The organism is Rhodoferax ferrireducens, from assembly GCF_031458075.1.
GTDB classification, from domain to species: Bacteria; Pseudomonadota; Gammaproteobacteria; order Burkholderiales; family Burkholderiaceae_C; genus Rhodoferax_B; species Rhodoferax_B ferrireducens_A.
In genome coordinates this window covers 401246-512403 of the sequence record NZ_JAVDXT010000002.1, presented here as the reverse complement: position 1 = coordinate 512403, position 111158 = coordinate 401246, and the positions used below count along the sequence as shown (strand labels likewise).

Annotated in this window: 103 protein-coding genes, 1 tRNA gene and 1 pseudogene (2 of these 105 running past the window's edge); 55 read left to right on the top strand and 50 right to left on the bottom strand. The window is 64.4% G+C overall.

The window, feature by feature from the left end; genetic code table 11:
* Both purM and J2X19_RS11380 read left to right on the top strand, forming a co-directional pair.
* On the top strand, positions 1–898 hold the 3' portion of the coding sequence (gene purM / locus J2X19_RS11385; protein WP_116603708.1) for a phosphoribosylformylglycinamidine cyclo-ligase. 143 nt of this gene lie to the left of the window's left edge; 898 of the gene's 1041 nt are visible here — the last part of the coding sequence; its start codon lies beyond the left edge, outside the window; its stop codon occupies positions 896–898.
* Positions 899–996: 98 nt separating this feature from the next.
* Positions 997–2112: pseudogene (locus J2X19_RS11380) on the top strand (PilT/PilU family type 4a pilus ATPase); the annotation flags it as partial.
* A gap of 137 nt (positions 2113–2249) precedes the next feature.
* Here the strand turns inward: J2X19_RS11380 and J2X19_RS11375 are convergent.
* Entirely contained in the window at positions 2250–3557 is a 1308-nt protein-coding gene (locus J2X19_RS11375) for a hemolysin family protein (RefSeq protein WP_310373230.1), read from the bottom strand.
* 23 nt (positions 3558–3580) lie between these two features.
* Between J2X19_RS11375 and J2X19_RS11370 the strand changes: the two genes are divergently transcribed.
* The gene (locus tag J2X19_RS11370; protein WP_310373229.1) at positions 3581–4426 is read left to right on the top strand and encodes a symmetrical bis(5'-nucleosyl)-tetraphosphatase; all 846 of its coding nucleotides are present in this window, start codon (positions 3581–3583) and stop codon (positions 4424–4426) included.
* On the opposite strand, the gene J2X19_RS11365 is transcribed toward J2X19_RS11370, so the two are convergent.
* The 8 genes from J2X19_RS11365 to J2X19_RS11330 form a co-directional block, all read right to left on the bottom strand.
* The gene (locus J2X19_RS11365) at positions 4423–5871 is read right to left on the bottom strand and encodes a DEAD/DEAH box helicase (protein WP_310373228.1); all 1449 of its coding nucleotides are present in this window, start codon (positions 5869–5871) and stop codon (positions 4423–4425) included. The two genes, J2X19_RS11370 and J2X19_RS11365, sit on opposite strands and share 4 nt — an antisense overlap.
* Positions 5872–6029: 158 nt before the next feature.
* A complete protein-coding gene (gene lon / locus J2X19_RS11360; protein ID WP_116603728.1) occupies positions 6030–8453 on the bottom strand; it encodes an endopeptidase La in 2424 nt (807 codons plus the stop codon).
* 97 nt (positions 8454–8550) lie between these two features.
* Positions 8551–9816, bottom strand: coding sequence for an ATP-dependent Clp protease ATP-binding subunit ClpX (clpX, locus tag J2X19_RS11355; protein WP_116603729.1), 1266 nt, complete (start codon positions 9814–9816; stop codon positions 8551–8553).
* Positions 9817–9921: 105 nt separating this feature from the next.
* Positions 9922–10542, bottom strand: coding sequence for an ATP-dependent Clp endopeptidase proteolytic subunit ClpP (gene clpP / locus J2X19_RS11350; RefSeq protein ID WP_092756201.1), 621 nt, complete (start codon positions 10540–10542; stop codon positions 9922–9924).
* A 91-nt stretch (positions 10543–10633) separates the two neighbouring features.
* Positions 10634–11944 (bottom strand): trigger factor, encoded by a 1311-nt coding sequence (gene tig / locus J2X19_RS11345; protein WP_116603730.1) that lies wholly within the window; start codon positions 11942–11944, stop codon positions 10634–10636.
* Positions 11945–11967: 23 nt separating this feature from the next.
* Positions 11968–12054 (bottom strand) — tRNA-Leu (locus tag J2X19_RS11340).
* A gap of 144 nt (positions 12055–12198) precedes the next feature.
* Positions 12199–15393, bottom strand: a complete 3195-nt coding sequence (locus tag J2X19_RS11335; RefSeq protein ID WP_310373227.1) for an efflux RND transporter permease subunit — start codon at positions 15391–15393, stop codon at positions 12199–12201.
* A gap of 7 nt (positions 15394–15400) precedes the next feature.
* Positions 15401–16609, bottom strand: a complete 1209-nt coding sequence (locus tag J2X19_RS11330) for an efflux RND transporter periplasmic adaptor subunit (RefSeq protein WP_310373226.1) — start codon at positions 16607–16609, stop codon at positions 15401–15403.
* 129 nt (positions 16610–16738) lie between these two features.
* Here J2X19_RS11330 and hpnC point away from each other — a divergent pair, with 129 nt between their 5' ends.
* The 3 genes from hpnC (at position 16739) to hpnE (ending at position 19867) form a co-directional block, all read left to right on the top strand.
* Complete coding sequence (gene hpnC / locus J2X19_RS11325; RefSeq protein ID WP_310373225.1) at positions 16739–17605, top strand: squalene synthase HpnC; 867 nt, start codon at positions 16739–16741, stop codon at positions 17603–17605.
* Between the two features lie 154 nt (positions 17606–17759).
* A complete protein-coding gene (gene hpnD, locus J2X19_RS11320) occupies positions 17760–18599 on the top strand; it encodes a presqualene diphosphate synthase HpnD (RefSeq protein ID WP_310373224.1) in 840 nt (279 codons plus the stop codon).
* Entirely contained in the window at positions 18596–19867 is a 1272-nt protein-coding gene (gene hpnE / locus J2X19_RS11315; protein WP_310373223.1) for a hydroxysqualene dehydroxylase HpnE, read from the top strand. Before hpnD ends, hpnE begins: the two co-directional genes overlap by 4 nt.
* 65 nt (positions 19868–19932) lie before the next feature.
* On the opposite strand, the gene J2X19_RS11310 is transcribed toward hpnE, so the two are convergent.
* The 3 genes from J2X19_RS11310 to J2X19_RS11300 form a co-directional block, all read right to left on the bottom strand.
* Positions 19933–20868: a ferritin-like domain-containing protein gene (locus J2X19_RS11310; protein WP_116603736.1), complete on the bottom strand. Its 936-nt coding sequence runs from the start codon at positions 20866–20868 to the stop codon at positions 19933–19935.
* A 308-nt stretch (positions 20869–21176) separates the two neighbouring features.
* The gene (locus J2X19_RS11305) at positions 21177–21977 is read right to left on the bottom strand and encodes a ferritin-like domain-containing protein (protein WP_310373222.1); all 801 of its coding nucleotides are present in this window, start codon (positions 21975–21977) and stop codon (positions 21177–21179) included.
* A gap of 161 nt (positions 21978–22138) precedes the next feature.
* Entirely contained in the window at positions 22139–22840 is a 702-nt protein-coding gene (locus J2X19_RS11300) for an HAD family hydrolase (RefSeq protein ID WP_310373221.1), read from the bottom strand.
* 20 nt (positions 22841–22860) lie between these two features.
* On the opposite strand from J2X19_RS11300, the gene hemH reads away from it, so the two are divergent.
* The 12 genes from hemH (at position 22861) to J2X19_RS11240 (ending at position 34750) form a co-directional block, all read left to right on the top strand.
* The gene (gene hemH, locus J2X19_RS11295; RefSeq protein ID WP_310373220.1) at positions 22861–23967 is read left to right on the top strand and encodes a ferrochelatase; all 1107 of its coding nucleotides are present in this window, start codon (positions 22861–22863) and stop codon (positions 23965–23967) included.
* A 48-nt stretch (positions 23968–24015) separates the two neighbouring features.
* The gene (locus J2X19_RS11290; RefSeq protein ID WP_310373219.1) at positions 24016–25236 is read left to right on the top strand and encodes a BaiN/RdsA family NAD(P)/FAD-dependent oxidoreductase; all 1221 of its coding nucleotides are present in this window, start codon (positions 24016–24018) and stop codon (positions 25234–25236) included.
* A 48-nt stretch (positions 25237–25284) separates the two neighbouring features.
* Entirely contained in the window at positions 25285–26085 is an 801-nt protein-coding gene (locus J2X19_RS11285; protein WP_310373218.1) for a phosphate/phosphite/phosphonate ABC transporter substrate-binding protein, read from the top strand.
* 220 nt (positions 26086–26305) lie between these two features.
* Positions 26306–27238, top strand: a complete 933-nt coding sequence (locus tag J2X19_RS11280; RefSeq protein ID WP_310373217.1) for a fatty acid desaturase — start codon at positions 26306–26308, stop codon at positions 27236–27238.
* A 32-nt stretch (positions 27239–27270) separates the two neighbouring features.
* Positions 27271–28203 carry a glycine betaine ABC transporter substrate-binding protein OsmF gene (osmF, locus tag J2X19_RS11275; RefSeq protein ID WP_310373216.1) on the top strand — a complete coding sequence of 311 codons (933 nt, stop codon included), beginning with the start codon at positions 27271–27273 and terminating at the stop codon, positions 28201–28203.
* A gap of 4 nt (positions 28204–28207) precedes the next feature.
* Positions 28208–29416 (top strand): ABC transporter permease, encoded by a 1209-nt coding sequence (locus tag J2X19_RS11270; RefSeq protein ID WP_310373215.1) that lies wholly within the window; start codon positions 28208–28210, stop codon positions 29414–29416.
* Entirely contained in the window at positions 29413–30345 is a 933-nt protein-coding gene (locus J2X19_RS11265; RefSeq protein WP_310373214.1) for an ABC transporter ATP-binding protein, read from the top strand. The genes J2X19_RS11270 and J2X19_RS11265 overlap by 4 nt, the downstream gene beginning before the upstream one ends.
* A 65-nt stretch (positions 30346–30410) precedes the next feature.
* A complete protein-coding gene (locus J2X19_RS11260; RefSeq protein WP_310373213.1) occupies positions 30411–31088 on the top strand; it encodes an ABC transporter permease in 678 nt (225 codons plus the stop codon).
* Between the two features lie 5 nt (positions 31089–31093).
* Positions 31094–31888 (top strand): phosphate/phosphite/phosphonate ABC transporter substrate-binding protein, encoded by a 795-nt coding sequence (locus J2X19_RS11255; RefSeq protein WP_310373212.1) that lies wholly within the window; start codon positions 31094–31096, stop codon positions 31886–31888.
* Positions 31889–32038: 150 nt separating this feature from the next.
* On the top strand, positions 32039–32251 hold the full coding sequence (gene rpsU, locus J2X19_RS11250; protein ID WP_092756237.1) for a 30S ribosomal protein S21: 213 nt from the start codon (positions 32039–32041) through the stop codon (positions 32249–32251).
* Between the two features lie 101 nt (positions 32252–32352).
* Positions 32353–32814 (top strand): GatB/YqeY domain-containing protein, encoded by a 462-nt coding sequence (locus J2X19_RS11245; protein WP_116603750.1) that lies wholly within the window; start codon positions 32353–32355, stop codon positions 32812–32814.
* 70 nt (positions 32815–32884) lie between these two features.
* Entirely contained in the window at positions 32885–34750 is a 1866-nt protein-coding gene (locus tag J2X19_RS11240; RefSeq protein WP_310373211.1) for a DUF6600 domain-containing protein, read from the top strand.
* 18 nt (positions 34751–34768) lie between these two features.
* Here the strand turns inward: J2X19_RS11240 and gntR are convergent, their stop codons facing one another.
* The gene (gntR, locus tag J2X19_RS11235; RefSeq protein ID WP_310373210.1) at positions 34769–35821 is read right to left on the bottom strand and encodes an HTH-type transcriptional regulator GntR; all 1053 of its coding nucleotides are present in this window, start codon (positions 35819–35821) and stop codon (positions 34769–34771) included.
* A 210-nt stretch (positions 35822–36031) separates the two neighbouring features.
* Here gntR and J2X19_RS11230 point away from each other — a divergent pair, with 210 nt between their 5' ends.
* Genes J2X19_RS11230 through J2X19_RS11215 form a run of 4 tightly spaced genes read left to right on the top strand, consistent with a single transcriptional unit; the run spans position 36032 to position 39387 of the window.
* A complete protein-coding gene (locus J2X19_RS11230; RefSeq protein WP_310373209.1) occupies positions 36032–36541 on the top strand; it encodes a gluconokinase in 510 nt (169 codons plus the stop codon).
* Positions 36528–37037 carry a TRAP transporter small permease gene (locus J2X19_RS11225; RefSeq protein WP_310373208.1) on the top strand — a complete coding sequence of 170 codons (510 nt, stop codon included), beginning with the start codon at positions 36528–36530 and terminating at the stop codon, positions 37035–37037. Before J2X19_RS11230 ends, J2X19_RS11225 begins: the two co-directional genes overlap by 14 nt.
* A gap of 3 nt (positions 37038–37040) precedes the next feature.
* The gene (locus tag J2X19_RS11220) at positions 37041–38333 is read left to right on the top strand and encodes a TRAP transporter large permease (RefSeq protein ID WP_116603755.1); all 1293 of its coding nucleotides are present in this window, start codon (positions 37041–37043) and stop codon (positions 38331–38333) included.
* A 34-nt stretch (positions 38334–38367) separates the two neighbouring features.
* Positions 38368–39387 carry a TRAP transporter substrate-binding protein gene (locus J2X19_RS11215; protein ID WP_310373207.1) on the top strand — a complete coding sequence of 340 codons (1020 nt, stop codon included), beginning with the start codon at positions 38368–38370 and terminating at the stop codon, positions 39385–39387.
* Positions 39388–39482: 95 nt separating this feature from the next.
* On the opposite strand, the gene pmbA is transcribed toward J2X19_RS11215, so the two are convergent.
* Positions 39483–40862: a metalloprotease PmbA gene (gene pmbA, locus J2X19_RS11210; protein ID WP_310373206.1), complete on the bottom strand. Its 1380-nt coding sequence runs from the start codon at positions 40860–40862 to the stop codon at positions 39483–39485.
* Between the two features lie 98 nt (positions 40863–40960).
* Between pmbA and yjgA the strand changes: the two genes are divergently transcribed.
* From yjgA to J2X19_RS11195, 3 genes are all read left to right on the top strand, one after another.
* Complete coding sequence (gene yjgA, locus J2X19_RS11205; protein WP_310373205.1) at positions 40961–41596, top strand: ribosome biogenesis factor YjgA; 636 nt, start codon at positions 40961–40963, stop codon at positions 41594–41596.
* Complete coding sequence (gene mog / locus J2X19_RS11200) at positions 41593–42180, top strand: molybdopterin adenylyltransferase (RefSeq protein ID WP_310373204.1); 588 nt, start codon at positions 41593–41595, stop codon at positions 42178–42180. The genes yjgA and mog overlap by 4 nt, the downstream gene beginning before the upstream one ends.
* Positions 42181–42254: 74 nt before the next feature.
* A complete protein-coding gene (locus J2X19_RS11195; protein ID WP_310373203.1) occupies positions 42255–43088 on the top strand; it encodes a PhzF family phenazine biosynthesis protein in 834 nt (277 codons plus the stop codon).
* A gap of 6 nt (positions 43089–43094) precedes the next feature.
* Here J2X19_RS11195 and J2X19_RS11190 read toward each other — a convergent pair whose 3' ends face one another.
* Entirely contained in the window at positions 43095–44015 is a 921-nt protein-coding gene (locus J2X19_RS11190; protein ID WP_310373202.1) for an amidohydrolase family protein, read from the bottom strand.
* A 92-nt stretch (positions 44016–44107) separates the two neighbouring features.
* Between J2X19_RS11190 and creB the strand changes: the two genes are divergently transcribed.
* The 4 genes from creB to J2X19_RS11170 all read left to right on the top strand — a co-directional run bounded on the left by creB (position 44108) and on the right by J2X19_RS11170 (position 48107).
* Positions 44108–44803, top strand: coding sequence for a two-component system response regulator CreB (creB, locus tag J2X19_RS11185; protein ID WP_310373201.1), 696 nt, complete (start codon positions 44108–44110; stop codon positions 44801–44803).
* Position 44804: 1 nt separating this feature from the next.
* Positions 44805–46208, top strand: a complete 1404-nt coding sequence (creC, locus tag J2X19_RS11180; RefSeq protein ID WP_310373200.1) for a two-component system sensor histidine kinase CreC — start codon at positions 44805–44807, stop codon at positions 46206–46208.
* Positions 46209–46296: 88 nt separating this feature from the next.
* Positions 46297–47709, top strand: coding sequence for a cell envelope integrity protein CreD (creD, locus tag J2X19_RS11175; RefSeq protein ID WP_310373199.1), 1413 nt, complete (start codon positions 46297–46299; stop codon positions 47707–47709).
* Positions 47706–48107 carry a ribosomal maturation YjgA family protein gene (locus tag J2X19_RS11170; protein ID WP_310373198.1) on the top strand — a complete coding sequence of 134 codons (402 nt, stop codon included), beginning with the start codon at positions 47706–47708 and terminating at the stop codon, positions 48105–48107. The genes creD and J2X19_RS11170 overlap by 4 nt, the downstream gene beginning before the upstream one ends.
* Here the strand turns inward: J2X19_RS11170 and cysE are convergent.
* Positions 48085–48858, bottom strand: a complete 774-nt coding sequence (gene cysE, locus J2X19_RS11165) for a serine O-acetyltransferase (protein WP_116603765.1) — start codon at positions 48856–48858, stop codon at positions 48085–48087. The genes J2X19_RS11170 and cysE overlap by 23 nt on opposite strands.
* Positions 48859–48867: 9 nt before the next feature.
* Positions 48868–49659, bottom strand: a complete 792-nt coding sequence (locus tag J2X19_RS11160; protein WP_310373197.1) for an RNA methyltransferase — start codon at positions 49657–49659, stop codon at positions 48868–48870.
* A gap of 96 nt (positions 49660–49755) precedes the next feature.
* On the opposite strand from J2X19_RS11160, the gene J2X19_RS11155 reads away from it, so the two are divergent.
* Positions 49756–50670, top strand: a complete 915-nt coding sequence (locus J2X19_RS11155; protein ID WP_116603767.1) for an inositol monophosphatase family protein — start codon at positions 49756–49758, stop codon at positions 50668–50670.
* 28 nt (positions 50671–50698) lie between these two features.
* Here J2X19_RS11155 and J2X19_RS11150 read toward each other — a convergent pair whose 3' ends face one another.
* The 3 genes from J2X19_RS11150 to iolG all read right to left on the bottom strand — a co-directional run bounded on the left by J2X19_RS11150 (position 50699) and on the right by iolG (position 54828).
* Entirely contained in the window at positions 50699–52651 is a 1953-nt protein-coding gene (locus J2X19_RS11150) for a methyl-accepting chemotaxis protein (RefSeq protein WP_310373196.1), read from the bottom strand.
* A 143-nt stretch (positions 52652–52794) separates the two neighbouring features.
* Positions 52795–53829, bottom strand: a complete 1035-nt coding sequence (locus J2X19_RS11145; protein ID WP_310373195.1) for a Gfo/Idh/MocA family oxidoreductase — start codon at positions 53827–53829, stop codon at positions 52795–52797.
* 3 nt (positions 53830–53832) lie between these two features.
* Positions 53833–54828 (bottom strand): inositol 2-dehydrogenase, encoded by a 996-nt coding sequence (gene iolG / locus J2X19_RS11140; protein WP_310373194.1) that lies wholly within the window; start codon positions 54826–54828, stop codon positions 53833–53835.
* A 266-nt stretch (positions 54829–55094) separates the two neighbouring features.
* Between iolG and J2X19_RS11135 the strand changes: the two genes are divergently transcribed.
* Both J2X19_RS11135 and J2X19_RS11130 read left to right on the top strand, forming a co-directional pair.
* Positions 55095–55946 carry a TIM barrel protein gene (locus J2X19_RS11135; protein ID WP_310373193.1) on the top strand — a complete coding sequence of 284 codons (852 nt, stop codon included), beginning with the start codon at positions 55095–55097 and terminating at the stop codon, positions 55944–55946.
* A gap of 171 nt (positions 55947–56117) precedes the next feature.
* Positions 56118–57185: a LacI family DNA-binding transcriptional regulator gene (locus J2X19_RS11130; RefSeq protein ID WP_310373192.1), complete on the top strand. Its 1068-nt coding sequence runs from the start codon at positions 56118–56120 to the stop codon at positions 57183–57185.
* 41 nt (positions 57186–57226) lie between these two features.
* Here J2X19_RS11130 and J2X19_RS11125 read toward each other — a convergent pair whose 3' ends face one another.
* On the bottom strand, positions 57227–58102 hold the full coding sequence (locus J2X19_RS11125; RefSeq protein ID WP_310373191.1) for a MurR/RpiR family transcriptional regulator: 876 nt from the start codon (positions 58100–58102) through the stop codon (positions 57227–57229).
* A gap of 141 nt (positions 58103–58243) precedes the next feature.
* On the opposite strand from J2X19_RS11125, the gene J2X19_RS11120 reads away from it, so the two are divergent.
* From J2X19_RS11120 to J2X19_RS11110, 3 genes are all read left to right on the top strand, one after another.
* Positions 58244–59509: an NAD(P)/FAD-dependent oxidoreductase gene (locus J2X19_RS11120; protein WP_310373190.1), complete on the top strand. Its 1266-nt coding sequence runs from the start codon at positions 58244–58246 to the stop codon at positions 59507–59509.
* Positions 59510–59618: 109 nt separating this feature from the next.
* Entirely contained in the window at positions 59619–60626 is a 1008-nt protein-coding gene (locus J2X19_RS11115) for a xylose isomerase (RefSeq protein WP_310373189.1), read from the top strand.
* 210 nt (positions 60627–60836) lie between these two features.
* Positions 60837–61772: a Bug family tripartite tricarboxylate transporter substrate binding protein gene (locus J2X19_RS11110; protein WP_310374521.1), complete on the top strand. Its 936-nt coding sequence runs from the start codon at positions 60837–60839 to the stop codon at positions 61770–61772.
* Positions 61773–61790: 18 nt separating this feature from the next.
* On the opposite strand, the gene J2X19_RS11105 is transcribed toward J2X19_RS11110, so the two are convergent.
* Together J2X19_RS11105 and J2X19_RS11100 are read right to left on the bottom strand one after the other, a co-directional pair.
* The gene (locus J2X19_RS11105; protein ID WP_310373188.1) at positions 61791–62102 is read right to left on the bottom strand and encodes a MocE family 2Fe-2S type ferredoxin; all 312 of its coding nucleotides are present in this window, start codon (positions 62100–62102) and stop codon (positions 61791–61793) included.
* Between the two features lie 21 nt (positions 62103–62123).
* A complete protein-coding gene (locus J2X19_RS11100; RefSeq protein ID WP_310373187.1) occupies positions 62124–63155 on the bottom strand; it encodes a fatty acid desaturase in 1032 nt (343 codons plus the stop codon).
* Between the two features lie 117 nt (positions 63156–63272).
* On the opposite strand from J2X19_RS11100, the gene J2X19_RS11095 reads away from it, so the two are divergent.
* Positions 63273–64325: a LacI family DNA-binding transcriptional regulator gene (locus J2X19_RS11095; protein ID WP_310373186.1), complete on the top strand. Its 1053-nt coding sequence runs from the start codon at positions 63273–63275 to the stop codon at positions 64323–64325.
* A 54-nt stretch (positions 64326–64379) separates the two neighbouring features.
* Here the strand turns inward: J2X19_RS11095 and J2X19_RS11090 are convergent, their stop codons facing one another.
* Complete coding sequence (locus tag J2X19_RS11090) at positions 64380–64691, bottom strand: MocE family 2Fe-2S type ferredoxin (protein ID WP_116603777.1); 312 nt, start codon at positions 64689–64691, stop codon at positions 64380–64382.
* 22 nt (positions 64692–64713) lie between these two features.
* Complete coding sequence (locus J2X19_RS11085) at positions 64714–65802, bottom strand: fatty acid desaturase family protein (RefSeq protein ID WP_310373185.1); 1089 nt, start codon at positions 65800–65802, stop codon at positions 64714–64716.
* A 161-nt stretch (positions 65803–65963) separates the two neighbouring features.
* On the opposite strand from J2X19_RS11085, the gene J2X19_RS11080 reads away from it, so the two are divergent.
* Positions 65964–67004 (top strand): LacI family DNA-binding transcriptional regulator, encoded by a 1041-nt coding sequence (locus J2X19_RS11080; RefSeq protein WP_116604256.1) that lies wholly within the window; start codon positions 65964–65966, stop codon positions 67002–67004.
* Between the two features lie 166 nt (positions 67005–67170).
* Here the strand turns inward: J2X19_RS11080 and J2X19_RS11075 are convergent, their stop codons facing one another.
* The 3 genes from J2X19_RS11075 to J2X19_RS11065 form a co-directional block, all read right to left on the bottom strand.
* Complete coding sequence (locus J2X19_RS11075) at positions 67171–67638, bottom strand: heme-degrading domain-containing protein (RefSeq protein ID WP_116604257.1); 468 nt, start codon at positions 67636–67638, stop codon at positions 67171–67173.
* Between the two features lie 186 nt (positions 67639–67824).
* Positions 67825–68955 carry an alpha/beta hydrolase gene (locus J2X19_RS11070; protein ID WP_310373184.1) on the bottom strand — a complete coding sequence of 377 codons (1131 nt, stop codon included), beginning with the start codon at positions 68953–68955 and terminating at the stop codon, positions 67825–67827.
* A gap of 54 nt (positions 68956–69009) precedes the next feature.
* A complete protein-coding gene (locus J2X19_RS11065) occupies positions 69010–69471 on the bottom strand; it encodes a cyclophilin-like fold protein (protein ID WP_310373183.1) in 462 nt (153 codons plus the stop codon).
* Positions 69472–69569: 98 nt separating this feature from the next.
* Here J2X19_RS11065 and J2X19_RS11060 point away from each other — a divergent pair, with 98 nt between their 5' ends.
* Positions 69570–70484, top strand: a complete 915-nt coding sequence (locus J2X19_RS11060; RefSeq protein ID WP_310373182.1) for a LysR family transcriptional regulator — start codon at positions 69570–69572, stop codon at positions 70482–70484.
* 23 nt (positions 70485–70507) lie between these two features.
* The gene (locus J2X19_RS11055; RefSeq protein WP_310373181.1) at positions 70508–71746 is read left to right on the top strand and encodes an MFS transporter; all 1239 of its coding nucleotides are present in this window, start codon (positions 70508–70510) and stop codon (positions 71744–71746) included.
* Between the two features lie 66 nt (positions 71747–71812).
* On the opposite strand, the gene J2X19_RS11050 is transcribed toward J2X19_RS11055, so the two are convergent.
* The 3 genes from J2X19_RS11050 to J2X19_RS11040 all read right to left on the bottom strand — a co-directional run bounded on the left by J2X19_RS11050 (position 71813) and on the right by J2X19_RS11040 (position 75397).
* Positions 71813–72832: an ABC transporter permease gene (locus tag J2X19_RS11050; RefSeq protein ID WP_092756321.1), complete on the bottom strand. Its 1020-nt coding sequence runs from the start codon at positions 72830–72832 to the stop codon at positions 71813–71815.
* Positions 72833–72850: 18 nt separating this feature from the next.
* A complete protein-coding gene (locus J2X19_RS11045; RefSeq protein WP_310373179.1) occupies positions 72851–74386 on the bottom strand; it encodes a sugar ABC transporter ATP-binding protein in 1536 nt (511 codons plus the stop codon).
* 81 nt (positions 74387–74467) lie between these two features.
* Positions 74468–75397, bottom strand: a complete 930-nt coding sequence (locus tag J2X19_RS11040) for a sugar ABC transporter substrate-binding protein (RefSeq protein ID WP_116603782.1) — start codon at positions 75395–75397, stop codon at positions 74468–74470.
* 260 nt (positions 75398–75657) lie between these two features.
* Between J2X19_RS11040 and J2X19_RS11035 the strand changes: the two genes are divergently transcribed.
* The 6 genes from J2X19_RS11035 (at position 75658) to J2X19_RS11010 (ending at position 83087) form a co-directional block, all read left to right on the top strand.
* The gene (locus J2X19_RS11035) at positions 75658–77598 is read left to right on the top strand and encodes a bifunctional 5-dehydro-2-deoxygluconokinase/5-dehydro-2-deoxyphosphogluconate aldolase (protein WP_310373178.1); all 1941 of its coding nucleotides are present in this window, start codon (positions 75658–75660) and stop codon (positions 77596–77598) included.
* An 8-nt stretch (positions 77599–77606) separates the two neighbouring features.
* Complete coding sequence (gene iolD, locus J2X19_RS11030; protein ID WP_310373177.1) at positions 77607–79463, top strand: 3D-(3,5/4)-trihydroxycyclohexane-1,2-dione acylhydrolase (decyclizing); 1857 nt, start codon at positions 77607–77609, stop codon at positions 79461–79463.
* A 22-nt stretch (positions 79464–79485) separates the two neighbouring features.
* On the top strand, positions 79486–80391 hold the full coding sequence (gene iolE / locus J2X19_RS11025; RefSeq protein WP_310373176.1) for a myo-inosose-2 dehydratase: 906 nt from the start codon (positions 79486–79488) through the stop codon (positions 80389–80391).
* A 1-nt stretch (position 80392) separates the two neighbouring features.
* Positions 80393–81202: a 5-deoxy-glucuronate isomerase gene (gene iolB / locus J2X19_RS11020; RefSeq protein ID WP_310373175.1), complete on the top strand. Its 810-nt coding sequence runs from the start codon at positions 80393–80395 to the stop codon at positions 81200–81202.
* A gap of 1014 nt (positions 81203–82216) precedes the next feature.
* The gene (locus J2X19_RS11015) at positions 82217–82636 is read left to right on the top strand and encodes a DUF6678 family protein (protein WP_310373174.1); all 420 of its coding nucleotides are present in this window, start codon (positions 82217–82219) and stop codon (positions 82634–82636) included.
* A gap of 184 nt (positions 82637–82820) precedes the next feature.
* The gene (locus J2X19_RS11010) at positions 82821–83087 is read left to right on the top strand and encodes a hypothetical protein (RefSeq protein ID WP_310373173.1); all 267 of its coding nucleotides are present in this window, start codon (positions 82821–82823) and stop codon (positions 83085–83087) included.
* Positions 83088–83169: 82 nt separating this feature from the next.
* On the opposite strand, the gene J2X19_RS11005 is transcribed toward J2X19_RS11010, so the two are convergent.
* The 11 genes from J2X19_RS11005 to J2X19_RS10955 all read right to left on the bottom strand — a co-directional run bounded on the left by J2X19_RS11005 (position 83170) and on the right by J2X19_RS10955 (position 93605).
* Complete coding sequence (locus J2X19_RS11005) at positions 83170–84264, bottom strand: branched-chain amino acid ABC transporter substrate-binding protein (protein ID WP_310373172.1); 1095 nt, start codon at positions 84262–84264, stop codon at positions 83170–83172.
* A 176-nt stretch (positions 84265–84440) separates the two neighbouring features.
* A complete protein-coding gene (locus J2X19_RS11000) occupies positions 84441–85736 on the bottom strand; it encodes an FAD-dependent oxidoreductase (RefSeq protein ID WP_310373171.1) in 1296 nt (431 codons plus the stop codon).
* Positions 85733–85972, bottom strand: coding sequence for a (2Fe-2S)-binding protein (locus J2X19_RS10995; protein WP_116603793.1), 240 nt, complete (start codon positions 85970–85972; stop codon positions 85733–85735). Before J2X19_RS10995 ends, J2X19_RS11000 begins: the two co-directional genes overlap by 4 nt.
* Positions 85957–87069: an NAD(P)/FAD-dependent oxidoreductase gene (locus tag J2X19_RS10990; protein WP_310373170.1), complete on the bottom strand. Its 1113-nt coding sequence runs from the start codon at positions 87067–87069 to the stop codon at positions 85957–85959. The genes J2X19_RS10995 and J2X19_RS10990 overlap by 16 nt, the downstream gene beginning before the upstream one ends.
* Complete coding sequence (locus J2X19_RS10985) at positions 87066–88004, bottom strand: 4-hydroxyproline epimerase (protein ID WP_310373169.1); 939 nt, start codon at positions 88002–88004, stop codon at positions 87066–87068. The genes J2X19_RS10990 and J2X19_RS10985 overlap by 4 nt, the downstream gene beginning before the upstream one ends.
* 23 nt (positions 88005–88027) lie before the next feature.
* The gene (locus J2X19_RS10980) at positions 88028–88993 is read right to left on the bottom strand and encodes a branched-chain amino acid ABC transporter permease (RefSeq protein WP_310373168.1); all 966 of its coding nucleotides are present in this window, start codon (positions 88991–88993) and stop codon (positions 88028–88030) included.
* Between the two features lie 3 nt (positions 88994–88996).
* Positions 88997–89899 (bottom strand): branched-chain amino acid ABC transporter permease, encoded by a 903-nt coding sequence (locus J2X19_RS10975; RefSeq protein ID WP_116603797.1) that lies wholly within the window; start codon positions 89897–89899, stop codon positions 88997–88999.
* Between the two features lie 66 nt (positions 89900–89965).
* The gene (locus J2X19_RS10970) at positions 89966–91159 is read right to left on the bottom strand and encodes an ABC transporter substrate-binding protein (protein ID WP_310373167.1); all 1194 of its coding nucleotides are present in this window, start codon (positions 91157–91159) and stop codon (positions 89966–89968) included.
* Positions 91160–91197: 38 nt separating this feature from the next.
* The gene (locus J2X19_RS10965; protein WP_310373166.1) at positions 91198–91905 is read right to left on the bottom strand and encodes an ABC transporter ATP-binding protein; all 708 of its coding nucleotides are present in this window, start codon (positions 91903–91905) and stop codon (positions 91198–91200) included.
* Positions 91898–92659 (bottom strand): ABC transporter ATP-binding protein, encoded by a 762-nt coding sequence (locus J2X19_RS10960; RefSeq protein WP_310373165.1) that lies wholly within the window; start codon positions 92657–92659, stop codon positions 91898–91900. The genes J2X19_RS10965 and J2X19_RS10960 overlap by 8 nt, the downstream gene beginning before the upstream one ends.
* A 31-nt stretch (positions 92660–92690) precedes the next feature.
* Positions 92691–93605, bottom strand: coding sequence for a dihydrodipicolinate synthase family protein (locus J2X19_RS10955; protein WP_310373164.1), 915 nt, complete (start codon positions 93603–93605; stop codon positions 92691–92693).
* A gap of 166 nt (positions 93606–93771) precedes the next feature.
* Here J2X19_RS10955 and J2X19_RS10950 point away from each other — a divergent pair, with 166 nt between their 5' ends.
* Positions 93772–94434 (top strand): GntR family transcriptional regulator, encoded by a 663-nt coding sequence (locus J2X19_RS10950; protein WP_116603802.1) that lies wholly within the window; start codon positions 93772–93774, stop codon positions 94432–94434.
* Positions 94435–94535: 101 nt separating this feature from the next.
* On the opposite strand, the gene J2X19_RS10945 is transcribed toward J2X19_RS10950, so the two are convergent.
* Positions 94536–95474, bottom strand: coding sequence for a LysR family transcriptional regulator (locus J2X19_RS10945; protein ID WP_310373163.1), 939 nt, complete (start codon positions 95472–95474; stop codon positions 94536–94538).
* Positions 95475–95581: 107 nt separating this feature from the next.
* Between J2X19_RS10945 and J2X19_RS10940 the strand changes: the two genes are divergently transcribed.
* Entirely contained in the window at positions 95582–97102 is a 1521-nt protein-coding gene (locus J2X19_RS10940; protein WP_116603804.1) for a CoA-acylating methylmalonate-semialdehyde dehydrogenase, read from the top strand.
* 51 nt (positions 97103–97153) lie between these two features.
* On the opposite strand, the gene J2X19_RS10935 is transcribed toward J2X19_RS10940, so the two are convergent.
* On the bottom strand, positions 97154–97840 hold the full coding sequence (locus J2X19_RS10935; protein ID WP_116603805.1) for a DUF3334 family protein: 687 nt from the start codon (positions 97838–97840) through the stop codon (positions 97154–97156).
* Positions 97841–98065: 225 nt separating this feature from the next.
* Between J2X19_RS10935 and J2X19_RS10930 the strand changes: the two genes are divergently transcribed.
* The 3 genes from J2X19_RS10930 to J2X19_RS10920 all read left to right on the top strand — a co-directional run bounded on the left by J2X19_RS10930 (position 98066) and on the right by J2X19_RS10920 (position 101048).
* Positions 98066–98365, top strand: a complete 300-nt coding sequence (locus J2X19_RS10930; protein ID WP_310373162.1) for a flagellar basal body protein — start codon at positions 98066–98068, stop codon at positions 98363–98365.
* Positions 98366–98488: 123 nt separating this feature from the next.
* Entirely contained in the window at positions 98489–100240 is a 1752-nt protein-coding gene (locus J2X19_RS10925; RefSeq protein ID WP_116603807.1) for a response regulator, read from the top strand.
* Complete coding sequence (locus J2X19_RS10920) at positions 100218–101048, top strand: urease accessory protein UreD (RefSeq protein WP_116603808.1); 831 nt, start codon at positions 100218–100220, stop codon at positions 101046–101048. Before J2X19_RS10925 ends, J2X19_RS10920 begins: the two co-directional genes overlap by 23 nt.
* A gap of 217 nt (positions 101049–101265) precedes the next feature.
* Here the strand turns inward: J2X19_RS10920 and J2X19_RS10915 are convergent, their stop codons facing one another.
* The 5 genes from J2X19_RS10915 to J2X19_RS10895 all read right to left on the bottom strand — a co-directional run bounded on the left by J2X19_RS10915 (position 101266) and on the right by J2X19_RS10895 (position 105203).
* Positions 101266–102348 carry an adenylate/guanylate cyclase domain-containing protein gene (locus J2X19_RS10915; protein ID WP_116603809.1) on the bottom strand — a complete coding sequence of 361 codons (1083 nt, stop codon included), beginning with the start codon at positions 102346–102348 and terminating at the stop codon, positions 101266–101268.
* Positions 102349–102424: 76 nt separating this feature from the next.
* Positions 102425–103663 carry an alanine transaminase gene (alaC, locus tag J2X19_RS10910; RefSeq protein WP_116603810.1) on the bottom strand — a complete coding sequence of 413 codons (1239 nt, stop codon included), beginning with the start codon at positions 103661–103663 and terminating at the stop codon, positions 102425–102427.
* Between the two features lie 103 nt (positions 103664–103766).
* On the bottom strand, positions 103767–104042 hold the full coding sequence (locus tag J2X19_RS10905) for a hypothetical protein (protein WP_310373161.1): 276 nt from the start codon (positions 104040–104042) through the stop codon (positions 103767–103769).
* A gap of 37 nt (positions 104043–104079) precedes the next feature.
* A complete protein-coding gene (locus tag J2X19_RS10900; RefSeq protein ID WP_310373160.1) occupies positions 104080–104280 on the bottom strand; it encodes a hypothetical protein in 201 nt (66 codons plus the stop codon).
* Between the two features lie 74 nt (positions 104281–104354).
* Positions 104355–105203 carry a helix-turn-helix domain-containing protein gene (locus tag J2X19_RS10895; protein ID WP_310373159.1) on the bottom strand — a complete coding sequence of 283 codons (849 nt, stop codon included), beginning with the start codon at positions 105201–105203 and terminating at the stop codon, positions 104355–104357.
* A 73-nt stretch (positions 105204–105276) separates the two neighbouring features.
* Here J2X19_RS10895 and J2X19_RS10890 point away from each other — a divergent pair, with 73 nt between their 5' ends.
* Together J2X19_RS10890 and J2X19_RS10885 are read left to right on the top strand one after the other, a co-directional pair.
* Positions 105277–106644 carry a cytochrome P450 gene (locus tag J2X19_RS10890; protein ID WP_310373158.1) on the top strand — a complete coding sequence of 456 codons (1368 nt, stop codon included), beginning with the start codon at positions 105277–105279 and terminating at the stop codon, positions 106642–106644.
* A gap of 122 nt (positions 106645–106766) precedes the next feature.
* The gene (locus J2X19_RS10885; RefSeq protein WP_116603815.1) at positions 106767–107678 is read left to right on the top strand and encodes an EamA family transporter; all 912 of its coding nucleotides are present in this window, start codon (positions 106767–106769) and stop codon (positions 107676–107678) included.
* On the opposite strand, the gene J2X19_RS10880 is transcribed toward J2X19_RS10885, so the two are convergent.
* Positions 107662–108654 carry a tripartite tricarboxylate transporter substrate-binding protein gene (locus J2X19_RS10880; RefSeq protein WP_310373157.1) on the bottom strand — a complete coding sequence of 331 codons (993 nt, stop codon included), beginning with the start codon at positions 108652–108654 and terminating at the stop codon, positions 107662–107664. The genes J2X19_RS10885 and J2X19_RS10880 overlap by 17 nt on opposite strands.
* 136 nt (positions 108655–108790) lie before the next feature.
* On the opposite strand from J2X19_RS10880, the gene J2X19_RS10875 reads away from it, so the two are divergent.
* The 3 genes from J2X19_RS10875 to J2X19_RS10865 form a co-directional block, all read left to right on the top strand.
* Positions 108791–109504 (top strand): TetR/AcrR family transcriptional regulator, encoded by a 714-nt coding sequence (locus J2X19_RS10875; protein ID WP_310373156.1) that lies wholly within the window; start codon positions 108791–108793, stop codon positions 109502–109504.
* A gap of 170 nt (positions 109505–109674) precedes the next feature.
* Positions 109675–110472, top strand: a complete 798-nt coding sequence (locus J2X19_RS10870; RefSeq protein ID WP_310373155.1) for a cyclase family protein — start codon at positions 109675–109677, stop codon at positions 110470–110472.
* Positions 110473–110596: 124 nt separating this feature from the next.
* Positions 110597–111158 carry the start of a porin gene (locus tag J2X19_RS10865; RefSeq protein WP_310373154.1) on the top strand. The gene runs 584 nt beyond the window's last position, so 562 of the gene's 1146 nt are visible here — the first part of the coding sequence; it begins with the start codon at positions 110597–110599; its stop codon lies beyond the right edge, outside the window.

The window sequence follows — 111158 nt, the reverse complement described above, 5'->3', positions numbered from 1 at the left end:
CGCGCTGTTTGAAGTACCCAAGCGCTACAAAGAGCCGGTGCTGGTCAGCGGCACCGACGGCGTGGGCACCAAGCTGCGCCTGGCGTTTGAGTGGAATATGCACGACACCGTGGGCATCGACCTGGTGGCCATGAGTGTCAACGACGTGCTGGTACAAGGCGCCGAGCCGCTGTTCTTCCTCGACTACTTTGCCTGCGGCAAGCTGGACGTGGACACCGCCGCGGCCGTGGTTGGCGGCATCGCCAAGGGCTGTGAACTGTCAGGCTGTGCGCTGATCGGCGGCGAAACCGCTGAAATGCCCGGCATGTACCCGGCGGGCGAATACGACCTGGCCGGCTTTGCCGTCGGCGCCGTTGAAAAATCCAAGATCCTGACCGGCAAGGAAGTAGCCGCCGGCGACGTGGTGCTGGGCCTGGCCAGCAGCGGCGTGCATTCCAACGGCTTCAGCCTGGTGCGCAAGTGCATCGAGCGCGCGGGCGACGCAACGCCGGCCACCCTGGACGGCAAGCCCTTCAAGCAAGCCCTGATGGAGCCGACCCGCTTATACGTGAAGAACGTGCTGGCCGCGCTGGCTGCGCACCCCATCAAGGCCCTGGCCCACATTACCGGCGGCGGCCTGCTGGAGAACATCCCCCGCGTGCTGCCCGAGGGCACGGCCGCCCACCTGAAGCAAGGCAGCTGGCCGCAGACCGAGCTGTTCGCCTGGCTGCAGAAGACGGCCGGCATCGACGACTTTGAAATGAACCGCACCTTCAACAACGGCATCGGCATGGTGGTGGTGGTGGACGCAGCCAACGCAGCCGCCACCGCACAAACGCTGCGCGCGCTGGGCGAGTCGGTGTATGAGATCGGCGTGATTGGTGCGCGTGGTGACGGTGCTGCCGTCGTCGTCGCCTAAATTTATAAAAAATAGGCCTCTGGCGCACTACCTACCTGCACGAGCAGCTATGTAAACAATAGCAAATCCATCCACCCACCAAGGCCGCCATGTCGACGTTGACCGAAGACCAAGCCCGCAGTTACATGCACAAGCTGCTGACGGCCATGCACCAGGCCGGTGGGTCGGACTTGTTCATCGCCGCCGACTTCGCGCCGAGCATGAAGTCCAACGGCCAGATGAAGGCCTTGTCGGCGCAGAAGCTGGCCAGCGACGTGACCCGCATGCTGGCCCAGTCGCTGATGAACGAGCGGCAGAACGCCGAGTTCGCCAAGGAGATGGAGTGCAACTTTGCGATGGCCCTGCCCGGCGTGGCGCGGTTCCGGGTGAATGTGTTCGTCCAGCAGCAAAGCGTCAGCATGGTGATACGCACCATCGCCGCCGAAACCCCCAGCTTTGCCACTCTGGCCCTGCCCGAGGTGCTGAAAGAAGTCATCATGCACAAGCGTGGCCTGGTACTGGTGGTGGGCGGCACCGGCTCGGGCAAATCGACCTCGCTGGCGGCCATGATCGACCACCGCAACAGCAGCTCGGGCGGCCACATCATCACCGTGGAAGACCCGGTGGAATATGTGCACACCTCCAAGATGTCGCTGGTCAGCCACCGCGAGGTGGGAGTGGACACGCATTCCTGGCACCACGCGCTGAAAAACACGCTGCGCCAGGCGCCCGACGTGATCCTGATCGGCGAAATCCGCGATCCGCAGACCATGGAGCACGCAATCGCGTTTGCCGAAACTGGCCACCTGTGCCTGGCCACGCTGCACGCCAACAGCGCCAACCAGGCGCTGGACCGTATCATCAACTTCTTCCCCGAAGAGCGGCGCAACCAGCTGCTGATGGACATGTCGGCCAATCTGCGCGCCATCGTTTCGCAGCGCCTGGTGCGCACCGAAGACGGTAAGGGCCGGCGCGCCGCAGTCGAGATTTTGCTGAACACCCCGCTGGTAGCCGACCGGATTTTCAAAGGCCAGTTCAACGACCTGAAGGCGCTGATGGACAAGTCGCGCGAACTGGGCATGCGCACCTTCGACTGGGCGCTGTTCGAGCTGTACAACGAAGGCCACATCTCCTACGAGGAAGCCCTGCGCAACGCCGATTCGGCCAACGAGCTGCGCCTCAATATGAAGCTGAAAAGCGCGCGTGGCGAGCCGGCCACCGCCGGCGGCATGGAACTGAGCTTTGACAAGCCCTTGACCGACGAAGAAGTCGAAGCCCTGCGCGCCGAAGAGCTGCTCAAGCAGCAGCAAAGGCGCCGCCAGCTGGAAGACGAACAGCTGGCCAAGCTGCGCCAGGCCAAGGGCTCGGCGGCTTAGTCGTCTACCGGGGCCGGCGCAGCGATGCTGGCCAGCACCTTGTCGATGCGCTTGCCGTCCAGGTCCACCACCTCGAACACCCAGCCCGCGCACTCTATGCTTTCGGCCGCGACCATCATGCGGCCGGAGACCGACATCAGCAAGCCCGCCACCGTGTTGTAGCGGCCGCGGTCTTCTTCCGGCAGTTCCTTGATGTCGAGACGGGATTTGAGCTCGCTGACCGGCATCAGGCCGTCCAGCAGCCAGGAGCCGTCTTCACGCTGGGTCGCCCAGGCATCGGCCTGGGCACCCGGCTGCAGCTCGCCGGTGATGGCTTCCAGCAGGTCGCGCGGCGTCATCAGGCCCTGCACCACGCCGTATTCGTCGACCACGAACACCATCCGGCCCGACTTGGCGCGAAACTGCTCGAGCAGCTCCATACCGCTCAGGGTTTCGGGCAGGAATGCGGCCGGCAGCACATGCGGCTCCACCGGTCCAGGCAGGTCAGCGCCCAGTTCCAGCAAGCGGCCTACGCTGATCACACCAACCACATCGTCCAGCGAGCCCCGGCACACCGGGTACCAGGAATGCGCCACCTTGTCGCCACCACTGCTGGCCATCTGCAGGCATTGCGCCACCGTGTGCGAGGCTTCCAGCCAGTTCACGTCGGTGCGCGGCACCATCAGGGAGGTGAGCGGCCGCTCGTCAAGCCGGAACACGTTCTGCACCATCTGGTGTTCGTGCTCCTCGATCACGCCGGCGTCCACACCCTCCTCCAGGCTGGCCACGATTTCTTCTTCCGTCACCGACCGGCCGGCGGCGTTGTCGATGCGCAGCAGCTTCAACACCGCATGGGTGCTGATGGACAGCAAACGCACAAAAGGCTTGGCCCCGGTCGCCACCCAGGTCATGGGCCGGGAAACGTAACGCGCCACCAGCTCGGGATACAACTGGCCAATGCGCTTGGGCACCAGCTCACCGAATACGATAGTGACAAAGGTGATCACCGTCACCACAATCACCGTGGCCGTGATGTCGGCAGCCCCCACGGCCACCCCAAATTGCTGCACCCAGGCAGATACACCATCACTGAACGCAGCTTCGCCCAGAATACCGTTCACCATGCCGATAGAAGTAATGCCGACCTGCACGGACGACAGGAACTGCGTGGGGTTCTCCAGCAGAGCCAGTGCCGCCAGAGCCCCCTTGTCGCCCGCCTCCGCCATCGCCGTCAGGCGCGCCTTGCGACTCGATGCCAAGGCCAGCTCCGACATAGAAAACACGCCATTGAGCAAAGTCAACAGCACAATCAGCAATAAATCCATGGATCATCTAAGAAAATAAACACATGGCACTTTACTTGATTGGCGACCTGCAGGGCTGCGACGGCGCACTGCAACGGCTTTTGGACAAGCTGGACTTCTCCCCCAGCCGCGACACCCTCTACCAGCTGGGTGACCTGGTGAACCGTGGCCCGGCTTCGGTCGAGGTACTGCGGCGGCTTATGGGCTACGGGGACGCCGCGCGCTGCCTGCTGGGCAACCACGATCTGCATTTGCTGGCCGCGGCCTATGGCATACGCCCTACGCACCGCCTGGACACGCTACAGGGCATCCTGCAGGCTCCCGACCGTGCGGCCTTGCTCGACTGGCTGCGCCACCAAAGCATGGCCATGCGCGAGACATTGGAGGGCCAGGACATTCTGATGGTGCATGCAGGTGTGTTGCCAAACTGGAACGCCGCGCAAACCATGGCGCTGGCCGCGGAAGTGGAAGCGGTGCTGCGCGGGCCCGATCTGGTCGAGTTTCTGGGTCAGATGTATGGCAACACCCCGACGCAGTGGGACAACGCCTTGCAAGGCATGGACAGACTGCGGGTGATCGTGAACGCACTCACGCGGCTACGCTTCTGCACCCAGGACGGCCACATGGAGTTTGATAGCAAGGAAGGTGCAGGCGCCAGACCCGCAGGCTATATGCCCTGGTTTGAGGTACCGGGCCGGCTGACCACAACAACCACGGTGGCCTTTGGCCACTGGTCCACGCTAGGTTGGCTAGGCCGCAGCGACTTGTTGTCGCTAGACACCGGCTGCGTCTGGGGCGGCTCGTTGAGCGCGCTGAAGATCCAAGCGGCTCCAGCGCACAACGAACTCATCCAGGTACGCTGCGAGCAAGCACAGCAACCGGGCAACTAAGCCGTTACGGCAGGCGCCACGGCCTTGAACAAGGCCGCCACTTTGCGCTTGGGCTTGATATTGGCCGAGATACCACGCACGGTCGCGTGCTTGGCCGAGGCTTCCCAGGTAGGCGCTTCGGTAGCAGCAGGCGCCTGGTAAGGCTGGTCGAAGAACGGATCGCGTGGAGCGCTGTGGCGCTGCGGGCGCGGCGCCGGACGTGGCGTATCCAGCACATCGCGCGGATCATCACCGCCCCAGGCCCGCCGCCCGTCGTTGATGCGACCCTGCTCACGGATCTTCGGAATATCTTCCTCGAACTCCATGGCTTCCAGCTCGATCTTGGTTTTGATCAGTTTTTCGATATCGGCGACCAAACGTGCATCACTGCCCGCCACAAAGCTGACCGCCAAGCCAGAAGCCCCGGCACGGCCGGTACGGCCAATGCGGTGCACATAGTCTTCGGCGTTAAAAGGCACGTCAAAGTTGAATACCGCGGGCACGTCCTTGATGTCCAAACCGCGGGCGGCCACATCGGTACATACCAGCAGATCGACTTCGCCCTTTTTGAACGACTCCAGCGCCTTCAAGCGTTCATCCTGGCTCTTGTCGCCATGCAGGGCCGTCGTCTTCAGGCCCTCCTTTTCCAGCGAACGGGCCAGGCGCGCGCAGCCCAGCTTGCTGTTGACGAACACAAAGGCTTGCTTCATGCCACGCGACTTGAGCACCTGGTGCAGTGCACGGCGCTTGTCATCGGCATTGACGCTGTAGAAGTGCTGCTCGACCGTCGACGCCGTGGCGTTGGAGCGGGCCACTTCAATGGTGACCGGGTCTTGCAGATAGCTACTGGCCAAGCGTTTGATTTCGGGCGAGAAGGTGGCCGAAAACAGCAAAGTGGTGCGCTGTTTGGGCAGATAGCTCAGGATGCGCTGCAGATCCGGCAGAAAGCCGATATCGAGCATGCGGTCGGCCTCGTCCAGCACCACGTATTCCACCTGGTTCAGTACTGCATTCTTGGCTTCGATATGGTCCAGCAAACGGCCGGGCGTGGCCACCAGGATTTCCACGCCTTTTTTCAGTTCCAAGGTCTGGGGCTTCATGTCCATGCCGCCGAACACCACTGCACTGCGCAAATTGGTATGTTTGGCATAGGACTTGACGGCCTGGGCCACCTGGTCGGCCAACTCGCGCGTAGGCAGCAGCACCAAGGCCCGCACCGGATGCCGGGCGGGTGAGGTGGAGGCGTTTTCGTGCTTGAGCATGCGCTGCAGCAAGGGCAGCGAGAAAGCGGCTGTTTTGCCTGTGCCGGTCTGGGCCGCGCCCATCACGTCACGGCCTTGCAGGACCACCGGAATGGCTTGCGCCTGGATCGGTGTCATGGCGGTGTAGCCCATGTCAGCCACAGCACGTGACAAGGGTTCTGCAAGCTGCAGTTGCGAGAAAGAATCCAGGGGGGTATCGCTCATCAAATCCAGAGGTTTGTAGCTATTCAAATAATAGCAAATTGCACCCACGCGTCGCGGGCAAACCCTGATTATCCCCGAATTTGCAAAATCACGACTACAAACGCCAAGGGCCGACGGGATTTGCATCCCATCGGCCCTTGGCTTGGCAGCACGTGCGGCTAGTGCTTGACTGGTACGACCGGGGTCGCTGCCGCGGTTTCCAATGCAGGAGCGACGACCACTGGCTCTTCATCGGGCAGTGGCTGAGGCATACGCTCCAACGCCACTTCAAGCACCTGGTCAATCCACTTCACAGGCACGATCTCCAGACCATTTTTGACATTTTCGGGAATGTCTTGCAGGTCCTTGGCGTTCTCCTCGGGGATCAGCACCGTCTTGATACCGCCGCGCAAAGCCGCCAGCAGCTTCTCTTTCAGGCCGCCGATGGCCGTGACTTCACCACGCAGGGTGATTTCGCCGGTCATGGCCACGTCACCCCGCACAGGAATGCCTGTGAGCGCAGACACAAAAGCGGTCGTCATGGCCGCGCCGGCGCTGGGACCATCCTTGGGGGTGGCACCATCGGGCACGTGAATGTGGATGTCCTTTTTCTCGAACACTTCGTCCTTGATACCCAGGCGCTTGGAACGGCTACGCACTACAGTGCGGGCCGCTTCCACCGACTCCTTCATCACGTCACCCAGCGAACCGGTGCGGGTGATCACGCCCTTGCCGGGCATGATCGCCGCTTCAATGGTCAGCAAATCGCCGCCGACTTCGGTCCACGCCAGGCCCACCACCTGACCCACCTGGTTTTGCTGCTCGGCACGACCGTAGGTGTACTTTTGCACGCCCAGGTAATCGTTGAGGTTGTCCGCAGTCACCTTGACCTGGGGCACCATTTCCTTGAGCAGCAGGCCCTTGACAACCTTGCGGCAGATCTTGGACAGTTCGCGCTCCAGCGAACGCACACCGGCTTCGCGGGTGTAATAGCGCACGATGTCGCGCACGGCGTCTGGCGTCAACAACAGCTCGGCTTCGCTCAGGCCGTTGTTCTTCAACTGCTTGGGCAGCAGGTAGCGAACCGCAATATTGGTCTTTTCGTCTTCCGTATAGCCCGACAAGCGGATCACTTCCATGCGGTCCAGCAGGGCCGAAGGAATATTCATGGAATTGGACGTCGCCACAAACATCACATCGCTCAGGTCGAAGTCCACTTCCACATAGTGGTCTCCGAACGTGTGGTTCTGCTCGGGGTCCAGCACCTCCAGCAAGGCGCTGGATGGGTCACCACGGAAGTCGGTGCCAAGTTTATCGATTTCATCCAGCAGGAACAGCGGATTGCGCGTGCCGATCTTGCTCAGGCTTTGCAGCACCTTACCGGGCAAAGCGCCAATATAGGTGCGGCGGTGCCCGCGAATTTCGGCCTCGTCGCGCATGCCGCCCAAGGCCATGCGCACGTATTTGCGCCCGGTGGCCTTGGCAATCGACTGACCCAGCGAGGTCTTGCCGACGCCAGGAGGCCCTACCAGACACAGAATCGGCGCCTTGACCTTGTCGACCCGTTGCTGGACCGCCAGATATTCCAGGATACGGTCCTTGACCTTGTCCAGTCCGAAGTGGTCTTCGTTGAGCACGCCTTCGGCATTGCGCAAATCGTGCTTGATCTTGGTCTTCTTGCTCCATGGCAAACCGGTCAGCACGTCGATATAGTTGCGCACCACCGTGGCTTCAGCCGACATGGGCGACATCAGCTTGAGCTTCTTCAGCTCGCTCTCGGCCTTCTTCAGCGCCTCTTTGGGCATTTTGGACAGCTTGATCTTTTTCTCGATCTCATCGATGTCCGCGCCCTCTTCGCCCTCGCCCAGTTCTTTCTGGATGGCCTTGACCTGCTCGTTCAGGTAGAAATCGCGCTGGTTCTTCTCCATTTGGCGCTTGACGCGGCCGCGGATCTTCTTGTCCACATTCAGAATGTCGACTTCGCGCTCCAGCTGGCCATAGAGGTTTTCCAGTCGTTCACGCACATCCGACAGATCCAGAACCACTTGTTTGCTATCCAATTTGAGTGGCAAATGGGCGGCAATGGTATCGGCCAAACGGCCTGGATCGTCGATGCTGGAAATCGATGTCAGGATCTCGGGCGGAATCTTCTTGTTCAGCTTGACGTACTGGTCAAACTGTTGCATCACGGCGCGGCGCAAGGCCTCGATTTCCGTGGTTTTTTGGGTCAAAGCCACAGTCACCACAGGCGTGACGTTGGCGGTGAAATGCGATTCGCCATCTTCAATGTGGTTGACGCGCGCCCGCTGCTGCCCTTCGACCAGCACTTTGACCGTGCCGTCCGGCAATTTCAGCATCTGCAAGATGGTGGAGACGCAGCCGACATCAAACATGTCGGATACCGAAGGCTCATCTTTGGCGGCCGCCTTTTGGGCTACCAACATGATGCGCCGGTCGGACTCCATCGCAGCCTCCAGGGCCTTGATGCTTTTCGGGCGCCCTACAAACAGCGGGATCACCATATGGGGGAACACCACCACGTCGCGCAGAGGCAACAACGGCAGGTCGAGGGGTTCGGCAGGGAGAGGAATGTGTCCGGACATGAGGATCCTTTGAGTAACCCGTTGAATATGGACTTCTAACGGTAATTTTCAACCCTCCCCAGCTGCCAAACCGGCAACATGGGATAGGGACGCCCGGTTAAGCCTTCTTCGCAGCTTCGCGGTACACCAACAAAGGAGGCTTATTCTCATCAATCGTAGATTCGTCCACCACCACTTTATCCACATTGTGGTTGGTAGGCAGATCAAACATGGTGTCAATCAGGGACAACTCCAAAATCGAGCGTAATCCCCGTGCACCGGTTTTGCGGGCCAATGCCTTTTTGGCAATCGCCTTCAGAGCCGACGGTCGGATTTCCAGATCCACGCCTTCCATGGACAGCAGCTTGCTGTACTGCTTGACCAGCGCATTCTTAGGCTCGGTCAGGATCTGCACCAGGGCATCTTCGCTGAGTTCGGCCAGCGTCGCCACCACAGGCATACGCCCCACCAGCTCGGGAATCAGGCCAAACTTGATCAAATCTTCAGGTTCTACGTCTCGGAACACCTCGGTCAGGCTGCGTTGCGCCTTGCTCTTGACGGAGGCGCCAAAGCCGATTCCAGAAGACTCGGTACGGTTGCCAATCACTTTTTCCAGCCCCGAGAACGCGCCGCCCAGAATGAACAGGATGTTGGTGGTATCGACCTGCAGGAAGTCCTGATTCGGGTGCTTGCGGCCACCTTGTGGCGGCACGCTGGCCATCGTACCTTCAATCAGTTTGAGCAAAGCCTGCTGCACACCCTCACCCGACACATCGCGGGTGATCGACGGGTTGTCTGACTTGCGCGAGATTTTGTCGATTTCGTCGATGTAAACAATGCCGCGCTGGGCCCGTTCGACTTCGTAGTTACAACTTTGCAGCAGCTTGGCGACGATGTTTTCCACGTCCTCGCCCACATAGCCGGCTTCGGTCAGGGTGGTGGCGTCGGCCATCACAAATGGCACATCCAGCATGCGGGCGAGGGTTTGCGCCAGCAGCGTCTTACCGGAACCCGTAGGGCCGATCAGCAAGATATTGCTCTTGGTCAGCTCTACTTCGTCCTTTTTAGCCGTTTCCTTGTGGCGCAGACGCTTGTAATGGTTGTACACCGCGACCGCCAAAGTGCGTTTCGCAACCTCTTGGCCAATCACGTAGTTGTCCAGATTGTTCTTGATTTCGACTGGCGTGGGCAGTGCAGCTCCGGCTTCACGGGCCTCGGTGCCAGCAGGCAGCTCGTCGCGGATGATGTCGTTGCACAGGTCTATGCATTCATCGCAAATGAACACCGACGGCCCTGCAATCAGCTTCTTCACTTCATGCTGGCTTTTGCCACAGAAGGAGCAGTACAGGGTTTTTTCGCTGGAGGAGCCTTTTTTCTCGGCCATGGGAGGAATGCCTTTTCAGTCGTTGCTGAATGATAACCAAATAAAAACGGCGCTTTCTAGTGCAGAAAACGCCGTTATGGGCTGCTTAGCCGCCTATCTCTAGGCTTAAGGGCGCTTGCTGATCACCTCGTCCACCAGGCCATAGGTCTTGGCTTCGTCGGCAAACATGAAGTAGTCGCGCTCGGTATCGCGTTCGATTTTTTCCATCGTCTGGCCGGTACGCTCGGCCAGGATACGGTTCAGCTGGTCGCGGGTCTTCAGGATGTCACGCGCGTGGATCTCGATATCGCTCGCCTGGCCTTGCGCACCGCCGGACGGTTGGTGGATCATGACACGCGAATTGGGCAGCGAAAAGCGCTTGCCCTTGGCGCCAGCCGCCAACAAGAAGGCACCCATGCTGGCAGCCATGCCCACGCACAGAGTCGACACATCGGGCTTGATGAACTGCATGGTGTCGTAAATCGCCATACCTGCGGTCACCGAACCACCGGGTGAGTTGATGTAGAAGGAAATGTCCTTGTCAGGATTTTCGCTTTCCAGGAACAGCAACTGTGCGACCACCAGATTGGCGGTCTGGTCATTGACCGGGCCCACCAAGAAAATCACGCGCTCCTTGAGCAAACGCGAATAGATATCGTACGAGCGCTCACCGCGGCCCGACTGCTCGATGACCATCGGCACCATGCCGAGACCCTGGATTTCCTGTGTGCTATTACGGATGAACATGGAGTTTCCTGCGTTGTTGAAGAGCTATTGAAAGCAAATAAGGGCTTGCGTAGAAAACACAAGCCCTTATATCGCGTATCCGGCAGTGGACTTAGTTCTGACCCATCAGCTCGTCAAACGCAACCGCCTTCTCAACCACTTTAGCCTTGCCCAACACGAAGTCGGTGACATTGCTTTCGATCACGATGGCTTCGACTTCTGCCAGACGCTGGTTGTCGCTGTAGTACCAACGGACCACATCAGCTGGCTTTTCGTAGCTGGCGGCCAGCTCTTCGATATGGGCCTTGATCTGCTCGGTCGTGGCTTGCAGCGCATTGCTACGCACCAGCTCGGCAACCACCAAGCCCAAGCGCACACGGCGCTCGGCCTGGGGACGGAAGATGTCATCCGGAATCGGTGCCTTGTCGGCGTCCTTGATGCCGCGCTGCTTCAGATCGGCGCGGGCCGACTCGACCATGCGGTTCAGTTCGGTCTGGACGCTGGAATTAGGCAGATCCAGCTCGGCCTTGGCGATCAAAGCATCCATCACGGCTTGCTTGTTGCGGGCCAAAACGCGGAACTTGACTTCGCGCTCCAGGTTCTTGCGGATGTCGGCGCGCAGGCCTTCGACCGTAGCGTCGGTGATACCCAGCGACTTGGCCAGGGCTTCGTTGACTTCAGGCAGGTGGGCGGCTTCGATCTTCTTCACGGTGACCATGAAGTCGGCTTGCTTGCCGGCCACGTCCTTGCCGTGGTAGTCAGCGGGGAAGGCCAGCGGGAAGGTGCGACTTTCGCCGGACTTCATGCCACGCACGGCGTCTTCAAATTCCTTCAGCATCTGGCCTTCGCCAACCAGGAACTGGAAGGCTTCGGCTTTGCCGCCTTCGAAGGTTTCGCCGTCGATCTTGCCTTCGAAGTCCACCGTCACGCGGTCGCCGTCTTCGGCTGGAGCTTCCAGCGCGCGCTGGGCGAAGGTGCGGCGTTGCTTGCGCAGGATTTCGACGGTCTTGTCGATTGCACCGTCGTCCACGGCGGTAGTGATTTTTTCGACTTCAGCAGTGCTCAGGTCGCCAATCTTGACGTCGGGGAACACTTCGAAGATCGCATCAAAAGCCATTTGGCCTTCGGGCGAGGTTTCGTTTTCGCTGATGCGGGGCTGGCCTGCGACACGCAGCTTGGCTTCGTTGGCGGCAACGGCGAAAGCCTCGCCCACCTTGTCGTTCATCACTTCGTAGTGAACCGAATAGCCATAGCGCTGTGCGACCACGTTCATCGGCACTTTGCCGGGACGGAAGCCGTCCATCTTGACGGTGCGGGCCATCTTCTTGAGACGGGTAGCCACTTCGTTCTGGATCACATCCACAGGCAGGGACAGCGTGATTTTGCGTTCCAGCTTTTCAAGGGTTTCAACAGTAACTGCCATCTGAGATCTCGTATAAAAAATTGTGGTGCGCGGGGGGGGACTCGAACCCCCACACCATTGCTGGCGTCAGGACCTAAACCTGGTGCGTCTACCAATTTCGCCACCCGCGCAAATACAGAACTGAACAGACGGCCCGTAAAGCTGCCACGGGGGCAAGCCATTTCAGACCGTCTGCGTGAAATCGGTAAGCCCGCTATTTTAGCGTGCTTGGCGACCGGTTTTACCCGGATGCGCTCCGGGTTCACCCTTGGCTGTCACTTGGGCTCGCGCTTGACCCGGAACCAGGCCGCGTACATGGCCGGCAAGGCCAGCAGGGTCAGCACGGTGGCCACCACCAGCCCGCCCATGATGGCAACCGCCATCGGCCCCCAGAACACCGAGCGCGACAAGGGGATCATCGCCAGCACGGCCGCCGCAGCGGTCAGGACGATGGGCCGTAGTCGCCCCACCGCCGACTCCACGATCGCATCCCAAGTGGCAACGCCGCGGGCCCGCTCCTGCTCGATCTGGTCGATCAGGATCACCGAATTGCGCTGGATCATGCCCATCAGCGCAATCACCCCGAGCAAGGCTACAAAGCCAAACGGCCGGCCCAGCAGAATCAGGGCGCCGGCCACCCCGGCAATCCCCAGGGGGCCGGTCAGGAACACCAGCATCGCCCGGCTGAAGCTGTGCAGCTGCAGCATCAACAAGGTAAAAGTCAGGAACAGCATGATGGGTACGCCGGCTGCGATCGAGGCCGAGCCCTTGCTGCTTTCCTCCACGGCACCGGCCACCTCGATGCGGTAGCCGCCCTGGCCCTGGGCCGCCCATTGCGCCTCCAGTGCCTTCAGCGCTGGCAGCAGTTCACTGGTCACCGTCGCACCCTGCAGGCCTTCGGTGATATCGCTCTGCACGGTGATCGCATAGTCGCGGTTCTCGCGCCACATCACGCCCGGCTCCCAGTCGAACACCGGCTTGGCGATCTGCGTCAGCGGAATCGAGCGGCCCGTCGAGGTAGGCAGGTACGCATTGGCGATGTCGGTGATCGCGCTGCGCTCGTCCAGCGGCTGGCGCAGCACGATGTCGATCAGCTTGTCGCCATCGCGGAACTGGCCGACAGTGGAGCCGGTCAGTATCACCCTGGCGGCCTGCGCAATCGACTGGCTGGTCACGCCCAGCGCGCGGGCCTTGGCCTGGTCGACCTCCAGCCGCATCACCTTGACCGATTCGTTCCAGTTGTCATTCACGCCGCGGGTGTTCGGGCTTTTGCGCATGGCGGCCTTGACCTCGTCGGCGCGCGTGCGCAGCACCAGCGGATCCCCCCCCACCACCCGGAACTGCACCGGATACGGCACCGGCGGCCCATTGGGCAGCAGCTTGATGCGTCCGCGCACCTCGGGGAACTCGGTTGCCAGCAGAGTCGGCAGCTTGACGCGCAGCAGCTCACGCTGCTTCAAGTCCTTGGCCACCACGATGAACTGCGACACATTGGTTTGCGGGAACACCTGGTCCAGCGGCAGATAGAAGCGCGGCACGCCCGAGCCGACCCAGGCGCTGACCGTGGCCACACCGCCCTCTTCCATCAAGCGCGCCTCGACCCGCTTGGCCGTGGCTTCATTGGCCACGAAGGACGTGCCTTCGGGGAACCAGATATCCACCATGATCTCCGGGCGACTCGAATCCGGGAAGAACTGCTGTTGCACCTTGCCCATGCCCACAATGCCCAGCGCAAACACCAGCAAGGTCAGGCCGATGGTGATCCAGCGGTGCAGCACGCACCAGCCCACCAATTGGCGGAAGCGGTTGTAAAACGGGGTGTTGAACGAGTCATGGCCGTGCTCGACATGTTCGACCACGCCGGCCCCGGGCAGCACCTTGGCATGCGGCGGCGCCTTGAGCAGCAGCACGCCCAGGTAAGGCACAAAGTACACCGACACCACCCAGCTCAGCAGCAAGGCCAGCACCGTGACGGCAAAAATAGCGAATGTGTACTCCCCGGTGACCGACCGGGCAATACCGATGGGCAAAAAGCCGGCGGCGGTGATCAAGGTGCCGGTCAGCATCGGCATGGCGGTGATTTCATAGGCAAAGGTGGCGGCCCGCACCTTGTCGTAGCCCTCCTCCATCTTGCGCACCATCATCTCCACTGCAATGATGGCGTCGTCCACCAGCAGGCCCAGCGCAATGATCAGCGAGCCCAGCGAAATCTTGTGCAAGCCTATGCCCCAGTACCACATGCCCAGAAACGTCAGGCCCAGCACCAGCGGAATGGTGATGCCCACCACCAAGCCGGGCCGCATGTCCAGCGTATAGCTGCGCCAGAACGGGTGTTTACCCGGCCGCTTGTGCAGCCCCAGGCTGATGAAGCTGACCACCAGCACGATCACCACCGCCTCGATCAGCACGTGCACGAACTCGTTCACCGAGGTGCTGACCGCCTTGGGCTGGTCCTGTATCTGCACCAGCTTCACGCCGGCGGGCAGGCTCTGGCTGATGCGGGCCGACAGCTGGTCCATGGCCTTGCCCAGGGCGATGATGTCGCCGCCCTTGGCCATGGAAACCCCCAGGGCAATCACTTCCTTGCCCTGGTGCCGCACCTTGACGCTGGGCGGGTCCACATAGCCGCGGCTGATGCTGGCGATATCGCCCAGGCGCAGCTGGCGGCCGCTGGCATCGCCGCCCGCGCCGCGGATCGGCATGGCGCGCAGCTGCTCCACCGCCTCGAACTGCCCGGCCACCCGCACCTGCACCACGTCCAGCGGCGTCTGCACCGTGCCCGCGCTCTCGATGGCGTTCTGCTGGCCCAGCTGCGCCACCACCTGGTTCATGTCCAGCCCCAGCTGGGCCAGGCGCTTTTGCGACAGCTCGATATAGACCTTCTCGTCCTGCACGCCAAACAGCTCGACCTTGGCCACATCGGGCACGCGCAGCAGCTGCTGGCGCACATCGTCGGCTACCGCCTTGGTTTCAGCGTTGCTGAAGCCGTCCGACTCCAGCGCGTAGATCACGCCATACACATCACCAAAATCGTCGTTGAAGAACGGCCCCTGTATGCCCGACGGCAGGGTGTAGCGCATATCGCCGATCTTCTTGCGCACCACGTACCAGACATTGGTGACATCGCCGCCTTTGATCGAGTCCTTGACCTGGAAGGTGATCTGCGACTCGCCTGGCTTGGAGTAGCTGCGGATCTTGTCGGCAAATGGCACCTCCTGCAGCGTGCGCTCCAGCTTGTCGGTCACCTGTTCGGCCACCTGCTGGGCGGTGGCGCCCGGCCAGTAGGTACGCACCACCATCACCCGGAAGGTGAACGGCGGGTCTTCGTCCTGGCCCAGCTGGAAGTAGGCGGCAAAGCCCAGCACCATCAGCACCACCAGCAGATAGCGGGTCAGCGCCCGATGCTCGAGCGCCCATTTGGAAAGATTGAAGCCCGGCTTGGGCTGGTCGGGGGTTTGGCTGGGCATCATGGCTGGCTCACTGGACCGCAGAGGCTGGGGCGGCAACCGGTTTTGCTACTGTATTCGTAGCTGCTTGCGCAGGTACAGACTGCGCTGGAGCCGTTTTTTGTTGATAAATAACCACCTTCTGGCCTGGCGCCAGCACATGCACACCCGCGGACACCACCTGCATGCCGGGCTGCAAGCCGCTGGCGATCACCGCCTCGTTGCCATCGGCCGTGGCCACCACCACCGTCTGCGCCTTTACCGTCATGCTGGCGGTGTCCAGCACCCAGACCGCCGTGCTGCCATTCGCCTCCTGGCGCAGCGCGCTGGTCGGCAGCTTGATCACCGGCTGGCCTGCATGGCCCAGCGACTGCGGCACCACATTCACCGTAGCCCCCAAGGCAGGCGCAGTGGCGGCGTCGATGCCCACCTTGACCTGGAAGGTCCGCGTCACCGGGTCGGCGCTGGCCGCCACTTCGCGCACCTTGCCCACCAGCTTGGTGTCGCTGGCCCAGACCCGCACCTCGACGGACGAGCCCAGCGCAACCCCGGCCACCCGGTCCTCGGGCACCACGAACACCACGTCGCGCGCGCCGTCCTGCGCCACCTTGACCACCGGCGTGCCGCCGCTGACCACCTGGCCAGGCTCGGCAGACACCGCCGTCACCACCCCCGCCACATCCGACACCAGCCGGGTATAGACCGCCTGGTTGCCGCTGGACGCCAGTTGGGCCTGGGCCTGTTGCACCTGGGCCTGGGCCGACTTGAGTGCGCTGTCGCGCCGCTCCAGCTCGGCGCCGCTGATGAAGTTCTGCTCTTTCAGCTCTTTGTAACGCTTGTAGTCGGCGCTGGCCAGGTCGCGGCTGGTGGTGGCCGCCGTCAGCTGGGCCTGGGCTGCATCGGCGGCCAGCTTGTAATCCTGCGGGTCCAGTTGGGCCAACACATCGCCCACCTTGACGCGCTGGCCCAGCTCGGCCTGGCGCCGGATGATCTTGCCGGCTACGCGAAAGCTCAGCGCCGACTCGGTCCGCGCCCGCACTTCCCCGGGGAATTCGAGACGGGCCTGCATATCGCTGGCCGCCACCGTCAGCACCTTGACGGCCCGCACTGGCTCGGGCGCGGCCTCGGGCTTGGAACAGCCGGCCAGCACGGCAGCCACCGCAACCCCGGCCAGGCCGAGACGAAAAACGGCGCGCGCAGCAGCCGACCAGGGGGACGAAACAAAAGAATGGTGTGACATAACAGGCCTAGTGGAAAACGGCGAAAGCCAGCCAAAAGGCCTGCACTGTGCGTAGGCCCGGTTTGTTACTGACTAACGGGTTAGTAATTTAGGGGAACGGGCATAAGGTGTCAAGCGACAATCCCTGCCGTGAATGCCCACCCCTCATCCCAAAATGCTACCCCACAAAGCGTGCGCCACTACGAGAACTTCCCGGTCGCGTCGATTCTGTGCCCGGCCGCTCTGCGCCCGCCCATTGCTGCCATCTACTGGTTTGCACGCACCGCCGATGACATCGCCGACGAAGGCACGGACCCGCCCGCCCAGCGGCTAGCCGACCTGGCCGCCTTCCGCGCCGACCTGGTCGCAACCGCCGCCGGCAAGCCCGCCTCGACGCGCTGGCCCAAGGTGTTTGGCCCCCTGCAGGTCGCCATCAAGCAATGGCGACTGCCGAAAGCGCTGCTGGACGACCTGCTGAGCGCCTTTACCCAGGACATCATCAAAACGAGGGATAAAGCTGGCTACGCTGACCGCGCCGACTTGCTGGCCTACTGCCAGCGCTCGGCTGCGCCGGTGGGTCGCCTGCTGCTGCATCTATATGGTGTGAAAGACGCCGCCTCGCTGCAGCGCAGCGACGCCATCTGCAATGCGCTGCAACTCATCAACTTCTGGCAGGACCTGAGCCTGGACTTGCCGCGTGGCCGCTTCTACCTGCCGCAAGACCGCAGCCAGCGCCACGGTGTGGACGAAGCTGCCTTGCACGCACAGCCGCAAAGCCCGGCGCTGACCCGGCTGATGGAAGAAAATGTGGCCTGGGCCCGCGACCTGATGCGCAGCGGCGCCCCGCTGGTACACCGCGTACCGGGCCGCGCCGGTTGGGAACTGCGCCTGGTGGTGCAAGGCGGCTTGCGTATCCTGGACAAAATCGAAGCCCTGGGTTGTGCCACCCGGCACCAGCGGCCCACCGTCAGCGCCCGGGACGTGCCGCTGATGCTGTGGCGCGCGCTTTGGATGTAACAATACAAACAACTACACACCCATCCCACGCTGCGCACGGCACGCCTGCTTCCAGAGATACCGCAGAACCGGCTTTGCCGGGCTGCCGGTATCGCCCCCTGCAAGGGGGTTGGCGAAGACACGAAGTGCGCAGCCTGGGGGTGAGCCACAATTTATGACCCCCGAGCAATACGTCCAAGAAAAAGCCGCCTCGTCCGGCAGCAGTTTTTATTACGCCTTCCTGTTTCTGCCCAAGCCCCGCCGGGCCGCCATCACCGCCTTCTATGCGTTTTGCCGCGAGGTCGACGACGTGGTGGACGAAACCCATGACGCCGGCGTCGCCCGCACCAAGCTCCACTGGTGGCAGGGCGAGGTGTCCAGCGCCTATGCGGGCAAGCCCACCCACCCGGTGATGCAGGCCCTGATGCCGCTGGCCGCCGACTACCAGATCGAAGAACGCCATCTGCACGCCATCATCGAAGGCTGCCAGATGGACCTGGAGCAGACCCGTTACCTCGACTTCCCCGGCCTGCAGCGCTACTGCCACCTGGTGGCCGGCGTGGTCGGCGAGGTGTCGGCGCAGATCTTCGGCCAGACCGACCCGGCCACCACCGAATACGCCCACACCCTGGGCCTGGCGTTCCAGCTGACCAACATCATCCGCGACGTCGGCGAAGACGCGCTGCTGGGCCGCATCTACCTGCCGGTCAACGAGCTGCAGCAGTTCGACGTGAAGGCGCACGAAATCCTCAAGCGCACCTACTCCGACCGCTTCACCGCGCTGATGCGCTTCCAGGCCCAGCGCGCCCACGGCCTGTACGACAAAGCCTTCGCCATGCTGCCCGCCGCCGACCGCCGCGCCCAGAAGCCCGGCCTGATGATGGCCAGCATCTACCGCACCCTGCTGCGCGAGATCGAGGCCGACAACTTCCAGGTGCTGCACCAGCGCGTCAGCCTGACCCCGCTGCGCAAGCTCTGGCTGGCCTGGAAGGTCCAGGCGCTCAACAAGCTATGAAAATTGCGGTGATCGGTGCCGGCTGGGCCGGCTTGGCCGCTGCCGTCACCGCCACGCAGGCCGGGCACCACGCTACAGTTTTTGAAGCATCCCGTGCAATCGGTGGGCGCGCCAGAGCTCTGTTTGACTCAAATGATGGCGCGCCGCTGGACAACGGCCAGCACATCATGATCGGCGCCTACGCCGAGACCCTGCGCCTGCTGCGTACGGTCGGCGTCGATCTGGACCAGACCCTGCAGCGCCTGCCGCTGAGCCTGCTGTTCCCCGACGGCCAGGGCTTGCAGCTGCCCAACCTGCGCGCGCCCTTCGACGCTCTGGTCGGCATACTGCGCGCCCGCGGCTGGGGCTGGGCCGACAAGGCCGCCCTGCTGCGCACCTCGGTAGGCTGGCAAATCGCCGGCTTCCAGTGCCGCCCAGAGCAGTCGGTGGCCGACCTGTGCCGGTCCCTTACCCATCGGGTCAAGCACGAACTGATAGAGCCGCTGTGCGTGGCCGCACTCAACACCCCGGCACATCGCTCCAGCGGCCAGGTGTTCCTGCGGGTGATCCAGGATTCGCTGTTCGGCGCGCCCGGCGGCTCCAACCTGCTGCTGCCGCGCGTCGACCTGGGCGCGCTATTCCCCCAGCCCGCCGTGCAGTGGCTGGAACAGCGCGGCGCCGCCGTGCTGATGGGCCACCGCGTCCAGTCCATCCACCCGCAGGCACTGCAATGGTGGGTCGACGGCCAGCTGTTCGACCAGGTGCTGTTGGCCTGCCCGTCCTGGGAGGCCGCGCGCCTGGTCGGCGCCAGCGGCGTACCCGCAGACGACTGGCTGGCGCTGGCCCAGGCGCTGCAGTTTGAAGCCATCACCACGGTCTACGCCCGCAGCACGGCCCCACAAGCCAATTGGGCCCAGCCCATGCTGGCGCTGCGCAGCGATGCCCTGAATCCCGCCCAGTTTGTGTTCGACCGCGGCCAGCTCGGTGGCCCGCAGGGCCTGCTGGCCTTTGTGGCCAGCGCCAGCCACGGCGACCGCCAGACGCTGGAACAGGCCGTCATTGCCCAGGGCCGGCAGCAGCTGGGCCTGGCCGATCTGCAGGTACTGCAAACCGTGGTCGAAAAGCGCGCCACCTTCGCCTGCACGCCCGGCCTGCAGCGCCCCGCGCAGCACATCGCTCCCGGACTGCAAGCCTGTGCCGACTATGTGGACGGCCCCTACCCGGCGACGCTGGAAGGCGCGGTGCGCAGCGGCCTGGCGGCCGTTTACGCACTTGTCCCTCAGACATAAAAAAGGGGGACCCAAAGGTCCCCCAAACTACCGCCTCGCATCTGCGGCCAGGCCGCATTCAGACCTTAGGACCGCAGCCGGTATTCGTCGCGCAGTGCCTTCACCAGGTCGTGGTTCTTTTGCACACCCTGCATCTGGCGTTCCACCAGGCTGCGGACGTCCGCCGGCAGGTCTTGTTTCAGCGCCTTGCGGTAACGGGCCAGGGCCGTGTCTTCACCACGCTCGCACTCTTCCAGCACGGCCAGGTCGCTGTCGCTGGTCAACATGCCTTTGACGGCCACCCAGCCGCGGTGCGCCGCACCGCTGACGGTGCCGCCGTCTTCTGGCACACCGCCCAGGCGCAGCACTTCAGACGCCAGCTCGGCGGCCGAACTGGCGCAGTCGCGCATGCGCTGCTCGAAGGTCGATTTCAGCTGGGCGGTCTCGGTGCGCTCCATGCAGGCCTTGAAGCCGTATTCGCCGTCGTGGCAGGTTTCCACCAGGTCGTTCAGTACATCGATCACGTCGTCGTTGTCCAGCGGCTCGGCGGTATCGGCCAACTGGCCTTCGTTGATGCGGTCCCAGGCGGCCCGGGTGGCGTAGCGCGCATCCGGCCATGCCAGGCTGGAACGGCCGCGCTGCTCTTCCCACCGGCGGGCCAGTTCGGGCTCGACGGCACTGAACTCGCTGCCGTACAAGTTGCCGCCGCTCCAGCCCAGCGCATAGGCGGGTCCGTAGTCGTCATAGGTACGGCCGGCTTCGTAATACGGTTCGTCCTGGTAGCGTTCGCGCCAGTAGGCTTCTTCGGCGGTCGGGTTCACCGCTTCGGCGCCGGCTTTGCCAGCCAGCCCGCCCGCGACCGCCCCCGCCACGCCGCCAATCGCCGCGCCGACCGGGCCGCCCATGGCGCCGAATGCAGCGCCGGCCACAGCCCCGCCGGTGGCGCCCAGGCCGGTGCCCACGGGGTGCGCACCGGGTTCACCCGAGATCGGGTCGAGGTTGGCATCTTTTTCGTTCAACATAGGATGGCTCCTTTAAATGGTGGAATGGATCCGGCCCGCCGTCCACGGCAAACCACTGGCATGCACCGGCGATATAGCGCCCTTCTCAGCGCATACAGGTCCGTGGTGGCTGGGCTGGTAACTTCATCTTGGTGGCTGCTGCGGATTTGGTACGTCGGCCAGACGGGCACGGCCATGTAGGAGAAAACGCCGAATCCCGGCACGGGTATTTTTCGTACACCGGCTGCCACAGCCGTTCGCCAATTGCCTTGTTCACGCCTGATCCCGCCGGGTGCTGCCCCGGCGCAGCGGCAGGGGCAGCACCCGGATCAGACGCGGAACAGTTTGTGGTCGTCGCGCAAGGCCTTGATGTAGCCATGGCTGCTTTGCACGCCCTGCATCTGGCGCTCCACCAGGGCCTTGATGTCGGCCGGCAATGCGTGCTGCAGTGCCTTGCCGTAGCGGGCCAGGGTGATGTCCTCGCCGCGCTCGCACTCGTCCAGGATCGCCTGGTCGCTGTCGCGGGTCAGCATGCTGCGCACCGCGACCCAGCCGCGGTGCGCAGCACCGCTGACCGTGCCTCCGTCCTCGGGCGTACCGCCCAGGCGCAGCACTTCGTCCGACAGGTCGGCCACTGCGATGGCGTAGTCGCGCATGCGCTGCTCGAACACCGCTTTCAGGTTCGGCGCATGGACGCGCTCTATGCAGACCTTGAAGCCGTATTCGCCGTCGTGGCAGGCCTCGACCAGGTCGTTCAGGATGTGCACCAGATCGCCGTGGTGCATGGGAGCCGCCGCATGGGCCACGCCCTGTTTGACCCGGTCCCAGGCGGCCCGGGTGGCCTCGCGCGCATGGGCCCAGGCCAGGCCCGAATTGCCACGCTGGCGCTCCCACTGCCGTTCCAGTTCGGGCTCCATCAGCTCGAATTCCGTGCCGTACAGGCCGACACTGCTCCAGCCCAGGGTGTAGGCCGGGCCATAGTCGCCATAGCCGTGGCCAGCCTGGTAGTAGGACTCGCGTTCAAAGCGTTCGCGCCAGTAGATCTCTTCGGTCTCCGGATTCACCGCCTCGGCACTGGATGCGCTGGCCGGGTCCATGTTTTCATTCTTTTTGTCCTTTGCGTGCAACATAGGAATGCTCCTTCAAACAATGGAATGGAAGCCAGCCCGCCGCGCACGGCAAAGCCGGCAGTTTTCATAATGGTTCGCCTGGCGGACATGTCAAATCCAGCCTGTAGGAGAAAACGCCGAATCCCGGCGGCGTGGCCGGGTGGCTGACGTCGCTGGTTGCGTTAACGCTGCTGGGCCAGCAGCGCGCACAGGGCGCCGAGCTCGGCCACGTGCAGGTGCGGCTGGACCGCGTGGCTCCAGGCATGCTGGCCGCGATTCACCCACACCGCCTGCATGCCGGCCTGGACGGCCGCCACCACGTCGAGCAGCGGGTCGTCGCCCACGTGCAGCACGGCGTCGGGGGCCACCCCGGCGGCAACGGCGGCGGCGTGAAAGATGCGCGGATCGGGCTTGGCCACGCCAAATTCCCGGGCGCTCAGGGCGGCTGTGAAATGCGTGCCAATGCCGACCCGGTGCACATCGGCATTGCCATTGCTCAGCGCCACCAAGGGGTAGCGCGCGGCCAACCATTCCAGCGCGGGCAAGGCATCGGCATACAAGTCCACCCTTTGCCGGGCCGCAAAAAACACATCGAAAGCCGGTTCGGCCAGGTCGGTGTCTTCGCCCGCCAGCTGCAGCGCCAGGCGGATGGATTCACGGCGCAGCGCGCTCAGGTCATGGCGCAGATCCGGCCGCTCGGCCTCCAGCTGCACGCGTACGCCGCGCAAGGCCTCGGTGCTGTTGTAGCGCGCCGCCGTGGCCGGGGCGTAGTCCACCAGCCACTGCAATAGCTCGGCTTCGGCCCGCTCGATGGCCGGCCACACCGGCCACAAGGTGTCGTCCAGGTCCAGGGATATTGCTTTGATTTTCGAGAGGTCCAACATAGGTACGGGAGAATACCGGAATGCCCCTCTTCGCCTCCCCCTTCAAGCCAGAACCCCCACACGTCCACGCCCAAGCCCCGCGCACCGGGGTTTTGTACTGCAACCTGGGCACGCCCGATGCCGCCACGCCGGCGGCAGTGCGCCGCTATCTGGCCCAGTTTCTCAGCGACCACCGGGTCATCGAGATCCCCAAAATCCTCTGGAATGTCATCCTGCACGGCATCATCCTGCGCACCCGGCCCAAGCAGTCGGCCGCCAAATACGCCAGCATCTGGACGCCGCAGGGCTCGCCCCTGCGCATAGGCACCGAGCAGCAGGCGGTGATGCTGCGCGGCTGGCTGGGCGAGCGCGGCCACCAGCTGCAGGTGGACTACGCGATGCGCTACGGCAGCCCGTCGATCGCCGAGCAGCTCGACAAATTCAAGGCCCAGGGCGTGACCCGGGTGCTGATCGTGCCGGCCTATCCGCAGTATTCGGCCACCAGCACCGCCAGCGTGTTCGACGCGGTGTATGACTGGGCGCGCCAGACCCGCAGCATCCCCGAGCTGCGCTTCATCAACCGCTACCACGACGACCCCGGCTACATCGCCGCCCTGGCGCGCCGGGTGCGCAGCCACTGGCAGCAACACGGCAAGCCCGACCAGTTGGTGATGAGCTTCCACGGCGTGCCCGAGCGCACGCTGCACCTGGGCGACCCCTACCACTGCGAATGCCACAAGACCGCGCGCCTGCTGGCCAGCGCGCTGGGCCTAGCCAAAGAAGAATACAAGGTGACTTTCCAGTCGCGCCTGGGCCGCGCCAAATGGCTGGAGCCCTACACCGAGCCCAGCCTGATCGCCATGGCCAAAGCCAAGGTCGCCCGCGTCGACGTGGTCTGCCCCGGCTTCACCAGCGACTGCCTGGAGACGCTGGAAGAAATCGCCATGGAAGGCAAGGCCGCGTTCCTGAACGCCGGCGGCAAGGAGTTCCACTACATCCCCTGCCTGAACAGCGAGCCCGACTGGATCACCGCGCTCAGCCACATCGTGCAAACCCATCTGCAAGGCTGGCCGACGCAGAACCCGGTGGATGCACAAAGCCTGACCGATACCGCAGCGCGCGCCAAGGCGCTAGGAGCAAAGCAATGATTTTTATAGCTGCTCCCGCAGGTACTACAAGCGCTAGAGGCCCATTTGATGCATAAGTTTGATGTCGTAGTGATCGGCGCCGGCGCGGCCGGCTTGTTTTGCGCCGGCGTGGCCGGGCAGCGCGGTTTGAAGGTGCTGGTCATCGACCACAGCGAGAAAGTGGCCGAGAAGATCCGCATCTCCGGCGGCGGCCGCGCCAACTTCACCAACAAGGACGTGACCCCGGCCAACTTCCTCAGCGAGAACCCGCACTTCTGCCGCAGCGCGCTCAGCCGCTACGCGCCCAAGGACTTCACCGAGCTGGTGACCCGCCACGGCATCAGCTTCCACGAGAAGCACAAAGGCCAGCTGTTCTGCGACCGATCCGCCGAAGACCTGGTCAACATGCTGCTGGCCGAATGCGCCGCCGGCAATGTCACGCGCTGGCAGCCCTGCAGCGTCAAAAACATACGCTATTCGGCTGCTGGCGCAGACAGCACTGGCGCAGGCAGCTATGAAATCGATAGTAGCGAAGGCACCCTACAGACACCGCAAATCGTGGTCGCCACCGGCGGCCTGTCCATCCCCAAGATCGGCGCCACCGACTTTGGCTACCGGCTCGCCCAGCAGTTCGGCCTGCGCATGGTCGCGCCGCGCCCGGCCCTGGTGCCGCTGACCTTCGACAGCGCAGCCTGGGCGCCGTATGCGCATTTGTCGGGCCTGGCGCTGCCGGTGCAGATCGAGGTTGGCGCCAAGAAGACCAAGACCAGCTTCCTGGAAGACCTGCTGTTCACTCACCGCGGCCTCAGCGGCCCGGCCGTGCTGCAAATCTCCAGCTACTGGCGCGAGGACACGCCGATCCGCCTGAACCTGGCGCCCGAAGTCGACCTGCCGCCCGCCCTGTCGCGCGCCAAAGCCACCTCCCGCAAGCTGATCGCCAACGAGCTGGCCCAGCTGGTCCCGTCCCGCCTGGCCGACGCCTGGGCGGGCCAGGACGCCGCCTGGCAAAAACCCATCTGCGACGCCACCGACAAAGCCCTGGCCCAGCTTGCCGAAAAACTGGCCCGCTGGGAGCTGACGCCGAACGGCTCCGAAGGCTACAAAAAAGCCGAGGTCACCGCGGGTGGTGTCGACACGCGCGACCTGTCGTCGCAGACCATGGAGTCCAAGCAGCCGGGGCTGTATTTCATCGGCGAGGTGGTCGATGTGACGGGGTGGTTGGGGGGGTACAACTTCCAGTGGGCCTGGGCGAGTGGGTTTGCTTGCGGGCAGGCGCTGCGGGCGGGCTGAATTTCCTCTGCAGCTGCGCCCCACTACACCTCCACACACGACTTTCCCATGATCGCCTCCCTCCCCATGTACGTGTCCCACCCAACCGGCAGCGCTGCGCTCTGGCAGTACCTGGCCGGTTACCTGCACCAGGCGGGTGTGCCGGAGGTACCCACGGAGCTGGACGTGCCGACCAACGACGGCCTCACCGGCCATTGGCTGCGGCCCGACCTGCTGTTCAGCCAGTGCTGCGGCTACCAGATGGTGGATGCGCTGGAGCACAAGGTGCAGCTGGTCGGCGCCTTCCATTACACGGTGCCGGGCTGCGAGGGCATCCACTACAGCAGCCACCTGGTCTGCAGAGAAGACGACGCCGGCCGCGCGCTGGCCGATTTCCGTGGCCGGGTGGTGGCCTACAACTCGGTCGATTCGCAGTCGGGCTACCACAGCCTGCGCAGCATGGCGGCGCCGCTGGCGGTGGACGGGCGCTTCTTTGCGCGGGCGATCGCCTCGGGCGCGCACATCGCTTCGCTGGCCCTGGTGCGCAGCGGCGCGGCCGATATCGCGGCCATCGACTGCATCAGCTACGCCCAGTTCCAGCGCTACCAGCCCGAGGTGCTGCAGGGCACGCGCATCGTCGGCCGCACCGCCAGCGTGCCGGGCACGGCACTGGTCACCGCCCTGGGCACGCCGCCCGCGCTGCTGGCTTTGTTGCGCCAAGGCCTGCGGCAGGCGATGGCCGACCCGGCGCTGGCCGGCACGCGTGCCGGGTTGCTGCTGGGCGGATTCGAGGCCGTGCCGACCGCAGCGTACCGGGTGCTGCAGCACCTGGATAGACAGGCCACGGCGCTAGGCCTGGCGCAGCTGTAGCCATATTTAGAAGAAATCGGCCTGCAGCGCATATTCCACCTGCGCCAGCAGCTATTTTTAATATAGCAATTGGCCGCTGAGCCATGGCTGGTACGGGCGCAACCACATGCTGCTATCCCGCTGGCACCGAATATGCTTAGGCGTATTTATTCTTTGCTTGTATATACCGGGTGAACGTAACATCCATAGCAGGCATTTTTCTGCTTGTTACATCCCCACCATGCACAGCCCCAGCACTCTTGCACGCAGCCGTCTTGAATGGCCAACCTGGCTTTTGACGGCCGGCATCTACCTGGCCTGGGCGGCGGTAGTGGTGTATTGGCGGCAGCTGGGCGATGTACTGGGCAGCGCGGCCTTGCTGCTAGTGGTCTGCTGGTACATGAGCCTGCAGCACGAGCTGGTGCACGGCCACCCCACGGCATCGCCACGCATCAACCGCCTGCTGGGCCTGGCGCCGCTGGCCGTCTGGTACCCGTTCGACATGTACCGCCACAGCCATCTGATCCACCACCAGGACGAACACCTGACCCGGCCCGGCATCGACCCCGAAAGCAACTACCTGACGGCCGCCCAGTATGCGGGCCTGCCCGCCTGGCAGCGCGTTTGCTGGCGCTGGCAGCGCACGGTGTTGGGGCGGCTGCTGGTCGGCCCGGCGCTGGCCATCGTGCCAACCTGGGCCGATATCCTGCGCCAGCCGCTGCGGGGCGACTGGTCGCACAGCCGCAGCTGGGCCGAGCACCTGGGCCTGCTGGCGCTGCTGCTGTGGGCGCTGCAGCACTATGCGGGCATCCACCCGCTGCACTATCTGCTGGTGTCCTACCCGGCGCTGGGCCTGGCCATGCTGCGATCCCTGTACGAGCACCGGCCGGCGCTGCGCCCCGCGCACCGCATCGCCATCAACGAGGCCAGCCCGTTCTGGCGCCTGCTGTACCTGAACAACAACTACCATGTGGTGCACCACGAAACCCCTTCCATGCCCTGGTACCGGCTGCGCGCCACCTACCTGGCCGACCGCAGCGGCTACCTGCAGCGCAACGGCGGCTTCCTGGTGCCGGGCTACGGCCATCTGTTGCGCCGGTTTGCGCTGACACCAATTGATTCACCTGTGTTACCAGAAGAACTGATTCCTGTGGCACGCTCTAGCCTGCACTGAAATCTTGTCCATCTCCGTTTAAAGGAACTCCCATGGCTTATTCGTTTTCTCGCCGCCTGCTGGTCACCGCTGTTGCCGCTGTCACCACAGTTGGCCTGACGGGCGCACTGCACGCCCAGACCGCCGTGCGCGTGGCCTCCAAGATCGACACCGAAGGCGCGTTGCTGGGCAATGTGGTGCTGCAGGTGCTGGAAGCCAATGGCATCAAGACCGAGAACAAGTTGCAGCTGGGCAACACCAAGATCGTGCGCGGCGCGCTGACGGCGGGCGAGATCGACATCTACCCCGAATACACCGGCAACGGCGCATTCTTCTTCTCCGACGAAAAGAACCCGGCCTGGAAAGACGCCAAGGCCGGCTATGAAAAGGTCAAGGCACTGGACGCCGAGAAGAACAAGCTGGTCTGGCTGGAGCCGGCCCCGGCCAACAACACCTGGGCCATCGCCATCCGCAAAGACGTGGCCAGCAAGAACAACCTAAAGTCGCTGGACGACCTGGGCAAATGGCTGGGCACGGGCGGCAAGTTCAAGCTGGCGGCATCGGCCGAGTTCATCGAGCGGCCCGACGCCCTGCCCGCCTTCCAGACCACCTACGGTTTCAAGCTGAACCAGGACCAACTGCTGACCCTGGCCGGCGGCGACACCACCGTCACCATCAAGGCCGCGGCCGAGCAGACATCTGGCGTGAACGCCGCCATGGCCTACGGTACCGACGGCCCGGTGTCCGCGCTGGGCCTGGTGATCCTGAACGACACCAAGGGCGCCCAGCCGATCTATGCCCCGGCCCCGGTAGTGCGCGCCGAGGTGCTGGCCAAGTACCCCAAGATCAAGGATGCGCTGGCACCGGTGTTCAAAAGCCTGGACGGCCCGACCCTGCAAAGCCTGAACGCCAAGATCGCCCTGGAAGGCCAGGACGCCAAGGCCGTGGCCGCTGCCTACCTGAAGTCCAAAGGCTTCGTCAAATAAACCGATGGCGCAGGCCTCGCCACCCCTGCTGGCTGTAGCCGAGGCCGCCAATAGCCCGGATCGCCCGGGCTGGGTGCGCAACCGGGTGCTGTTCAGCCTGGTGCTGCTCGGCCTGTTCGTGGCTTTCCGCCTGGCGTTTGTGACCGAGGCGCCCAACCGCCTGGTCTCGGGCGTGGGTATTCCATTGGCCGACATCCTGGCCGGCTGGCGCTGGCTGGTGCTGCTGCCCGCCGCGCTGCTGGCCAGTGCGGTGTTTCTGCCCCCACAGCGGCACGTCCATGGGCTGGTGCTGCTGGCGGCGGCGGCCAGCCTGTTCGGCTGGGTCTGGCTGGCGGGCGAGCAGGCGCGGCAGGCCGCGGCCACGGCCGAGTCACCGCTGCTGCGCACCTCGTTCGGCGGCGGATTCTGGATTCTGGTCGTGCTGTGCGCACTGGCCGCCGCCGATGCGCTGCAGCGCCTGAAGCTGAATGCCCTGGCCCAGACCCTGGCCGGTGTGGCCGTGGCGCTGCCGCTGCTGGTCCTGCTGCTGCAAGGCCATTTGGATGCACTCTCGCTGCTGAAGGAATATGCGAACCGGCAGGACGTGTTCCAGTCCGCCTGGCGCCGCCATGTGCAGATCGTGCTGACCACCCTGGTGCCGACCCTGCTGATCGGCGTGCCACTGGGCGTGGCGGCGTTCCGGCGGCCGCGGCTGGCGGCACCGCTGTTTGCGCTGCTGAACCTGGTGCAGACCGTGCCGTCGATTGCCCTGTTCGGCCTGCTAATGGCGCCGCTGGCCATGCTGGCCGTGTGGTGGCCCAAGGCCGGCATCAGCGGCATCGGCCTGACACCGGCGGTGCTGGCGCTGACCCTGTATTCGCTGCTGCCCATCGTGCACAGCACCGTCACCGGCCTGCGCCAGGTACCCGATGCGGTGGTGCAGGCGGCCACCGGCATGGGGCTGACGCCGCGGCAGATCTTCTGGCGCGTCGAGGTGCCGCTGGCCCTGCCGCTGCTGGTGGCCGGCATCCGCACCACTACCGTACAGGCCGTGGGCCTGGCCGTGGTGGCGGCGCTGATCGGCGCGGGCGGCTTTGGCGCCATCATGTTCCAGGGCCTGCTCAGCAGCGCGCTGGACCTGGTGCTGCTGGGCGTGCTGCCGGTGGTGGCGCTTGCAGTGCTGGTCGATGCGCTGTTTCAATCTTTGTCTGTATTCCTCACACCCACGCCATGATCGAATTCCAGCACGTGCATAAATCCTTTGGCGGGGCGGCGGCGGTCCAAGACCTGTCGCTGAAGATCCCCAAGGGCGAGTTCACCGTGCTGATCGGCGGCTCGGGCTCGGGCAAGTCCACCACCTTGAAGATGATCAACCGCCTGGTCGAGCACGACTCGGGGCGCATCCTGTTCCAGGGCGAAGAAATCCGCAGCTTCAAGCCTGAGGACATACGCCGCCGCATGGGCTATGCGATCCAATCCATCGGCCTGTTCCCGCACTGGACGGTGGAGAAGAACATTGCCACCGTGCCCGAGCTGCTGGGCTGGCCGGCCGCCCGCATCCGCGACCGGGTGACCGAGCTGCTGGAGCTGCTGGACCTGGCGCCCGCCACCTACCGCAGCCGCTACCCGCACCAGCTGTCGGGCGGCCAGCAGCAGCGCGTAGGCGTGGCGCGGGCGCTGGCGGTAGACCCGGAGGTGCTGCTGATGGACGAGCCGTTCGGCGCGCTCGACCCGGTGACGCGCAGCACCCTGCAAAAAGAGATGCTGCGCATCCACAAGACATCGGGCAAAACCATTGTGCTGGTGACCCACGATATCGACGAGGCGCTGAGCCTGGCGACCCGCATCGTGCTGCTGCAGGACGGCCAGATCGTGCAGGCCGGCAGCCCCACCGAGCTGCTGACGCACCCGGCCAACGACTTCGTGACCGACTTTGTGGGCCGCAGCGACATAGGCATCAAGCTGCTGGGCCTGGCCACGGTCGCATCCCACACCCGGCGCGGCGAAACCGCCACCGGCGACGCCCTGCCCGCCCACACCAGCCTGCGCGAGGCCTTGTCCACCTTCGTGGCCCGCGCCTGCGACCGCCTGCCGGTGGTGGACGAGCACGGCCAGGCGCTGGGCGTGCTGCACTTTGCCGACCTCTGGCACCGAGCTGCGTGATGCATAAGATCTTGCGTGACCGCTTATTCTGGGCGGTTTTCTTGCTAGCATTATTGACATGGGGTATGCCGCAGCTGCGGCCGCTGTTTGCCGCGCTGTTCCCGGCGCTGGACCGGCCGGTCTACACCCAGGACAGCTTTGTAGCCCTGGTGCTCGCGCATCTGAACATCGTGTTCTGGTCCAGCCTGGCGTCGGTGGTGGTCGGCGTGGGCGCCGGCGTGGCCGTGACCCGCCCCGCCGGGCGCGAGTTCAAGCCGCTGGTGGAAACCGTGGTCGCCATGGGCCAGACCTTCCCGCCGGTGGCCGTGCTGGCGATTGCCGCGCCGCTGATCGGCTTTGGCACCGAGCCGGCGCTGATCGCGCTGGCCTTGTACGGCCTGCTGCCGGTGGTGCGGGCCACCATCGCCGGTATCGAATCGGTGCCCGCGTCGGTACGAGAAATCGCGCTCGGCCTGGGTATGGGCGGGCTGGGCACGCTATTAAAAGTAGAGCTGCCGCTGGCCTTGCCGGTGATACTGACCGGCGTGCGCACCTCGGTCATCGTGAACCTGGGCACGGCCGCGATTGCCTCCACCGTCGGCGCCAAAACCCTGGGCTCGCCCATCATCGTCGGCCTGAGCGGCTTCAACACCGCCTATGTGCTGCAAGGTGCGATCCTGGTCGGAGGCCTGGCCGTGGTGACCGACATGGCTTTTGGCCGGCTGGGCCAGCACCTGGACCGCTGGCGCACCCAATCCCACTGAAACCCATGCTGTCTTCCCTCCCCATGTATGCCGCAGGATCGGCTGCCAACGCCACCCTGTGGCAAGCGATCGCCGAACAATTGCGCCTGGCCGGCCTGGTCCAGGTGCCCGACACCCTGGCCCAACCCGATGATTTGATGGCGCACTGGACCGACCCCAGCCTGCTGCTGAGCCAAACCTGCGGCTACCCGCTAACGCATGCACTGGCTGGCCGGGTCCAGTTAGTCGGCGCGTGGGCCTATGCCGCGCCCGGCTGCGAGGGCGTGTACTACCGTAGCCAACTGGTCTGCCGGGATGCGGATGCCGGCCAGCCGCTGCAGGCGTTTCGCGGCCGGGTGGTGGCTTACAACTCGGAAGACTCGCAGTCGGGCTACAACAGCCTGCGGGCCCTGCTGGCGCCTTTGGCACGGGATGGCCGGTTTTTTGCCAGCGCCGTCGCGTCCGGCTCGCACCGGGGCTCGGTGGAGCTGGTACGCAGCGGCCAGGCCGATCTGGCGGCGGTGGACTGCGTGACCTGGGCCTTGCTGGCCCGCGACCAGCCCGAGGCCGTACGCGGGCTGCAGGTTTGCGGCCAGACTGCATCGGCACCCGGCTTGCCGCTGGTCACTTCCATCCACACCCCCGCCGCCGTGCTGCAGGCCTTGCGCCAGGCCCTGCACCAGGTCGTCGCCGACCCACGCTGGGCCGAGGCGCGGGCGGCCTTGCTCATCCAGGATTTCGCCGAATTGCCGCTCAGTGCCTATGGCGTGATCCCGCAAATGGCGCAAAATGCCATCGATGCGGGTTACCCGCGGCTATAGAGCGTACTTCCGCGCTATAATCCAAGGCTTTGCTGGCAAACCCCTGCTGCCTGATCAATTTAATAGCAGGGGAACACCGCGGATTCTTCGCCAGACGGCCTGATCTTCCTTCTGACAAGACCCGCAAATAAATCGGAATCTTTTTTTGTCATGACAACTATCCGTGTAAAAGAAAACGAACCCTTTGACGTGGCACTGCGCCGCTTCAAGCGCACCATCGAAAAGCTCGGCCTGCTGACCGACTTGCGTGCACGCGAGTTCTATGAAAAGCCCACCACCGAGCGCAAGCGTAAGAAGTCGGCCGCTGTCAAGCGCCACTACAAGCGTGTACGTTCCATGCAGCTGCCTAAAAAGCTGTACTAAGCTTCAAACTGCCTGCAGTTTGACAAGCCCGCCCAGGGACGCCAGGGCGGGCTTTTTGCCTTCTAGAAGCCCCCGAAACCCTTAGGAACCGAGGAAATACGATGTCACTCAAAGAACAAATCACCGAAGACATGAAAACCGCCATGCGCGCCAAAGACAGTGCGCGCCTGGGTACCGTGCGCCTGCTGTTGTCGGCCATGAAGCAAAAGGAAGTGGACGAACGCGTGGTGCTGGACGACACGGCCATCATCGCCATCGTCGACAAGCTGATCAAGCAACGCAAGGATTCGGTGGAAGCCTTTACCAAGGCCGACCGCGCCGACCTGGCCGATATCGAAAAGGCCGAAATGGCCGTACTATCGGCCTACCTGCCGCAGCGCCTGGATGCCGAGCAGGTAAACGCCGAAGTGCGCACGCTGGCCGCAGCCCTGTCTGCCGAGCTGGGCCGCGCGCTGGCCGCGGGCGACATGGGCAAGCTGATGGGTGCCGCCAAGGCCCAGTTGGCCGGCAAAGCCGAGATGGGCCAGGTTTCGGCGGCCGTCAAAGCCGCCCTGGCGGGCTAAGCAGAACACAGCAGGCCAACCAATCGGCCTGCTGCCGCGTTGTAGAGTAGTGTTCACTCTCGACAACGCCATGCCATCCTCCTTCTTACAGAGATCCGCCCGCCTGCTGGGCGCCTTGCTGCTCGTCGCAGCAAGCGGCTTGGCGGTGGCGCAGTCGGACCCACCGAGCCGCGTCGGGCGGCTCAGCCTGGTGGAAGGCTCGGTCAGCTTTGCCCCTGGCAGCAGCGAGGACTGGGGTCCGGCCGAATTCAACCGCCCGCTGACCAGCGGCGACCGGCTGCAAACTGGCCCCGGCGCCCGCGCTGAACTGCACAGCGGCTCCACCGCGCTGCGCCTGGCCGGCCAAACCGTACTGGAAATCAGTGAACTCGACGACGACAACACCCGCCTGACCCTGACCCAGGGCACGCTGGCGCTGCGCGTGCGCAACCTCTATCCGGGCGAACGGATGGAAATCAACACCCCGAATCTGGCGTTCACCGTCAGCCAGCCCGGCGAATACCGGCTGGACGTAGACCCGAACTACCGCACCACCGGCATCACCGTGCGCAGCGGCAGCGGTGTGGCCTATGGCGAAAACGGCGCCGCACGCACCTTAGGCAGCCAGCAGCAGATACGTTTCGCCGACCGCCAGCTCGCGCAGGAAGTCGCCCAGAACAACCCGCCGCGCGACGGCTTCGACCTCTGGTCGTTTGCCCGGGACAAAGCCGAAGACCAGTCGCAGAGCGCACGCTATGTTTCCCGCGACACCATTGGTTACCAGCAGCTCGACAGCTATGGCGACTGGCGCACCGACACCCAGTACGGCCCGGTATGGATACCGCGGGTCAGCTCCGGCCAGTGGGCGCCTTACCGCAACGGCCAATGGCGCTGGGTGCCGCCCTGGGGCTGGACCTGGGTGGACGATGCCCCCTGGGGTTTCGCGCCCTTCCACTACGGACGCTGGGCCCAGATCGGTCTGCAATGGGCCTGGGTGCCCGGACCGATACGGCCGCGCCCAGTCTACGCGCCCGCGCTGGTAGGCTTTCCGCATGACCGCGACAACGCTTGGCAGGACCACCGCCGCCCACCGAGCAGCGGTTGGTTCCCCCTGGCCCCCGGAGAGCCTTGGCGCCCCAACTACCGTCCGCCCCAGCGCGGCAACGAGCATCAGAACCGCCCGCCCGATGCCCGTCCTGACCTGCCCGGCTACCAGGCGCCTGGCGCGCCGGTCTGGCGTGGCGACCGGCCACGGCCCTTCGAGCCTGATGCGGGCCGTGTCCCGCACATGGTGCAGCCGCCGCAACCCGGTATCGCCCCCCGCCCCGGCGGCCTAACCGACGCCTACCCTCAGGCGATACCGCGTCCGCGCCCCGAAATGCGGCCCGCCGAAATACCGCAGCAACCGACTCCGGCCGCCCGCAACCAAGCCGAGCAAGACCAGCGCGCCTTGATGCAGCGCCAGCAGCAGGCCGAGCGTGAACGCGCGCAGCAAGAGCAGAACCGCAACCAGACGGCACGCGAGCAGGAACAGCGCCAGGGCATGCAGCAGCAAATGCAGCGGCAGCAAGAACGCCAGCGCCAGGAGCTACTGCAGCGCGAACAGGCCCAGCCTGCGGAAAGACTGCAACAACCGACTCCGGCCGCCCGCAACCAAGCCGAGCAAGAACAGCGCGCATTGATGCAACGCCAGCAGCAGGCGGAACGCGAACGTGCGCAGCAAGAGCAGAACCGCAACCAAGCGGCACGCGAGCAGGAACAGCGCCAGGGCATGCAGCAGCAAATGCAGCGGCAGCAAGAACGCCAGCGCCAGGAGCTGCTGCAACGCGAGCAGGCGCAGAGGGAAGCCCAACAGCGCCAGCAAGCCGCGCCACCCGGAACGCCGCCGCAGTCGGGTGTGCCCGAACCGCGGCAACGCCCGCTGTGGCCGCTACGGGATAGCGGATCGAGCCGCTGACCTTGTGTACTACGGCAGCTAGCTACTCTGCCGCACCACCAGTTCAAACCCCAGGTCAATCGTGCTCTGGGGCACCGGCTCGCCACGCATCAGGGCCAGCAGCATCTTCGCGGCCTGGGTGCCGATCTCGGCGCGCGGGGTGCGGATGGTGGTCAGCGGCGGCAGCATCTGGTCACTACCTGCCAGGTCGTTGAAACCCACGACGGCGATGCGCTGCGGCACGGCCACCTGCAGGCGCAGCGCTGCCAGCAGCCCACCCTGGGCCAGGTCGTCATTGCAAAAGAAAACCGCATCCACATCGGGATGGCGCTGCAGCAGTTCTTCAAACAAATGCCCGCCCAACGCCATCGAAGTGGGCGTGGGGTCCAGAATTTCCAGCTGCGGGTCGTAGCAGCCCGCATCGCGCAAAGCCGCCCGGTAGCCTTCGGCCCGCTGCATCACACGCGGATCGAGCTGCCCCGCCACGTAGGCAATGCGGCGCCGGCCGCGCTGCAGCAGATGCTCGGTGACGGTGCGCGCCGCATCCAACTGCGACAGGCCCACGCCGTAGACGCCGGGCGTCGACACGGTTTCCATCAAATGCACGCAGGGCACGCCGCTGTCGGCAATCATCTGATGGGCCGCATCGCTGCGGTCAAAGCCGGTGACCAGCAAGCCTGCCGGGCGGTGGGCGAGATAGCTGCGCAGCAAGGCGTCCTCTTCGGCAGGCTGGTAGTGGGTCACACCCATCAGGGTCTGGAAACCCGCAGGTGCCAAGGTGTGTTGCACGGCTTCCAGCAGCTCGACAAACAGCGCGTTGGATAGCAGCGGAATCAGCACCGCCACATGCGAGCTGCGGGCCGAAGCCAGCGCGCGGGCAGCCGGGTCGGGCACATAGCCGAGTTGCTGCGCGGCCACCCGAACCTTCTCGACCAGCACAGGGTCCACCGCCCGCGCACCGCGCAGGGCCCGCGAGGCCGTGATGGCACTGACACCGGCAGCCGACGCAACATCGTTGAGGGTGGCGCGGCCGGTGGCCCGGCGACGCGCGGCGGGGAAAGGGGGAATAGAGGGGGAAGGAAAGCGTTCCATGCGGTGTGGAGGCCGATTTTACCGAGGCAAGCCGGCCTGATCGCCATCAAAAAAATGTAACTTTGGTCGATTTGCTGGTGAAAACCCTGAGCTAGCTATGCCATGCAGGCGTTTAGGATAGCGCTGTCCAAGATTGCAATTTGCAAAACAAGACACCCCCACAGGCAGTTTGCCTGTTTTTTTAAACTCATTGGGATTGCGCTGTCCAACATGGTTTCACTGGTCGTCATGGGAGTTGCCGGATGCGGCAAATCGAGCTTAGGCAGCGCCGTCGCCCAGGCGCTGGGCTGGCCACTGATCGAGGGGGACGACTTCCACCCCCCTGCCAACGTCGCCAAGATGCGCGCCGGCGTACCGCTGGTTGATGCCGACCGCAGCGGCTGGCTGGCCCTGCTCGGCCAGGAGCTGCAACGCCACCCGGGCGGGGCGGTGCTGACCTGCTCGGCGCTGAAAAAAGCCTACCGCGACCAGTTGCGCTCCGCCCTGCCCGGTCTGCGCTTCGTGCACCTCGAACTCAGCCGCGAACAGGCCCGCACCCGCGTCGCCCAGCGCGCCGGCGGCCACTACTTCCAGGCCGGCCTGGTAGACAGCCAGTTCGAAGCCCTGGAGCCGCCGCAAAACGAGGCCGGGGTGCTGGTGGTCGACGCCACCCAGACCCTGGCCGCCCTCACCCCCCAGATCGTCCACTGGATACAGAAAGCCTCCGATGCCAACACCTGATACCCCGCCCACCGTGCCACCGCTGCAGCGCCTGGCCAATACCGCCATGGCCGTGTGCCTGGCCATCATGGCCGTCTCGGTCTTTGTCAATGTGGTGCTGCGCTACGGCTTCGGCAGCGGCGTGGCCGCCAGCGAAGAACTATCGCGCCTGCTGTTCGTCTGGATGGTCTTCATTGGCGCGACAGCCGCCTACCCCACGGGCGAACACATGGCCTTCAACAGCCTGCTGGTCGCCATGCGCAACAAGCCACGCCTGCTGGCGGCCACCGCGGTGCTGGTGCGCTTGCTGGTGATCCTGGGCTGCAGCCTGCTGGCCTGGGGCGCCTGGCAGCAAGTCGTGGTGGGCATGGGCAGCCAGTCGGTGGTGCTCGGCTACTCCACCGCATTGCTGCCGCTGCCGGCCTTTTTATGTTCTGTAGCGATCGGCCTGATGGCGCTGTGGGAACTCGTACGCAACCAACCGCTGGACCTCGGTCACAGCGTGGAACTGGAGTAAGCCATGTCCGCTGAAGGTCAAGCATTTATCGTTTTCTCAGTCGGCATGCTGGTGCTGATGGGCGTCGGCATGAACATGGGCCTGGCCCTGGTGCTCACCGGCGCCGGCATGGCTTTTGTACTGGACTTCTGGGATACCCAGTTGCTGGCGCAAAACCTGGTGGCCGGGGTCGACAGCTTTCCGCTGCTGGCCGTGCCCTTCTTCATCCTGGCCGGCGAACTGATGAACTCGGGCGGCATCAGCCGCCGCATCATCGACATGGCGCAGGCCTGGTTCGGCCATGTGCGCGGCGGCCTCGGCTATGTGACCATCGGTACGGCCATCATGCTGTCGGCCATGTCGGGCTCGGCGCTGGCCGACGCCGCCGCCATGTCGACCATTCTGTTGCCGATGATGCGCAAGCATGGCTATCCGGTCGGCCCATCCGCCGGCCTGATCGCCGCCGGCGGCGTCATCGGCCCGATCATCCCGCCGTCCATGGCTTTCGTGATCTATGGCGTGACCACCAACACCTCGATCTCCTCGCTGTTCATCGCCGGCATCGCGCCCGGTTTGATGATGGGCCTGGGCCTGGTGATCGCCTGGAAGATGCAGCTGCGCAACTTCACCGTGCAGGCCGATGCGCCCATGCCCGTCCGCCAACGCCTGCTGGTGTCGGCGCGGGCCTTCTGGGCGCTGCTGATGCCGGTGATCATCATCGGCGGCATGAAAAGCGGGGTCTTCACCCCCACCGAAGCCGCCGTGGTAGCCGCCGTCTACGCACTGGTCGTCGCCTTTGTGATCCATCGCGAAATGAATGTGGGCGACCTGTACGGGGTGCTGGTGCGCGCCGCCAAGACCACGGCCATCGTGATGTTCCTGTGTGCCGGCGCCCAGGTGGCCAGCTACATGATCACCCTGGCCGACCTGCCCTCGGTGCTCACCGGCTGGCTCGGCCCCATGGTGCAAAACCCACGCCTGCTGATGCTGGTGATGATGGTGGTGCTGGTCATCGTCGGCACCGCGCTGGACCTGACGCCGACCATCCTGATCTTCGCCCCGGTGATGCTGCCCATCGCCGCCAAGGCCGGCATCGACCCGGTGTACTTCGGTCTGATGTTTGTGCTGAACGGCTCCATCGGTCTGATCACCCCGCCCGTCGGCACGGTGCTGAACGTGGTGGCCGGTGTGGGCCGGGTGCCCATGCACACCGTGATCAAGGGCGTGAACCCCTTCCTCATCACCTACACGCTGATCTTGCTGCTGTTTGTGATCTTCCCCCAGCTCGTCACCGCGCCCGTCGCGTGGATGCGTTAAACCTTTATCCCTTTTTCACCCCCAGGAGACGACTATGCAAAAACTACTTCGCCGCACCGCGCTGGCCACACTCGCCGCGCTCGCCTTCGGCGCTACCGGCGCCGCCTTGGCGCAGGACATCAAGCCGCGCATCATCCGCTTCGGCTATGGCCTGAACGAGCAAAGCAACCAGGGCCGCGCCGCCAAGGTGCTGGCCGAAGCCGTGGAGAAAGCCTCGGGCGGCAAGATGAAGCTGCGCGCCATCGGCGCCGCCGCCCTCGGCCCCGACACCCAGATGCAGCAAGCCCTGGTCGGCGGTGCCCAGGAAATGATGGTCGGCTCCACCGCCACCCTGGTCGGCATCACCAAGGAAATGGCGCTATGGGACACGCCCTTTTTGTTCAACAACGCGCAAGAGGCTGACGCCGTACTCGACGGCCCGATCGGCCAAAAGGTCATGGCCAAGCTGCAAGAGAAGGGCCTGGTCGGCCTGGTCTACTGGGAAAACGGCTTCCGCAACCTGACCAATAACAAGCGCCCGATCACCAAGCTGGAAGACATGGACGGCGTGAAGCTGCGCGTGATGCAGAACGAGGTGTTCCTGAACAGCTTCAAGTCGCTGGGTGCCAACGCCATCCCCCTGCCCTTCAGCGAACTCTTCAGCGCACTGGAAACCAAGGCCGTGGACGGCCAGGAAAACCCGTTCAACACCATCGTCTCCAGCAAGTTCTACGAGGTGCAAAAGTACCTGAGCGTGACGAACCACGTCTACAGCCCCTGGATCGTGCTGGCCAGCAAAAAGTGGTGGGATGGCCTGAGCAAGGATGAGCAGAAAGTGCTGCTCGACGCCGCCAAGGCCAGCCGCGACTTCGAGCGCAAGGACACCCGCGACGAGGCCGCCAAGGCCCTGGCCGACCTGAAGTCCAAGGGCATGCAGATCAACGAACTCGCCCCCGCTGAGACCGCCCGCATGCGCGACAAGCTGACCAAGGTGAACGCCCTGGTGGCCACCAATGTCGGCATGGAACTGTGGAACGAAACCCAGGCCGAGTTGGCAAAGAAACGCGGCAAGTAAGGCCCGCTCCGTCCACCAGTGAAAACGCCACCAGCTATATTATTGATAGCTAGTGGCGCTGGTGTTATCTGCGCTAGAGGCCTAAAAGGCTTAAATCAGCTGCCGGCCACCTTCATCTTGTTGATGAGGATGGAGCCCACGGTCTTGGCACCGTAGTTATAGGTATCCGCGCCGATCGCCTGGATGCCCTTGAACATGTCTTTCAGATTACCGGCAATGGTGATCTCTTCCACCGGGAAGGCGATTTCGCCGTTCTCCACCCAGAAGCCGCTGGCGCCGCGCGAATAATCGCCGGTCACATAGTTCACGCCCTGACCCATCAGCTCGATCACGAACAGGCCGGTGCCCAGCTTCTTCAGCATCGCGTCCAGGTCATCGCCCGGGCGGGTGCGGCTGGAGGACAGCACCAGGTTGTGCGAGCCGCCGGCATTGCCGGTGGTCTTCATGCCCAGCTTGCGCGCCGAATAGCTGCTCAGGAAGTAGCCCTCGACCCGGCCCGCGTCCACCACGGTACGCGCCTTGACCCGTACGCCCTCTTCGTCAAACGGCGAACTGCCTTTGCCGCGCTTCACAAACGGGTCTTCCAGCAGCTGGATGTGCTTGGGGAAGACCTGCTTGCCCAGCGAATCCAGCAAAAACGTGCTCTTGCGGTACAGCGCACCGCCGCTCACGGCCTGCACAAAGCCGCCCAGCAGGCCGGCCGCCAAAGGCGACTCAAACAGCACCGGGCATTCGATAGTCGGGATCTTGCGCGACTTCAGTCGGCTTAAAGCGCGCTGGGCGGCGTAGCGGCCTACCGACTCGGGCGAGGCCAGCTCGTCGGCGCTGCGCATCGAGCTGTACCAGGCGTCGCGCTGCATGCCGCTGCCCTTGCCGGCAATCGGCGCCACCGACAGCGAATGCCGCGAACTCGCATAGCCGCCACGGAAGCCATTCGTGTGGGCGCTGAAGAAATGCGACTGCTGGGCCGACACGCCCGCGCCTTCGCTGTTGGTGATCAGCTTGCTGGTCTGCAGGGCCGCGGCCTCGCATTCCATGGCGATCTGGGCCGCGTCTTCGCTGGTGATGGCCCAGGGGTGGAACAGGTCCAGATCGACCTGGCGCTTGGCGATGTCCTTGGAGCTGGGCAGGCCGGCGGCCGGGTCTTCGGCGGTGAAGCGGGCGATGTCGTAAGCGGCCTGCACGGTCTGCTGGATCGCCGCCTTGGAGAAGTCGGAGGTGCTGGCATTGCCGCGGCGCTTGCCCATGTAGACGGTGATGCCCAGGGATTTGTCGCGGTTGCGCTCCACGGTTTCCAGCGCGCCCTTGCGCACCGAAACGCTGAGGCCGCAGCCCTCGGAGGCCTCGGCCCCGGCGTCGGTGGCGCCGAGTTTTTTGGCGTGCGCCAGGGCGCTGTCGACCAGTTCTTCGAAGAATGGACGGCTGTAGGCAAAGCCGCTGTCGGGACGGGAGGCGTTGGAATCTGGTTTTTTCATGTTGGCGGCTATGATACTTGCCACGCCGCCCTGCCTTCACAATACGGCGCCGCGCCCCAGCAGATACCCCGCGCAACGCGCCATCCAAAGCAAAAACCATGTCACGCAAACTCACCAAAGGCTACTACGTCCACGGCAAATTCGTTGCCGAAGGTAGCGAACTGGACATCCAGCTCAAAGCCGAACTCAAGGGCACGGACGCCTCCAGCCGCACCGACCTCAAGAAAGAAAGTGACGAGCTGCAAAAGCTGGGCGAAGACCTGCTGACCCTGCGCCAAGACCTGTTCACCAAGCTCCAGCTGGACGAAAAGCTGCATGACGCGGTGCTCGAATCCAAGCGCATCACCAACTTCGAAGGCAAGCGCCGGCAGATGCAGTTCATCGGCAAGCTCATGCGCAAGCAAGAGCCCGAGATGCTGGAAGCCATACGCGCCGCATTGAAGGTGCAACAGTTCGGCTCGGCCCAGGAAAACCTGGCCCTGCACAAGGCCGAAACCTGGCGCGACCGCCTGATCGCCGACGATGCCGCCGTGGGCGAATGGATCGCCGCCTTCCCGCAAACCGACTCCCAGCAGCTGCGTGCCCTGGTGCGCCAGGCCCGCAAAGACCTGGTGCCCGCAACGCCCGGCGCCCTGCCCCGCCACGGCCGCGCCTACCGCGACATCTTCCAACTGGTGCGCGAGCACCTGGCGGAAACCGACGGCCCGCTGAACGACGGCACGGTAGAAGAATGAGCGCCTCCTTCGACCCCGTGAAGATCGGCATCGTCTCGGTCAGCGACCGCGCCAGCACCGGCGTCTACGAAGACAAAGGCCTGCCCGCCCTGCAGGACTGGCTGACGCGGGCGCTGAAAAACCCCATCGAATTCGTGCCCCGCCTGATCCCCGACGAGCAGGCCGTCATCAGCGCCACCCTGGTCGAGCTGGTCGATGCCGGCTGCAGCCTGGTGCTGACCACCGGCGGCACCGGCCCGGCGCTGCGCGACGTCACGCCCGAGGCCACCCTGGCCATCGCCCACAAGGAAATGCCCGGCTTTGGCGAACAGATGCGCCAGATCAGCCTGAAGTTCGTGCCCACCGCCATCCTGTCGCGCCAAACCGCCGTCATCCGCGACAAAAGCCTGGTCATCAACCTGCCCGGCCAGCCCAAGGCCATCGCCGAGACCCTGGAAGGCCTGCCCGCCCTGGGCACGCCCGGCATCTTTGCCGCCGTGCCCTATTGCATCGACCTGATCGGCGGCCCCTACCTGGAAACCGACGACGCAGTCTGCAAGGCCTTCCGCCCCAAATCGGCCATCCGCGCCAGCACCGGCCAGTAACCGTGTGCCCGGCAGGGCTTCATGGCCCTGCTAAAAATAGCTTCCAGCCCCTCTCTGTTCAGCAAGGAGACCCCATGCAAGTCCTGAAACTGGCCGCCTTTTCCGACGGCGACACGGGCGGCAACCCCGCTGGCGTGGTGGTGGCCGACGAGCTGCCCACCGACGCCGAGATGCAGCGCACGGCCGCCCTGGTCGGCTTCTCGGAAACCGCCTTCGCCGCGCCCGCGGGCACAGGCTGGCGGGTACGCTACTTTTCGCCCGAAACCGAGGTGGCGTTCTGCGGCCACGCCACGGTGGCGCTGGGCGCAGCCCTGGCCCAGCAGCAAGGCGATGGCGTGTTTGCGCTGACCCTGAACCACGCCCACATCACGGTCGAAGGCCGGCGCAATGGCAGCCTGGTCGCCGCCGCGCTGCAGTCGCCGCCCACGCGCAGCCAGCCCGCCCCCGCGGCCCTGGTGGCCGAAACCCTGGCCTTGTTTGGCTACAGCGCCCACGACCTGGACCCGCGGATTCCGCCGGCCCTGATACACGGCGGCGCCGACCACCTGGTGCTGGCGCTGAAGACCCGCAGCGCCCTGGCCACCATGCACTACCCCCTGGCCGCCGGCCGCAGCCTGATGCTGCGCGAAGGCCTGGTCACCATCCTGCTGGCGTTTGCCGAGTCTGCGCAGCGCTTCCACACCCGCAACGCGTTTGCCTCCGGCGGCGTGCTGGAAGACCCGGCCACGGGCGCTGCCACCGCCGCGTTGGCCGGCTATCTGCGCGACCTAGGCTGGCCGCACGGCGGCAGCATCGATGTGGTGCAGGGCGAAGACATGGGTATGCGCTCGCTGCTGCATGCCGACATCCCGGCCACGCCGGGCAGCTCGATCCGGGTGTCGGGCAGCGTGCGGAATATGGCCGATTAGGACCGGCTAAGGCTGGGCCGGCAGCCCGAACAAGGCCGCCGCGTTATCCCAGGCGATCTGCCGCGCCACATTGGCCGGCAAATCACCGAGCCAGCGGCGGTAGCCCTGCATCAGCGCGTCGTAATACAGCCAGCGCTGGTTGACCCAGGTGTCGGAGCCGATGACGAAGCGGCCCGGGTATTTGAGCAGCAGCGCGCGCCAATCCGGGCAGAGCTTGCCATCGGCGCAGGTCAGGCCAGGACGGTACGACAGCTCGCCGACCAGCAGCGGATACTGGGCAAACAGCGCATCCACCCGCTCCACGCTGGCGCCGCCAATGCCGGTATGCGCCCAGACCAGGCGCAGCTTCTGGCCTTTGCTGGGCGCGTTGGCCATCAGCAGGTCAATCGCCACGTCGTCCACATGGGCCAGCACAGCCAGGTTATTGTCTTCGGCAAACACCATCAGTTGCTGGGCCACCGCGCCATTGGCATTGGCGCTGTCGTACAGATGGAACTCGCCTATGCCCCGGTAGGCCCCGGCCGCCGTGCCGCGGGCGAACTCGGTTTGCACCATCTCGAAAATGCTGGGGTCGCGGAACCAGTTGTCGTAGTCGGCACGGGTACGGTACAGCCGGATGAACGGCACCACGCGCACGCCGGCCTGCGCCGTCTGTGGCGCCGCGGCCAGCGACTTGGTGCCGTCGTTCGGCCGCGAATTGGCGACGATGGCCCGCACCCCGTTGCGCTGCATGCGCGCCAGCACATCGGCCAGCGGATGCGGCCCGTTCCAGGCCTCCTCGTTGTAGTGCAGGTGCGCGTCGAACAGCGGGCCGGTGTACGGCGCATCGGCAGCCTGGGCCGCATTGACTATCAAAATAGTAGCTGCCAGCGCAGGCAGTACCTGCGCTAGCGGCCTGAAAAGCTTGAAGTTCATAGAACGTGGCATGCGGGCTCCTGCAGATGGATCTGCATCGTAGCGCCTGCTGCCAAGCGCGGCCATGCCCAGGCTAAGATAGCCCGGCTTCCACCGCCCCCTCCATGCACCTCCCCCACATCCTGCTGCTCGAAGACGACCCGGCCATCGCCAAAACCGTGGTCTATGCGTTCGAGCGCGCGGGCCTGCGGGTCACGCATTGCCTGCTGGTGGCAGATGCGCTGCGCCAGCTGAAGACCGCGCCGCCCGATGCGCTGGTGCTGGACATCGGCCTGCCCGACGGCTCGGGCCTGGACGTGTGCCGCCAGGTACGCGCCAGCGCCACGCAGCGCCATCTGCCGGTGCTGGTGCTCAGCGCGCAGGGCGAAGAGATCGACCGTGTGGTCGGCCTGGAGCTGGGCGCCGACGACTATGTGACCAAGCCCTTCAGCCCGCGCGAGCTGGTGGCGCGGGTGCGCGGCCTGCTGCGCCGAGTCTCCGCCCAGGCCAGCCCGGCGCCGCCAGCCCCCACCGGCTTCACGCTGGACCTGGACGGCCAGCGCGCCACCTGGCAGGGCCAGGCCTTGCCGCTGACCCGGCGCGAGCTGGGCCTGCTGGCCGAGCTGCTGCGCCAGCCCGGGCGCATCCGCAGCCGCGACGCCCTGCTGAGCGCGGTATGGGGCAACGACTCGGAGAGCAGCGACCGCACGGTGGACACGCACATCAAAACCCTGCGCGCCAAGCTGCAGCAGATCACGCCCACCCTCGACCCCATCGCCACGCACCGCGGCCTGGGTTATTCCATCGCGCCGCAAACCTGAGATGCATCTGGGCATCCGCATCCTGTTCGGCTTCTTCCTGATCACCGGGCTGGCCGGCCTATTCGTGCTGCGCATCTTTGTGGCCGAGGTCAAGCCCAGCGTGCGCGAGGTGATGGAAGACATGATGGTCGACACCGCCAACATCCTGGCCGAGCTGGCCGTCGACGACCTGCGCGCTGGCAACATGGCGCAGGGCCGGTTCGCCACCCAGGTCGGCGCCTACGCGCGCCGGCCCATAGACGCGCGCATCTGGGGCCTGGACAAGCAGTCGCTGGACTTCCGCGTCTATGTGACCGACGCCAAGGGCACGGTCATGTTCGACTCGGCCCGGGTGGCCGTGGGGCAAGACTATTCGCAGTGGCGCGACGTGGCCCGCACCCTGCGCGGCGAGTACGGCGCCCGGGCCACGCGCCAGGTCTACGAGGACGACCGCAGCTCGGTGCTGTACGTGGCCGCGCCCGTCAACTACGGCGGCCAGGTCATCGGCGTGCTGACGGTGGCCAAGCCGGTGGCCACGGTGCAGGCCTTCATCGACCGGGCCGAGCGCAAGATTCTGGTCAGCGGCTTCTGGCTGCTGGCCCTGTCGGCAGCGGTGGGGATGGCGGTGACGCTGTGGGTGGTCTACAGCATCCGCCAGCTGCGCCGCTACGCCAACGCCATGGAGGCCGGCAAGAAGCTGCCGCTGCCGCGCATTCCCGGCGAGCTGGGCGAGCTGGCGCGGGCCATGCAGGCGATGCGCCAGCGGGTCGAGGGCCGCGACTACATCGAAGGCTATGTGCGCGCCCTGACCCACGAGCTGAAGAGCCCGCTGGCCGCCATCCGCGGTGCTGGCGAGCTGCTGCAAGAGCCGTTGCCCGAACCCGACCGGCAGGAATTCGCCGCCGATGTGCTGGCCCAGACCCGCCGCCTGCAGAGCCTGGTGGACCGCCTGCTGGAGCTCAGCAAGCTGGAGCAGCGCCAGGAACTGCAGCAGCCCCAGCGCCTGCGTTTGACCGAATATTTGGCATCATTTATGGCCTTGGCGCAGGTAGACCGTTCGCATATAGCTATCGACTTGATAGCAAGCGACAGCCCGGCCACGGCCCGCATCGAAGCCGATCTGCTGGCCCTGGCCCTGGGCAATCTGCTGGACAACGCCGCCGCCTTTGCCCCGCCGGGCAGCCGCATCCGCCTGGGCGTCGAAGGCCAGGCCATCGTGGTGCAGGACAGCGGCCCCGGCGTGCCCGACTATGCGCTGCCCAAGCTGGGGCAGAAGTTCTTCTCCACCGTGCGGCCCGACGGCATCACCAAAGGCTCGGGCCTGGGCCTGGCTATCGTGCAGCAGATCATGGCGCTGCATGGCGGGCATATGCAGGTACGCAACACCCAGCCGGGGCTGCGGGTGGAGCTGCACTTTCCTGCTTAAAACGCCGGACTTCACTTTCACTTCACAGACTTCATACCGCCCTCACCCTGGCTGGTCACGCTCGTGGCTTGTTCAACAAGGAGGGAAGATGAAATCCATTATTTTTGGAAAACTCGGCGGACTGATGCTGGTGGCGGTGCTGCTGCTGATCGGCTTGGGGCAGATCACCGGTCTGGTCCGCGAACGGCAGGCCCTGCACCAGAACGCGGTCAGCAGCGTCGCGCAAAGCCTGGCCGGCAGCCAGACTTTGCTGGGGCCGCTGGTGCAGGTCAGCTGCACCGAGGAATGGACCACCCTAAGCGACAAAGGCCCGCTGACCCAGCGCCGTGAATTCGTCCGAGTTGCCGCACCCAGCACATTGAACCTGGGAGGCACCAGCCAGGTCGAGGCGCGGGCGCGCGGCCTGCATGCCACGCAGGTCTTCACCTTCAAGTCGCGGATTACCGCGCATTGGACGGATCTAAAAGCCCTGGAGGGCGGGCGCCAGCATGCGGACTCCAAGCTGCAATGCGGACCACCGCTGTTGATGCTGGCCGTATCCGACGCCCGCGGCATCCGCCAGGCCGATGTACAGGTCAACGGCGCAGCCCAGGCGGTGCGCGCCGGCACCCAGCATGCGGCCTACCCGCGCGGAGTACAGGCCAGTCTGCCTGCGGGCACAAACCCAGCCGCACCGCTCACGGCCGATATCGAGCTTGAGTTGCTCGGTACTGAAAGCCTGAACATCGTGCCGCTGGGCAGCGCGACCCAGATCAGCCTCACGTCCAACTGGCCGCATCCCAGTTTTTACGGGCAGTTTCTGCCATCGGAGCGTAAGGTGAGCGACAAGGGCTTTGAAGCCAGCTGGCGCGTCTCCGCGCTGGCCAGCTCTGCCCAGCAGGCGGTGCTGAACGGAGGCCGGCTGTGCAACGGCAACAACGATAGCCAGGCCTACAACGCAGCACGCGCCGCATCGGCGGAAACCACGGCCGCCAACACCGCCTGCGTGGAGACCCTGGGCGTCAGCTTTATCGACCCGATCAACACCTATTCGCTGTCCGACCGGGCCACCAAATACGGCCTGCTGTTCATCGCACTGACCTTTGTGGCGGTCGGTCTTTTCGAATTCATGCGCGGGCTGCGGGTACACCCGGTGCAGTACTTCCTGGTAGGCGCGGCGATCAGCATCTTTTTCCTCCTGCTGGTGAGTCTGTCCGAGCACTTGCCGTTTGACGCTGCCTATGCCATCGGCGCCAGCGCCTGCGTGCTGCTGCTCAGCTACTACGCCAGCCACATGCTGCACAGCTGGAAGCGCGGCCTGCCATTTGGCGCGGGCATCGCCGCCTTGTACGGCCTGCTCTACATGCTGCTGCAACTGGAGCAGACCGCGCTGGTGGTGGGTGCGCTGGCCTTGTTCAGCGTGCTGGCCGCGGTGATGATGCTGACGCGCAAGGTGGACTGGTATGGTCGGCTGCAGAGCCCACCCATCGCCACCTCCGCCGCCCAGCCTGAAGCACCATGAACACATTCACCTTCCGCCCCCCGTGGCTGCTCGCCGCCCTGGCGCTGCTGGCCGTCGAAGTGGCCATCGCCCGCTATGCGCCGCCAGGCGTACTGCGCGGCTTTGGCGGCGATGTGCTGGTGGTGGTGCTGGTGTACGCCTTGCTGCGGACCGGCGTGGCGCAGCCGCCCGCGCGGCTGGCGCTGTGGGCGCTGTTGTTCGCATGTGCGATTGAAGGCCTGCAAGGCCTGGGCATGGTCGACCTGCTGGGCCTGCACGACCAGACAGCGCTGCACCACGTTCTGCGCATCGCGCTGGGCACTACCTTCGACCTGCGGGACCTGGTGGCCTATGGATGCGGCTGGCTGGTGTGCCGCGCGCTGGACCTGCCCAGGCTTACTTGCCGACCAGCTCGTTGAGCTTGGCTGCCTCGAAGCACTCGCTGCGCGCGGCGTCGCTGGGTACGCAGTCGGGGGTTTGATGGCGGGCCGACAGTGTTTCGATGGCCTGCCACAGCAGCGCGATCTGGTGCTCTTGCGACGAGGCGTTGTCGATCAGGCCGCGCATGGCTTCGCCGATCGGGTCGCCGTCGGGGGTGATGCCGTAGGCGCTGAAGCGCGGCGTGGCCATGGCGGCGTCGCCCACCTGGCCATCTTTCGGCAAGATGATGCGCGCCGGAATGCCCACCGCCGTGGCGCCGGCCGGCACCGGTTTGATGACCACGGCGTTGGAGCCGATCTTGGCACCGTCGCCCACGGTAAAGCCGCCCAGCACCTTGGCGCCAGCGCTGACCACCACGTCGCGGCCCAAGGTCGGGTGGCGTTTCGTGCCCTTGTACAGCGAGGTGCCACCCAGGGTCACGCCCTGGTAGATGGTGCAGCCGTCGCCGATTTCGGCGGTCTCGCCGACCACCACGCCCATGGCGTGGTCGAAGAAGACCCGCTCGCCCAGCTTGGCGCCGGGGTGGATTTCGATGCCGGTGAGCCAGCGCGCGCAATGCGAAATGAAGCGCCCCAGCCATTTGAAATTGCGGTTCCACAAGCCATGGGCCACGCGGTGCAGCACCACGGCGTGCAGGCCCGGATAGCAGGTCAGCACCTCCCAGGTGCTGCGGGCAGCGGGGTCACGGTCGAGGATGCAGCGGATGTCGGAGCGGAGGCGGGAAAACATCAGAATAGTCTAGTCGTTTGCTGGGGATTGCGCTTTATCCGCCATCTGCGAGATGGCTTTGGCGATGCCGCGCAGGATGTGGATTTCTTCCTGCAGCGGCTGGGCGCGGTTGAACAACTGGTTCAGCCGCGGCATCAGCTTCTTGGGCGCTGCCGGGTCCAGGAAGCCCAGCTCGGTCAGCGCCTGCTCCCAGTGCGCCAGCATGCCGGCCACCTGGCGCGCATCGGCCCGCACCGGCGGCGGCGTGCTGCTTTCCACCGCAAAGCCACCCAAGGCCATGCGCCATTCGTAGGCGATCAGCTGCACGGCGGCGGCCAGGTTCAGCGAGCCGAATTTCGGGTTGGTCGGAATGCTGAGCGCGACATGGCTGCGGTACACGTCTTCGTTCGCCATGCCAAACCGCTCGCAGCCAAACAGAAACGCCACGCCCTCCGGCAGGCTTGAAGGCAAATCGGCCTCTGGCGCAGATTCTGCCTGCGCGGGCAGCTCCTGTTTCAATAGCATTTCAAAATGTGCGCGTGGCGCGCGGGTGGGCGGGCCAAAGTCGCGCGGCGTCATGGCTGTGGCGCACAAATGGTCCATGCCGTCCAGCGCCTCGTCCAAGGTGGCGACGATGCGGGCGTTGTTGAGCACGTCCAGGGCGCCGCTGGCGCGCTGGATGGTCTCCAGCCGGCGCAGCACATTCGGCCAGCGCGGGTTGACCAGCACCAGGTCGTCGAAGCCCATGACTTTCATGGCGCGGGCGGTAGCGCCCACATTGCCAGCGTGGCTGGGTTGGATCAGAATAAAACGGGTTTGCATCGGCAATATCGGGGAAATTGGGCGAACAGGTAAAATCCCCCGATTGTCGCTGCCTGCATCGCCCGGCCGCTCTTCATTTGCTCTTACCTACAATCTATGGCGCTCCCCAACCTACACCCGATGCTTAACGTGGCCGTCAAGGCCGCCCGTGCCGCTGGCTCCCTCATCAACCGTGCGGCACTCGATGTCGAAGCGGTGCGTATCTCGCAAAAGCAGATCAATGACTTCGTCACCGAAGTCGATCAGGCGGCCGAGAAAGTGATCATCGAGACCCTGCTGACGGCCTACCCCGGCCACGGCATCCTGGCAGAAGAATCGGGTTCAGAGTTTGGCGCCAAAGATTCAGAGTTTGTGTGGATCATCGATCCGCTCGATGGCACCACCAATTTCATCCACGGCTTTCCGTTCTACTGCGTCAGCATCGCGCTGGCCGTGCAGGGCAAGATCGAACAGGCCGTGGTGTATGACCCCACCCGCAACGACTTGTTCACCGCCACCAAGGGCCGTGGCGCCTACATGAACGAGCGCCGCATCCGCGTGTCCAAGCGCGTGCGCCTGAACGAATGCCTGATCTCCACCGGCTTCCCGTTCCGCCCGGGCGACAACTTCAAGAACTACCTGGGCATGATGTCTGACCTGATGCCCAAGCTGGCCGGCATGCGCCGCCCGGGCGCGGCCGCACTCGACATGGCCTATGTGGCCGCCGGCTTTACCGACGGCTTCTTTGAAACTGGCCTGAACCCCTGGGACATGGCGGCCGGCTCACTGCTGATCACCGAAGCCGGTGGCCTGGTGGGCAACTTCACCGGCGAAGCCGACTTCCTGGAGCAAAAGGAATGCATGGCCGCCAATCCCCGCGTCTATGGCCAGCTGGTCAGCATCCTGGGCAAGTACAGCAAGTTCGCCAGCGCTGGCGAAAAAGCCACGCTGCGCCAGGCCGCTGCCGCAGATGCCGAAGAAGCCGTAAGCACCGAGCCTGACGCCGGCACCAGCGAAGACGCGCCGTTCTAAGCCCGGCGCCGCGTCGCTAGGCCTACAGCTACCGCAATGCCGGTAGCGCGCGTGCTGTTTCCGTCAGCTTAAAGACGCCCACGGCCTGGGCCAGGCGCTGCGCCTGGTCGCGCAGGCTTTCGGCGGCCGCCGCCGATTCTTCGACCAGTGCCGCGTTCTGCTGCGTCATCTGGTCCAGCTGGCTGACCGAGGCGTTCAGCTGGCCAATCCCTTCCGACTGCTCGCCCGACGCCGCGGTGATCTCGCCGATGATGTCGCTGACGCGCTGCACCGAACCAACGATCTCCTCCATGGTCTGGCCGGCGCTCTGCACCAGCCGCGAGCCCCCTGCCACCTTGCCCACCGAGGCGCTGATCAGCAGCTTGATCTCCTTGGCGGCCTCGGCGCTGCGCTGCGCCAGATTGCGCACCTCGCTGGCCACCACCGCAAAGCCCCGGCCTTGTTCGCCGGCCCGGGCGGCTTCCACGGCTGCGTTCAAGGCCAGGATATTGGTCTGGAAGGCAATGCCGTCGATCACACCAATGATGTCGCCAATCTTCTGCGAGCTGCGGTTGATGTCGTCCATGGTGGCCACCACCTGGCCAACCACCGCACCGCCGCGCGCCGCCACTTCGGCGGCCGACGCCGCCAACTGGTTCGCCTGGCGTGCCGCATCGGCCGAGTTCTTCACCGTATCGGTGAGCTGCTCCATGCTGGTGGCGGCGGTTTGCAGATTGCTGGCGGTCTGTTCGGTGCGCACGCTCAGGTCCTGGCTGCCGCTGGCAATCTCGGAGCTGGCCGTGCCTATGCTTTCCACCGAGGCGCGCACCTGCAGCAGGGTCTGGCAATAGCGTTGGCGCAGGCTTTCAACTTCGTTCACCAGCGCGCCGATTTCATCCTGGCGCGCCGAATGGAATACCTGGGTCAGGTCGCCCTGCGCCACCAGGGTGATGGCCCCGGTCAATTCCCCCAGCGGCTGGCTCACCGTACGCCGCACCAGCATGAACAAGCCGGCGGCCAGCAGCAGTGCGGTGCCCACCAGCAGGCTCCAGATGACCCGCATATTGGCCCAGTACAGCGCCATGGATTCCTGCTCGGAAATCTCGGCCACGATCCAGCCACCGCCCTCCTTGGTCTTGCGCATCACGGCCCAGCGGTCTTCGCCCGGCTCGCCCAGGAACGACGGCGCATGGCGCACATAGCCTTCGGGCGCTTCGGCCAGGGCGGCCAGAAACTTGTCGGCGTCGGGATAGGCTTCCAGCACCTTCTTGCCCCTGGCCTGCGGGTGCGCGGTAAACCGGGCGTCCGCCAGCGGGCCGCTGGCATCGATGTAGTAGGCCCCGCCGGTGTCAAAGAACCGGGTGTCGGCAATCTGCTTGCCCATTACGAACTGCTGGAACGACACATCGCTGCCGGCAAACAGCACGCCCACCACCGCGCCTGCCGCGTCCTTCAGCGGTTCGAACTGGGCCATGTAAGGCTTGCCATACAGCTTGACCGGGCCGGCATAGGTCTCGCCCGCCAGCACCAGCTTGTAGGCCGGATGCTTGCGGTCCAGCAGCGTGCCGATGTCCCGGGCTCCGTCGTCCTTGCGCAGCGACGAGGTGATGGACTCAAAGTCCTCGCCCTTTTTGGCAAACACCGTGGCCACGCCGCCGGTATCGCGCGAATACTTGTCCACCGCCTGGAAGTCGTCGTTGATCGCCGCGCCGCCGCTCATAAGTTCGCCGCTGGCCGGGTCCAGCGCGACGGTGCGGTCAAAGTTGCGCCGGATGCTGGTGAAAGACTTGACCACCAGCCCGCGGTTGACCTGGTCAGACGCATCGGCCGAGGCCACCATGCCCTGCACCCGCTCGGCTACCGAAGCCACCCGCAGGGCGTGGATGCTGTTGTGTTCCATCACCCCGATGGCCACCCCGACGCCGATCAGCACCGCCGTCAAACCGCCAAACGACAGCAACGCCAGCTTGCGCGCCACCGATTTCTTTTGCATCTTGAACATCGTCTCCGTCCTCTTCTTGTGTAAATGCCAACAGATACGGGCGCGCCTGCACAGGGCTGGCTTATAAAAAACGCCGCACGGCCAGATGGCCGCGCGGCGTTATCAAAGATGTCTGGCTGTATGCGCCGTGAACCGACTCCGCGCTACACGGGCTCCGCCTGCCCGCTGTGCAGCGAACGGGTGATGGCCAGCCCGATGCGGGTGGCCTCCAGCGCGTCGGCCAGGGTCAGGCTCAGCGGCTGCTCGCCGCGGCAGGCGGCCACGAAAGCCGCCATCTCGGTGGCGAATGCGGTCTCGAAGCGCTCGTAAAAGTCCTTCACCACCGCATGGCGCACGCCATGGCTGTCGCTGCGCACCACGCGGTCGCGGGCCGCATGCTCGCCTACCGTCAGCTTGCCGGCGGTGCCTATGACTTCGGTGCTGGTCTCGTGCCCATGGGCCATGGTGCGCGATGCGTACAGCACAGCCCGCGCGCCGCCCTCGAATTCGACAATCGCCAGGCCGTTGTCCACATCGCCGAACTCGGCCAGCGCCGGGTGCAATGCCGTGGTACCCGTGGCAAATGCGCGCAGAGCCTTGGGCCGGCCCAGCATCCAGCGTGCCAGGTCGATGTCGTGCACGCTGCAGTCCATGAAGATGCCGCCCGAGGTGGGCGCAAAGCGCACGAAAAAGCCTTCGGGGTCGTTCTGGTCGCAGGTCTGCGAACGCACCAGGAACGGCTGGCCGATCTCGCCCGCCGCCACACTGGCCTGGGCGGCCATGTAGCTGGGGTCGAAACGCCGCACAAAGCCGACCATGGCGACCTGCGCCGGATGGCGCTCAGCCACGGCCAGCACGCGCTCGCAGTCGGCCACGTTCAGCGCCAAGGGCTTTTCCACGAACACATGCTTGCCGGCTTCGAGCGCGGCAATCGTCTGGTTGGCGTGCAGCGAGGTCGGCGTGACCAGCACCACCGCGTCGATCTCGGGGTCGGCGATGAAGGCGTCGAAATCGTCGTACAGACGGCCTATGCCCAGCTGCTCGCCGGCAAACGCCCGCTCGCTGGCGACCGGGCTGCAGGCTGCGACCAGGTTGCAGTGGCGGGTGCGAAAGGCCAGGGCCTCCGCATGCCGCTGCCCGAGCCGGCCCAGGCCGGCGATGCCGATGCGCAAAGGTGAGGAAACAGAAGTAGTGGCCATGGCTTAGAACAGTACCGGTTGGCCGCTCTTGCAGCTTTCAGCGGCGGCGTCGGCCAGCTTCTGCGCGGCGACCCCGTCGGCCACCGTGGTCTTGAACGGCGTGCCGGACTGCAGGGCTTCGAAGAAATGCGCCATCTCCAGCTTGTAAGCCGCAGCGTAGCGTTGCAGGAAGAAGGCCTCGGGCTTGTCGGCATGGATACCGCTGGCATTCCACTGCACGACTTCGGTCGGCGTGTGGTTGCCGCACTGCAGCAGGCCGGCCGAACCCAGCACTTCAAAGCGCTGGTCGTAGCCGTAGGCGGCACGGCGGCTGGTGTTGATCTGGCACAGGCGGCCGGACTTGGTGCGGATGCTGACGGCGGTGCTGTCCACATCGCCCAGGGCGGCGATGGCGGGGTCGGTCAGCACCGAGCCGGTGGCGCTGAGCCACACAGCTTCGTCGCCGTCGGCGCACAAAATCCAACGGAACACGTCCAGGTCGTGGATCAGCATGTCGCGGAAGATGCCGCCGGAGGCCTTGATGTACTCAGCCGGAGGTGCGCCGGGGTCGCGGCTGGTGATGACCAGCATTTCGGGCTTGCCGATTTCGCCGGCCAGCAGACGGCGGCTGGCGTCATTGAAGGTCGGGTCGAAACGGCGCTGGAAGCCGATCATGCAGGCCACACCGGCAGCCTTGACGGCTTCCGCACAGGCCACGGCGCGGGGCACGGACAGATCGACCGGTTTTTCGCAAAAAATGTTCTTGCCCGCAGCGGCGGCGCGGGTGATCAGGTCGCTGTGGGTGTCGGTGGACGAGCAGATCGCCACCGCGTCAATGCTCTTGTCGGCCAGCACGGCTTCGATGGTGGACACCTGGGCGCCCAGTTGTTGCGCCAGGTCGCCGGCGGCCGCGGGCACCGGATCGCACACGTATTGCAGCTTGACACCAGGCAATGCGGCGATATTCGTGGAGTGGATGCGGCCAATGCGACCGGCACCGAAAACAGCAACGTTCTTCATAAATTTTCCAGAAAAAAGGGCAGGGACAGGGACTTGAACAGGACTTGAAACCCGTGGAACCGGGCTACAGCAGGCAGGACTATACGGCGATTTTCGACAATCGAAAATAATTTTCTAAAAAAATTAAAAATCGAATTTCAATTCAAGGTAAACCCTTAGAAATGACCAAAAATGGTCAAAAAACCTGCTGCCGAGGGGCTGCAGTTTCTCTAGAGTGGCGGTTTGTTTTCCTCTTATCCATACCCGAGCCACAACGGAGACTTCCCATGAGCCGCAGCATCCCTTTCTCGATCAACCGCATCAGCGCCCCGCGCATCCCTTTCGCCGACTTCGCCGCGTTGGTGAAACGTCTGGGCGTCCAGGCGATTGAAATCCGCAACGACCTGCCCGAGGCCGAAATGGTCAACGGCGCCAAGGCTGCCGACATCGGCGCAGCCGCCAAAGCCCAGGGCCTGACCATCCGCTCCATCAATGCCCTGCAACGCTTTGAGCAGTTCGACGCCAAACGCCTGCACGAAGCCCAGGAAATGATTGCCTACGCCGTAGCCTGCGGCGCCGAAGCCCTGGTGCTCTGCCCCACCAACGACCTGCGCGACAAGCGCACGCCCGACCAGCGCCACCTGGACCTGGTACACGCACTGACCCAGCTCAAGCCGCTGCTCGACGCCGCTGGCCTGGTCGGCCTGGTCGAGCCGCTGGGCTTTGAAGAATGCGCTGTGCGCCGCAAGTCGCAGGCTGTGCGCGCCATCCGCGAGATCAATGGCGCCAACACCTTCAAGCTGGTGCACGACACCTTCCACCACCACCTGGCCGGCGAAGGCCTGTTCTTCCCCGAGCTGACCGGTCTGATCCACATCTCCGGCGTGGAAGACACTGCCATCACGCCTGCGCAAATGCGCGACAGCCACCGTGTGCTGGTGGGCGCCGCCGACCGCCTGGGCAATGCGACCCAGCTCAACACCTTGCTGAATGCCGGCTACACCGGCTATGTGTCGTTCGAACCCTTTGCCGAAGAAATCGCTGCCGCCAAGGACATCGAGCAGCAGCTGGCCAGCAGCATGGCCTACCTGACCCAGGCCGTGGCCGCCGAGCGCCAAAAGGATGCGCAAGCAGCCTAGTAATGGCCCACCCCCCAGGCTCCAGTGCTGCGCACTTTTCGCCAACCCCCTTGCGGGGGGGCAACACCAGCAGCCTGGCAAAGCCAGTTCTGCGGTGTTTCTGGAAGGCGTGCGTTCTGCCTGAAGCTAGGTGCATAGTTACGTCTGCTCTACAGTCTAGGCATGCCCGACATGCCTGCCCCCCGTAAAAAGTCCAGCGCCCGCTTCATCGATATCGCCGCGCTGGCCCAGGTCAGCCCGGCCACCGTCAACCGGGTGCTGAACGACCGCGGCAGCGTGTCGCTGGCCACGCGCGAAAAAGTGGTGCGTGCGGCCCAGCAGTTGGCGGTGCCGCGGCTGATGCCCGAGGTACACCGCGGCCTGACCCGCATCGACGTGGTGCTGGCGCGCAGCCAGACCCCGTTCTTCCAGCGCATGGACCTGGCCTTGCAGCGCTTCATGCAGCTGCTGGACCGGCGCATCGTGGTGCACCGGCACAGCTTCGCGCCTGGCGACGACGAGCGCACGGCCGACTTCATCCGCCGCCCGCCACACCCGCGCCACGGCCTGCTGCTGGCGGTGCACGACACACCGGTACTGCGCGCCGCGGTGCAGCAGGTAAGCCAGCAAGGCGTGCCGGTGGTCACGCTGATGAGCGACATCAGCGACGTGCTGCGCCTGCACTACGCGGGCATAGACAACCTGCATGCCGGCCGCACCGCCGGGCACTTCATGGGCCGGCTCACCGCCCAAACCGGGCGGCTGCTGGTGCTGACCAACGACCTGCATTTCCGCGCCCACCGCGACCGCACGGCCGGCTTTCTGGATGCGCTGCAAGAGAAGTTCCCCGCCCGCAGCTGCCTGCCCATCACCCCCTGTTTTGACGACCCCGACCAGGTGTTCCAGGCGGTGGACGCCGCACTCAAGCAAGGCGCCCTGGCCGGCATTTACCACAGCGGCGCGGGCTCGGCCGGTATCCATCAAGCCTTGCAGCGCCATGGCTGCCTGGGCCAGGTGGTATGGATTGGGCACGAGCTGTCGGACGAGCACCGCCGCTGGCTCAAACTCGGTGTGATGGACCTGGTGATCGACCAGGACCCCGATGGCCAGGTGATGTCGGGCATGCAACACCTGCTGTTTGAAAACAAATGGCTGGACCAGAACCCCCCTGTTGGCCCCAACGAGTTCCGCCTGTTCTGCGCCGAAAACCTGCCCAGCCAGCCTTACTTGCCGGGCAGCAGTTTGCTACCAAATAAATAGCTACTAGCGCACGTATTACCTGCGCTAGCGGCCTTTTTTCTTTAAGCCACCTGGCCGTTAGGGGTGGTAGTCTGGTACGGCAGCTCCAGCATGTAGGCCAGGGCGATGAACAGGCTTTGCGCCAGGCCCATGGTGCTGTTCAGCGAGCGGAAGCCGAAGGTGGAGTTGTCTTGCACCACCAGCGTCACCTGGGCCAGCTTGGCCAGCGGGCTCATGCGGCTGTCGGTGATGGCAATCAGGCGCGCGCCGCGCTCCTCTGCCATCTTGGCCACGTTGATGGTTTCTTCGGCATAGGGTGAGAACGAGATCGCCAGCATCACATCGCCCTTGCGCACCGAGCGCATCTGGCCCAGGTGCATGCTGCCCATGCCCGACACCAGGCCAACCCGCTTGTCGGTGTGCTGCAAGGCATAGTCCAGGTACACCGCCACCGGAAACGAGCGGCGCGAGGCGGCGATCCAGATGCAGTCGCTCTCGGCCAGCAGGTCCACGGCCTTCTTGAAGGTCGGGCCGTGCAGGCTGGCCTGCAGCTCCTGCATGCCGGCGATGCTGCCGGAGAGGAATTCGTTGGCGATCTGCACGCTGGACAGGCTGCCCGCACCCGACTCGATCACGTCGCGGATGCGGGTCTTGTAGTTGCGCGCCGGCGCCAGCTGGCGCGACAGGCCTTCGCGGAAGATGGCCTGCATCTCCGAGAAGCCCGAGAAGCCGAAATGCTTGGCAAAGCGCACCACCGCCGAGGGCTGCACGCCGCACTGCGTGGCCACCTGCTGGATGCCGTCTAGCCCGATGTGGTGGCGGTTCTGCTCCACATAGCGGGCAATCACCTTGAGCTGCTTGCTCAGCGCGTCGTATTCGCCAGTGATGCGTTTGATCAGCTGGTCGACACTGGTTTTAGGGTCCTTGTCAGCGGGCATGGTGGCCTCGGTTCTGTAAACGAGCCATCTTAATCCTGGAGAAGTAATAAATTTTCATAGACAAATAAAAATAGAAATTTTTTGTTATTTTGAGACAGCTCTTCTTATAATTAAATTCTATTTTTGAGAAGCCACACACCCATGCAAACCCCCGATAGTAAGTCCACAACGCCCAGCGCGGCCATGGTCATCGTGGGGGCCGGCCATTGCGGTGGCCGTGCCGCCCATGCATTGCGCAACGCCGGCTGGCAAGGCGCCATCCATCTGGTGGGCGACGAAGCCCACGCGCCCTACGAGCGCCCGCCCCTGTCCAAAGATCTGCTGACCGGCGATAAAACCGCCGATGCCTGCGCGCTGCTGTCGCCCGACGCGATGGCCGATCTGCAGATCACCCGGCATGTCGCGCGGGTGACCGGCATCGACGCGTCGGCCCGCCTGGTCACGCTGTCCGATGGCCAGCAATTGCCGTACCAGTCGCTGCTGCTGGCCACGGGTGGCAAGGTGCGCACGCTGAGCATCCCCGGCGGCGACCTGCCCGAGGTGCTGACCCTGCGCAACCTGGGCGACGCGGCGGCCCTGTCCAGCCGCCTGGGTGCGGGCCAGCGCCTGCTGGTGGTGGGCGGTGGTTTCATCGGCCTGGAAGTCGCGGCCTCCGCGCGCAAGCTGGGCTGCGAAGTCACCGTGGTCGAAGGCGCGCCACGCCTGATGGGCCGCGCCGTGCCCGAGCCGGTGGCCGAACGCGCGCTGGCCCTGCACCGCGAGCGCGGCGTACGCGTGCTGCTCGGGGTGAACCCGATCAGCATCAGCCGCACGGCCAACAGCATGAGCATGGCCTTGTCGGACGGCAGCCGCATCGAAGCCGACACGGTGCTGGCAGGCATCGGCATCGTGCCCGACCTGTCGCTCGCGCAGTCCGCCGGGCTGGCCGTGGCGCGCGGCGTGCTGGTCAACGCACAGCTGCAAACCAGCCAACCCGGCATCTTTGCGGCTGGCGACCTGGCCGAATTTCCCAGCGTCTTGTCGGGTCAATTGGTGCGCCAGGAGACCTGGCACAACGCCGAAACCCAGGCCGCCATCGCTGCGCACAACATGCTGGGTGGCACAGAAGCCTATGCATCGCAGCCCTGGTTCTGGTCCGACCAGTACGACCACCAACTGCAGGTAATGGGCGAACCCGCACTGGCCGCCCACAGCGCCACGCGAATGCTGGACGACGGTGGCCTGGTGATCTTCTACCTGGACGCGGCGAACCGCCTGGTCGGCGCCTGCGGCTGGGGCCAGAGCAGCCGCGTCGCCAAGGAACTGAAGCTGGCCCGCACGCTGGTGGAACGCCGAATCACCGCCGCCCCCGACGTACTGGTCGACCCCGCCACCAAACTCAAAGCCCTGCTCAGCCATGACCGCTAGCCCCCAAGCAAATTCAAATACGACGGCATCCGAGCCAGGAACCCGTGGAACCGGCTCTGCCGGGCCACTGGGTTCGCCCCCGGCAAGGGGGTTGGCGGAAACGCGAAGCGTGGAGCCTGGGGGTGAGCCCTTGATCGGTATCAACATCGACGGCGTGCTGCAACACGACGGTCTGCCCACGCCCGACGCCGCCACCCGCTTTGCCTGGATACGCGACAGCGGCGCCTTCGACTACATCGAGAAGAACCACAACCCGGCGGAAGACTTTGCGCCCTACCCCGACCTGGTGGCCGAGTACGGCGTGCCGATCGGCGTGTTCGGCGGCATCTTCTGCGCTGGACGCGACGAGGAACGCATGCGCTGGTGCCTGGCCACCGGCGGCAAGCTGGGCGCCAAGCTGTGCAATATGCAGCTGTTTGCCCGCCATGCCGACGGCAGCGCTTTAAGCGACCAACAGGTGGCCGACTTCTTTCTGGACGCCATGGAACACGGCGCACCCGCCCACTGCCTGCCCAGCCTGGAGGTGCACATCGACATGTGGAACGAGCAGTTCCACCGCGTCGAGCGCGTGGCAGAGCTGCTGGCGCGCCGCCATGTGCCGCTGCGCATCACGCTCGACCATTCGCACCAGATCTTCAAGATCCACAACCCGCAGGAGCTGGCCCTCAGCGGCCTGGCCAACACGCCCGACGGCGGCCACCAAGAGGTGCTGGCCCTGTACAAACTGTGGCTGGAATCCGGCTGGGTGGTGCACGCCCATACCCGCAGCGTCGCCACCAGCGTTCCGCACAACAAAGCCATGGAACGCGCGCCCGGCTTGCCCGGCCGCGCCGTGCAGTACCCCTTCATCCAGCCGCCGCCCGGCAGCTTCCACAGCGCTTGGCGCGCCGAAGAACTCGAGCCCTGGAAGCAGGCTGTGCGCGGCCTGCTGGCCTGGATGCACGCCCATCCGGACCGCGCGCCACAGCGCATCAGCTGCGAGTTCATCCCCTTTCCCGATTACGGCGGCGGCGGCCGCTATTCGATCTGGGACAACAACATCGCCTGCGCCCACTGGCTGCGCGAGGAGTGGAGCCAACTACAAAGCCGCACACCGGCCGCCACCGCTATCGGCTAAGCATCGACAACACAGGGCGGCCCATAGCAGGTCGCCCGAACTGGACGCCGATAACCGCGCGTTATCGCGATGGGGAACCCGGCATCTTTCAGCCCCCCGCCATGCCTTCTAGACTTCGCCGCTGCGAGCCGCTCGCAACCTCGAAAACCACTCTAGAGACATACTGTGAAAACCCCTCTGCCCCCTTTCGCCCTGGTGATCGCCTCTGCCATGGGCGCGTTCCTGCCCGCAGTCCAGGCCCAGGAATTCCCCACCAAACCCGTGCGCATCATCACGCCGTTCCCGGTGGGCAGCGGCCCCGAAGGCGTGATGCGCCTGGTGGCCGACAAGCTGTCGCGCGCCTGGGGCAAGCCTGTCTTCGTCGAAAACAAGCCGGGCGGCAATGGCTTCATCGCCATCGACACATTCAAGCGAGGTGCGACCGACGGGCACGACCTGATCCAGCTGGACAACGTGCACCTGTCGGCCTATCCGCATCTGTTCAAGAAGCTGCCCTACGATGCCAAGGCCGATTTCGAACCGCTGTTGCCGCTGTTCAAGACCTATTTTTTCTTTGCCGTTGCCACCGACAGCAAGTACAAGACGGTGGGCGACATCGTGGCCGACGCCAAGGCCAACCCCGGCAAGCTGAACTACGGCTCCTGGTCGGTAGGCAACCCGGTGCACCTGGGCTCGGCGCTGTTTGAATCGGTCACCGCCACCGAAATGCAGCACGTGGTCTACAAGGAAACCACCATGCTGTACACCGGCGTGGCCAACGGAGAACTGTCGTTTGCCATGGGTACCAATGCCACGGCCGGCGCCATGTACCGCGCCGGCAAGGTCCGCTATGTGGGCGTGGCCGCACCCAAGCGCGTGGTGGGCTTCCCGAATGTACCGACCGTGGCCGAAGCCGGTGGCCCCGCCGGGTTTGAAGTCAGCGGCTGGACCGCCATCGCCGCGCCCAAGGGCCTGCCCAAGGCCGTGGCCGACAAGATCCAGCACGACATTGAAAAGGCCCTGGCCGAGCCCGACGTGCGGGAGAAATACGCCTCCTTCGCCTACGAGCCCTTCACGCTGACGCGCGAGCAGTTCGGCCAGTACATCGCGTCCGAATCGACGCGCTATGGCGACATCATCCGAAAGGCCAAGGTCTCGCTGGATTGAGCCAGCGGGAACCCGGGCCTAGCCCAGCTGCACCAGCACCTGCCCGACTTCCACCTTGACCTGGTAAGTCTTCAGGTTGACGCACACCGGCGCGCCCAGCGCCCGGCCATCGCGGATGTCGAAGCGGCCGTTGTGCTTGGGGCACTCGATCACGTGCTCCATCACCAGGCCGTCGGCCAAATGCACATGCTCGTGGGTGCATAGGCCGTCGGTCGCATAGACCTTGTCGTTGTAGCGGTAAACGGCGTAGGTGTGGTTGTTGTGGTCGAAGCGCATCACATCTTCGTCGTCGATATCGTCGAGCGCGCAAATCTCGGTCCAGTGGCTCATGGAATGTCTCCTCGTATTTAGTTATTCAGGGCTGGCGACCGACATAGGCCGAACCACCGCATAGCCGGGCTGCTTCACCTGCTGCAGCAGCGCGGGCAGGATTTCACGGTAGGCATCCCACAGGCTGGTGGCGGGCGCCGGGCATTCGCTGCGGATAGCGGCGTGCAGCTGGGGTAGCGCGTGGTACGGCACCATGGGGAACATGTGGTGTTCCAGGTGGTAGTTCATATTGGCGTAGAGAAAGCGGAACACCGCGTGGGTGTGAAAAGTGCGGGTGCTGTGCCGGTGGTCGTACACGTTCTCGGCCAGGCCGGCATGCTGGGTCAGATTGAACAGCTGGGTCAGCGCGCCGCCGTAGAAGCGCGGCCCGACCACCAGCATCAGCGGCAGCACGCTGTGCAGCAGCACGCAGGCCGCGGCCAGCGCAACGAAGATCGCCAGGTAGATGCGCGATGTGCGGACCACCTTGGGCTGCTCTTGCACGGGGATGAAATGCAGGCCATCGGCACTGATGCGGCCGAACGCATGGCGCACGATGTTGGCGATCTGCGCCGCGCCGGATTTCAGAAAAAACAGGTCAGCCAGCAGGCCGCCCACGCTGACCGGCTGCTGCACCGCGATCTCGGCATCGCGCCCGACCATCAGCGTATGCGTGTGGTGGCGGGTGTGGCTCCAGCGCCAGTAATGGCCCTCGTGCAAGGTCATGAAGCCGGCCAACTGGTAGAACATCTCGTTGAGCCCGCGGGTCTTGAACGGCGTGCCGTGCGACAGCTCATGCGCGCGGTGGTCGCTGGACGCATACAAGATGCCGTACACCGCAAATGCCGGCACGCACCACCAGGTGCCCCAGGCCAACACGCCGGCCGTTCCGCTGGCCAGCATCAGCGCCAGCCACAGGCCGTAGTTCCACAGGCTGTGGCGGTCGTTGCGCTGCATCAGCTGCTTGAGCAGCTTGCGGTCCACGCTGGGGCTGAACCACGGCGCGGCAGCGGGGTCGGGCTGCGGCAGGTCGGCATCGCCGCGCAGGGCGTAGCGGTTGGATGGGGTGGGCATAGAAGTCTCCGGCGGGTTGAAATAGTGGTTGCATGGTAGGCTCTGCAGCCGCAAAAATGACAAGCCTTCGGCATTCAATGGCATAAACTGCCATACCCAATGACATACATGTCAAAAATGACCCCATCCCCCTCTTCCACCCGCCCCACCATGGCCGACGTGGCCCGCGCCGCCGGGGTCAGCCCGTCCACGGTGGACCGCGTGCTGAATGCCCGCGTGCCCGTGCGCAGCGATACCGCCAGCCGCATCCATGAAGCCGCGCAGGCGCTGGGCTACCACCCGGTGGGGGTGATACGCGCGCGCCTGCAGGACGAGCGGCCGCGGCGCACGCTGGGCTTTTTGCTGCAGCAGCGCAGCTCGGCTTTTTACGGCGGCCTGGCCGATGCGCTGGGCGCCGCCACCCAGGCCAGCCCGGACATGCAAGGCCGCGCGGTGGTCGAATTCCTGGCCGATATGGCGCCGCAGGCGGTATGTACGCAGCTGGAGCAGCTGGCCAAGTCCTGCGACGCGCTGGCGCTGGTGGCGGCCGACCACCCGCGCATCAGCGAAACCATTGCCCGGCTGCGCGCCCAGGGCAAGCCCGTGTTTGCGCTGGTGTCGAACCTGGACGCCGCCGCCCACGCCGGCTATGCAGGGCTGGACAACCGGAGGGTCGGCCGCACCGCGGCCTGGTTCATCACCCGGCAGGCGCGGCAGGCCGGGCCGATAGGCATCTTCGTCGGCAGCCACCGCTACCAGTGCCAGGAGCTGTGCGAAATGAGCTTTCGCTCGTATGTGCGCGAGCACGCGCCGGACTTTGAGCTGCTGGAGCCGGTGGTCACCCTGGAAAGCGACCACTACGCGCAGGAGGCCGCGCGCGACCTGCTGCAGCGGCACCCGGATCTGGTCGGCGTGTACGTGGGTGGCGGCGGCATCGACGGCGTGCTGCAAGCCCTGCGCGACCACGTGGACAGCCAGCCGACTATGCCGCTGGTGGCAGTGGCGCACGACCTGACGCCAACCACCCGCGAAGCCCTGGTCAACGGCTATCTGCAGGCCGTGCTATCGCACCCCTTGCCGCAGCTGGCCGAGCGCCTGGTGAGCGCAATGGCCCAGGCGCTGGAAGAGCCGCTGCGGGCCACCCAGCAAATCATCGTGCCCTTCGAGATCCACACACCCGAAAGTGTATGAAATCTGCCTCTAGCGCAGATAGATTCTGCGCTAGCAGCTATCAAATTAATAGTTTCAGCCCAGCTGCACCAGTACCTGCCCGCCTTCCACCTTGGCCGGGTAGGTCTTCAGGTTGATGCACACCGGTGCGCCCAGCGCCCGGCCATCGCGGATGTCGAAGCGGCCGTTGTGCTTGGGGCACTCGATCACATGTTCCATCACCAGGCCATCGCTGAGGTGGACGTGCTCGTGGGTGCACAGGCCGTCGGTAGCGTAGACCTTGTCGTTGTAGCGGTACACGGCGTAGGTGTGGTTGTTGTGGTCGAAGCGCATCACGTCTTCATCGTCGATATCGTCGAGTGCGCACACATCGGTCCAGTTGCTCATGGGTTTGTCTCCTTGTGGTGGGTTATTCGTTGGCTACGGCAGTGACAGGCAGCGGGCGCACCACGTAGTAGTGCGGGTCCTTGGCCTGCTTGAACAGCGCGGGGATGATCTCGCGGTAAGCCTCTACCGTGCTTTGGTACGGCGGCGGGCAGTCATCCTTGATCGCATCGTGCAGCTGCGGCAGCGCATGGAACGGCACCATGGGGAACATATGGTGTTCGACGTGGTAGTTCATGTTCCAGTACAGAAAGCGGAACACCGGGTTCATGTAGACGGTGCGGCAGTTCTTGCGGTGGTCGAGCACGTTTTCCGGCAGGCCCGCATGCTGGGTCAGGCCAAAGAAGGTGTAGAGCCAGGTACCGCCCATCACCGGCAGCAGGCCGAACAGCACCAGCGGCAACCAGCTGCCGAAATAGACGGCGCTGGCAATCAGCACCGCATATACCGCCACCCAGGCACGCGCCTCTTTGACCATCTGCGGCCACTCCATTTCCGGCACAAAGGTCTTTTCTTCCTCGCCCAAAATGCCGCAGGCATTGCGCAACACGCGCCACAGTTCGCGCGGGCCGGACTTGATGGAGAACGCGCCCAGCAGCGTGCCCAACAGATCGGTGGGCAACGGCACGGCGACCTCGGGGTCGCGCCCCGTCACCAGGGTATCGGTGTGATGCCGCGCATGGCTCCACTTCCACACGCTGGGGCGGCGCAGCACCTGGAAACAGGCCATCTGGTACAGCACATCGTTCATCCAGCGGGTCTTGAAGGCCGTGCCGTGGCCGGCCTCGTGCCAGCGCGAGTCGGCCGGGCCGGTGTACAGCGTGGCATAGACAAAGAAGGCCAGCCAGGCCCAGGCCGTGCCCCAGGTGGCCACCAGCACCGCGCCGGCGGCAATGATCAGCGCATACCAGAGCACGGTGTCGCGGATCGCCTGCGCGTCTTCGCGCTGCATCAGCTGCTTCATGCGGGCGCGCGGCACCGCACACTTGTACCAGCTGGCGTTGACCAGGCCGGCGGCTTTGGCGCGCTCACCGGCGCCGGAAATCAGGTGGTAGTCGTCTTGCGTGCGGGCCCAGTTCGGGCCTGAGTAGCTGGAGGTTTCGGCGGTTGGCATGCGGCTTGTCTCTCGTTATGGGGAAGCGATGGCGGATGCTAAAACCAAAGGCCATTGTTGCGTGATGCCAAAACCTCAAAAAACATCATTTCATATCAAAAACCATCACACAGCGGACGAGAAAACTTGCATTTATGGCAAGCAATGCGATGATGCGGCCCATGAAAGCCAAAGTCACCCTGAACGATGTCGCCGAAGCCGCCGGCGTCAGCACTGCCACTGTGGACCGCGTGCTGAACAGCCGCCTGCCGGTGCGCGAAGGCACGGCGCTGCGCGTCATCAGCGCCGCCGAAAAGCTCGGCTACCACGCCGTCGGCGTCATGCGCGCCCGATTGAAGGAACGCGTGCCGGTGCGGCAGCTGGGCTTCTGCCTGCAAAAGCGCAACGAGCACTTCTACCAAACCCTGGCCGCGGCGCTGCAGCAGGCGGCGGCGCAAAACCAGCCGGAAACCTGCGTCGCCCACATCACGTTCATGGACGCGCTGGAGCCGGCGGCGATTGCCGAACAGCTGTTGGCGCTGGGCGCACAAGTGGACGCGCTGGCCGTGGTCGCGGTGGACCACCCGCATGTCACCGCCGCCGTGGAGACGCTGTATGAACAGGGCAAGCCCTGCTTTGCGCTGCTCAGCGATATCAGCGCACCGCACCGGGCGGGCTATATCGGCCTGGACAACCGCCAGCGCGGCCGCACCGCGGCCTGGGCCGTCAGCCGTCTCAATCGGCAGGCCACGGGCGAAGTCGGCGTATTCGTCGGCAGCCACCGCTACCTGGGCCACGAGCTGTCCGAAATCAGCTTCCGCTCGTACCTGCGCGAGAACGCGCCCGGCCTCAAGGTACTGGACACGCTGGTGAACCTGGAAGACCCGCAACTGGCCTACGAGGCCACGCTGGAGCTGCTGGCCCGGCACCCGGAGCTGGTGGGCCTGCACCTCACCGGCGGCGGCGGGGCCGGCGTGATCCGCGCGCTGCGCGAAGAGGCCGCAGGCCGTCAGCTGGTGGTGGTGTGCAACGAACTCAACGCCACCACCCGCGCCGCGCTGATCGACGGCGTGGTGGACCTGGTGATCCACACCCCGCAGGAACGCCTGGCCCAGACCGCCGTGGCCCAGATGCTGGCCGCCACCCTGCCCGGCGCGGCCTACACCGGGCCGCAGCAGAAGCTGTTGGCGATGGACTTGTTCACACCGGAAAACATGGACTGAGTGCCCTGGTGTGCTGCCTCATTCTTGATGGAACAAATCAAACCGATGGATTTTTGCCCGGGATTAGGCGCAAACCACAGCAATAGCTCCGCTATTGCGCGGATTTGCAACGACATCCTGGGTGAAAAGACGCGGTTTTATGTTCCAGATAGAGTGAGGCAGCACACTAGACCATGGTCTTCAGCACCGCCACGGCCAGCGCATGGTCCTCGGCCTGCGGCAGGCCGGAGACCGTGACCGTGCCCACCAGGCCAGCACCGCGGATGCGCAACGGGAATGCGCCGCCATGGGCTGCGTACTCGCGCGGGTCCAGGCCGGTGGCGGTGTCAAAGTCCGTGCCCTTGCTGCGGTACAGCGTGCCCATGTAGAACGAGCTGCGGGCAAAGCGGCGCACCACGTTGTTCTTGCGGCGCACCCAGTCCACGTTGTCGGGGTTGGTGCCCTCCATCGCGTGCTGGAACAGCTGCAAATCGCCAAAGCGGATATCGACCAGCACCGACTGGCTGGCGCGCTCGGCCGCCCGCACGATGGCCAGGCCCAGGTCCAACGCAATGGCATTGGAGAAATGGCTGAACTGCAGGGCTTCCTCCTGGCGCAACAATTCTTGCAGCAGGGATTTTTCGGTCTCGGGCATGGCGGTCTCCAAACGGAAATGTGGCAAAGCCGCCATCATGCCCGTGACCGGCGTGCGCGCCAAAAAGAAGCGCCGCAACTGCGGAGCAGGTGCGGCGGCGATGGAATCCGATGGGAATCGGTTAGCTACATTTAATATAGCTGTCTGCGCAGGTAGTACCTGCGCCAGAGCCTTATTTTGTATAAATCAGCTCGCCGTATTCAATGTGCGCTGGAAGAAGCTGGTGAGCTTGCTCCAGGGGATCAGGTTCACGCGGTCGTACAGGTCAACGTGGCCCGCACCCGGGATGATGTGCAGCTCTTTCGGCTCGGCGGCGAGCTTGTAGGCTAGTTCGCTGAACTCCTTGGAATGGGCTTTGTCGCCCGTAATGAAGAGCATGGGACGCGGCGAAATCGTCTCGATGTCGTTAAACGGGTAGAAGTTCATGAACTTGACGTTGCTGGTCAGCGTGGGGTGGGTGGTCAGCAGACGCGTCGAGCTCTTGGGTGTGTACTCGCCGCGGGGCGTGCGGTAGAAGTCATAGAACTCGCGCTGGATGGGGTGGGTTTGCGCGTTCAACACATGGTCCGTGCCACCGGTGTACTTAATGGGAGCACCCGAGAATTCTGCATAGCGTTGCTCTGCGGCGTCGGCAATGATGGTCTTGCGTTGCGCCAATGTCTGCGAATGGTTGAGCGCATCGCGGTTGGCAGCGCCCATGTCGTACATGCTGACCGTGGCAATGGCCTTCATACGCGGGTCGATTTTGGCCGCACTGATGACAAAGCTGCCGCTGCCGCAGATGCCGATAGCACCAATCTGCTCGCGGTTTACAAAAGGCCGAGTGCCCAGGAAATCTACCGCGGCACTGAAAGCCTCGGCATAGATGTCCGGCGCCACGGTGTTGCGTGGCTGGCCGTCGCTCTCGCCCCAGAAAGACTGGTCTATGGACAGCGTCACAAAACCCTGTTCGGCCATTTTGGTAGCGTACAGATTCGAACTTTGCTCCTTGACAGCCCCCATGGGATGGCCAACCACCAGGGCCGCCGTCTTTTTGCTGCGGTCCAGATTCTTGGGCGTGAACAGGTTGCCCACCACCTTCATCTGGTACTGGTTCTTGAAGCTGACCTTCTGCACCGTGACCAGAGCGCTGGTGTAGAAGTTGTCCGCACCGTTCGATAGGTCCGGTACCGCATGCACGTCCGCTGCAAAGGCCGCGCTGCCGGTGGCCGACAGCACGCCCAGCGCGGCTACGCCGGTGCCAGCTTTTACCAAGAAGTCACGTCGGCCAGTCAGCTCTGCAAGGTTCTCATCGCCATTGAGGATGGGCATGTTCATATTGAATACTCCGGTTGAAAAATGGAAAAGAAGGGTGGAAGACGCGGATTGCGGTCAATCCTGGATACGTTCGATGCGGACCTTCAACGGCCCGGGACGCTGCAGCGCGACCAGGCCGGTATCGACCTTGCCGATCCGCACCAGCCCGTTGGCATACACGTTGTCGCCCGCAAAAATCGCCAGGTTGTTCCACGGCGCGTAGTAGGTGATGTCGCCCGCCACCGGATCCATGCCCACCGGTGCGCCCGCCGTTGACAGCTTGCGCGGCAGATCGCCAATACGCTCGACCTTGGCAAATTCCACCAGGGTCAAAGACAGCGGCAACAACGCCGCAAAGTCACGGGCGGTGGCGTTGTCCACCAAGGTGGCGGTGGCCATGTCGCTGTTGACGTGCAGACGAATCTTCATGGGTAGCTCCTGGGCAAAGGCGGACATGGCGGACAAGGCGCAGACCCACAGCACCGCGCTGCGCAGCCTGCGGGTTTTGCCTTCTGGGGTGCTGTGGTTTGCTTGCATGGCGAGAATTTTCGCGGCCATTGCAGACCCCGACTAGATAATCAATGCTTACATGGCCTGTTAGCTTTTCTAAGCAATCTTTGGATCACACTCGCTCTATGGCACGACGCAACCTCAACGATTTACTGGCCTTTGTCACGGTGGCGCGCGAAGGCAGCTTCACCCGCGCCGCTGCTGCGCTGGGGGTCACGCCATCGGCACTCAGCCAGGCCATCGCCGGGCTGGAAACGCGCTTGCGCATCCGCCTGCTGACGCGCACCACCCGCAGCGTGTCGCCCACGGCTGCGGGCGAACGGCTGGTGCAGGCCATAGGCCAGCGCTTCGACGAGATCGAGGCCGAGCTGGATGCTCTGACCGACATGCGCGACAAGCCTGCCGGCACGGTGCGCATTACCAGTGGCGACCACGTGCTGCAGACCATCCTGCTGCCCAAGCTGGCGCCGCTGCTGCTGGCGTACCCGGATGTGAAACTGGAGTTCGATGTGAACTACGGCTTCAGGGACATCGTGGCCGACCGCTTCGATGCCGGTGTGCGCCTGGGGGACACCATAGACAAGGACATGATCGCCCTGCCCATTGGCCCCCAGCTGCGCATGGCCGTAGTGGCCGCGCCGTCCTACTTCGCTACAAACCCAAAACCTAAGACGCCGCGCGACCTGGTAGACCACCGCTGCATCAACATCCGCTATTCGCTGCAGAGCGGGCTGCCTGCGTGGGACTTCGAGCGGCAGGGCCAGACGTTGAATGTGCGCGTGGACGGGCAAATGGTGGTGAACACCACGCCCCATATCGTGCAGGCGGCGCTGGCCGGGCTGGGCATCGCATTTCTGCCCGAAGACGAATTCGCGCCACACGTCGAACAAGGGCATTTGGTGCGCGTGCTGGAGGACTGGTGCCCGCCATTTGCAGGCTACTTTTTGTACTACCCCAGCCGCCGGCAACCTTCGCCCGCGTTCTCACTGGTGGTGGATGCGCTGCGCGTGTCCAACGTCGCCAAGCCCAAGCGCCGCTGAAATCGGCTCACCACCCGCACGCCATGAACACTGTTGACATCCCTCTAGGACACACCACGCTAGCGTCCACCCGCCCCGCGTGGGGCGCCGTGTTATCCCTGGCGTTGTGCGTGTGCGTGCTGATCGCCTCTGAATTCATGCCGGTCAGCTTGCTAACCTCGATTGCGCACGACCTCGGCATGTCGGAAGGGCGTGCGGGGCAGGCGATTTCCATCTCCGGCATTTTTGCGGTGCTTACCAGCCTGCTGAACGCGCCCTTGACCGGCAGGTTCGACAGGCGGCGGGTGTTGCTGGGTTTCACCGCGCTGCTGACGTTATCCGGCGTGGTCGTGGCCCTGGCGGGCAACTACAGCGTGTTCATGCTGGGCCGCGCGCTGCTGGGTGTGGCCATTGGCGGTTTCTGGTCCATGTCCACCGCCACCATCATGCGGCTCGTGCCCGCGCATGCAGTGCCCAAGGCCTTGGCCATCCTCAATGGCGGCAATGCACTGGCGGCCACCATCGCCGCCCCGTTGGGCAGCTTCCTCGGCCAGTACCTGGGATGGCGCGGCGCGTTTTTCATGGTGGTTCCGCTCGCCGTGGCTGCATTCGCTTGGCAGTGGACCCGCATGCCGACCATGCCGGGCGCGCAACGCAACACATCGGGCAGCCCCTTTGTTCTGCTGCGGCGGCCCGAGGTGGCGCTGGGTATGGCGGCCGTGATGCTGCTGTTCATGGGCCAGTTCGCGGTGTTCACCTATCTGCGCCCGTTCCTCGAAACCATTACCAGCGTCACGGTGTCGACCTTGTCGCTCATGCTGCTGCTGATGGGTGCCAGCGGCCTGGTGGGCACCTACATCGTCGGGCAGCTGCTGAAGGCACGGTGGTTTAGCTACCTGGTGCTGATTCCGCTGTCCATGGCGGTGCTGGCGCTGCTGCTGATTGCCCTGGGCACATCTGCCAGCGCCGTCGCCGTGTTGCTGCTGGGCTGGGGCTTGGTGGGCACGGCCGCCCCGGTTGCGTGGGGCGTGTGGTTGAGTAAGACGCTGCCGCACGACGCCGAGGCGGGTGGCGGCCTGATGGTGGCCGCTATCCAACTGGCCATCGCCCTGGGCGCGGGCCTGGGCGGCGCCCTGTTCGATGCAGTAGGTTGGTGGAGCACATTTGCGCTGGGGGCGCTGCTGCTGACCGGCTCCGCGGTGCTGGCGTGGGCAGCGTGGTGGGTGGCCCGGCCCCCCAAAATGCAAACCGCCGTGGCTGCAAGGCAGGCACGGCGGGGATAAGCAAATTTGCTCTACTTAAATAGCTGGCAGCGCAGGTAGTTCCTGCGCTAGAGCCCTATTTGAGCATCAAGTTCTACGTTTCTTGTTGCGGTACTGGTCGGCCACCACGGCGGCGACGATGATGCCGCCCTTGACCATTTCCTGGTAGTAGGCGTCGATGCGGATGAAGGTGAAGCCCGACATCATCACACCCAGGATCAGGATGCCGATGACCGTGCCGGTGACCCGGCCCAGGCCGCCGACCAGTGAGGTGCCGCCGATGACCACGGCCGCAATCGCGTCCAGCTCGTAGCTCACGCCCATGCCGGACTGGCCGGAGATGGCACGCGCTGCGGTCACGGTACCCGCCACGCCGCTCAACAGGCCGGCAATGGTGTAGATCCAGATCAGGTGGCGGTTCACATTGATACCCGAGACGCGGGCCGCCTGGCGGTTGGCACCGATGGCGTAGGTGAACTTGCCGAAGCGGGTGTAGCGCAGCACCACATGGGCAATCGCCACGATCACCAAGAAGATGATCACCGGGTTGGCCCCCTCGCCGATCCAGGCGAACTCGGGGGTCAGCATGCTGACGGGCATGCCACCGGTGAACCATTTGGCGAAGCCGCGTGCAGCCACCATCATGCCCAGCGTGGCAATGAAGGGCGGGATGCCGGTGGCTGCAATCAGCCAGCCGTTGATCAAGCCCACCACCACGCCCACCAGCACCCCGGCCAGGATGGGCCAGATCGGGTTCAGGTCGGTCAGATGCGGGAACACGGCGCGCGGAAAGTCCGACACCTGGGCCAGGCTGGCCGCCACCACCGCAGACGCGGCCACCACCGAGCCCGACGACAGGTCAATGCCGCTGGTGATGATGACCATGTTCACGCCCACCGCGATGATGCCGATGACCGACATCTGCAAGATGATGACCTGCAGCCGCTCGGCGTTGAACATGAAGCTTTGGCCATTCAGGTACCAGCCCAGCGCCTCAAAAAAGACGCAGATACCCAGCAGCACCAGCAGGATGCTGAACTCTGGGGGCAACTTCATTTTTGCTTTGGTGCCGCCTGACGCGGGCTGAGAGATGGTAGGGGAGCTCATACATTCATTCCTTTTAAATTACTTCGCAGCCAGGTCCATGACGGAGACTTGGTTGGCGTCTTTGCGGTCCAGGATGCCGGTGACCTGGCCGCCGTGCATCACCACGACGCGGTCGCTCATGCCCAGCACCTCGGGCATTTCCGACGAAATCATCAAAATGGCCACGCCCGTGCCGGCCAGCTCGGAGACCAGGCGGTGGATTTCGGCCTTGGCGCCCACGTCGATACCGCGGGTGGGCTCGTCCAGGATCAGGATGCGCGGGTTGGTCAGCAGCCAGCGGCCCACCAGCACTTTTTGCTGGTTACCACCCGACAGGTTCTGGATGATCTCGTCCATGCTGGGCGTCTTCACGCGCAGGCGCTTGGCCATTTCCAGGCAGTCCTTGTTGAGCTGCTCGCTCTGCACAAAGCCTTTGCTCACGTAGCGCTGGTTGAGCACCGCCGAGTCCATGTTCTCCTGGATATTCAGCGCCAGGAAGCAACCGGTTTCCTTGCGGTCTTCGGTCAAAAACGCCATGCCGGCTTCCAGCGCCTGGGTGGGAGTCTTGATCTCGATCGGCTTGCCCTTGATGGAAATCGTGCCCGAGGTCGCAGGCACCACGCCAAACAGCGCCTCGGCCACATTCGAGCGGCCCGAGCCGACCAGACCGGCCATGCCGACGATTTCGCCGGCACGGATGTCAAAGCTCACATTCTTGAAGATGCCTTCGACACACAGGTCTTTCACCGACAGCACGACGTCGCCGATCGGCACGTCCAGCTTGGGGAACATCTGGGTGATTTCCCGCCCCACCATCATGCGGATGATGTCGTCGCGGGTCACCTCGGAGGACAAATGGGTGGCGATGTACTGGCCGTCGCGGAACACCGAGAACTCGTCGGCGATCTCGAACAGCTCGTTCATCTTGTGTGTGATGTAGATGATGCCCTTGCCCTGGGCCCGCAGGCGGCGAATGATGGCGAACAAATGCGCCACTTCGGTTTCGGTCAGGGCCGATGTCGGCTCATCCATGATCAGCACGTCGGAGTTCCAGGACACGGCCTTGGCAATCTCCACCATCTGGCGGCTGGCGACAGACAGTTCTTGGATCTCTATCGCCGGGTCGATATCGATGTTCAAGTCTTTGAACAGCTCGGCGGTTTTGCGGTTCAGCTCGGCGTGGTCTACCAGGCCCAGCCAGTTTTTTGGTTCGCGGGTGATCCAGACGTTCTCTGCCACCGTCATGTACGGCATCAGGTTCAGCTCCTGGTGGATCATGGCGATGCCCTGGTTCAGCGCGTCCAGCGGCGACTTCAGCACGATGGGCTGGCCACGCAGGCGGATATCGCCCTTCTCTGGCGTGTAGATGCCCGCAATGATCTTCATCAGCGTGGACTTGCCGGCGCCGTTTTCTCCCATCAGCGCGTGCACGGTACCTGCGCGCAGCTTGAGTTGCACATTGTTAAGTGCGACCACACCTGGAAATATCTTCAGGATGCCCTGGATCTCCAGCAAAGGCGGAACGGCGGCGGCGGACGGCGCAGCCGGTCGCTCCATGGTGGCGGTATCTGACATACAGCTAACTCGATTGAACGGTAAAAATGGGTAGACGCCCCCATCGGTGGAGGCGTCTGGCGAATGGCCAATCAGGGCAAATTAGTTTTTGCCGGAGTACTTGGCCAAGTTAGCCGGCGTTACCAGTTCAAATGGCACGTTGACGAAGCGCTCGACGGGCTGCTTCTTGGACAGTTTCAGGGCTGCGTCCAGCGCGCCGCTGCCTTGGCCGGCCGCGTTCTGGAACACGGTGACCTTCAGGTCGCCGGCCTTCATGGAAGCCAGGGCGTCAGGGGTGGCGTCGATACCGGCCACGATGGAAGCAGGAGTCCACTTCTTGGATGCCTTCAACGCATTGATGGCGCCGATGGCCATTTCGTCGTTGTTGGCGATGATGGCGTCAAACTTCACGCCGCTGGACAACCAGTTGGTGGTGATGTCCTGGCCCTGGGTACGGTCCCACTTGCCTTCGCGCTTGTCCAGAATCTTGATGCCGCTGCAGTCCTTGGTGGCCAGCACGTCTTCGATGTCCTTGGTACGGGTACGCGCGGCTTCATTCGACAGCTCGCCCATCAGCACCACGATCTCGCCCTTGCCCTTGAGCAGGCGGCAGACTTCCTGGGTTTGCAGAGTGCCGGAGACCACTTCGTCGGAGGCCACGAACGCCACGCCTGCGGGCAGCTTGGCAAAGTCGACCGGCTTGCGGTTTACATAAACCAGCGGGATCTTGGCGTCGGTCACCATCTTGGTGATCTTGGGGGTGACGTCGGTATCCACCGGGTTGACGATGATGGCGTCGACCTTCTGGGCAATCAAGTTCTGGATCTGGCTGAGCTGTTTGCCCACGTCGTTCTGTGCATCTTCCACTTGCACCGTGGTACCCGACTTCTTGCCGGCATCGACTACGCCGTTCTTCAGGATCGTCAAGAAAGTGTCCAGCTGGGCCATGGCCAAACCGACCTTTTCAGCATGTGCGGCCATCGGGGCCAGCATGGTGGTCGACACGGCTGCAGCGAGTAACAATTTTTTCATTTTGATGCGTCTCCGGATGGTTAAAGAACAGCGACGGTTGCGCCGTTCGGTTGGTTGGGGCTAGGGCGCAAAAATGTCCCTGACCACGATCCGTACTGTAATCACAAAAAGCCAAAATAGAAAATAAATTTCTAAGTGATTACACTTAGAGAAAAATATTTCTCTACAATTTATAGTCGCTGCAACGGGCACAGCTGGCCGTTGCGTATGCCGCCTTCTCGCCTGACGCGAGAACCCATTTCCTGATCAACCGTAGTCTGATGAGCCACCTAAACTTCCCATCCAATCGCCGCATCGATCTTGCCTGCCTGGGCCGTTTGGCCGTGGATCTGTATGCCCAGCAGTTCGGTAGCCGCCTTGAAGACGCGCGCAGCATGGCCATGTACCTGGGCGGCAGCTCGGGCAACCTGGCTTTTGGCGTGGCCCGCCTGGGTTTGAAAAGCGCCATGCTGTCCCGCGTGGGCAACGAGCAGATGGGCCGCTTCCTTACCGAAACCCTGGCACAGGAAGGCTGCGACACCAGCCAGGTGCAGGTCGATCCTGAACGCCTGACCGCGCTGGTGCTGCTGGGCCTGAAGGACCGCGATACCTTCCCCCTGCTGTTCGTGCGCGAAAACTGCGCCGACATGGCGGTGGATGCCGAGCAGATCAGCGAAGACTTCATTGCCCAATGCCGGGCTCTGGCCATCACCGGCACGCACCTCAGCACACCCGGTACCCGCCGCGCTTCGGAGACCGCCCTCGCCTACGCCAAGAAACACGGCGTGGTGCGCGTGCTGGACATCGACTACCGCCCCGTGCTGTGGGGCCTGACCAGCCGCGGCGCCGGCGAAAATCGTTACGTAGCAGATGCACACGTGACGAAGCAACTGCAGGAAACCCTGCCCCTGTTCGACCTGCTGGTCGGCACCGAGGAAGAATTCTTCATCGCCGGCGGCGTGGCCGACGACCTGATGGCCAGCCTGCGTGCGGTGCGCGCCATCAGCTCCGCCACCCTGGTGGTGAAGCGCGGCGCCGCTGGCTGCAGCGTGATCGAAGGCGCCATCCCCACGAATATCGACGACGCCCCCACCTTTAAGGGCGAGCGCGTCGAAGTGCTGAACGTGCTGGGCGCGGGCGACTCCTTTCTGTCCGGCCTGATGGCCAGCCTGCTGCAGGGTAAGGACTGGGCCGAATCCACCAAAGTAGCCAACGCCTGCGGTGCCATCGTGGTGTCGCGCCACGCCTGCTCGGCTGCCATGGCCACGCCGGCCGAGCTGGCCCACTGGTTCAGCGGCAGCCGCAACCCCAAGGTGGATGCCGATGAACAGTTGGCCCATCTGCACCGCGTCACCGCGGCCCGCCCCGACTGGAACGAGATGTGCGTACTGGCGTTCGACCACCGCAGCCAGTTTTTTGATATTGCCCGTGAAGCCGGTGCCAGCGACTCCCGCATTCCCGCGCTGAAAAAACTGCTGGTGCAAGCCGCCGAGCAGGTGGAAACCAGCCACAAGCTGCAAGGCCATACCGGCGTGCTGATCGACGGCGGCGACTACGGCCGCGACGCGCTGGCCAGCGCCACCGGCCGTGGCTGGTGGGTGGGCCGCCCGGTCGAGCTGCCCGGCTCGCGCCCGCTGCGTTTTGACGGTACCCGCTCTGTCGGTAGCGCACTCATCAACTGGCCTACCGAACACGTGGTCAAGTGCCTGGTGCACTACCACCCGGACGACAGCTACGAGTTGCGCCTGGAGCAAGAGCAAACCGTGCTGGAACTATGGGAAGCCACCCGCACCAGCGGCAACGAGCTGCTGCTGGAAATCATCTGCCCCCGCGCCATGACGCCCGCCGGCACCGAAGACGCGGCCGTGCTGCGTTCGGTAAAGCGCTTCTACAACCTGGGTGTCAAGCCCGAATGGTGGAAGCTGGCGCCCATGCAGGCTAAGGGCTGGACCGAACTGGCCGCCCTGGTGGCCGAGCGCGACCCGTATTGCCGCGGCGCGGTGATCCTGGGCCTGAACCAGCCACTGCAGCACCTGGCCGACAGCTTTGTGCATGCCACCAACCCCCTCGTCAAAGGCTTCATGGTCGGCCGCACGTTGTGGGCCGAGCCTTCACTCCAATGGCTGAAGAATGAGATAGACGACAAGGCCTTCAAGGACGCTGTCGCCCACAACTTTGCTACCCTTGTGGATGCCTGGCGCAACCGCAAATCTGCCCAATAAACCTGTCCATGAAAACCCAAAAACTCACCATGAGCCAAGCGCTGGTCAAGCACTTGGCCGCGCTGCAAGTCGAAATGGCCGACGGCAGCATCCAGCCCTACTGCGCGGGCGTGTTCACCATCTTCGGCCACGGCAATGTGGCCGGCTTCGGCGAAGCCCTGTACGCCGAACGCGCCCAGCTGCCCACCTACCGCGCCCATAACGAGCAGGGCATGGCCCACGCCGCCGTGGCCTATGCCAAGGCGCATTTCCGCCAGCGCATCATGGCCGTCAGCACCAGCATCGGCCCCGGCGCCACCAACCTGGTCACCGCCGCGGCCATGGCCCATGTGAACCGCCTGCCCGTGCTGCTATTGCCCGGCGACACCTTTGCCTCGCGCGCGCCCGACCCGGTGCTGCAGCAGATCGAAAGCTTCCAACACGGCGACCTGAGCGCCAACGACACCTTCCGCCCCGTGACGCGCTTTTTTGACCGCATCACCCGCGCCGAGCAAATCCTGACCGCCCTGCCCCGCGCCATCCAGGTGATGACCGACCCCGCCAGCTGCGGCCCGGTCTGCCTGGCGCTGCCGCAAGACGTGCAAACCCATGCCTTCGACTGCCCCGAGAGCTTTCTGCAGCCCGGCGTGATCCACTTCCGCCGCCCACCGGCCGACACCCGCGAACTGACCGCCGCTGCGGCTCTGCTGAAGACCGCCAAACAGCCGCTGATCGTCGCCGGCGGCGGTGTGCTGTACAGCCAGGCCTGGGACGCGCTGCGCGCCTTTGCCGAGAAACACGGCGTGCCGGTAGTCGAATCCCACGGCGGCAAGAGCAGCCTGCCCTGGGACCACCCGCTGAACCTGGGCGGCATCGGCGTCGATGGCGGCCCGGCCGCGAATGAACTGGCCCGCGAAGCCGATGTGGTGCTGGCCGTGGGCACGCGCCTGCAGGACTTCACCACCGGCTCGCACGCGCTGTTCGCCAAGGCCAAATTGTTGTGCCTGAACGTACAGAGCTTCGACGCCACCAAGTGGGCCGGCACCGCCCTGGTGGCCGATGCCCGCGTCGGCCTGGCCCAGCTCAGCACCGCCGCTGGCGACTGGAAGGCCGAACCGGCCTGGACCACCCGCGCCCGCAGCCTGGCCGCAGGCTGGGTGAAGCGCGTGACCGAGCTCACCACCGCCGTGCCCAAGGACGTGCTGCCCTACGACGCCGAAGTCATTGGCGCGGTGCGCGACTCCATTGCCAACAGCGATGTGCACGACGTGGTGGTCTGCGCCGCCGGCACCCTGCCTGCCGAGCTGCACAAGCTGTGGCGCGCAACCCGGCCCGGCAACTACCATGTGGAATACGGCTACTCCTGCATGGGCTACGAAGTGGCGGGTGCCCTGGGTGCCAAGATGGCCCGGCCCGACCAGGAAGTCATCGTCATCGTCGGCGATGGCTCCTACATGATGATGAACTCCGAGCTCGCCACCTCGGTGCTGCTGGGCAAAAAGCTGATCGTGGTGATCCTGGACAACCGGGGCTACGGCTGTATCAACCGCCTGCAGCGCGCCAGCGGTACGCCCAACTTCAACAACATGCTGGACGACTGCATCCCCGAGGGCGGCAGCAGCAGCCAGATCGACTTTGCCATGCACGGCCGCAGCATGGGCGCCGATGCGGTGCACGTGAAGGACGTGGCCGAACTGAAGACCGCCATGGTGGCCGCCCGCGCCGCCACCAAGAGCCAAGTCATCGTGATCGACACCACCTATGAGCGCACCACGGCCGAAGGCGGCTGCTGGTGGGAAGTCGCGATTCCCGAAGTCTCTGAACGCCCCGCGGTGAACGAAGCATTTGAGCGCTACACCGCCGCAAAAACTGAACAACGCATTTAAGTATTTACTCAAGAGAACCACTATGACCTGGAACGTACGCATCGGCATCAACCCCCTGTCCTGGATGAACGACGACCTGCCCTCGCTGGGCGGTGAAACCCTGCTGGAAACGGCACTCAGCGAAGGCAAGGAAATCGGCTACGAGGGCTTCGAGCTGGGCAATAAATTCCCCAAGGACGGCCCCGGCCTGAAAGCCAAGCTGGACGAATTCGGCCTGGCCTGCGTGTCGGGCTGGTACTCGGGCTTTCTGGGCAACGACACGGTGGAAGCCGAGATCGAGCGCTGCAAGGCGCACATGACAAAGCTGCAGTACAACAAGGTGAACGTGGTGGTCTACGGCGAATGCGCCGACACCATCCAGGGCCAGATCGACACCCCTGTGTCCAAGCGCCCCAAGTTCGCCAACGACGCACAATGGAAGGCCTACGCCGACCGCCTGAACGCCTTCGGTGAGCACCTCATCAAGACCTATGGCATCAAGCTGGCCTACCACCACCACATGGGCGCCTACGTCGAGTCCCCCGCCGATGTGGACAAGCTGATGGCCCTGACCGACCCGACCAAGGTGTTCCTGCTGTTCGATACCGGCCACGCCTACTTTGGCGGCGCTGCCGACCCTGTCACGCTGCTGAAGAAGCACGTCGAACGCGTGGTGCACGTGCATTGCAAGGACGTGCGCGTCCCAGTGATCGCCCAGGCCCGCAACGACGGTTGGAGCTTTTTGAACGGCGTGATCAACGGCACCTTCACCGTGCCCGGCGATGGCAGCATCGACTACGAAGCCGTGCTGACCACGCTGAAGAACGCTGGCTACGAAGGCTGGCTGGTGGTCGAAGCCGAGCAAGACCCGGCCGTCGCCCCCAGCTACGAATACGCCAAGAAAGGCTACGACACGCTGCGCGGCCTGGTCAACAAGATCGGCGGCTGAGATGGTCAGCCCCCTGCTCGCCAAGGCGGCCCCCACGGGCCGCGAGATCGTCAACGTCACGCCCGAGCGCGCCGGCTGGACCCATGTGGGTTTCCGCGCGGTGCGCTTGGTAAAAGGCGAATCTGAAACCGTCAGCACCAGCACGCGCGAGCTCTGCCTGGTGGTGCTGACCGGCACCGTCAGCGTCACCATCGACGGCCAGACCCATGAACACCTGGGCACGCGCAAAAGCGTGTTCGAAGAAGTCTCGCCCGCAGCGGTCTACGTGCCGGCCGGCAAGACGGTAGTGGTGCTGGCCGAGACCGATGCCGAAGTCGGCCTGTGCACGGCGCCCGCCGGCAACACGCCGCATACGGTAAAGGTGCTAGACCCCGCCAACATGCGCCGCAGCGTGCGCGGCAAGGGCACGAACACCCGCTATGTCTGCGACGTGCTGCCGCACGACGACCCGACCGCCGCCCACCTGCTGGTGGTCGAGGTCCTCACACCCGCCAGCCACTCCAGCAGCTACCCCCCGCACAAGCACGACATCGAGCAGCCACCGGTGGAAACCCTGCTGGAAGAAACCTACTACCACCGCCTGAACCCACCGCAAGGCTTTGCCTTCCAGCGCGTCTACACCGACGACCGCAGCCTGGACGAAGCCTGCGCCGTGGAAAACCACGACGTGGTGATGGTGCCGCGCGGCTACCACCCGGTCGTGGCGCCGCATGGCTACGACCTGTACTACCTGAACGTGATGGCCGGCCCGAACCGCTTCTGGGTCTTCAAGAACGACCCGGCGCATGAGTGGATGCTGGCGGCGAAGTAGTCGTTGCTAGCATTTCGATAGCTGCTGGCGCAGGTTCTATCTGCGCTAGCAGCCGATTTAGCTTGAACTTTTGGATTGGGTTGGTGCTGCCAACATCCCCGGCCGGGTGTGCGCCCGGCAGCGCAGTCACCTTTCTTTGCTTCGCCAGAGAAACGTAACCCAAAGAAAGGCGAGCCGAAGTCGTCGCCCCCTTCGCTGCGCTACGGGGCACGCTGCCTTGCTCGGTCTGGTCGGGGTCCCGTTCGAACTCGGCCTGCGGCCTCAGGCAATCGCGGGCCCTGATCCGCCCAGCCCTGCGCTACTCGCCGACGCCACACGGCGTGGGGTCGGACAACCAAATAGCCAACAGCCAATACCCAGCCCGGCGCAGCCGGGCTGCAACAGCCTCGCGCCCTAGGCGCGATGTGGCGCTGCGCGCCACAGATCCCGATCCCCGGGGTCCCCCTCTGTATGCGCCGAGGAGCACAGCTTTGGGCGGATCAGGGCTGGCGTTGTTTGAGCCGCAGGCGAGTTTAGCCAGACCCCGCCCAAAGCGCGCACCGCAGGTTTCCCAGCGCGATAGCGCTGGGACGCAGACAGTGGGGGCGCCTTTCTTTTGGTGACTTTTCTTTTGCGCAAAAGAAAAGTTACTGCGCCGCCGGGCGCATACCCGGCCAGGGATCGCATGGACTTCAAGTACGTATCACACCACCCCAAACTACTAAAAAATTTTAGATAAAAGTGGTTCCAGTGCAAACTCCGCATGCGCAAGTTGCTACAAAAAAAGAGCCATTTCACCCTCCACCTTTTGAGAAAAAGATGACCTCGCATAAGGACACCACGAAATTGCGCCACGCTATAGTGAGCACGATTTAGTGTGCATGGTTTGTCGAAAATTTTGTACCTGCATCTAAACAGGCTCACCCCACAGAAGCCAGTCTACAAGCCACTTCCAGGAGATTTCGATGGATGGTTTAAACCTCAGTAGCCAATGCAAACCGCAGGGTTTGTGCACATCAAGTTAGGCATCAGGAAATGCCAGAACGTCACTACACCGTAAAACTACGTCGCTATCTTGCAGACCAGCAACTCGTCAGCGTCCTAAACACGACGAAATGGAAACGTCTTTTAGACGAGCTATGCCGTGAAGACTTACCGCTTCACTTTCATCGCAAGGACATTAACGAAAGTGAAAGACCCGAACAGCGTTGGGACGGCGACATATTTCATGTATTCGGCGACTGCGAAATCATAGAGTGGCTTGAAATTCGGGCGAAGCTATCTGTCAGCCGAGGACAACTACTCGAACCAGAAATTCACGACTTCACGGATAAGTTGATTGCAGCAACTAGGCGTGCGAAGGTTCCCTTTTCACTCACACATGAAGGTATTCGAGTGTGGGGTTATATAAGGGCGGGTTCAGATGTGCAGTGGGCAACCGACTCCGATCACTAACCACAGCTCTCGGGCCAGAGAAACAAACAGCGCCTACGAAAATCACACACCAATCCACCTCTAGCACAGATAAAACCTGCATCACCAGCTATAACTACCATAGCACCCGTGTCATCAAGCCTTCATCCAAACCACGCATCCTAGCCAGGCGGTATGTCGCCGCGCCAGCATCTGCGAGGACTTTATGAACACTGCCGACACCACCATCCTGGAAGAAGAGTTTGAAACCCTGGGCGACCACCACCGCATGGCGGCGCACCACTTTGCGGCCGCCGCAAAGTTCCACCTGCTGGCAGCCACGGCCGACGACGATGGCGACGACGAAGCCTGTGAGCGCAACGCCCACAAAGCCTACCGCCACCAGCTGAACGCCGTGCAGTACGCCGAGATCGCGGTGATGGACAGCGAAAGCCTGGACGACGAAGACACGCTGGAAGTCAGCGCCGACTGAAACCTGCACCCAAAGCGTGCATAAAAAAAGGGCCGTTTGCACGGCCCTTTTGCATCACGCTAAAGAAGCGGCATCTGCTCTATCAATATGCGCCCAATGCCGAGGGCACGCCGCCCTTGAAGGTGTAGACGGTGATAGGGGCCGACTTCAGATTGCCCTTTTCGTCAAAGGCGAAAGTGCCCGACATGCCCTTGTAGGTGGTCTTGTAGATTTCGGCACCGACCTTTTCGGGGTTCACCGAATCGGCCTTCTGCATGGACTGGCCAACAAACATGGTCTGGTCGTAGAACGAAGGCGCGTAGGCATCGGGATCAATGTTGAAACGCTTCTTGTACTTGGCCTTGAAGGCTGGGCCTTCGGCGGTCTTTTCCAGCACCACGCCGCCTTGCGCGCACAGCACGGTGTCGGTGGCAGCGTCGCCAGCCAGCTTGCCGAGTTCTGCGGTGCAGATGGCGTCGCCGCCCATCAGCTTGGCATTGATGCCCAGCGACTTCATCTGGCGGACCATGGGGCCGGCTTGCGGTGCATAGCCACCCAGCAAGATCACGTCGGGGTTCTTAGCCTTCAGGCTGGTCAGGATGGCAGAGAAGTCGGTAGACTTGTCGGTGGTGAACTCCTGGGCCACGATGTTCAGACCCAGCTTCTTGGCTTCTTTGGAGAACTCATCCACCAGGCCCTGGCCGTAGGCGGTGCGGTCGTCGATCACGGCCACGTTCTTGACCTTCAGGACGTTGGCGGCATAGAACGCCAGACGGGCGCCGATTTCGTTGTCGCCAGCCATGATGCGGAACAGGTTCTTGTAGCCGCCCATGGTGACCTTGGGGTTGCTGCCCACGGTAGACACCACCACATTGCCTTCGCTGTAAATGCGCGATGCAGGGATCGCCACACCCGAGCAGTACGGGCCCATCACGAATTTGACGCCGCCGTCCACCAGCTTCTGCGCCACGCTGACGCCGGACTTGGGATCGCACTGGTCGTCTTCGGAAGCCAGCTCGAACTTGAGGGTCTTGCCACCCACCACCATCTTCTTGGCGTTCAGGTCTTCAACCGCCAGGCGCACGCCGTTTTCATTGTCTTTACCGATGAAGGCATTGGGGCCGGACAAGGGACCGGTGACGCCAATCTTGACGACCTGCTCTTGCGCATACGCACCGCCGGCAATTGCAAATGCCATGGCGCCAGCAAGCGCGATCTTTGTGAAACTAGTTTGCATTGACTCTGTCCTAATAGGGAAATGGTGGAATATGAAATCGGTCACCGCCGCACTGTAGGTGCATAACCGTTCTGCGGCATGCCGGGTTTTCGCTTACTGAAGTAAGTGTGAGGATTAAGAAGCTGGGCTAATGTTGGTTACATCCTTTCATGTGAAGCCTCTTGCACACCAGGCAATGCAGCAAGCGTGCCAAGGCGTGCGGGCGTCAGCGGAATGCGTGGCGCAGGCGGTGTCCAGTCGAACAAAAATTGCGTAGCCGCCCCGCATACGCGCCCTTGGCAAGCCCCCATGCCGCAGCGGCTGTGCAGCTTGGCGTCCTGCCAGCCCGCGCAGCCGGCCACGGCGGCATAACTCACGTCCTCGCAGCGGCACACCAGGGTGTCAGGCTGCGCCAGCGTCTTGAGATGCGGCCGCAACGCAAAACTGTGCGCCAACTGGCGGGCAAAACCGTCCCACCGCTCATGCTCCTTCCAACGCTGCTGCGCCGCATCCCGTTGACCCAACGCCGCAAAGCCGGCAATCGTCCCCTGCACCAGTGCCCGCTCGCTGCCGCCAAAACCGGTGGATTCGCCAGCGGCATAGACATTCGGCAGGCTGGTCGCCTGCCAGGCGTCCACCCGCAGCGCCTGCGGGCCTGCAGCGGCGGGGGTCAGCTCACAGCCCAGCAGCTGGCCGAGCTGGGTATTCGGTACCAGGCCAAAGCCGCAAGCCAGCCGGTCGCAGGCCAGGTCTAGCCTGCGCGCGCCCTGTTGCAGCTGCACCGACTGCACCCGCCCCTGGCCGTGCACGGCCAGTACATGGGCGGAGGTACGCAAGCTCGGATGCAGCAAGCTCAGCGCCTGCGTCGCCTTGCCGGGCCAGCGCAGTAACTGAGCGGCAAAGCCTGCCAATGCTGCTGCGGAAGTCTGCTCGGCAATCCGCACTACCTGCGCACCAGCATGGCGCGCGGTAGCCGCCACGGCCAGCAGCAAGGGGCCGGAGCCAGCCACCACAATCCGTTCGCCCGCCACCGGCAGGCCGGACTTGATGAGTGCCTGCAAACCACCCGCACCTGTCACGCCCGGCAGGGTCCAGCCGGGGAACGGCAGCAGCAGCTCGCGTGCGCCAGTGCACAGCACCAGCTTGTTCCACTGCAGGTGCCAGCCACGTTCGGCATCTTCCAGCAACAGCGTGCCTGGTGCCGGTGTCGCCACCACGCGGGTAGCACTGCACAGCCGCACATTGCTGCAGGCAGCCAGCGCATCGCGCATGCGGCGGGCTGCAGCCGGCAGCTGCGCGCCCGGGCCATCGCGCCAGATCTGGCCGCCCGGGGCCGGGTTGTCGTCGATCACCACGATGCGGGCGCCGCTGGGCGCAGCCGCCAGGGCCGCCGCCATGCCCGCGGGGCCGGCACCGACCACCAGCAGGTCGCAGGATTCGGTGGCGGCGATCATTGCGTCACCTCGACCCGCATGCCTGCGCGGCAGGTGGTCTGGCAGGCCAGTTGGCGCACGCCGTCCACCCAGACCCGGCATTCCTGGCAAATGCCCATGCCGCACACCGGTGCCCGTAGTTCACCGCTGACCGACCGGCGGGCTGTGCCGTCGCCGGCGATGGCCAGCGCGGCCGCCACCGAGCAGCCTGCGGGTACCGTGACAGCCTTGCCGTCTATCGTCAAATTGATACGCATGCCAATTCCTGAAAGCGCTGCAATCCATAGGCAGATGCATCGATGGCGGGTGTAGCGCCGGTCATGCTGGCTGCAAGCAATTGCGCAGTACCCAGAGCCGTGGTCACGCCCAGGCCTTCATGGCCTACCGCCAGCCACAGGCCGTCGCGCCCGGGATGTGGGCCCAGGATGGGCAGGCTGTCGGGCGTGGCGGCGCGCAGGCCGGTCCAGCTGCGGATGGCATTGAGCGACGCCAAGCCCGGCATATAGCGCAGGGCCCGCTGCAACATGGCCGCCAGCATGGTGGACTCCACCGCCATGTCGGTGGTATCGAACTGGCGCGAGGAACCTAGCAGCAGCTGGCCGGTGGGCCGCGGCTGCAGGTTGAAGGCCACCGAAGGCCCCTCGTTATGGTGCGAGCTGGTGATGTAGCCCAGCTCCACCAATTGGTGGTGCACCGTACCGGGGTAGCGGTCGGTGACCAGCAAATGGCCCTTCTTCGGCCGTATCGGCAAATCGGGGCACAGCGTGGTGGCCTGGATGCCATTGGCCAGCAGGATCTGCGGTGCCTGGCGGTAGCTGCCGTCGGCCAGGCGCACGCGCGTGCCCTCTATAGCGGTGACTTCGGCGTGCTCAACTTGGATCTGCGTGCCGCCCTGCTGCAACAGCCAGCGCGCCGCATTCGGCGCATAGACAATACCGTCGCCCGGCACCAGCAGCGCTCCGGCCAGGCCGGGGCGCAAGGCCGGTTCGGCCCGGGCCAGGGCGGCAGCATCCAGCAAATGGCTGGCAATGCCGTGCTGCTGCATGCGCTGGCGTTTGTCCTCGGCGGCGGCCATTTCCTCGGCGTTGGCGGCAATCCACAACGTGCCGCAGCCGCTGTAGGCGCAGTCGGCTGGCATCTGCGGTGCCAGGGCTTGCCACAGGCCGACGGAATACCGGCTCAGGGCCAGCTCCGCCGGGTTGTCATCCATCACCACCAGATGGCCCATACCGGCCCCGGTGGCACCACCGCGCTGTGCATCCAAAACCAACACTTTATGGCCAGCTTGTGCCAGCGCGTGGGCGCAGGCCGCACCCACGATGCCGGCGCCGATGACGATGGTGTCGGCGTTCATCCGAGGGTGATGCCCCAGCCGAAAGGATCGTCCTCGGCCACCAGCAGGGTGCTCTCGGCGCACACATGGGCGCGGCCGCGGATGGTCGGAATCACCTGGCCGTTGTCCACAATGTAAGACGCCTCGAAGCGGCTGCCGATCACGCTGGCCTGCTGCCAGGTCTCGCCCGGCGCCAGCTTGCCATCCGCCGCCAGACAGGCGATCTTGGCACTGGTGCCGGTACCGCAGGGCGAGCGGTCGTAGGCCAGGCCTGGGCACAGCACGAAGTTGCGGCTGTCGGCGCCGTTATCGTCAGGGCCGAACAGTTCGATATGGTCGATCTCGGCGCCCTCGGCACCGGTGATGCCTTGTGCACCCAGCGCGTCGCGCAGTGCGCTGGCGTAGGTGGTGAGCGCCGTCAACTGCTCGCTGGCCACGGTCTGGCCGTGGTCGCTGGCCAAAAAGAACCAGTTGCCGCCCCAGGCCACATCGCCATGCACCAGGCCGTAGCCCGGTACCTGCACAGCCACTTGGATTGCATAGCGGTAAGCCGGCACATTGCGCACGCTGACCGAGCCGTCCGCGTGCAGCGTGGCCTCCACCGTGCCCACCGGGGTTTCGATCTTGTGCACGCCGGGCTGGATGCGCCCCATGTGCGCCAGGCTGACCACCAGGCCGATGGTGCCGTGGCCGCACATGCCCAGGTAGCCGGTGTTGTTGAAGAAGATCACACCAGCGGCCGCATCGGCGGCCACGGGTTCGCATAGCAAGGCGCCGACGATCACGTCGTTGCCGCGCGGCTCCAGCACGGTGGCGGCCCGCCACGGGTCGTGCTGGGCGGCCAGCAAGGCGCGGCGCTCGGCCATGCTGCCAGGGCCGAGGTCAGGGAAGCCGCCGATGACCAGGCGGGTAGGTTCGCCACCGGTGTGGGAATCAATGATGTGGATGCGCTGCATGGCAAAGTCTCGTGGAGCTTGGATCAGGTATTTTGTCGTTTTGCTTGTCGGCGCAGTAGCCAGGCCTGGCCCTCCCCGACCATGCCGCGCCGGAAGAAGGACACGCAGACAATAAAGGTCAGGCCGATGATGATGGTGACCACGCCGCCCAGCTCGGCCAGGTAGTTCTGCAAGCTGACCACCAGCGTAGCCCCGACCACCGGGCCCCAGCCCGTGCCCAAGCCGCCCAGCAGCGTCATCAGCAAAACCTCGGTCGAGGTGCTCAGCATCACGTCGTTCAATGCCGACAGCTGCAGCACCAGCGCCTTGAGCGAACCTGCCAGGCCGGCAAATGCCGCCGACAGCATGAAGGCGTGGAGCTTGCAGCGGTCTATGTCGTAGCCCAGAGACACCGCTCGGGGTGCGTTGTCGCGCAGCGCCTTCAGCGCCTGGCCAAACGGTGAGTGCACGATGCGGTGGATAGCCAGAAAGCCCGCCACAAACACCGCCAGCGTGAAGTAGTACATATGCGCGTCCACCGACAGGTCGACCAGGCCCAGCAGCTTGCCGCGCGGAATGCCCTGCATGCCATCCTCGCCGCCGGTCCACTTGATTTGCACCGCAAGAAAGTAGGCGATCTGCGACAGCGCCAAGGTAATCATCGAGAAGTAAATGCCGGTACGTCGGATCGCCAGGGTACCTATCAGCCAGCCGATGGCGGTGGCCACCAGCACCCCGGCAAGGATGGCCAGTTCGACCGGGAAACCATTGCCCGACAGCTTGATCATCAAAATGCCCGTGGTGTAACCCGCCCAGCCGAAGAAGGCAGCATGGCCAAAAGACACCAGCCCGGTAAAGCCAATCAGCAGGTTGAAAGCCAGGGCAAACAGCGCATAACACAGCACCTTCATGACGAAGACCGGGTAGGCGATTTCGGGAAACACCGGCACCAGCAGCGCCGGTAGCAGCAAGACCAGCAGGATGCGGATAGGGGTTGGAATGTTTTTCATGGCTCAGGCCTCTTTACCAAACATGCCTGCCGGGCGCGCCAATAGCACGACGGCCATGACCACAAACACCACCACCGTCGAGGCCTCGGGGTAAAACACCTTGGTCAGGCCTTCGAGCAGGCCCAGCGCCAGGCCGGTCAGGATGGCCCCCATGATGGAGCCCAGGCCACCAATCACCACCACGGCAAACACGATGTTCAGCAGATTCGCCCCCATCAGCGGGTTGATCTGCATGATGGGTGCGGCCAGCACACCGGCAATGCCGGCCAACGCCACGCCAAAGCCATAGGTCAGCGTGATCATCAACGGGATATTGACCCCGAAAGCCTGTAGCAGCTTAGGGTTCTCGGTGCCCGCCCGCAGCAGCGCCCCCAGCTTGGTGCGTTCAAACAAAAACCAGGTGACGGCACAGATCAGCAGCGATGCCACCACCACGAAAGCACGGTATACCGGCAGGAACATGAAGCCCAGGTCCATGCCCCCTTGCAGCAGCGCCGGTGGGTCGTAGCTGGCACCCGAGATGCCGTAGAAGTGGCGGAACAAGCCCTCCAGCACCAAGGCCACGCCAAAAGTCAGCAGCAAGCCGTACAAATGGTCGAGGTGGTAGAGCCGTTTAAGCAAGGTTTTCTCCAGCAAGATCCCAAGCCCGCCTACGACCAGCGGCGCCAGCAGCAGCGCAGCCCAGAAATTGATTCTGAAATCAGTACCCAGCCACTGCGGCAGGTGCGCAAAGCCGATCCAGGCCAGAAAAGCCGCCACCATGAACTGCGCGCCGTGGGCGAAGTTGATGATGTTCAGCAGGCCAAAAATAATCGCCAGCCCCATGCTCAGCACCGCATAGAAGCAGCCATTGATCAGGCCAACCAGTAGTTGGGCCAGCAGAGCCTGGCTCGAAATATCAAACATGTGTGGAAGTCCTGCGGTGCGTGCACTGCGCCCACGTGGTGTGCGGGCGCAGTGCACAAAGCGGTTTTAGCCGGCGACCTGGCAAGCCGGGTTGATGGCCGGGTACACGTCCGCGCCCTTGAGTACAGACTTCACCTTGTAGTAGTCCCATGGCACTTTGGACTCAGACGGGCTCTTGACCTGCAGCAGCAGCATGTCGTGCACCAGCGCACCATCCTCGCGCAGCTTGCCGTGGCGGATCACGGCGTCGTCAATCGTCATCTTGCGCAGCTGGGCCATCACGGCTTTGGCATCGTCGGTACCCGCGGCCTGTATGGCCTTGAGGTAGCTCAGGGTGGCGGAATACACGCCGGCCTGGGCCGAGGTGGGCATGCGCTTTTGCTTCTCGAAAAACTTCTTGGACCAGGCGCGCGAACGCTCGTCAAAGTCCCAGTAGAAAGCCTCGCTCAAATACATGCCCTGGGCTTTTTCCAGGCCGATGCTGTGCACGTCCGAGATATAGGTCAGTAACGGGGCTACCACCTGCTTGCGTGTGATGCCGTATTCATTGGCCTGCTTGATGGCGTTGACGGTGTCGTTACCCGCATTGGCGAGCGCAATCACGTCGGCGCCCGAGGCCTGGGCCTTCAGCAGGAAGGACGAGAAATCGCCACCAGGAAACGGATGGCGCGAGCTGCCCACCACGGTGCCGCCGTCGGCCTTGATAACTTCGGATGCGTCTTTTTCCAGCGAATGGCCGAAGGTGTAGTCGGCGGTGATGAAGTACCACTTCTTCTTGCCGTCCTTCACCAAAGCCCGCGCGGTGCCTGCGGCCAGTGCATAGGTATTGGTGGTCCACTGCGCGGTCAAGGCATTGCATTTCTCGCCCAGGATCGCCGTGGCCAAGCCGGACGACGGCATCACCACACGGTTCTTTTGCTTGGCGATTTCCATCACTGCCAGCGCGGTGGAGGCGGTGGGAAAGTCGGTCACCATATCGACCTTGCCCTGGTCGAACCAGCCGCGCGCCAGGTTGGCGGCCACGTCGGGTTTGTTCTGGTGGTCGGCAAATACCAGCTCGATCGGTTTGCCCAGCACCTTGCCACCCATTTCCTCAATCGCCAGCCGGGCGGCCGTCACCGAGCCCTGGCCCGACAGGTCGGAATAAATACCCGACAGATCGTTCAGCACGCCGATCTTCACCACGTCATCGCTGACCTGGGCCTGGGCTACCAGCGCGGCACAGGCCGCCACACATACCGCGAGTTTCTTGAATTGCATGGGGTACTCCAAAGTTAAGGAAAAGAGGAACGGGGAATTCAAATGCCGAGCAGCGCGTCCAGCCGGTCTTGCTTGGCCGCCACTTCGCTGCTAGCGATCACCTCCACCACCCGGCCGTGCTCGATCACGTAGTGGCGGTCGGCCAGATGCTTGGCGAAGCGGAAGTTCTGTTCCACCAGCACCAGGGTGAAGCCACGCGCCTTGAGTTCGCGTATCACCTGGCTGAGCTTTTGCACGATCACCGGGGCCAGGCCTTCGGTGATCTCGTCCAGCAGCAAAAGCTTGGCGCCGGTGCGCAGAATGCGGGCCATGGCCAGCATTTGTTGCTCACCACCCGACAGGCGGGTGCCGGGGCTGGAGGCGCGCTCTTTCAAATTGGGGAACATGCCGTAGATCTGGTCCAGCGACATACCGCCCTCGCCCACCTTGGGCAACAGCAGCAGGTTTTCCTCGGCGGTCAGCGAGGCATAGATGCCGCGCTCTTCCGGGCAATAGCCCAGGCCCAGCTGAGCGATGCGGTGGGTGGGCATGACAATCGTCTCCTTGCCTGCCACCTGGATCGAGCCGGTGCGCTTGCCCACCAGGCCCAGAATGGCCCGCAGCGTGGAGGTGCGGCCTGCGCCGTTGCGGCCCAGCAGGGTCACGCATTCACCGGCCTTGACATCGATGTCGATGCCTTGCAAGACATGCGACTCGCCATACCAGGCGTGCAGATCGCGGATGCGCAGCATGGTGGGCTCAGACATGTTCTTCCTCCGTGCCCATATAGGCTTCGCGCACCGCCGGGTTGACCGACACGCTGGCGTACGGCCCTTCGGCCAGCACTTCGCCGCGCTGCAAAACGGTGATGGTGTCGCAGATGTCGGCCACCACCTTCATGTTGTGCTCGACCATCAGCACGGTGCGCTGGGCCGAGACTTTCTTGATCAGATCCTTGATGCGGTCCACGTCCTCGTGGCCCATGCCCTGCGTGGGCTCGTCCAGCAACAAGAGCTCGGGGTCCAGCGCCAGCGTGGTGGCGATCTCCAGCGTGCGCTTGCGGCCATAGGGCAAGTCGGCCGCCAGCAGGTGGATAGCGTCGTCTAGCCCTACCTGTTCCAGCAAGTCCATGGCCACTGGGTCCAGCGTGCGCAGGGTGGACACGGGCTGCCAGAAACGGTGGTCCAGGCCCAGCTTGCGCTGCAGCGCCACCTTGACGTTTTCCAGCACCGTCATCTGCGGGAACACCGCCGATATCTGGAACGAACGCACTATGCCCCGGCGCGCGATCTGCGCCGGCTTTTCGGCCGTGATGTCGCTGCCGTTGAACAGGATCTGGCCCGCGGTGGGGATGTGGAACTTGGTCAGCAAATTGAATACTGTCGTCTTGCCCGCACCGTTCGGACCGATCAACGCATGGATGGTGCCGCGCCGTACCCGCAGGTTCACATTGCGTACGGCGACGAAGCCGCGAAACTCCTTGGTGAGCCCCTGCGTCTCAAGAATGATGTTGGTGTCCATGCGTGTCTTCGGCCGCTCGGTGGGTGGACTCTTAGAGCACGGACTGGTACTTGGCAGGCCGGGTCGCCAGCGCCTTGGCCACCACGCCTTCGATGAAGGCGCGCTCTTCGCCAATCAGCGGCAGGCGCGGGCGGCGCATGTGCTCGGTGCCCACGCCGACCAGTGCGTCGATGAGCTTGAGGTTTTGCACCAGCTTGGTGGACACGTCCAGATGCAGCATGGGCGTCATCCATTGGTAGAGCTTCAGCGCTTCGGCCCACTCGCCGGCTTGCATCAGGTCGTACAGGGCCACGGTTTCGCGCGGGAAAGCGCAGCCGACACCGGCCAGCAGGCCGTCGCAGCCCAGAGCCAGACCCTCGAAAGCCAGATCATCCACGCCCAGGAACAGCTGGTAGCGCGTGCCCACGGTGTTGCGCAGGTCGGTGATGCGGCGGATGTTGTCGGTGCTTTCCTTGATGGCGACGATCCATTGGCAGTCGGCCAGCTCGGCCATGTGCTCGGGCTTCAGGTCCACGCGGTAGGCGACAGGGTTGTTGTAGACCATGATGGGCTTTTGCGCGGCGTTGGCCATGGTGCGCACGTTGAGCATGGCTTCACGGGCATCGGCCACATAGATGACGGACGGCATGACCATGAAGCCGTCTACGCCCAGCTTGTTCGCGCCCTCGATGTAGCGCAGGGCTTCGCGGGTGCTGGTTTCGGACACATTGGCCAGCACCGGGATGCGGCCTTTGGCTGCTTTCAACGCAATGTCGGCGACCTGCAGCTTTTCTTCCAGCGTCAGGGTGCTGGCCTCGCCCAGCGAACCGCAGGTGACCAGGCCGTGGATGCCGTTGGCGATCTGGAACTCGATGTGCTTGGCCGTGCCTTCGGCATCAATGCTTTCATCGGCGTGGAACTTGGTGGTGATGGCAGGGAAGATGCCTTTCCAGCGGGGGAGCGTCATGGTGTGTGTCCTTGGTAAATGGGTGGTTGGAGAGCTGAACTGTAGCAGTCTTAATATATTAACGACATATTTAAAATATCTTGTTAGGGTTTTAAGCAGCTTGCGTGCCAGCTTTTTTTGGTCCAATGCACCAATGCAATGCAATTAATGGCTTGCCCACACCACCATGCCCAAACTCCCCGCCCCTCCCTTGCCCAAGCGCCGCGCGGCCGACATGGCCTACGACGCGATAGAGACGCTGATCTCCACCCTGCAGTTGGCCCCCGGCAGCCCGGTGGTGGAAGCCGATATCGTCGAGCTGACGCAGCTGGGCCGCACGCCGGTGCGCGAGGCGCTGCTGCGCATGGTGTCGATTGGTTTGATCGTGCAGCAGCCGCGGCGCGGCCTGCTGGTGTCGCACATCGACCTGGCCGACCACCTGGACGTGGTGCAAACCCGGCGGGTGCTGGAGTGCCTGATTGCCGCCTGCTCGGCGCGCCGGGCCACGGCCTTGCAGCGCAAGGACATCCTGCGCTGCGCCGACAAAATGGTGCAGGCCGCCACGCGCGGCCATCTGGTGGACTACATGGCCGCCGACCTGGCGCTGGACCAGGTGAACCACCAGGCCAGCCACAACCATTCGGCCGTGAAGGCCGTGGTGCCGCTGATCGTGCAATGCCGGCGCTTCTGGGTGGCCTACCAACACGAGGGCGACATCATGGAAGCTGCGCAGGCGCACATGGACCTGGCCCAGGGTATCGCCACCGGCGACGAAGCCGCAGCCGTGGGCGGCGCCACCCGGCTGATGGACTATCTGCAGGGCTTTGCGCGGCGCGTCATAGACAACTAAATTGCTCCTATTTTTAACATTAAAAATAAGAGCATCCTGCGCAGATAAAACCTGCGCTAGCGGCCTATTTCATGCCTAAGAATAAGCCTTAAATTGGCGATTTAAACCTCGTCCAACCCCTGGGCAAATCCCTGCGCCAGGGCCTGCCGCAGGTAGTTCACAAACGCCGTCACCGCGCGCGGCACATGGGCGGTGTAGGGACGGATGGCGTACAGCTGGTCCGCATAGCCCCCGACCAGCTGCCAATCCGGCAGCACCGGCACCAGCTTGCTGGCACGCAGGCTGGCGGGCAGGCTGAAGTCCGGCAACAGCGCAATGCCCAGGCCGGTCACGGCCGCATCGCGCAGCGCCTCGCTGTTGTTGGCCGACAAGACGCCCGACACCGGCACCGTCACCCGCTCATCCCCCTGCGCAAAGGTCCAGGCCGGCGTGTCCTGGGCGCGCGGATAGTGCAGGCAGCTGTGGTCGCGCAGGTCCTCGGGCCGCAGCGGGGTGCCACGCTTGCGCAGATAGCCGCGGCTGGCCACCAGTACCGAGCGGGTGGCGCACAAGGTCCAGGCCACATGCGTGTCGGGCGGTGCGGCCGTATGGCGAATCGCCAGGTCGAAACCTTCGGTGGCCAGGCTGGACAGGCGGTCCGACAGCTCCAATTCGAGGCGCACATCCGGGTATTCGCGCAGAAAGTCGGCCAGGCGCGGCACCAGCTGCTGGCGCGCAAACGCCACCGGCGCCGTCACGCGCAGCAGGCCGTGCGGCGCATCGGCCAGGTCACGCACTTGGGCAAAGCTCTGGGCGATCTGCTCGAACGAGGCCCGGGTGTCGTCCACCAGGCGCTGGCCGGCCTCGGTCAACCGCACGCTGCGGGTGGTGCGGCGCACCAGGGGCACGCCGGCCATCTGCTCCAGGTCGGCCATGCGCTGGCTCATCGCCGCCTTGCTGACGCCCAGCCGCGCCGCCGCCGCCGTGTAGCTGCCCTGCTGGGCCAGCACGGTGAGCCAGTGCAAATGGCTCCACAGCTCATTGATCTTTTGCTCGTTCATGACCCTATTGTTCACCATTCTGAACAATCAATTCAAATTTTCGGCCTTGTAGCACAGGGGGCGAGTCCATAAACTGCAAGTCCGCACTACACAACGAGACACCTACCATGTCCTACACCGATAACACCGAAGTCGCCCAGTACATCCAGGGCCAACGCAGCACCGGCACGGGCACCCGCACCCAGCCCGTGTACAACCCCGCCACTGGCGCCGTGGCGCGCCAGGTGCGCCTGGGCAATGTGCAGGACGTGGACGCTGCCGTGGCGTCCGCCAAGGCCGCCTTCCCCAAGTGGTCCGATACGCCGCCGATCCGCCGTGCCCGCGTGATGTTCAAGTTCCTGGAGCTGCTGAACCTGCACAAGGACGAACTGGCCCACATGATCACCGCCGAACACGGCAAGGTGTTCACCGACGCCCAGGGCGAAGTCGCCCGTGGTATCGACATCGTCGAATTCTCCTGCGGCATCCCCCAGCTGCTGAAGGGTGACTTCACCGACCAGGTCTCCACCGGCATCGACAACTGGACGCTGCGCCAACCCCTGGGCGTGGTGGCCGGTATCACACCGTTCAACTTCCCCGTGATGGTGCCGATGTGGATGTTCCCGGTGGCGATTGCGGCCGGCAACACCTTCATCCTGAAGCCCAGCCCCACCGACCCAAGCCCCAGCCTGTTCATCGCCGATCTGCTGAAGCAAGCCGGCCTGCCCGACGGCGTGTTCAACGTGGTGCAAGGCGACAAGGAAGCCGTGGACGCCCTGCTGGTGCACCCCGATGTGAAGGCCGTGAGCTTCGTGGGCTCCACCCCCATTGCCAACTACATCTATGAAACCGGCGCCCACCACGGCAAGCGCGTGCAGGCCCTGGGCGGCGCGAAGAACCACATGGTGGTCATGCCCGACGCCGACGTGGACCAGGTCGTCGACGCGCTGATCGGCGCAGGCTACGGCTCGGCCGGCGAACGCTGCATGGCGATCTCGGTCGCCGTGCTGGTGGGCGACGTGGCCGACAAGGTCATCCCCAAGCTGCTGGAACGCACCAAGACCCTGAAGGTGCTGAACGGCACCAATCTGGCCGCCGAAATGGGCCCCATCGTCACCGCCGCCGCCCATGCCCGCATCAGCGGCTACATCGAGCAAGGCATCAAGGAAGGCGCGACGCTGCTGGCCGACGGCCGTGGTTTTGACGGCAGCAAGGCCGGCGACGGCTGTGGCGAAGGCTTCTGGCTGGGCGGCACGCTGTTCGACAACGTCACGCCCGACATGAAGATCTACAAGGAAGAAATCTTCGGCCCGGTGCTGGGCTGCATGCGCGTGCCCGACTTCGGCACCGCCGTGCAACTCATCAACGACCACGAGTTCGGCAACGGCGTGGCCTGCTTCACCCGCGACGGCAACGTGGCCCGCGAGTTCGCCCGCCGCATCCAGGTCGGCATGGTCGGCATCAACGTGCCCATCCCCGTGCCCATGGCCTGGCACGGCTTCGGCGGCTGGAAGAAGAGCCTGTTCGGCGATATGCACGCCTACGGCGAAGAAGGCGTGCGCTTCTACACCAAGCAAAAATCCATCATGCAGCGCTGGCCGGAAAGCATTGCCAAGGGCGCCGAGTTTGTGATGCCGACCGCCAAGTAAGCACCACCACTGCAAAAGCCTCCACCCGTGTCACCACGGGTGGAGGCTTTTTTACATGCCCAGGGATTTGAGGAAATCGTCGGTATCGGTGTCGGCCGCAGGGGCTGGCGGCCGGGGCGCTGGCGCACCGCTGTGCGACTGGGCCATCAGCGCCGCCGCGTCGGGGATTTCCACTTCGAAGTCCACCAGCTTGATGAACTCGGTGCGGTCCACGGCCAGCTCCAGGTAGAAGATATTGTTCTTGGCGGTGTAGAAGGTCACCCGGCGGGCCTCGGGTTTGTCGAGGTTGGCGTCCACGCTCATGATCACCTGCTTGTTCAGCACCAGCATCTTGGGCTGGTTCTGGGTGATCTGGGTTTGCAGTTCCCGCCGCACCTTGCCGGTGAAGTCGCCCACCACCTGGTTCATCAGCTCGCCCATCACGTTGCTGACCTCGTCCGAAGTGAAGGACGTCACCAGATCGGCCTTGGACATGCCCATGTTCAGCAAATAGGTCTCGTACAGCTCCATCGCCGCCTGGGCCGTGAAGTTGATGATCACCAGGCCCGAGAAGCCGCCGTCGAATAGCACAAAGCAGCCGATGTCGGGCTTCAAGCAGGTTTTGCTGATGCGCTGCACCATGCCGGAGTAATGGATATGGCTGCCGGTCGCAACGTTCAACACCCGGCTCACGGAATTACACAGGCTCAGCAACAGATCTTCGGTGCCAAATACGATGGGAGGTTCTTGCATGCTCATGGTGTTCTTGTCGCCTGGGATTGAGAAACGGTAAGTGGCAGAGCATAGGCGATGTAAGCACTTGTAGAGCGGCTTTTGCAGCGCGTCGCGCGCCAGCAACTACCGCCAAGCCCTACATACAAAGGGTTCTGCGCAACTTAATTCACACCCGCTGGCTTGCCCCGGCCCTGGCCCGGCTTTTAAAATGCACTGCAGCGGACATGTGTTCCGCAAAGGCCTGACTGTATGAACTCGATCTCCGCCATCTCGCTGTCTGGCCTGCAAGCCGCCCAAACGCGGCTCAATTCCTCCGCCCACAATATTGCCAACGGCCAGACCGAAGGCTTTCGGCGCCTGGAAGTGCAGCAGCAAACCCAGGCCGACGGCGGCGTCAGCACCCAGGTGGATCGGGCGGCCGCGCCAGGCGAAGCGCTGGTAACCGATGTGGTCGACCAACTGCAGGCCAAAAACAGCTTTCTGGCCAACCTCAGCGTCTTCAAAACCAACGACCGCATGCTCGGCGCGTTGCTGGACGCCAAAGCCTGAGCCCTCTAGGGTCAGCCCGCTGCACAGCCGCCGCGGACTCTGCCACACTCCGGCCCTAGGAGACGATCCGTACCCTGCCACCGCCCTACTCTGCCACTCCGTTTTGCCATTGCAGGCTGCCCCATGAAACCAGTGGACCCACGCCCCGACGATCTCTCCACCTGCCAGGCGATGGTGATTGACAGCCATGCGACCTCGCGCTCTATCCTGGTCGCCCAGCTCCGCGATTTCGGCGTAGGCAAGGTGGTGCAGTGCCTGAGCACCGCCCATGCGCGCCGCCTGCTGGAACACGAACGCTTCGACATGGTCTTGTGCGAACACCAGTTCGATTCCAGCTCCTCGTCCGGGCAAGACCTGGTGGACGATCTGCGGCGCAACCAGCTGCTGCCGTTTTCTACCGTCTTCATCATGGTGACGGCCGAGGCCACCTACACCAAGGTCGCCGAAGCCGCGGAATCCGCACTCGACGGCTACCTGCTCAAACCGCACAGCGCCAACAACCTGGGCGAACGCCTGTACCAGGCACGTGCCCGCAAGATCGCGCTGCGCGGCATCTTCGAGGCGATCGACGAAGGCGACTTCGAACGCGCGGCCGGCCTGTGCGTCAGCCGGTTCGAGGCCCGCGCACCGTATTGGCTGTACGCCGCGCGGGTGGGCGCCGAGCTGCTGCTGCGCACCGGCCAGTACGACAAGGCGCAAACCCTGTACGAAGCCGTGATCGCCGCCAAAACCCTGCCCTGGGCCAAGCTGGGCGTGGCCCGCTCGCTGCTGGACGGTGGCCAGACCGCCAAGGCCACCAGCGCGATTGAAAACCTGCTCGGCGAGAACCCGAACTACGCCGACGCCTATGACATCCTGGGCCGGGCCCAGTTCGAGCTGGGCAAGTACGAGCTGGCCATGAACTCCTACCAGATGGCGGTGGACATGGCGCCCGACTCCATCAGCCGCTCGCAAAACCTCGGGCTGATGATGTACTACGTGGGCGACCGCAAACAGGCCGAGAAAGTGCTGGAACGCACGGTGCGCCTGGGGCTGGACTCCAAGATGCTCGACTGCCAGACCCTGGTGCTGCTGGGCTTCATGCGGCTGGAAGCCAATGACCGCAAAGGCTTGCAGCGCTGCTGCGACGACTTCAAGCGGGTGGTCGAGCGCTGCACCGATACAGCGCGCGGCCAGCGCCTGTCGAACATCATGAGCACACTGATGGACATCCTGGAGCACCAGTCGGCCCAGGCCGTCAGGACCATACGCGAACTCGCGCGCAGCGTGAAATCACCGGAATTCGACTTCGAATCAGCCTCCAACCTGCTGGCCCTGACCAGCCTGCTGGCCCAGAGAACCATCCAGCTCGACGAGGTGAACGACATGATCGACACCCTGGGCATGCGCTTTTGCACCACCAAGCCGCTGAGCGAACTGCTCGCAGGCTCGGCGGGCAGCTTCCCCAGCTATGCAGACCGCATCCGCGCCTGCCATCCGCAGATCGCCAAGTTCACCGAAAGCGCCATGTCGCTGAGCCTGCGCGGCGACCCCAAGGGCGCGGTGGAAGACCTGATTTCGCACGGCAACAGCACCTTGAACGGCAAGCTGATCGAAACCGCCTATCTGGTGCTGCAGCGCTACGGCGAGAAGATCGACGGCCACACCGGCCTGCTGGCCACCGTACAAGAGCTGCGCACCCGCTTCGCACCGGCCAACGCCCGCTCGGTGCTGGGCGACCCGAAGCGCCAGGCCGGCGAGCTAATACTGCGCACCGGCGGCACCGCGGCGCGGGCCTTGCCCGGCATGCAGCCAGTGGCGCCGCCCGAGCCTCGCCACGCCATAATGAACACTGCTCTTACCGATAAAACCAATGCCCTGGCACGCCCGTCTTGACCTGAATTACCGCCTCGAAGCCCACCGCAGCATCGCCCGCCACCAGCACACCGGCCCGCTGCGCATCCTGCAAAGCCTGTACCCCGAAGGCGACGGCATCTGCCACAACGTCTTGGTGCACCCACCGGGCGGCCTGGTCGGCGGCGACACATTGGACATCCAGGTACAGGTAGAGCCCGGCGCCCACGGCCTGGTCACCACTCCCGGCGCCACCCGCTTCTACCGTTCGGCCGGCGAACCAGCACTGCAAAACACCCAGATCCACGTGGCCGCTGGCGGCCGCATGGAATGGCTGCCCACCGAGGCGCTTTGCTACAACCAGTGCCTGGCCGAAAACCGCTTGCGCTTCCACCTGGAACCCGGCGCCGAACTGATAGGCTGGGACGTCACCGCCTTCGGCCTGCCGCAAGCGAACCAGCCCTTTGTGCAGGGCAGCTTCTGCCAGCACCTGGAACTGCCGGGCGTCTGGCTGGAGCGCGGCCGCATCGACGCCAGCGACACCCGCCTGCTCGACAGCCCGCTGGGCCTGGCCGGCCACAAATGCATGGCCTCGATCTTCTTTCTGGCCGGCAGCAAGCTGGACAACGCACGCCGCGCCCAAGCACTGGACGTTGCCCGCCAGGTGATCGATAGCCACCCCCTGCACCCCAGCGCTGGCGCCACCAGCCCCGACGGCCAGGTGGTCGTGGTGCGCGTACTCGCCCCCTTGGTAGAGCCGGCCATGGATTTGGTGAAACAGGTCTGGGCCGCCTGGCGTGCCCACTTCTGGCAGCTATCCGCCACCCGCCCCAGAATCTGGGCAATGTAGACGAAATAGGCCTCTAGCGCAGGTAGCACCTGCACGAGCAGCTATACAAAAGATAGTAAATGGATACAACAAGCCTGGAGCAGCCAGGCTGAGAACAGCGTCCAAAGACGAGACTGTCTGTTCGTGAAACACCGCGGAACTGGCTCCGCCAGGCCGCCGGTGTTGCCCCCTGCAAGGGGGTTGGCGAAAACACGAAGTGTGTAGCCTGGGGGTGTGCCTAAGCCTGCCCTACCAGCATCTGCACAAACATCTGCAGCTTGGTATTCGTCTCGGTACCCAGCGCGGTGAACTCCAGTCCGGCCAGCACCAGGCCATCGGCATGCGAGATCTTCATCACCCGGGCATAGATGTCGGTCACCGGGTATTCGACCAGGGTCATGTCGAAGTTCAGCTTCACGTCGAAGCCCACTTCCAGCGGCAAGTCCAGCTCCAGCAGAACGCCGTGGTAGCCGATGTCGAGGATGTGCGCCTTGATGGGGTTGGGCAGCACGGTCGTGCCTTCCAGAATCTGCAGGCTGCAGGGGATGCGCACCTCGGCCCGGTGGCTACGGCGGAACTCCTGGCGCGGCACTTTGAGGTGCATGCTGGGGATGGCGATCAGCTCGCGCAGCTTCACTGGCACCAGCTTGCCCGCCACAAACACATCCACTGGCTCGGTGGCCGACACCGTTCCATTGCTGCGCTTGTAGGTGTTCTCGCTGATCAGCACCTGGCCGCGCAGGCTGAAGGATTCGATGCGCGAGGCCAGGCTGACCTCGTTGCCGATCACCGTGTACTGCGAAAACGACTCGGAGCCAAAACGCCCGACCATCACCGAGCCGGTGTTGATACCTATGCCCATGTACAGCTCGGGCATGCGGCCGCGCTGGTATTGGTCGTTCAGCAGGCGCATGGCCAGCTGCATCTCCACCGCGCAGGCCATGGCCCGCATCACGTCGTCGGGCCGCTCGGCATGGGCGCCAAACAGCACGGTCATCGAATCGCCGGTGAACTTGTCGATACTGCCTTGGTAGCGCGCAATCACATCGCTCATGCGCTCCAGGCACAGGTTCAGCATGGTGACGATGGTGCCGGCCGGGTGGGTGGCCGTCAGCGCGATGAAGCCGCGCAAATCGGCGACCAGGATGGTGACCTCGCGCTTCACCACCGCCAGCTCCTGGCCCGCAACCGGCTCGCCCAGCGCTGCATCCATGATGGCCGTCAATTCGGCATCGACCGCGGGCGTGACCACGGTACCGGTTTCACGCGCCAACAGCGCCCGCAGGCGACTTTGCGCCTCCATCCTCGAATCAGTTTTCATGCGGTCAGACGTTCCAAGTAGGTTGAGCAAGATGCAAGATGCGCTGTTCCGAGAATAGTGTGGCGCTGGGGAGCGGTCAAGCTGCAACACCCTGACTGGGCAGCGGGCTGGCCATCAGGCCGTCGGCCTTGAACATGGATTTGATGCCGCGCACCGCCTGGCGGATGCGGGCCTCGTTCTCGATCAACGCAAAGCGTACATGCTCGTCGCCATGGTCACCAAAGCCAATGCCGGGCGACACCGACACCTTGGCCTTGGCCAGCAGCTGCTTGGCAAATTCCAGCGAGCCCAAGGCCCGGTACGGCTCGGGAATGCGCGCCCAGATGTACATGCTGGCCTTGGGGCAATCGACTTGCCAACCGGCGTCGGTCAGGCCTTTGTACAGCACGTCGCGCCGCGCCTGGTAGGTGGCGGCGATCTCGGCCACGCAGCTCTGGTCGCCCTCCAGTGCGGCGATGGCGGCCACCTGCAGCGGCGTGAAGGTGCCGTAGTCGTGGTAGCTCTTGATGCGCGCCAGCGCCGCTACCAGGTCGGGGTTACCGACCATGAAGCCAACCCGCCAGCCTGCCATGTTGTAGCTCTTCGACAGGGTGAAGAACTCCACTGCGATATCTTTCGCGCCCGGCACCTGCATGATGCTGGGGGCCTTCCAGCCGTCAAAGACGATGTCGGCATAGGCCAGGTCGTGCACCACGAAGATGTCGTGCTTCTTGGCCAGCGCAATCACCTTCTCGAAGAACGGCAACTCCACGCACTGCGCCGTCGGGTTGCTGGGGAAGCCCAGCACCATCATCTTCGGCTTGGGGTAGCTGCCGCGGATGGCTTTTTCCAATTCGGCGAAGAAGTCGACGCCCTCGGTCAGCGGCACGCTGCGGATGTCGGCGCCGGCAATCACCGCACCGTAGATATGGATGGGGTAGCTCGGGTCGGGCACCAGCACGGTGTCGCCGCGGTCCAGCGTGGCCAGCATCAGATGCGCCAGGCCTTCTTTCGAGCCAATGGTGACGATGGCTTCGCTGTCGGGGTCGATGTCGACCGCGTAACGGTCCTGGTACCACTTGCTGATGGCACGGCGCAGGCGCGGTATACCCTTGCTGGCCGAATAACCGTGGGTGTCGGGCCGCTGCGCGACCTCGGTGAGCTTGGCCACGATGTGGGCGGGTGTGGCGCCATCGGGGTTGCCCATGCTCATGTCGATGATGTCTTCGCCACGCCGGCGCGCAGCCAGTTTCAGCTCGGCCGTGATGTTGAAAACGTAGGGGGGCAGGCGGTCAATGCGCGCGAAACGGCGCTTGCCTGCAGAAGATGCAGCCATGGTAATAAATCTCACGTAAGCGCCCGGAACCGTCCGAGCGACGTGGTGCGCAATGGGGCGCACCGGAGCAGATAGTAGCCGAAGAAATCGCTGCTGCAGCGCTTCAAGCGCGGGTATTCAACAGGCGGCCAATAGTTTGGCTGCTGCCGCGCAGCTGGCGCTCGTAGGTGTCGTCCAGCTGCTTGCTACGGTTGCTGAGGTTGGTGGCGTAGTCCTGGCTGCTGCGCGCTACGCGGTCCATGCTGTCGGCCTGCTGGCGCAACTCGTTGGCTTTGGCCTGGGCTTGCTCGGCATCGCGCCGCGCCTGCATCACCCGCGAGGGGTCGGGCGCGGGGCTCACCGAGGGGACTGCAGCAAAGCCGGCGCTGATGGTGGCCATGGCGCGCTCTGTGGTCGCTCGATGGCGGAATCGGGGCTCAGGCCGTGGTGTTGAGCAGGCCGCCGATGGTCTGGCCCTGGCCATTCACCACCGGCGCCGGTTTGGTCTGCTCCAGCTTCTTGGCCGCCGCCTCCTGCTGCTGGCGCACCGCGCGGTTCTGCGCTTGTTGCGACTCATCGGTCTGGGTGGTTTGCGTCAAAGTCTGGCTGTACTGCCGCGAAACTGGGCTGATTTCCATGACGGGCTCCAGGAGTGGTTACAGGATTTTACGATTGCGGGGTGGGGAGCGCAATGCAGGCGATTTGGCCCGTTTTAGCCCCAGATGCGGTAAATCCAGAAGCTCTCGTCCTCCAGCATGCGCCGGCGCAGCACCTCGGGGCTCAGGCCGGTGACACGGCGCGCCTCGCGGCAGAAATGCGACTGGTCGGCATAGCCCGAGCCGGCCGCCAGATCGGCCCAATCCACGCTGCCCGCGGCCACCGCATCGCGCGCCTGGAAGAACACGGCTTCGGCCCGGCTGCGGCCTTGCAGCTGGCGCAGGGTCTGGCCGGTCCAGGCCTTGATGCGGCGCTCGGCCTGGCGCAGGCTCTGCCCCATGCCCGAGGCCATGGCCCGCAGCGCCAGGCCCTGGGCCCAGTCCTGGTAGCTGCGCACCGGCACCGCACCCAGCTGGCGCGCCGCCTGCCAGCGCGGGGCGATGAAGGCCTCGATCAGCCGCACCCGGCTGGCGTCGTCGCCGGCCTGCAGCACGGCTTCGGCCATCACGCACCAGTCGGCGTCCAGCACCTGGTGCAGGGCCAGCGTGCGGTCCACCAGAGCGCCCACGTCCACACCGGTCAAGGCGTGCAGAGCGTCGGGCATCAGCATCAGCATGAAACCCTCGGCCGGACCCGGATTGCGCGACACCGTGGGCCGGCTTTGCGGGCCGAAGAAGGCCACGCGCGGCAGCCGCTGCGGGGCCGTGTCGCCATCGCCGGTGGGCAATTGATAGCTCTCGCCGTGGCTGAGCCAGGAGATGCCGCACAAGGGCGTGGCCGGAAAGTAGTTCAGCCGCTGCAGCGGCTGCAGATCGGCGCCCAGGGTGCTGCGGCTCACGTAGGCGCGCACGCAGGCCGCCAGGCCGGCACTCGGGGCGATCAGGGCGGCGCGGGGCTGGGTCATCTAGCCAGTTTAGTGCGCAGGCGGTGTCGCAATCGTTCAATACGGGCGGATTGGCAGACGGCATAGTCGCGCCATGTCTTTCACCCTGCTCCCTCCCGGCCCACGCCAGCACGGCTTCGGCCTGCCCCTGCTGCGCCAGATGCGCCGCGACTACCTGGGCCTGGCCCGCCAGATGCACACCACCTACGGCGACGCGGTGTACACGCGCATCGGCCACGAGCGCACCTATGAGTTCTTCCACCCCGAGCTGGTGCGCGAGGTGCTGCTCGACCCCAGCCGCAGCTTCATCCGCTGGGAGCGCGGCACCCAGGTGTTTGCCGAGGTGCACGGCCAAAGCGTGCTGGTCACCGAGGGCGACACCTGGCAGCGCCAGCGCCGCATGCTGCAGCCCGGCTTTGGCCCCAAGCGCATGGCCGGCTATGCGCAGCACATGGCAGCGGCCGCCGCGCAGGCCCTGGACGCGCTGCCGCCCCAGGCCCAGCAGACGGTGGACTACGGGCACCTGATGACCCAGCTGACCATGGACGTGGTGCTGCGCACCCTGTTCAGCCAGCAGATCCAGGCCGCGGGCCGGCAGGAATCGCTGGCCGCCGAACAGGCGGTGCAGGTGCTGAGCCGCCTGGGCATGGAAGAGTTCTTCTGGCCCGCCAGCCTGCCGTATTGGCTGCCGCACAAATGGCCGGCCCGGCGCGCCAAGCGCACGCTGGACACGCTGGTGCGCCGCCATATCCAGCAGCGCCGCGCTGAGCCCCCAGGTGTCGAAAAAACCGACCTGCTGGGCATGCTGATAGCCGTGCGCGACGAGGCCGGCGACCAGGGCGCCCTGAGCGAGCAGGAGATCCACGACCAGTGCATGACCATCTTTCTGGCCGGCCACGAAACCACGGCCTCGGCACTTACCTGGTGGGGCCACTGCATGGCCAGCCAACCCGCCTGCGCGCAACGCGCCCAGGAGGAAGTCGACCGCGTGCTCGGCCAGCGTCCACCGCGTTATGAAGACCTGCCGGCCCTGCCCTACCTGGCCCAGACGCTGAAGGAAAGCCTGCGCCTGTACCCGCCCGCGGCCTCGCTGATCAGCCGGCGCGCCACCCGGCCGGTGCAGGTCGGCCCCTGGCAGCTGCCGCGGGGCGCGCTGGTGCGCATCACGCCCTGGGTGCTGCAGCACGATGCACGCTGGTTTCCCGAGCCCGAGCGCTTCGACCCCGAGCGCTTTTCCGACGCCGGCCAGGCGGCCCAGGTGCGCGGCAGCTACCTGCCGTTTGGTGCCGGGCCACGGGTCTGCATCGGCAATCTGTTCGCCATGACCGAGATGCAGCTGGTGGCGGCCATGCTGCTACAGCGCTTCCAGCTGACCCCGGTGGCCGGCCCGCCACCGCAGCCGGTATTGAATGTCACCCTGCGCCCGGCCCAGGGCTTGCGGCTGCAACTGCAGCGCCGCTGAATTTATAAAAATAAGACCTGCAGCGCAGATAACACCTGCGCAAGCAGCTACAAAAACAATAGTAACAAGCACTGTCAGCGGCTGGCCCGACAATAGCGGCTTTCCACTGCCTGCCTGTTCCTATGCCGACTGCTCTGCCGCTGCGCCACCTTTTGCTTGCCCTGGCCGTGGTGGCCGTCTGGGGCACCAATTTTGTGGTGATCAAGGTGGCGCTCGCGCACTTTCCGCCGCTGTTGCTAGCGGCCCTGCGCTTCACCCTGGCGCTGCTGCCGGCGGTGTTCTTTCTGCCACGCCCGGCCGTGTCCTGGCGCAACCTGGCGGCCTACGGCGTGCTGATCGGCGTGGGCCAGTTTGGCGTGTTGTTCGTGGCCATGCAGGCGCAGATTTCGCCGGGCCTGGCCTCGCTGGTGGTGCAGATGCAGGTGTTCTTCACCATCGCCCTGGCCATGCGCATCACCAAGGAAAGGGTCCAGCCGTTTCAGTGGTGGGCGCTGCTGCTGGCGGTGGCCGGCATCAGCGTCATCGTGCTGCACACCGATGGCAGCACCACGCCGCTGGGCCTGGCGATGGCGCTGTTCGCGGCGTTGTGCTGGGGCGGCGGCAACACGGCGTCGCGCCAGGCCGGCCGGGTGAACATGCTGGCCTATGTGGTCTGGTCCAGCGCCTTTGCGGCGCCGCCGCTGATCCTGCTGTCGCTGGTGTTTGAAGGCAGCCATGCCTGGTGGACCAGCATGCAGAACGCCGATCTGCCGAGCTGGCTGGCGGTGGTCTGGCAGGCCTGGGGCAACAGCCTGTTCGGCTATGCGGTATGGGCCTGGCTGCTGGGCCGCTACCCGGCCGCCACCATCAGCCCCACGGCCTTGATGGTGCCGGTGTTCGGCATGGGCACGGCGGCCTGGTGGCTGGGCGAACCGCTGCCGACCTGGAAGCTGGTGGCCGCCGGCCTGGTGATGCTGGGCCTGGCGCTGAATCTGCTGTGGCCGCGCTGGCGGCCGCCGGTGGCCCCGGCCCAGGTGCTCAAGACTCGGCGGTAAACCCGGTCTGCTTGATCAGGCCGCGCCACTGGTCGGCATCGGCCTTCAGCATCTGGGCCAGCTCGGCCGCGCTGGACGGCTTGATCTCCAGCCCGTACTGCTTGCCGTACTCCACCAGATCGGGCTGGGCCAGCGCCGCCTGCACACCTTCGGACGCGCGCTTGACCGTCTCGGGCGTGGCCTTGCCGGGTAGAAAAAAGCCATACCACTCGCGCACCCGCAGGGGGTAGCCCAACTCGGCCAGGGTCGGCACCTGGGGCAGGAATACCGAGCGGGTTGGCCCCGCAATCGCCAGCACCCGCAGCTTGCCGGCCCGGACGTACTGCAAGTCGTCGCCGATCGGCCCCCAGAAGGCCGATATCTGGCCGCCCAGCAGATCCTGCACGCCGGGCACCGTGCCACGGTAGGCGATATGCCGCAGATCGGCCTTGGCCATCTGGCCCAGCAGCACGCCCACCATGTGCGGCATCGAGCCGGCACCGGGGCTGCCGAAATTGGCCTTGTCGGGATTGGCGGCGGCCCAGGCCAGGAAATCCTTGAAAGTCTGCACGCTGTCCGGCACACCCGGGCCTACGGCCAGGCCGTGGTCGATGGTGGCGCCCAGCGATACCGGTGCCAGCTCTTCCAGGGTGTAGCGCAGCTTGGGGTAGGTATAGGGGTAGATCGACAGCATGGACGAGGGCGTAAGCAGCAGGTTGGTGCCGTCGGCCGGGCTGTCGCGCAGCGCCAGGATGCCAATCTGCCCGCCCGCGCCGGGCTTGTTCTCCACCAGCACCGTGCCCGCATAGTGGCCGCGCATCTTGTCGGCCACGCGACGGGCCAGCACGTCCACCGTGCCGCCGGCCGGAAAGCCGGAAATGATCTTCGCCACATCGGGCATGGGCACGGGCTTGGTGGCCTGGGCCTGGGCCAGCGGAGCCAGGCCGGTGGGAACGAGGGCAGCAAGCAGCTGGGTGAATTGGCGGCGGGTGGTCATGGTGGGTGTCTCCAGGGAAGGTCAAACAAAGAGTGCAGGCGTAAAGTGCAAAATAATTGTACGAACGTACAAATATCTTCGAAATCAGTATTTGTACGAGTGTTCAATTTTCTTGTACAAGTGTATAAACCTGTTTATGCAAAACCAAAAACCTCCTTCCAGCGCCCGCAAAACCCCGGCAGCCCGGCGCAGCGCCGCGGCCGAACCCGGCGAAGCCGCGCTGTCACCCAACCGCCAGCAGAACATCCTGCTGGCCGCCGAACAGCTGTTTGCCGCCCGCGGCTTCCACGGCGTGTCGATCCGCGACATCGCCGACGAGGCCGGCGTGCCCCTGGCCCTGGTCGGCTACTACTATGGCCCGAAACTGGCGCTGTACCACGCAATATTTCGCGAGCGGGCCGGCTACATCGGCGAACGCCTGGAATCCCTGGCCGCAGCCCAGCGCAGCGCCGCACCTGGCCAACTGCTGGAAGAAATCGTCAAAGCCTTTGTGCTGCCAGTGCTCAAGGTAGCAGCTCTGCCGGCCGGACACAACTTTCTGCGCATCCTGTCGCGCGGCATGAACGACCACCTGGAAGAAGACGAGCCCGTCATCCGCGAGCTGTTCGACCCGCTGGCCCATGCCTTCATCGACGCCCTGGCCGCCGCCCTGCCCCAGGCCACGCGCAGCCAGGCCGCCTGGTGCTACCAGTTTGCGCTGGGCGCGCTGCTGCACCATGTGAACGACCAGCGCATCGAACGTCTGTCGCTGGGCCAGAACCAGCCCGGCGACTCCGAAACCGCCGGCCCGCTGCTGGTGGCCTTCATCACCCACGGCCTGCGCGGCGCCTGCGCCGCACCCACCCACTGAGGCAGCGCCGTGACCTGCAGCGCCACCGGTATCGATCGGCCATGAGCCCGTAACCGCACCGGGCGCCCGCGCCCCTTCGCCCCCCAATGTGCCCGCAGGTGCAGTCGCCCGTGGACTGCGCCGGGGATGTGCTCGCCCTATACGTCCTATCGCTACCCACAGGAAACACCATGCCCCGCAGCTTCATCGACATCTCCATGCACCTGGAAAACCACGTGCCCTCCGACCCGCCGGGTCTGGGGCCGAAGATCCACTACATCGACCACCAGACCAGCTACCCCGACATGGCGCAGTTCTTCCCCGGTCTGCAAAAACAAGACATGCCCGACGGCGAAGCCTGGGCGGTGGAAGACGTGCAGCTCAACACCCACAACGGCACGCACCTGGACGCGCCCTGGCACTTTGCCTCCACCATGGACGGCGGCCAGCGCGCCATCACCGTCGACGAGGTGGACTTGAACTGGTGCTTCCAGCCCGGCGTGAAGCTGGACTTCCGGCACTTCCCCGACGGCTATGTGGTGCAGGCCGCCGATGTAGAGGCCGAGCTGGCGCGCATAGGCCACAGCCTGCAGCCGCTGGAGATCGTGCTGGTCAACACCAGCGCCAGCGCCGCCCACGGCACGCCGGCCTACACCCGTTCCGGCTGCGGCATGGGCCGCGAGGCCACGCTGTATTTGCTGGAGCGTGGCGTGCGCCTGACCGGCACCGACGCCTGGAGCTGGGACGCGCCATTTCCCCAAACCGCCCAGCGCTACGCCGAGAGCAGCGACGCCGGCATCATCTGGGAAGGCCACAAGGCCGGCCGCGAGATCGGCTACTGCCACCTGGAAAAACTGCACAACCTGGCGGCCCTGCCAGCCCACGGTTTTTACGTGAGCTGCTTCCCGGTGAAGATCCGCGCCGCATCGGCGGGTTGGACCCGCGCGGTGGCGATATTTGACCCTGCCTTGCAGGCCAGCGCGCCATGAGTCCATAGGGGCCTGCGCCCCCTCCTCCCTCCGAAATTCCCCGCTTCGGAGCAGTCGCCCGCCGACCGCTCCGGGGATGTTCTCGCCCTGAAATTTACCAACCCAAAACCACTGGAGACAAAAAATGTTCAAGCAAGCAAACCCCACCATCCTCGCCACCGCCACAGCCGCACTCTTGGCCTGCGCCGGCGCCGCCCACGCCCAACCCGCCGTCGGCAACGGCGTACAGCTCTATGGCCTGGTGGACAACGTGGCCGGCCGCTTCACCGGCGCCATCGGCGGCGTGAACGCGCAGAGCCAGAGCGTCAGCAAGATCGAAGGCGGCGGCATGTCGACCAGCCACTGGGGTCTGCGCGGCAACGAAGACCTGGGCGGCGGACTCACTGCATCCTTCGAGCTGTCGGCTTTCTTCCGCAGCGACACCGGCGCCGGTGGCCGCAGCGATGCCCTGCCAGCGCCGGTCAACGTGGCGGCCGACCCCTTCTTCTCGCGCGCTTCCTGGGTCGGCCTGTCCAGCCCAACCTGGGGCCGGCTGCGCATGGGCACCATCATTTCGCAGCTGTTCCTGAACACCATCAACTCCAACGCCTTTGGCGACTCCATGACCTTCGGCCCGCTGCCGCTGGCCACCTTTACCGGTGGCGTGCTGGGTGGTGGCACCAGCTGGACCAATTCCCTGGTCTACG

What these genes read in the sequence shown, in the direction of transcription:
- J2X19_RS11375 (WP_310373230.1), bottom strand. Translation starts at nt 3,557, where the DNA reads ATGGATTTATTGCTGATTGTGCTGTTGACTTTGCTCAATGGCGTGTTT.
- J2X19_RS11370 (WP_310373229.1), top strand. Translation starts at nt 3,581, where the DNA reads ATGGCACTTTACTTGATTGGCGACCTGCAGGGCTGCGACGGCGCACTG.
- J2X19_RS11365 (WP_310373228.1), bottom strand. Translation starts at nt 5,871, where the DNA reads ATGAGCGATACCCCCCTGGATTCTTTCTCGCAACTGCAGCTTGCAGAA.
- lon (WP_116603728.1), bottom strand. Translation starts at nt 8,453, where the DNA reads ATGTCCGGACACATTCCTCTCCCTGCCGAACCCCTCGACCTGCCGTTG.
- clpX (WP_116603729.1), bottom strand. Translation starts at nt 9,816, where the DNA reads ATGGCCGAGAAAAAAGGCTCCTCCAGCGAAAAAACCCTGTACTGCTCC.
- clpP (WP_092756201.1), bottom strand. Translation starts at nt 10,542, where the DNA reads ATGTTCATCCGTAATAGCACACAGGAAATCCAGGGTCTCGGCATGGTG.
- tig (WP_116603730.1), bottom strand. Translation starts at nt 11,944, where the DNA reads ATGGCAGTTACTGTTGAAACCCTTGAAAAGCTGGAACGCAAAATCACG.
- J2X19_RS11335 (WP_310373227.1), bottom strand. Translation starts at nt 15,393, where the DNA reads ATGATGCCCAGCCAAACCCCCGACCAGCCCAAGCCGGGCTTCAATCTT.
- J2X19_RS11330 (WP_310373226.1), bottom strand. Translation starts at nt 16,609, where the DNA reads ATGTCACACCATTCTTTTGTTTCGTCCCCCTGGTCGGCTGCTGCGCGC.
- hpnD (WP_310373224.1), top strand. Translation starts at nt 17,760, where the DNA reads ATGACCCCCGAGCAATACGTCCAAGAAAAAGCCGCCTCGTCCGGCAGC.
- hpnE (WP_310373223.1), top strand. Translation starts at nt 18,596, where the DNA reads ATGAAAATTGCGGTGATCGGTGCCGGCTGGGCCGGCTTGGCCGCTGCC.
- J2X19_RS11310 (WP_116603736.1), bottom strand. Translation starts at nt 20,868, where the DNA reads ATGTTGAACGAAAAAGATGCCAACCTCGACCCGATCTCGGGTGAACCC.
- J2X19_RS11305 (WP_310373222.1), bottom strand. Translation starts at nt 21,977, where the DNA reads ATGTTGCACGCAAAGGACAAAAAGAATGAAAACATGGACCCGGCCAGC.
- J2X19_RS11300 (WP_310373221.1), bottom strand. Translation starts at nt 22,840, where the DNA reads ATGTTGGACCTCTCGAAAATCAAAGCAATATCCCTGGACCTGGACGAC.
- hemH (WP_310373220.1), top strand. Translation starts at nt 22,861, where the DNA reads ATGCCCCTCTTCGCCTCCCCCTTCAAGCCAGAACCCCCACACGTCCAC.
- J2X19_RS11290 (WP_310373219.1), top strand. Translation starts at nt 24,016, where the DNA reads ATGCATAAGTTTGATGTCGTAGTGATCGGCGCCGGCGCGGCCGGCTTG.
- J2X19_RS11285 (WP_310373218.1), top strand. Translation starts at nt 25,285, where the DNA reads ATGATCGCCTCCCTCCCCATGTACGTGTCCCACCCAACCGGCAGCGCT.
- J2X19_RS11280 (WP_310373217.1), top strand. Translation starts at nt 26,306, where the DNA reads ATGCACAGCCCCAGCACTCTTGCACGCAGCCGTCTTGAATGGCCAACC.
- osmF (WP_310373216.1), top strand. Translation starts at nt 27,271, where the DNA reads ATGGCTTATTCGTTTTCTCGCCGCCTGCTGGTCACCGCTGTTGCCGCT.
- J2X19_RS11270 (WP_310373215.1), top strand. Translation starts at nt 28,208, where the DNA reads ATGGCGCAGGCCTCGCCACCCCTGCTGGCTGTAGCCGAGGCCGCCAAT.
- J2X19_RS11265 (WP_310373214.1), top strand. Translation starts at nt 29,413, where the DNA reads ATGATCGAATTCCAGCACGTGCATAAATCCTTTGGCGGGGCGGCGGCG.
- J2X19_RS11260 (WP_310373213.1), top strand. Translation starts at nt 30,411, where the DNA reads ATGCCGCAGCTGCGGCCGCTGTTTGCCGCGCTGTTCCCGGCGCTGGAC.
- J2X19_RS11255 (WP_310373212.1), top strand. Translation starts at nt 31,094, where the DNA reads ATGCTGTCTTCCCTCCCCATGTATGCCGCAGGATCGGCTGCCAACGCC.
- rpsU (WP_092756237.1), top strand. Translation starts at nt 32,039, where the DNA reads ATGACAACTATCCGTGTAAAAGAAAACGAACCCTTTGACGTGGCACTG.
- J2X19_RS11245 (WP_116603750.1), top strand. Translation starts at nt 32,353, where the DNA reads ATGTCACTCAAAGAACAAATCACCGAAGACATGAAAACCGCCATGCGC.
- J2X19_RS11240 (WP_310373211.1), top strand. Translation starts at nt 32,885, where the DNA reads ATGCCATCCTCCTTCTTACAGAGATCCGCCCGCCTGCTGGGCGCCTTG.
- gntR (WP_310373210.1), bottom strand. Translation starts at nt 35,821, where the DNA reads ATGGAACGCTTTCCTTCCCCCTCTATTCCCCCTTTCCCCGCCGCGCGT.
- J2X19_RS11230 (WP_310373209.1), top strand. Translation starts at nt 36,032, where the DNA reads ATGGTTTCACTGGTCGTCATGGGAGTTGCCGGATGCGGCAAATCGAGC.
- J2X19_RS11225 (WP_310373208.1), top strand. Translation starts at nt 36,528, where the DNA reads ATGCCAACACCTGATACCCCGCCCACCGTGCCACCGCTGCAGCGCCTG.
- J2X19_RS11220 (WP_116603755.1), top strand. Translation starts at nt 37,041, where the DNA reads ATGTCCGCTGAAGGTCAAGCATTTATCGTTTTCTCAGTCGGCATGCTG.
- J2X19_RS11215 (WP_310373207.1), top strand. Translation starts at nt 38,368, where the DNA reads ATGCAAAAACTACTTCGCCGCACCGCGCTGGCCACACTCGCCGCGCTC.
- pmbA (WP_310373206.1), bottom strand. Translation starts at nt 40,862, where the DNA reads ATGAAAAAACCAGATTCCAACGCCTCCCGTCCCGACAGCGGCTTTGCC.
- yjgA (WP_310373205.1), top strand. Translation starts at nt 40,961, where the DNA reads ATGTCACGCAAACTCACCAAAGGCTACTACGTCCACGGCAAATTCGTT.
- mog (WP_310373204.1), top strand. Translation starts at nt 41,593, where the DNA reads ATGAGCGCCTCCTTCGACCCCGTGAAGATCGGCATCGTCTCGGTCAGC.
- J2X19_RS11195 (WP_310373203.1), top strand. Translation starts at nt 42,255, where the DNA reads ATGCAAGTCCTGAAACTGGCCGCCTTTTCCGACGGCGACACGGGCGGC.
- J2X19_RS11190 (WP_310373202.1), bottom strand. Translation starts at nt 44,015, where the DNA reads ATGCCACGTTCTATGAACTTCAAGCTTTTCAGGCCGCTAGCGCAGGTA.
- creB (WP_310373201.1), top strand. Translation starts at nt 44,108, where the DNA reads ATGCACCTCCCCCACATCCTGCTGCTCGAAGACGACCCGGCCATCGCC.
- creC (WP_310373200.1), top strand. Translation starts at nt 44,805, where the DNA reads ATGCATCTGGGCATCCGCATCCTGTTCGGCTTCTTCCTGATCACCGGG.
- creD (WP_310373199.1), top strand. Translation starts at nt 46,297, where the DNA reads ATGAAATCCATTATTTTTGGAAAACTCGGCGGACTGATGCTGGTGGCG.
- J2X19_RS11170 (WP_310373198.1), top strand. Translation starts at nt 47,706, where the DNA reads ATGAACACATTCACCTTCCGCCCCCCGTGGCTGCTCGCCGCCCTGGCG.
- cysE (WP_116603765.1), bottom strand. Translation starts at nt 48,858, where the DNA reads ATGTTTTCCCGCCTCCGCTCCGACATCCGCTGCATCCTCGACCGTGAC.
- J2X19_RS11160 (WP_310373197.1), bottom strand. Translation starts at nt 49,659, where the DNA reads ATGCAAACCCGTTTTATTCTGATCCAACCCAGCCACGCTGGCAATGTG.
- J2X19_RS11155 (WP_116603767.1), top strand. Translation starts at nt 49,756, where the DNA reads ATGGCGCTCCCCAACCTACACCCGATGCTTAACGTGGCCGTCAAGGCC.
- J2X19_RS11150 (WP_310373196.1), bottom strand. Translation starts at nt 52,651, where the DNA reads ATGTTCAAGATGCAAAAGAAATCGGTGGCGCGCAAGCTGGCGTTGCTG.
- J2X19_RS11145 (WP_310373195.1), bottom strand. Translation starts at nt 53,829, where the DNA reads ATGGCCACTACTTCTGTTTCCTCACCTTTGCGCATCGGCATCGCCGGC.
- iolG (WP_310373194.1), bottom strand. Translation starts at nt 54,828, where the DNA reads ATGAAGAACGTTGCTGTTTTCGGTGCCGGTCGCATTGGCCGCATCCAC.
- J2X19_RS11135 (WP_310373193.1), top strand. Translation starts at nt 55,095, where the DNA reads ATGAGCCGCAGCATCCCTTTCTCGATCAACCGCATCAGCGCCCCGCGC.
- J2X19_RS11130 (WP_310373192.1), top strand. Translation starts at nt 56,118, where the DNA reads ATGCCTGCCCCCCGTAAAAAGTCCAGCGCCCGCTTCATCGATATCGCC.
- J2X19_RS11125 (WP_310373191.1), bottom strand. Translation starts at nt 58,102, where the DNA reads ATGCCCGCTGACAAGGACCCTAAAACCAGTGTCGACCAGCTGATCAAA.
- J2X19_RS11120 (WP_310373190.1), top strand. Translation starts at nt 58,244, where the DNA reads ATGCAAACCCCCGATAGTAAGTCCACAACGCCCAGCGCGGCCATGGTC.
- J2X19_RS11110 (WP_310374521.1), top strand. Translation starts at nt 60,837, where the DNA reads ATGGGCGCGTTCCTGCCCGCAGTCCAGGCCCAGGAATTCCCCACCAAA.
- J2X19_RS11105 (WP_310373188.1), bottom strand. Translation starts at nt 62,102, where the DNA reads ATGAGCCACTGGACCGAGATTTGCGCGCTCGACGATATCGACGACGAA.
- J2X19_RS11100 (WP_310373187.1), bottom strand. Translation starts at nt 63,155, where the DNA reads ATGCCCACCCCATCCAACCGCTACGCCCTGCGCGGCGATGCCGACCTG.
- J2X19_RS11095 (WP_310373186.1), top strand. Translation starts at nt 63,273, where the DNA reads ATGACCCCATCCCCCTCTTCCACCCGCCCCACCATGGCCGACGTGGCC.
- J2X19_RS11090 (WP_116603777.1), bottom strand. Translation starts at nt 64,691, where the DNA reads ATGAGCAACTGGACCGATGTGTGCGCACTCGACGATATCGACGATGAA.
- J2X19_RS11085 (WP_310373185.1), bottom strand. Translation starts at nt 65,802, where the DNA reads ATGCCAACCGCCGAAACCTCCAGCTACTCAGGCCCGAACTGGGCCCGC.
- J2X19_RS11080 (WP_116604256.1), top strand. Translation starts at nt 65,964, where the DNA reads ATGAAAGCCAAAGTCACCCTGAACGATGTCGCCGAAGCCGCCGGCGTC.
- J2X19_RS11075 (WP_116604257.1), bottom strand. Translation starts at nt 67,638, where the DNA reads ATGCCCGAGACCGAAAAATCCCTGCTGCAAGAATTGTTGCGCCAGGAG.
- J2X19_RS11070 (WP_310373184.1), bottom strand. Translation starts at nt 68,955, where the DNA reads ATGAACATGCCCATCCTCAATGGCGATGAGAACCTTGCAGAGCTGACT.
- J2X19_RS11065 (WP_310373183.1), bottom strand. Translation starts at nt 69,471, where the DNA reads ATGCAAGCAAACCACAGCACCCCAGAAGGCAAAACCCGCAGGCTGCGC.
- J2X19_RS11060 (WP_310373182.1), top strand. Translation starts at nt 69,570, where the DNA reads ATGGCACGACGCAACCTCAACGATTTACTGGCCTTTGTCACGGTGGCG.
- J2X19_RS11055 (WP_310373181.1), top strand. Translation starts at nt 70,508, where the DNA reads ATGAACACTGTTGACATCCCTCTAGGACACACCACGCTAGCGTCCACC.
- J2X19_RS11050 (WP_092756321.1), bottom strand. Translation starts at nt 72,832, where the DNA reads ATGAGCTCCCCTACCATCTCTCAGCCCGCGTCAGGCGGCACCAAAGCA.
- J2X19_RS11045 (WP_310373179.1), bottom strand. Translation starts at nt 74,386, where the DNA reads ATGTCAGATACCGCCACCATGGAGCGACCGGCTGCGCCGTCCGCCGCC.
- J2X19_RS11040 (WP_116603782.1), bottom strand. Translation starts at nt 75,397, where the DNA reads ATGAAAAAATTGTTACTCGCTGCAGCCGTGTCGACCACCATGCTGGCC.
- J2X19_RS11035 (WP_310373178.1), top strand. Translation starts at nt 75,658, where the DNA reads ATGAGCCACCTAAACTTCCCATCCAATCGCCGCATCGATCTTGCCTGC.
- iolD (WP_310373177.1), top strand. Translation starts at nt 77,607, where the DNA reads ATGAAAACCCAAAAACTCACCATGAGCCAAGCGCTGGTCAAGCACTTG.
- iolE (WP_310373176.1), top strand. Translation starts at nt 79,486, where the DNA reads ATGACCTGGAACGTACGCATCGGCATCAACCCCCTGTCCTGGATGAAC.
- iolB (WP_310373175.1), top strand. Translation starts at nt 80,393, where the DNA reads ATGGTCAGCCCCCTGCTCGCCAAGGCGGCCCCCACGGGCCGCGAGATC.
- J2X19_RS11015 (WP_310373174.1), top strand. Translation starts at nt 82,217, where the DNA reads ATGCCAGAACGTCACTACACCGTAAAACTACGTCGCTATCTTGCAGAC.
- J2X19_RS11010 (WP_310373173.1), top strand. Translation starts at nt 82,821, where the DNA reads ATGAACACTGCCGACACCACCATCCTGGAAGAAGAGTTTGAAACCCTG.
- J2X19_RS11005 (WP_310373172.1), bottom strand. Translation starts at nt 84,264, where the DNA reads ATGGCATTTGCAATTGCCGGCGGTGCGTATGCGCAAGAGCAGGTCGTC.
- J2X19_RS11000 (WP_310373171.1), bottom strand. Translation starts at nt 85,736, where the DNA reads ATGATCGCCGCCACCGAATCCTGCGACCTGCTGGTGGTCGGTGCCGGC.
- J2X19_RS10995 (WP_116603793.1), bottom strand. Translation starts at nt 85,972, where the DNA reads ATGCGTATCAATTTGACGATAGACGGCAAGGCTGTCACGGTACCCGCA.
- J2X19_RS10990 (WP_310373170.1), bottom strand. Translation starts at nt 87,069, where the DNA reads ATGAACGCCGACACCATCGTCATCGGCGCCGGCATCGTGGGTGCGGCC.
- J2X19_RS10985 (WP_310373169.1), bottom strand. Translation starts at nt 88,004, where the DNA reads ATGCAGCGCATCCACATCATTGATTCCCACACCGGTGGCGAACCTACC.
- J2X19_RS10980 (WP_310373168.1), bottom strand. Translation starts at nt 88,993, where the DNA reads ATGAAAAACATTCCAACCCCTATCCGCATCCTGCTGGTCTTGCTGCTA.
- J2X19_RS10975 (WP_116603797.1), bottom strand. Translation starts at nt 89,899, where the DNA reads ATGTTTGATATTTCGAGCCAGGCTCTGCTGGCCCAACTACTGGTTGGC.
- J2X19_RS10970 (WP_310373167.1), bottom strand. Translation starts at nt 91,159, where the DNA reads ATGCAATTCAAGAAACTCGCGGTATGTGTGGCGGCCTGTGCCGCGCTG.
- J2X19_RS10965 (WP_310373166.1), bottom strand. Translation starts at nt 91,905, where the DNA reads ATGTCTGAGCCCACCATGCTGCGCATCCGCGATCTGCACGCCTGGTAT.
- J2X19_RS10960 (WP_310373165.1), bottom strand. Translation starts at nt 92,659, where the DNA reads ATGGACACCAACATCATTCTTGAGACGCAGGGGCTCACCAAGGAGTTT.
- J2X19_RS10955 (WP_310373164.1), bottom strand. Translation starts at nt 93,605, where the DNA reads ATGACGCTCCCCCGCTGGAAAGGCATCTTCCCTGCCATCACCACCAAG.
- J2X19_RS10950 (WP_116603802.1), top strand. Translation starts at nt 93,772, where the DNA reads ATGCCCAAACTCCCCGCCCCTCCCTTGCCCAAGCGCCGCGCGGCCGAC.
- J2X19_RS10945 (WP_310373163.1), bottom strand. Translation starts at nt 95,474, where the DNA reads ATGAACGAGCAAAAGATCAATGAGCTGTGGAGCCATTTGCACTGGCTC.
- J2X19_RS10940 (WP_116603804.1), top strand. Translation starts at nt 95,582, where the DNA reads ATGTCCTACACCGATAACACCGAAGTCGCCCAGTACATCCAGGGCCAA.
- J2X19_RS10935 (WP_116603805.1), bottom strand. Translation starts at nt 97,840, where the DNA reads ATGAGCATGCAAGAACCTCCCATCGTATTTGGCACCGAAGATCTGTTG.
- J2X19_RS10930 (WP_310373162.1), top strand. Translation starts at nt 98,066, where the DNA reads ATGAACTCGATCTCCGCCATCTCGCTGTCTGGCCTGCAAGCCGCCCAA.
- J2X19_RS10925 (WP_116603807.1), top strand. Translation starts at nt 98,489, where the DNA reads ATGAAACCAGTGGACCCACGCCCCGACGATCTCTCCACCTGCCAGGCG.
- J2X19_RS10920 (WP_116603808.1), top strand. Translation starts at nt 100,218, where the DNA reads ATGCCCTGGCACGCCCGTCTTGACCTGAATTACCGCCTCGAAGCCCAC.
- J2X19_RS10915 (WP_116603809.1), bottom strand. Translation starts at nt 102,348, where the DNA reads ATGAAAACTGATTCGAGGATGGAGGCGCAAAGTCGCCTGCGGGCGCTG.
- alaC (WP_116603810.1), bottom strand. Translation starts at nt 103,663, where the DNA reads ATGGCTGCATCTTCTGCAGGCAAGCGCCGTTTCGCGCGCATTGACCGC.
- J2X19_RS10905 (WP_310373161.1), bottom strand. Translation starts at nt 104,042, where the DNA reads ATGGCCACCATCAGCGCCGGCTTTGCTGCAGTCCCCTCGGTGAGCCCC.
- J2X19_RS10900 (WP_310373160.1), bottom strand. Translation starts at nt 104,280, where the DNA reads ATGGAAATCAGCCCAGTTTCGCGGCAGTACAGCCAGACTTTGACGCAA.
- J2X19_RS10895 (WP_310373159.1), bottom strand. Translation starts at nt 105,203, where the DNA reads ATGACCCAGCCCCGCGCCGCCCTGATCGCCCCGAGTGCCGGCCTGGCG.
- J2X19_RS10890 (WP_310373158.1), top strand. Translation starts at nt 105,277, where the DNA reads ATGTCTTTCACCCTGCTCCCTCCCGGCCCACGCCAGCACGGCTTCGGC.
- J2X19_RS10885 (WP_116603815.1), top strand. Translation starts at nt 106,767, where the DNA reads ATGCCGACTGCTCTGCCGCTGCGCCACCTTTTGCTTGCCCTGGCCGTG.
- J2X19_RS10880 (WP_310373157.1), bottom strand. Translation starts at nt 108,654, where the DNA reads ATGACCACCCGCCGCCAATTCACCCAGCTGCTTGCTGCCCTCGTTCCC.
- J2X19_RS10875 (WP_310373156.1), top strand. Translation starts at nt 108,791, where the DNA reads ATGCAAAACCAAAAACCTCCTTCCAGCGCCCGCAAAACCCCGGCAGCC.
- J2X19_RS10870 (WP_310373155.1), top strand. Translation starts at nt 109,675, where the DNA reads ATGCCCCGCAGCTTCATCGACATCTCCATGCACCTGGAAAACCACGTG.